94 protein-coding genes, 1 tRNA gene and 3 pseudogenes (2 of these 98 cut by a window edge) are annotated in these 115343 nt (G+C 71.1%); 44 read left to right on the top strand and 54 right to left on the bottom strand.

Annotated features, from left to right (window positions below; translation table 11 throughout):
- On the top strand, positions 1-862 hold the 3' portion of the coding sequence (locus tag H343_RS0100250) for a type II toxin-antitoxin system HipA family toxin (protein WP_051264413.1). Its footprint begins 428 nt before the window's first position; 862 of the gene's 1290 nt are visible here — the last part of the coding sequence; the start codon falls outside the window, past its left edge; it ends in the stop codon at positions 860-862.
- A gap of 87 nt (positions 863-949) precedes the next feature.
- Here H343_RS0100250 and hutI read toward each other — a convergent pair whose 3' ends face one another.
- The 4 genes from hutI to hutU all read right to left on the bottom strand — a co-directional run bounded on the left by hutI (position 950) and on the right by hutU (position 6707).
- Entirely contained in the window at positions 950-2167 is a 1218-nt protein-coding gene (hutI, locus tag H343_RS28050; protein WP_051264414.1) for an imidazolonepropionase, read from the bottom strand.
- Between the two features lie 111 nt (positions 2168-2278).
- Complete coding sequence (locus H343_RS0100260; protein ID WP_028429496.1) at positions 2279-3670, bottom strand: formimidoylglutamate deiminase; 1392 nt, start codon at positions 3668-3670, stop codon at positions 2279-2281.
- On the bottom strand, positions 3661-4872 hold the full coding sequence (locus H343_RS0100265; RefSeq protein ID WP_028429497.1) for an allantoate amidohydrolase: 1212 nt from the start codon (positions 4870-4872) through the stop codon (positions 3661-3663). The genes H343_RS0100260 and H343_RS0100265 overlap by 10 nt, the downstream gene beginning before the upstream one ends.
- A 155-nt stretch (positions 4873-5027) precedes the next feature.
- Positions 5028-6707: a urocanate hydratase gene (gene hutU, locus H343_RS0100270; RefSeq protein ID WP_028429498.1), complete on the bottom strand. Its 1680-nt coding sequence runs from the start codon at positions 6705-6707 to the stop codon at positions 5028-5030.
- Between the two features lie 140 nt (positions 6708-6847).
- Between hutU and H343_RS28055 the strand changes: the two genes are divergently transcribed.
- Entirely contained in the window at positions 6848-8257 is a 1410-nt protein-coding gene (locus tag H343_RS28055; RefSeq protein ID WP_078504888.1) for a diaminopimelate decarboxylase, read from the top strand.
- A gap of 18 nt (positions 8258-8275) precedes the next feature.
- Here H343_RS28055 and H343_RS0100280 read toward each other — a convergent pair whose 3' ends face one another.
- Positions 8276-9235 (bottom strand): LysR family transcriptional regulator, encoded by a 960-nt coding sequence (locus tag H343_RS0100280; RefSeq protein ID WP_028429499.1) that lies wholly within the window; start codon positions 9233-9235, stop codon positions 8276-8278.
- 131 nt (positions 9236-9366) lie between these two features.
- Here H343_RS0100280 and H343_RS33730 point away from each other — a divergent pair, with 131 nt between their 5' ends.
- Complete coding sequence (locus H343_RS33730) at positions 9367-9582, top strand: hypothetical protein (RefSeq protein ID WP_078504889.1); 216 nt, start codon at positions 9367-9369, stop codon at positions 9580-9582.
- 13 nt (positions 9583-9595) lie between these two features.
- Here H343_RS33730 and H343_RS0100285 read toward each other — a convergent pair whose 3' ends face one another.
- Complete coding sequence (locus tag H343_RS0100285; RefSeq protein WP_051264415.1) at positions 9596-10765, bottom strand: 5-methyltetrahydropteroyltriglutamate--homocysteine S-methyltransferase; 1170 nt, start codon at positions 10763-10765, stop codon at positions 9596-9598.
- 332 nt (positions 10766-11097) lie between these two features.
- Here H343_RS0100285 and H343_RS0100290 point away from each other — a divergent pair, with 332 nt between their 5' ends.
- From H343_RS0100290 to H343_RS28060, 3 genes are all read left to right on the top strand, one after another.
- Complete coding sequence (locus H343_RS0100290; protein WP_028429501.1) at positions 11098-12462, top strand: APC family permease; 1365 nt, start codon at positions 11098-11100, stop codon at positions 12460-12462.
- A 70-nt stretch (positions 12463-12532) separates the two neighbouring features.
- Positions 12533-12913 carry a VOC family protein gene (locus H343_RS0100295; protein ID WP_028429502.1) on the top strand — a complete coding sequence of 127 codons (381 nt, stop codon included), beginning with the start codon at positions 12533-12535 and terminating at the stop codon, positions 12911-12913.
- A 44-nt stretch (positions 12914-12957) separates the two neighbouring features.
- Complete coding sequence (locus tag H343_RS28060) at positions 12958-13692, top strand: TIGR03086 family metal-binding protein (RefSeq protein ID WP_106958746.1); 735 nt, start codon at positions 12958-12960, stop codon at positions 13690-13692.
- 56 nt (positions 13693-13748) lie between these two features.
- On the opposite strand, the gene H343_RS0100305 is transcribed toward H343_RS28060, so the two are convergent.
- A complete protein-coding gene (locus H343_RS0100305) occupies positions 13749-14603 on the bottom strand; it encodes a MurR/RpiR family transcriptional regulator (protein ID WP_028429503.1) in 855 nt (284 codons plus the stop codon).
- 213 nt (positions 14604-14816) lie between these two features.
- Between H343_RS0100305 and H343_RS0100310 the strand changes: the two genes are divergently transcribed.
- Complete coding sequence (locus tag H343_RS0100310) at positions 14817-15251, top strand: hypothetical protein (RefSeq protein ID WP_028429504.1); 435 nt, start codon at positions 14817-14819, stop codon at positions 15249-15251.
- 445 nt (positions 15252-15696) lie between these two features.
- On the opposite strand, the gene H343_RS0100315 is transcribed toward H343_RS0100310, so the two are convergent.
- A complete protein-coding gene (locus H343_RS0100315; protein ID WP_028429505.1) occupies positions 15697-17088 on the bottom strand; it encodes a cystathionine beta-synthase in 1392 nt (463 codons plus the stop codon).
- A gap of 385 nt (positions 17089-17473) precedes the next feature.
- On the opposite strand from H343_RS0100315, the gene H343_RS0100320 reads away from it, so the two are divergent.
- From H343_RS0100320 to H343_RS0100330, 3 genes are all read left to right on the top strand, one after another.
- Positions 17474-18502, top strand: a complete 1029-nt coding sequence (locus tag H343_RS0100320; protein WP_028429506.1) for an SGNH/GDSL hydrolase family protein — start codon at positions 17474-17476, stop codon at positions 18500-18502.
- Positions 18503-18818: 316 nt separating this feature from the next.
- Positions 18819-20042, top strand: a complete 1224-nt coding sequence (locus H343_RS0100325; RefSeq protein ID WP_028429507.1) for an acetyl-CoA C-acetyltransferase — start codon at positions 18819-18821, stop codon at positions 20040-20042.
- Between the two features lie 258 nt (positions 20043-20300).
- Positions 20301-21350, top strand: coding sequence for a hypothetical protein (locus tag H343_RS0100330; RefSeq protein ID WP_028429508.1), 1050 nt, complete (start codon positions 20301-20303; stop codon positions 21348-21350).
- A gap of 48 nt (positions 21351-21398) precedes the next feature.
- Here H343_RS0100330 and H343_RS0100335 read toward each other — a convergent pair whose 3' ends face one another.
- Positions 21399-21740 (bottom strand): hypothetical protein, encoded by a 342-nt coding sequence (locus H343_RS0100335; protein ID WP_028429509.1) that lies wholly within the window; start codon positions 21738-21740, stop codon positions 21399-21401.
- A gap of 98 nt (positions 21741-21838) precedes the next feature.
- Here H343_RS0100335 and H343_RS0100340 point away from each other — a divergent pair, with 98 nt between their 5' ends.
- Positions 21839-22066 carry a DUF4287 domain-containing protein gene (locus tag H343_RS0100340; protein ID WP_028429510.1) on the top strand — a complete coding sequence of 76 codons (228 nt, stop codon included), beginning with the start codon at positions 21839-21841 and terminating at the stop codon, positions 22064-22066.
- Positions 22067-22210: 144 nt separating this feature from the next.
- Here H343_RS0100340 and H343_RS0100345 read toward each other — a convergent pair whose 3' ends face one another.
- Entirely contained in the window at positions 22211-23068 is an 858-nt protein-coding gene (locus H343_RS0100345; RefSeq protein WP_028429511.1) for a Bax inhibitor-1/YccA family protein, read from the bottom strand.
- Between the two features lie 296 nt (positions 23069-23364).
- Here H343_RS0100345 and H343_RS28065 point away from each other — a divergent pair, with 296 nt between their 5' ends.
- Together H343_RS28065 and H343_RS0100355 are read left to right on the top strand one after the other, a co-directional pair.
- On the top strand, positions 23365-23829 hold the full coding sequence (locus tag H343_RS28065) for a DUF6153 family protein (protein ID WP_037901765.1): 465 nt from the start codon (positions 23365-23367) through the stop codon (positions 23827-23829).
- 84 nt (positions 23830-23913) lie between these two features.
- Positions 23914-24543: a DUF305 domain-containing protein gene (locus tag H343_RS0100355; protein ID WP_028429512.1), complete on the top strand. Its 630-nt coding sequence runs from the start codon at positions 23914-23916 to the stop codon at positions 24541-24543.
- An 80-nt stretch (positions 24544-24623) separates the two neighbouring features.
- On the opposite strand, the gene H343_RS0100360 is transcribed toward H343_RS0100355, so the two are convergent.
- Positions 24624-25421: an SAM-dependent methyltransferase gene (locus H343_RS0100360; RefSeq protein ID WP_028429513.1), complete on the bottom strand. Its 798-nt coding sequence runs from the start codon at positions 25419-25421 to the stop codon at positions 24624-24626.
- 290 nt (positions 25422-25711) lie between these two features.
- Here H343_RS0100360 and H343_RS0100365 point away from each other — a divergent pair, with 290 nt between their 5' ends.
- On the top strand, positions 25712-27190 hold the full coding sequence (locus H343_RS0100365) for an MFS transporter (protein WP_486586728.1): 1479 nt from the start codon (positions 25712-25714) through the stop codon (positions 27188-27190).
- Positions 27191-27224: 34 nt separating this feature from the next.
- Here the strand turns inward: H343_RS0100365 and H343_RS0100370 are convergent, their stop codons facing one another.
- Positions 27225-28139, bottom strand: a complete 915-nt coding sequence (locus H343_RS0100370; RefSeq protein ID WP_037901770.1) for a DMT family transporter — start codon at positions 28137-28139, stop codon at positions 27225-27227.
- A 374-nt stretch (positions 28140-28513) separates the two neighbouring features.
- Here H343_RS0100370 and H343_RS0100375 point away from each other — a divergent pair, with 374 nt between their 5' ends.
- The 4 genes and pseudogenes from H343_RS0100375 to H343_RS28070 form a co-directional block, all read left to right on the top strand.
- Entirely contained in the window at positions 28514-29404 is an 891-nt protein-coding gene (locus tag H343_RS0100375; RefSeq protein WP_028429516.1) for an alpha-lytic protease prodomain-containing protein, read from the top strand.
- Positions 29405-29631: 227 nt separating this feature from the next.
- Positions 29632-29958: a hypothetical protein gene (locus H343_RS0100380; protein ID WP_028429517.1), complete on the top strand. Its 327-nt coding sequence runs from the start codon at positions 29632-29634 to the stop codon at positions 29956-29958.
- Between the two features lie 283 nt (positions 29959-30241).
- The gene (locus H343_RS0100385) at positions 30242-32671 is read left to right on the top strand and encodes a SpoIIE family protein phosphatase (protein ID WP_028429518.1); all 2430 of its coding nucleotides are present in this window, start codon (positions 30242-30244) and stop codon (positions 32669-32671) included.
- A 1092-nt stretch (positions 32672-33763) separates the two neighbouring features.
- A pseudogene (locus tag H343_RS28070) lies at positions 33764-34042 on the top strand (SDR family oxidoreductase); the annotation flags it as partial.
- 362 nt (positions 34043-34404) lie between these two features.
- Here the strand turns inward: H343_RS28070 and H343_RS0100395 are convergent.
- A tRNA-Leu gene (locus H343_RS0100395) sits at positions 34405-34490 on the bottom strand.
- Between the two features lie 440 nt (positions 34491-34930).
- Between H343_RS0100395 and H343_RS0100400 the strand changes: the two genes are divergently transcribed.
- Both H343_RS0100400 and H343_RS0100405 read left to right on the top strand, forming a co-directional pair.
- The gene (locus H343_RS0100400) at positions 34931-35719 is read left to right on the top strand and encodes an ABC transporter ATP-binding protein (RefSeq protein ID WP_028429519.1); all 789 of its coding nucleotides are present in this window, start codon (positions 34931-34933) and stop codon (positions 35717-35719) included.
- Positions 35720-35904: 185 nt separating this feature from the next.
- Positions 35905-38451, top strand: coding sequence for an ABC transporter permease (locus H343_RS0100405; RefSeq protein ID WP_028429520.1), 2547 nt, complete (start codon positions 35905-35907; stop codon positions 38449-38451).
- Positions 38452-38645: 194 nt separating this feature from the next.
- Here H343_RS0100405 and H343_RS0100410 read toward each other — a convergent pair whose 3' ends face one another.
- The 4 genes from H343_RS0100410 to H343_RS0100425 are packed head-to-tail and all read right to left on the bottom strand — an operon-like array spanning position 38646 to position 43138.
- The gene (locus tag H343_RS0100410) at positions 38646-39842 is read right to left on the bottom strand and encodes a Gfo/Idh/MocA family protein (RefSeq protein ID WP_028429521.1); all 1197 of its coding nucleotides are present in this window, start codon (positions 39840-39842) and stop codon (positions 38646-38648) included.
- A 26-nt stretch (positions 39843-39868) separates the two neighbouring features.
- Complete coding sequence (locus tag H343_RS0100415; RefSeq protein ID WP_078504890.1) at positions 39869-41251, bottom strand: ABC transporter substrate-binding protein; 1383 nt, start codon at positions 41249-41251, stop codon at positions 39869-39871.
- Positions 41252-41262: 11 nt separating this feature from the next.
- Positions 41263-42216, bottom strand: a complete 954-nt coding sequence (locus H343_RS0100420) for an ABC transporter permease subunit (protein ID WP_028429523.1) — start codon at positions 42214-42216, stop codon at positions 41263-41265.
- Between the two features lie 16 nt (positions 42217-42232).
- On the bottom strand, positions 42233-43138 hold the full coding sequence (locus H343_RS0100425; RefSeq protein ID WP_028429524.1) for a carbohydrate ABC transporter permease: 906 nt from the start codon (positions 43136-43138) through the stop codon (positions 42233-42235).
- 225 nt (positions 43139-43363) lie between these two features.
- Between H343_RS0100425 and H343_RS0100430 the strand changes: the two genes are divergently transcribed.
- A complete protein-coding gene (locus tag H343_RS0100430) occupies positions 43364-44527 on the top strand; it encodes an ROK family transcriptional regulator (protein ID WP_028429525.1) in 1164 nt (387 codons plus the stop codon).
- 124 nt (positions 44528-44651) lie between these two features.
- On the opposite strand, the gene H343_RS0100435 is transcribed toward H343_RS0100430, so the two are convergent.
- The 12 genes and pseudogenes from H343_RS0100435 to H343_RS0100490 form a co-directional block, all read right to left on the bottom strand.
- Entirely contained in the window at positions 44652-45977 is a 1326-nt protein-coding gene (locus H343_RS0100435) for an SAM-dependent methyltransferase (protein WP_028429526.1), read from the bottom strand.
- A gap of 267 nt (positions 45978-46244) precedes the next feature.
- Positions 46245-47675 carry an NAD(P)/FAD-dependent oxidoreductase gene (locus H343_RS0100440; protein WP_028429527.1) on the bottom strand — a complete coding sequence of 477 codons (1431 nt, stop codon included), beginning with the start codon at positions 47673-47675 and terminating at the stop codon, positions 46245-46247.
- A 384-nt stretch (positions 47676-48059) separates the two neighbouring features.
- Positions 48060-48986, bottom strand: coding sequence for a Ppx/GppA phosphatase family protein (locus H343_RS0100445; RefSeq protein WP_028429528.1), 927 nt, complete (start codon positions 48984-48986; stop codon positions 48060-48062).
- Between the two features lie 181 nt (positions 48987-49167).
- A complete protein-coding gene (locus tag H343_RS0100450) occupies positions 49168-49734 on the bottom strand; it encodes a DUF501 domain-containing protein (protein WP_028429529.1) in 567 nt (188 codons plus the stop codon).
- 165 nt (positions 49735-49899) lie between these two features.
- A complete protein-coding gene (locus H343_RS0100455; RefSeq protein WP_028429530.1) occupies positions 49900-50394 on the bottom strand; it encodes a septum formation initiator family protein in 495 nt (164 codons plus the stop codon).
- A 135-nt stretch (positions 50395-50529) separates the two neighbouring features.
- On the bottom strand, positions 50530-51810 hold the full coding sequence (gene eno / locus H343_RS0100460; protein ID WP_028429531.1) for a phosphopyruvate hydratase: 1281 nt from the start codon (positions 51808-51810) through the stop codon (positions 50530-50532).
- A gap of 442 nt (positions 51811-52252) precedes the next feature.
- Positions 52253-53149, bottom strand: coding sequence for a transglycosylase family protein (locus H343_RS0100465; protein ID WP_486586729.1), 897 nt, complete (start codon positions 53147-53149; stop codon positions 52253-52255).
- 182 nt (positions 53150-53331) lie between these two features.
- Positions 53332-54594: a cytochrome P450 gene (locus tag H343_RS0100470; protein ID WP_078504891.1), complete on the bottom strand. Its 1263-nt coding sequence runs from the start codon at positions 54592-54594 to the stop codon at positions 53332-53334.
- 351 nt (positions 54595-54945) lie between these two features.
- Positions 54946-55323, bottom strand: a complete 378-nt coding sequence (locus H343_RS0100475) for a DUF6479 family protein (RefSeq protein ID WP_028429534.1) — start codon at positions 55321-55323, stop codon at positions 54946-54948.
- Between the two features lie 420 nt (positions 55324-55743).
- Positions 55744-56859 carry a nucleoside triphosphate pyrophosphohydrolase gene (locus H343_RS28075; RefSeq protein WP_078504892.1) on the bottom strand — a complete coding sequence of 372 codons (1116 nt, stop codon included), beginning with the start codon at positions 56857-56859 and terminating at the stop codon, positions 55744-55746.
- 210 nt (positions 56860-57069) lie between these two features.
- Complete coding sequence (locus H343_RS0100485; RefSeq protein ID WP_486586730.1) at positions 57070-57759, bottom strand: SurA N-terminal domain-containing protein; 690 nt, start codon at positions 57757-57759, stop codon at positions 57070-57072.
- A 249-nt stretch (positions 57760-58008) separates the two neighbouring features.
- Positions 58009-58431 (bottom strand): annotated as a pseudogene (locus H343_RS0100490) (HNH endonuclease family protein); the annotation flags it as partial.
- Positions 58432-58794: 363 nt separating this feature from the next.
- Here H343_RS0100490 and H343_RS0100505 point away from each other — a divergent pair.
- Positions 58795-60453 (top strand): IS1182 family transposase, encoded by a 1659-nt coding sequence (locus tag H343_RS0100505; protein WP_037901779.1) that lies wholly within the window; start codon positions 58795-58797, stop codon positions 60451-60453.
- 33 nt (positions 60454-60486) lie between these two features.
- On the opposite strand, the pseudogene H343_RS33740 reads toward H343_RS0100505, so the two are convergent.
- Together H343_RS33740 and H343_RS0100510 are read right to left on the bottom strand one after the other, a co-directional pair.
- Positions 60487-61266, bottom strand: a pseudogene (locus tag H343_RS33740) (IS3 family transposase); the annotation flags it as partial.
- A complete protein-coding gene (locus H343_RS0100510; RefSeq protein WP_037901945.1) occupies positions 61263-61571 on the bottom strand; it encodes a transposase in 309 nt (102 codons plus the stop codon). The pseudogene H343_RS33740 and the gene H343_RS0100510, both read right to left, overlap by 4 nt.
- An 81-nt stretch (positions 61572-61652) precedes the next feature.
- Here H343_RS0100510 and H343_RS0100515 point away from each other — a divergent pair, with 81 nt between their 5' ends.
- The 4 genes from H343_RS0100515 (at position 61653) to H343_RS0100530 (ending at position 66442) form a co-directional block, all read left to right on the top strand.
- Entirely contained in the window at positions 61653-62774 is a 1122-nt protein-coding gene (locus tag H343_RS0100515; RefSeq protein WP_028429539.1) for a tyrosine-type recombinase/integrase, read from the top strand.
- Positions 62771-64975: a site-specific integrase gene (locus tag H343_RS33405; RefSeq protein ID WP_051264417.1), complete on the top strand. Its 2205-nt coding sequence runs from the start codon at positions 62771-62773 to the stop codon at positions 64973-64975. Before H343_RS0100515 ends, H343_RS33405 begins: the two co-directional genes overlap by 4 nt.
- Positions 64972-65571, top strand: a complete 600-nt coding sequence (locus tag H343_RS35155) for a DUF6262 family protein (protein WP_158679490.1) — start codon at positions 64972-64974, stop codon at positions 65569-65571. The genes H343_RS33405 and H343_RS35155 overlap by 4 nt, the downstream gene beginning before the upstream one ends.
- A gap of 160 nt (positions 65572-65731) precedes the next feature.
- Positions 65732-66442 carry an N-acyl homoserine lactonase family protein gene (locus tag H343_RS0100530; protein ID WP_028429541.1) on the top strand — a complete coding sequence of 237 codons (711 nt, stop codon included), beginning with the start codon at positions 65732-65734 and terminating at the stop codon, positions 66440-66442.
- Between the two features lie 38 nt (positions 66443-66480).
- Here H343_RS0100530 and H343_RS0100535 read toward each other — a convergent pair whose 3' ends face one another.
- Together H343_RS0100535 and H343_RS35720 are read right to left on the bottom strand one after the other, a co-directional pair.
- The gene (locus H343_RS0100535) at positions 66481-67254 is read right to left on the bottom strand and encodes an HNH endonuclease family protein (protein ID WP_486586731.1); all 774 of its coding nucleotides are present in this window, start codon (positions 67252-67254) and stop codon (positions 66481-66483) included.
- Between the two features lie 7 nt (positions 67255-67261).
- Positions 67262-67726, bottom strand: coding sequence for a hypothetical protein (locus H343_RS35720; RefSeq protein WP_486586732.1), 465 nt, complete (start codon positions 67724-67726; stop codon positions 67262-67264).
- A gap of 226 nt (positions 67727-67952) precedes the next feature.
- Between H343_RS35720 and H343_RS0100545 the strand changes: the two genes are divergently transcribed.
- Positions 67953-69302 carry an alpha/beta hydrolase gene (locus H343_RS0100545; RefSeq protein WP_028429544.1) on the top strand — a complete coding sequence of 450 codons (1350 nt, stop codon included), beginning with the start codon at positions 67953-67955 and terminating at the stop codon, positions 69300-69302.
- Between the two features lie 199 nt (positions 69303-69501).
- Here the strand turns inward: H343_RS0100545 and mfd are convergent, their stop codons facing one another.
- The gene (gene mfd, locus H343_RS0100550) at positions 69502-73053 is read right to left on the bottom strand and encodes a transcription-repair coupling factor (protein ID WP_028429545.1); all 3552 of its coding nucleotides are present in this window, start codon (positions 73051-73053) and stop codon (positions 69502-69504) included.
- Between the two features lie 175 nt (positions 73054-73228).
- Here mfd and H343_RS0100555 point away from each other — a divergent pair, with 175 nt between their 5' ends.
- Together H343_RS0100555 and H343_RS0100560 are read left to right on the top strand one after the other, a co-directional pair.
- Positions 73229-73471, top strand: a complete 243-nt coding sequence (locus tag H343_RS0100555; RefSeq protein WP_028429546.1) for a type II toxin-antitoxin system prevent-host-death family antitoxin — start codon at positions 73229-73231, stop codon at positions 73469-73471.
- Entirely contained in the window at positions 73471-73845 is a 375-nt protein-coding gene (locus H343_RS0100560) for a type II toxin-antitoxin system VapC family toxin (protein ID WP_028429547.1), read from the top strand. Before H343_RS0100555 ends, H343_RS0100560 begins: the two co-directional genes overlap by 1 nt.
- Before the next feature lie 61 nt (positions 73846-73906).
- On the opposite strand, the gene H343_RS0100565 is transcribed toward H343_RS0100560, so the two are convergent.
- Both H343_RS0100565 and H343_RS28085 read right to left on the bottom strand, forming a co-directional pair.
- Positions 73907-76483, bottom strand: coding sequence for an FtsX-like permease family protein (locus H343_RS0100565; RefSeq protein ID WP_028429548.1), 2577 nt, complete (start codon positions 76481-76483; stop codon positions 73907-73909).
- Positions 76480-77349 (bottom strand): ABC transporter ATP-binding protein, encoded by an 870-nt coding sequence (locus H343_RS28085; RefSeq protein WP_078504893.1) that lies wholly within the window; start codon positions 77347-77349, stop codon positions 76480-76482. Before H343_RS28085 ends, H343_RS0100565 begins: the two co-directional genes overlap by 4 nt.
- Before the next feature lie 521 nt (positions 77350-77870).
- Between H343_RS28085 and H343_RS33410 the strand changes: the two genes are divergently transcribed.
- Both H343_RS33410 and H343_RS0100580 read left to right on the top strand, forming a co-directional pair.
- The gene (locus H343_RS33410) at positions 77871-78353 is read left to right on the top strand and encodes a DUF485 domain-containing protein (RefSeq protein ID WP_051264419.1); all 483 of its coding nucleotides are present in this window, start codon (positions 77871-77873) and stop codon (positions 78351-78353) included.
- Entirely contained in the window at positions 78350-79963 is a 1614-nt protein-coding gene (locus H343_RS0100580; protein ID WP_028429549.1) for a sodium/solute symporter, read from the top strand. The genes H343_RS33410 and H343_RS0100580 overlap by 4 nt, the downstream gene beginning before the upstream one ends.
- A 26-nt stretch (positions 79964-79989) precedes the next feature.
- On the opposite strand, the gene H343_RS35160 is transcribed toward H343_RS0100580, so the two are convergent.
- From H343_RS35160 to H343_RS0100595, 3 genes are all read right to left on the bottom strand, one after another.
- A complete protein-coding gene (locus H343_RS35160) occupies positions 79990-81096 on the bottom strand; it encodes a cellulose-binding protein (RefSeq protein ID WP_199778841.1) in 1107 nt (368 codons plus the stop codon).
- Between the two features lie 505 nt (positions 81097-81601).
- The gene (locus tag H343_RS0100590; RefSeq protein ID WP_028429550.1) at positions 81602-84064 is read right to left on the bottom strand and encodes an SUKH-4 family immunity protein; all 2463 of its coding nucleotides are present in this window, start codon (positions 84062-84064) and stop codon (positions 81602-81604) included.
- A 33-nt stretch (positions 84065-84097) separates the two neighbouring features.
- On the bottom strand, positions 84098-85096 hold the full coding sequence (locus H343_RS0100595) for an SMI1/KNR4 family protein (RefSeq protein ID WP_028429551.1): 999 nt from the start codon (positions 85094-85096) through the stop codon (positions 84098-84100).
- 518 nt (positions 85097-85614) lie between these two features.
- On the opposite strand from H343_RS0100595, the gene H343_RS0100600 reads away from it, so the two are divergent.
- Together H343_RS0100600 and H343_RS28100 are read left to right on the top strand one after the other, a co-directional pair.
- On the top strand, positions 85615-86163 hold the full coding sequence (locus tag H343_RS0100600; RefSeq protein WP_028429552.1) for a YwqJ-related putative deaminase: 549 nt from the start codon (positions 85615-85617) through the stop codon (positions 86161-86163).
- Positions 86160-86711 carry an SUKH-3 domain-containing protein gene (locus tag H343_RS28100; protein ID WP_037901782.1) on the top strand — a complete coding sequence of 184 codons (552 nt, stop codon included), beginning with the start codon at positions 86160-86162 and terminating at the stop codon, positions 86709-86711. The genes H343_RS0100600 and H343_RS28100 overlap by 4 nt, the downstream gene beginning before the upstream one ends.
- Here H343_RS28100 and H343_RS28105 read toward each other — a convergent pair.
- The gene (locus H343_RS28105) at positions 86647-88218 is read right to left on the bottom strand and encodes a sensor histidine kinase (RefSeq protein WP_037901785.1); all 1572 of its coding nucleotides are present in this window, start codon (positions 88216-88218) and stop codon (positions 86647-86649) included. The genes H343_RS28100 and H343_RS28105 overlap by 65 nt on opposite strands.
- Positions 88219-88419: 201 nt before the next feature.
- Here H343_RS28105 and H343_RS0100615 point away from each other — a divergent pair, with 201 nt between their 5' ends.
- The 6 genes from H343_RS0100615 to H343_RS0100645 all read left to right on the top strand — a co-directional run bounded on the left by H343_RS0100615 (position 88420) and on the right by H343_RS0100645 (position 94271).
- Positions 88420-89100, top strand: coding sequence for a hypothetical protein (locus tag H343_RS0100615; protein ID WP_028429553.1), 681 nt, complete (start codon positions 88420-88422; stop codon positions 89098-89100).
- Positions 89101-89326: 226 nt separating this feature from the next.
- Positions 89327-90808 (top strand): bifunctional UDP-N-acetylglucosamine diphosphorylase/glucosamine-1-phosphate N-acetyltransferase GlmU, encoded by a 1482-nt coding sequence (gene glmU, locus H343_RS0100625; protein ID WP_028429554.1) that lies wholly within the window; start codon positions 89327-89329, stop codon positions 90806-90808.
- Between the two features lie 96 nt (positions 90809-90904).
- A complete protein-coding gene (locus tag H343_RS0100630; RefSeq protein ID WP_028429555.1) occupies positions 90905-91882 on the top strand; it encodes a ribose-phosphate diphosphokinase in 978 nt (325 codons plus the stop codon).
- A gap of 279 nt (positions 91883-92161) precedes the next feature.
- Positions 92162-92770, top strand: a complete 609-nt coding sequence (locus H343_RS0100635) for a 50S ribosomal protein L25/general stress protein Ctc (protein ID WP_028429556.1) — start codon at positions 92162-92164, stop codon at positions 92768-92770.
- Positions 92771-92863: 93 nt separating this feature from the next.
- Positions 92864-93475, top strand: coding sequence for an aminoacyl-tRNA hydrolase (gene pth / locus H343_RS0100640; RefSeq protein ID WP_028429557.1), 612 nt, complete (start codon positions 92864-92866; stop codon positions 93473-93475).
- Positions 93476-93812: 337 nt separating this feature from the next.
- The gene (locus H343_RS0100645; RefSeq protein ID WP_051264420.1) at positions 93813-94271 is read left to right on the top strand and encodes a hypothetical protein; all 459 of its coding nucleotides are present in this window, start codon (positions 93813-93815) and stop codon (positions 94269-94271) included.
- A 213-nt stretch (positions 94272-94484) separates the two neighbouring features.
- On the opposite strand, the gene ppc is transcribed toward H343_RS0100645, so the two are convergent.
- Entirely contained in the window at positions 94485-97172 is a 2688-nt protein-coding gene (ppc, locus tag H343_RS0100650; protein WP_051264489.1) for a phosphoenolpyruvate carboxylase, read from the bottom strand.
- A gap of 434 nt (positions 97173-97606) precedes the next feature.
- Between ppc and H343_RS0100655 the strand changes: the two genes are divergently transcribed.
- Together H343_RS0100655 and H343_RS0100660 are read left to right on the top strand one after the other, a co-directional pair.
- Complete coding sequence (locus tag H343_RS0100655; protein WP_028429560.1) at positions 97607-98614, top strand: fatty acid desaturase; 1008 nt, start codon at positions 97607-97609, stop codon at positions 98612-98614.
- The gene (locus tag H343_RS0100660) at positions 98611-99297 is read left to right on the top strand and encodes a TetR/AcrR family transcriptional regulator (RefSeq protein WP_028429561.1); all 687 of its coding nucleotides are present in this window, start codon (positions 98611-98613) and stop codon (positions 99295-99297) included. The genes H343_RS0100655 and H343_RS0100660 overlap by 4 nt, the downstream gene beginning before the upstream one ends.
- Positions 99298-99375: 78 nt before the next feature.
- On the opposite strand, the gene H343_RS0100665 is transcribed toward H343_RS0100660, so the two are convergent.
- Positions 99376-99750 carry a glyoxalase gene (locus H343_RS0100665; RefSeq protein WP_028429562.1) on the bottom strand — a complete coding sequence of 125 codons (375 nt, stop codon included), beginning with the start codon at positions 99748-99750 and terminating at the stop codon, positions 99376-99378.
- The gene (locus H343_RS0100670; protein ID WP_037901788.1) at positions 99747-100610 is read right to left on the bottom strand and encodes a methyltransferase domain-containing protein; all 864 of its coding nucleotides are present in this window, start codon (positions 100608-100610) and stop codon (positions 99747-99749) included. The genes H343_RS0100665 and H343_RS0100670 overlap by 4 nt, the downstream gene beginning before the upstream one ends.
- Positions 100611-100682: 72 nt before the next feature.
- On the opposite strand from H343_RS0100670, the gene H343_RS0100675 reads away from it, so the two are divergent.
- The gene (locus H343_RS0100675) at positions 100683-101180 is read left to right on the top strand and encodes a MarR family transcriptional regulator (RefSeq protein ID WP_028429564.1); all 498 of its coding nucleotides are present in this window, start codon (positions 100683-100685) and stop codon (positions 101178-101180) included.
- Between the two features lie 127 nt (positions 101181-101307).
- The gene (locus tag H343_RS0100680; RefSeq protein ID WP_037901790.1) at positions 101308-102075 is read left to right on the top strand and encodes an SDR family oxidoreductase; all 768 of its coding nucleotides are present in this window, start codon (positions 101308-101310) and stop codon (positions 102073-102075) included.
- 3 nt (positions 102076-102078) lie between these two features.
- Here H343_RS0100680 and H343_RS0100685 read toward each other — a convergent pair whose 3' ends face one another.
- A complete protein-coding gene (locus H343_RS0100685) occupies positions 102079-103095 on the bottom strand; it encodes a response regulator transcription factor (RefSeq protein WP_028429566.1) in 1017 nt (338 codons plus the stop codon).
- 246 nt (positions 103096-103341) lie between these two features.
- Here H343_RS0100685 and H343_RS0100690 point away from each other — a divergent pair, with 246 nt between their 5' ends.
- A complete protein-coding gene (locus tag H343_RS0100690; protein ID WP_028429567.1) occupies positions 103342-103779 on the top strand; it encodes a GNAT family N-acetyltransferase in 438 nt (145 codons plus the stop codon).
- Here the strand turns inward: H343_RS0100690 and galK are convergent.
- The 10 genes from galK to H343_RS0100740 all read right to left on the bottom strand — a co-directional run.
- Positions 103766-104920: a galactokinase gene (galK, locus tag H343_RS0100695; protein WP_028429568.1), complete on the bottom strand. Its 1155-nt coding sequence runs from the start codon at positions 104918-104920 to the stop codon at positions 103766-103768. The genes H343_RS0100690 and galK overlap by 14 nt on opposite strands.
- A complete protein-coding gene (gene galE, locus H343_RS0100700) occupies positions 104917-105933 on the bottom strand; it encodes a UDP-glucose 4-epimerase GalE (RefSeq protein WP_028429569.1) in 1017 nt (338 codons plus the stop codon). The genes galK and galE overlap by 4 nt, the downstream gene beginning before the upstream one ends.
- On the bottom strand, positions 105899-107080 hold the full coding sequence (gene galT, locus H343_RS28110) for a galactose-1-phosphate uridylyltransferase (RefSeq protein WP_051264421.1): 1182 nt from the start codon (positions 107078-107080) through the stop codon (positions 105899-105901). Before galT ends, galE begins: the two co-directional genes overlap by 35 nt.
- Positions 107081-107364: 284 nt before the next feature.
- Positions 107365-108048, bottom strand: a complete 684-nt coding sequence (locus H343_RS0100710) for a LuxR C-terminal-related transcriptional regulator (RefSeq protein ID WP_028429570.1) — start codon at positions 108046-108048, stop codon at positions 107365-107367.
- Positions 108049-108304: 256 nt separating this feature from the next.
- Positions 108305-110089, bottom strand: a complete 1785-nt coding sequence (locus tag H343_RS0100715; RefSeq protein WP_028429571.1) for an outer membrane protein assembly factor BamB family protein — start codon at positions 110087-110089, stop codon at positions 108305-108307.
- Positions 110090-110329: 240 nt separating this feature from the next.
- Positions 110330-112243, bottom strand: a complete 1914-nt coding sequence (locus H343_RS0100720; RefSeq protein ID WP_028429572.1) for an ABC-F family ATP-binding cassette domain-containing protein — start codon at positions 112241-112243, stop codon at positions 110330-110332.
- Positions 112244-112405: 162 nt separating this feature from the next.
- Positions 112406-112981, bottom strand: coding sequence for a hypothetical protein (locus tag H343_RS0100725; protein ID WP_028429573.1), 576 nt, complete (start codon positions 112979-112981; stop codon positions 112406-112408).
- Positions 112978-114360: a hypothetical protein gene (locus H343_RS0100730; protein WP_028429574.1), complete on the bottom strand. Its 1383-nt coding sequence runs from the start codon at positions 114358-114360 to the stop codon at positions 112978-112980. The genes H343_RS0100725 and H343_RS0100730 overlap by 4 nt, the downstream gene beginning before the upstream one ends.
- Positions 114357-115169, bottom strand: coding sequence for an ABC transporter ATP-binding protein (locus tag H343_RS0100735; RefSeq protein ID WP_199778843.1), 813 nt, complete (start codon positions 115167-115169; stop codon positions 114357-114359). Before H343_RS0100735 ends, H343_RS0100730 begins: the two co-directional genes overlap by 4 nt.
- A 17-nt stretch (positions 115170-115186) precedes the next feature.
- Positions 115187-115343, bottom strand: the final stretch of a protein-coding gene (locus H343_RS0100740; RefSeq protein WP_028429576.1) for a zf-HC2 domain-containing protein. The gene runs 674 nt beyond the window's last position; the window shows 157 of its 831 coding nt (coding positions 675-831); its start codon lies beyond the right edge, outside the window; its stop codon occupies positions 115187-115189.

The raw sequence follows: 115343 nt of genomic DNA on the forward strand, positions 1-115343 counted from the left end.
GAACGAGTCTCCCTGGCGTTTCTCGCTGGCCGGTGTCGCACTGAAATTCTCCATGCTTCAGCAGGGCGACAGACTCACCGTTCCCGCTCATGGTGAGCGAGGGGACTGGCTGGTCAAATTCCCTGACCAGCGATTCGAGGACGTGCCCATGAACGAGCACGTCATGATGTCATTCGCTCGCGCAGTCGGAATCGACGTCCCCGAGGTGAAACTGCTGCACCGGGACGAACTGACCGGTGTCCCCGGACGAATGTGGCCGGGAAAAGAAGAATGGGCGTATGCGGTACGCAGGTTCGACAGGGGCCGTGATTCCCGGCGCACCCCTGTCCATATCGAGGACTTTGCGCAGGTCCGGGACAAGTATCCGCAGGACAAGTATGAGGGTTCTTTCGAGACCGTCGCTGCGCTCTCCTATCGCGGGCACGATGTCAGCGCCCTCCGCGAGATGGCCCGGCGTCTCGCCTTCTCCATTCTCATCGGAAACGGCGACGCGCATCTCAAGAACTGGTCGCTCATCTACCGGGACACCCGGGTCCCCACCCTCTCGCCCGTCTACGACCTCGTCTCCACCGTCTGCTATCGCGACCAGGAGGACGGCCCGGAGGACCTGGGCCTGAAGTTCGACGGCAGCAAACGGTTCGCCGCTGTACGTCTTTCGTCCTTCGCCCGGCTCGAAGCCCGCCTGGACCGGCGAATGGGACGCACGGACGCCATGCTCGTCGACGCTGTCTCAGACACCGTGCAGCGGACACGGGAGCTGTGGCCCCGGTACCGCGAAGAGCTCGCGAAGAACCACTTGCTCTCTCAGGGCATCACGGAGTGGCTCACGGCCCGGATCACCGCGCTCTCGGACAACCGGTGAGACCCGGGGCCACCGATGCGGGACGACATCCGTTCCGCGCAGTGCGTGGAGGCCGGAGCGGCAGGTCGTGAGCCCCGCTCGGCACCGTCAGCTCCCCGGTGCAGGTGCAGGTGCGGGTACCGGTGCCGGGGAGCCGAAGACCACTGCGCCGCGGTGCCAGACCCTGGTGACCAGGGGAACGCCCGGACGGTAGGCGAGGTGCACGTGCGAGGGGGCGTCCAGGACGGTGAGGTCGGCGCGGGCGCCCGGGCCGACGCGGCCGACGTCGGTGCGGCGCAGGGCGCTCGCGCCGCCCGCAGTGGCGGCCCGTACGGCCTCGTCGGGGGTCATCCCCATCTCGCGTACGGCGATCGCCACGCAGAAGGGCATGGACGAGGTGAAGGACGAGCCGGGGTTGCAGTCGGTGGACAGTGCGACCGTGGCACCGGCGTCGAGCAGGCGGCGGGCGTCCGGGTAGACGGCCCGCGTGGAGAACTCGCAGCCGGGCAGCAGCGTGGCGACGGTGTCGGCGCTCTGGCCGAGAGCGTCCACGTCCGCGTCGCTCAAATGTGTGCAGTGGTCCGCGGAGGCGGCGCCCAGTTCGACGGCGAGCTGCACGCCCGGTCCGAAGGAGAGCTGGTTGGCGTGTACGCGGGGGGTCAGCCCCCTGGCCTGTCCCGCGGTGAGGATCGCACGGGCCTGGTCGCCGTCGAAGGCGCCTTTCTCGCAGAAGACGTCGACCCAGCGGGCGTGCGGCGCGCAGGCGTCCAGCATGGGTCCGGTGACGAGGTCGACGTAGGCGGCGGGGTCGTCGGCGTACTCGGGGGCCACGATGTGGGCGCCCAGGTAGGTGACCTCGTCGGTCTGTGCGGCCGCGATCCGCAGGGCCCTCGCCTCCTGGCCGGGCGTGAGGCCGTAACCGGACTTGGTCTCCATCGTGGTGGTGCCCTGACGGCGTGCCTCGGCGAGATGGCGGGCCAGGTTGCGGCTCAGCTCCTCGTCGCTCGCCTCCCGGGTCGCGGCGACCGTCGTACGGATGCCTCCCGCGCTGTAGGGACGACCTGACATGCGGGCGTTGAACTCGGCCGTGCGGTCACCGCCGAAGAGCAGGTGCGAGTGGGAGTCGACGAAGCCGGGAAGGACGGCGCGGCCGTCCGCGTCGTAGAGCTCGTCGGCGGCGGGCGCGTCGGCCGCGCGGCCGGCCCAGGCGACGTGTTCGCCGTCGAGGACGACGGCGGCGTCCTCGATCAGGCCGAGCGGGCCGTCGCCGAGGGCGGGGTCGTTGGTCACCAGGGTGCGGATGTTGGTGACGAGGGTGCTGGTCATCTCTCGGGTCCTCGGTCGTGAGTCTGCCGTGTCACTGCCGTGTCGCTGCGGTGCTGTTCCGTTCCGCTGCCGATCTGCTGTGTCCTGCTGTGTCCTGACCGGCCGCCGTGCCTACCACAGCGCCCCGATCGCCTCGGCCAGCGCGCCGGGGACGTCCGGGACGCCGGCGTGCCGCCCGTCCCGTACGACGTGCCGCCCGCCGACGACCGTGTGCAGCACGTCCGCGGCGGTCGCCGCGAAGACCGCGGTCTCGGCGGACGTACCCGGCATCGCACCGGCCGTGCGCACCGACTCCGTCGAGACGGTGGTGAAGTCGGCCAGCATGCCCTCCTCCAGCCGTCCCGCCTCGGGCCAGCCCAGCGCGTCGTGCCCGTTCTCCGTTGCGGCGCGCAGCAGTTGGGCCGCGGTCCAGTGCCCACGGGTACGGCTGCGCAGGCGCTCGTTCAGCTCCATGGCCCGTGCCTCCTCCAGCAGGTCGACGACGGCGTGGCTGTCACTGCCCAGCGACAGCCGGCAGCCGGCGCGCTCCAGCAGGGGTGCCGGTCCGATGCCGTCGGCGAGGTCGCGTTCGGTGGTGGGGCACATGCACACGTTGGTGGAGGCACCGCCGAGGAGCCGGATGTCCCCGTCGGTCAGATGGGTGGCGTGCACGGCAGTCGTACGGGGTCCGAAGACCCCGTGGTCGGCGAGGAGCGCGGCGGGGGTGCGGCCGTGTGCCTCCAGGCAGGCGTCGTTCTCGACGGTCTGCTCGGACAGATGCACGTGCAGCGGTGCCGAGCGCTCCCGTGCCCACTGCACCACGGGGTCCAGCTCCCGCGCCGGAACGGCCCGTACGGAGTGGATCGCGGCGCCCGTACGTACGTGCGCGGCGTCGGCGCGCAGGGCGGAGGCGCGCTCCGCCCATGCTTCGGCCGTGCCGTCGCAGAAGCGCAGCTGCTGCGGTCCCGGCGGCTCGCCGCGGCCTCGGGGTCCGAAGCCGGAGGCGAGGTAGGCCGTGTCGAGCAGCGTGATGCGGATGCCTGCCTCGCCGGCTGCCGCGATCAGGGCGTGCCCCATGGCGTTGGGGTCGTCGTAGGGTTCGCCGCCGGGATTGTGGTGCAGGTAGTGGAACTCGCCGACACAGGTGATGCCCGCCAGGGCCATCTCGGCGTAGACGGCGCGTGCGAGGGCGTAGGCGGAGTCGGGGGTGAGCGCGGCCGCGACGCGGTACATCGTCTCGCGCCACGTCCAGAAGGTGCCGGACCCCACCTGCGCCGTGCCGCGCAGCGCGCGGTGGAAGGCGTGCGAATGCGTGTCGGCCAGGCCCGGCAGGGTGAGTCCGTGCAGCGGCTCGGCACCCTGCGGCGGTGCTGCGGTCTCTGTGCGCACAGCGGCGATACGGCCGTCCGCGCCGGTCTCGACGAGGACGCCCTGCTCGACGGTGCCGTTGATCCACGCCTGGGCGCACCAGTACCTCTTCACTCCGCCGGGACTCATCGCCGGCACGGCGGGCGTCATCGGCATGCCAGCCCTTCCAGCACCTCGGCGAGTGCCGCGACCCCGGCGGCGCAGTCGTCCTCCCGGGCGGACTCGGCGGGCGAGTGCGAGATCCCGGTCGGGTTGCGCACGTACAGCATCGCCGTGGGGACCGCCGCGGAGAGGATGCCCGCGTCGTGGCCCGCCCCGGTGGGCAGCAGCGGCACGCCGCCGAGTTGCCGCGCGAGCCGGTCGCGCAGGTCGTGCGCGAACTCGACGACGGGCGTGCGGGATTCGCGGGTGACGCTCACCCGTACGCCGTCGCTGCGGCCCCGTGCTCCGGCCGCCTCCTCGATCGCGGCGACGACGGCGGCGAGGGTGTCCTCGTCGGCGGCGCGCGAGTCGAGCCAGCCGCGTACGAGGGAGGGGATCGCGTTGACGCCGTTGGGTTCGACGGCGACCTTGCCGAAGGTGGCCAGCGCACCGGCGAGCCCGGCCTGTTCACGGGCCGCGAGCACAGTGGCGGCGTACGTCGGCATCGGGTCGCGGCGGTCTTCGAGGCGGGTGGTGCCCGCGTGGTTGGCCTCGCCGTGGAAGTCGAACCGCCAGCGCCCGTGGGGCCAGATCGCGGAGGCGACGCCGACGGGGTGGTCCTGTGCGCCGGGTGCGGCCAGGGCCCGTCCCTGCTCGATGTGGAGTTCGACGAAGGCGCCGATGCGGGCGAGGCGTTCGGGGTCGGGTCCGATGGCGTCCGGGTCGTGTCCGGAGCGTTCCATGGCCTGCGGGAGCGTGATCCCGTCGCCGTCGCGCAGGGCGTGTGCCTGCTTCTGGCTCAGGCCCCCGGTGCTCAGCCGGGAACCGGCGCAGGCGAGGCCGAACCGGGCCCCTTCCTCGTCGCTGAAGTTGACGATGCCCACGGGCACGGTGAAGTGCGCGCCGCCGGCGCGCAGTTGATCGAGCGCGGCGAAGGCGGAGACGACGCCGAGCGGCCCGTCGAAGGCGCCGCCGTCCGGGACGGAGTCGAGGTGCGAGCCGGTGACGACGGCGTTCCCCAGGGAGACCTCCTCCGCACCGGCCACACCGAGCCACGCCCACTGGTTGCCGTTGCGGTCCAGTTCGTAGGCGAGTCCCCGCGCCCGGGCCTGCGTGCGGAACCACGCACGGCAGTCGGCGTCCGCGTCGGTCCAGGCGTAGCGGCGGTAGCCGCCGCTGTCGCGGTGCCGCCCGAGCCGGGCGAGGTCGCGCCACATCTCGTGGAACGAGGGCGGGTGGGGGGAGGGGTCCGCCTTCTCCCCTCCCGGGTGCAGCAGTTCGCCCGGCACGCGCCTGCCCACGGGCGTGCCGCCCCCGCCTTCCCCTTCGCCGGGATCTTCGCCGGGTCCTTCGCCGGCACGCTCCGGTGTCCTCACGCGTCGCCGCCTTCCCGCATCGGCACGCGTACGCCCTTCTCGGCGGCGACCTCCTCCGCTCGTTCGTATCCGGCGTCCACGTGGCGTACGACGCCCATGCCGGGGTCGTTCGTCAGCACACGGCGCAGCTTCTGGCCGGCGAGCGCCGTGCCGTCGGCCACCGTGACCTGGCCGGCGTGCAGGGAGCGGCCCATGCCCACACCGCCGCCGTGGTGCACGGAGACCCAGGTCGCCCCGGAGGAGGCGTTGACCATGGCGTTGAGCAGCGGCCAGTCCGCGATGGCGTCGGAACCGTCGCGCATGGCCTCGGTCTCGCGGTACGGCGAGGCCACGGAGCCGCAGTCCAGGTGGTCGCGTCCCAGCACGACGGGAGCCGAGAGCTCCCCGCTCGCCACCATGTCGTTGAAGCGCTCCCCGGCACGGTCTCGTTCGCCGTAGCCGAGCCAGCAGATGCGGGCGGGCAGGCCCTGGTAGTGGACGCGCTCGCCGGCGAGCTTGAGCCAGCGCGCCAGCGACTCGTTCTCGGGGAAGAGTTCGAGCAGCGCGCGGTCCGTGGCCGCGATGTCGCGGGGGTCGCCGGACAGGGCCGCCCAGCGGAACGGGCCCCTGCCCTCGCAGAAGAGCGGCCGGATGTAGGCGGGTACGAAACCGGGGAAGTCGAACGCGCGCCCGTAGCCGTGCAGTCGGGCTTCCCCACGGATGGAGTTGCCGTAGTCGAAGACCTCGGCGCCCGCGTCCATGAAGCCGACCATCGCCTCGACGTGCCGTGCCATCGACTCCCGGGCGCGCTGGGTGAAGTCGGCGGGCTTCTCCGCCGCGTAGGTGGCCATCTCCTCGAAGGGGACGCCGACGGGCAGGTAGGAGAGCGGGTCGTGGGCGCTGGTCTGGTCGGTCACGATGTCGACGGGCGCGCCGCGCCGCAGCAGTTCGGGCACGATCTCTGCCGCGTTGCCCAGTACGCCGACCGACAGGGGCCGCCGCGCGTCGCGCGCCTGCGTGGCCATCTCCAGGGCGTGGTCGAGGGAGTGGGCCCGCACGTCCAGGTAGCCGTGGTCGATGCGCCGCTCGATGCGGGAGGGGTCGCATTCGACGCAGATCACGACGCCGCCGTTCATGGTCACGGCCAGCGGCTGCGCGCCGCCCATGCCGCCGAGTCCGGCCGTCAGCGTGATCGTCCCGGCCAGGGTCGCGTCGCGGCCGCCGCGGGAGGCGAGCTTCGCGGCGACGGCGGCGAACGTCTCGTAGGTGCCCTGAAGGATGCCCTGGGTGCCGATGTAGATCCACGAACCGGCCGTCATCTGCCCGTACATGGTCAGGCCGAGGGCGTCCAGCCGCCGGAACTCCTCCCAGTTCGCCCAGTCCCCCACCAGGTTGGAGTTGGCGAGCAGCACGCGCGGCGCCCATTCGTGGGTGCGCAGGACGCCGACGGGACGGCCGGACTGCACGAGCATCGTCTCGTCGTCCTCGAGGGTGCGCAGCGTGCGCACCATGGCGTCGAAGGAGGGCCAGTCGCGTGCGGCCTTGCCCGTACCGCCGTAGACCACGAGCTTGTCGGGGTGCTCGGCGACCTCGGGGTCGAGGTTGTTCTGCAGCATCCGCAGGGCGGCCTCCTGCTGCCACCCCCGTGCGCTCAGTTCACTGCCGCGCGGCGCCCGTACGGGTCGCGGTCCTGACATCTCCCGTGCCTCCCTGCTGCTGTGCGCTCTCCCGGCTCCCCGGCAGCTACTTATTCACACACTCTAGGGAGTGAATAGTCTTAGTCAACACCGCGAAGTGGTCCATACCCCTTCGGCCGCCGACGTGTTTGGCTTGTTCCATGCACCGCTCCAGCAGCACACCCGCCACAGCAGCGACACCCCCCTCCCCGGGCCCGGAAACCGGCAATGGGGACGCCACGGCCGTCCGCCGCGATCTGGCCGTACGGGCCGCCGTCGGGCAGGGCCTGGTCGACGGCGGCCGGCAGCCGCTCGCCGCGCTCCTCGACGTCCGCGCGATACGCGAGGCCGCCGCGGCACTGCACACCGCCTTCGCCGGGGTCGCGGCACCCGGCCAGGACGTCCGGCACACCTTCGCCGTCAAGGCCGCCTCCCTCGTGCCCGTGCTCCGGCTGCTGGCCGACGAGGGCATCGGCTGCGAGGTCGCCAGCCCCGGGGAGCTGGCCCTGGCCCGCGCCGCGGGAGTGCCGCCCGCCCAGACCGTGCTGGACTCCCCCGCCAAGACCGCCGGCGAACTGCGCGAGGCCCTCACTCTCGGCATCGCCCTGAACGCCGACAACCCGCAGGAGCTCTCCCGCCTCGACTCGCTGCTCACCCCGGGCGAGCCGGCACCCTCCCCCATCGGTCTGCGCGTCAATCCGCAGGTCGGCGAAGGCACGATCGGTGCCATGAGCACCGCGACGGCCACCTCGAAGTTCGGCGTCGCCCTCCTCGACCCCGGAGCGCGGGAGTGGGTCGTACGCGCCTACCGGGACCGGCCCTGGCTGACGCGGCTGCACTCGCACGTCGGCTCGCAGGGCATGCCGCTGGAGCTGATGACCGAGGGCGCCCGGGCCACGTACGAACTGGCCGAGGAGATCAACAGCGCGGTCGGACGGCAGCAGATCGACACCCTCGACCTGGGCGGGGGGCTTCCCGTCAACTTCGCCTCCGACGAGATCACGCCGACCTTCGCCGAGTACGCCGGGCTGCTCGCCCGCACCGTGCCCGGACTCTTCGACGGGCGGTACGGCATCGTCACCGAGTTCGGCCGCTCGCTGCTGGCCAAGGCCGGCACCGTCCTCGCCCGCGTGGAGTACGCCAAGTCCGCCGGGGGCCGCCCCATCGCCGTCACCCACGCGGGGGCACAGATCGCCGTACGCACCGTCTTCGCTCCCGACGCGTGGCCGCTGCGCGTCGCCCCCTACGACTCCGAGGGCCGGCCCCGGACGGGTGACGCCGTCGCCCAGGACATCGCGGGCCCCTGCTGCTTCGCCGGCGATCTGGTCGCCCGCGACCGACTGCTTCCCCGGCTGGAGGAGGGCGACTACGCGGCGCTCCTCGACACGGGCGCGTACTACTTCTCCAACCCCTTCGGCTACAACTCCCTGCCGCGGCCCGGTGTCCACGGCTTCACGGTCGCGGAGGGGACCGAGGAGGTCCGCTTCATGACCGTACGCGAGCCGCAGTCGCCGCAGGACGTCGTCGCCGAGTCGGGCGGCGGCCTGCGCGACGTGCTGCGGAAGGCGTAGCGCGCGTCACGCGGCGCGTCACGCGACCCCGGCCCATGTGTCCGGTGCGGGCGCGAGGGCGCCGGCGTGCTCAGCGGCCAGCTCGCCGAGCAGCGCGAGCGCGGCGGCCACGGCCGGATGGCTCTCGCTTCCGCGCCTCGTGACGCCCAGGAACCGTCTGGAGGGTGCGTGCCGCCCCGTCAGCGGCGTCCGCACCAGCTGCAGTTGCGGCGGGAGCTGCGCCAGGCGCGGCACGAGTGCGACACCGAGCCCGTGGGAGACGAGCGTGCCGACGACACTCCACTCGCGTGCCTCGTGGGCGACGGCGGGAGTGAACCCGGCGCTGTGGCATGCGGCCAGTACGAGCCGGCGTGCGGAGCAGCTTCCGCCGGGCATGCCGAGCACCCAGGACTCGGCGGCGAGGTCCTCGACCGTCAGCCCCGGACGTCCGGCCAGCGGGTGACCGGCGTCCGTGAGCAGCTCGAACGGGTCGTCCAGCAGCGGACGCTGGCCGAAGCGGGGGTCGTCCGAGGGGGGATTGCCGGGCGTGGCCTCGGCGACGGCCACATCGGTGTCGCCGGAGAAGAGCAGGTCGAAGCAGTCCTGCGGCTCGGCCTCCCGCACGTGGACCTTCAGCGCGGGCCAGGCACGCTGCAGCCGGACCGCCGTGGGGGCGAGCAGGATCGAGGCGGCGGTCGGAAAACCGGCCAGCCGCAGCACCCCGCCCGGCTCTCCGGCCGCGGTGGCGTGCAGGTCGGCCTCGGTGCGCTGCCACAGCTCCTCGATGGCGTCGGCGTGCTTCAGGAGCGTGCGGGCGGCTTCCGTCAGCCGTACGCGCCGTCCCTGCGGCTCCAGCAGGGTGACGCCCAGCTCCTTCGCGAGCTGCCGTACTTGCTGTGAGACGGCGGACGGGGTGAGATGCACCGCCCCCGCGGCGGCCGTGACGGTGCCGTACTGCGCGATGGCCCGGAGCACGGTGAGTCGGCGCAGATCAATCATGTAGCTGTTGTACACGTTCCGGTGCAGAGATTGAAGATGGACCTGCACGGTACGGCTGGGCAGGCTGGACGGTGAGGGGTCTCGGCCGCGCCCCTCAGCCCTGGAGCCCGACCCTCGGAGGAGGAGCCCGCATGTCCTGCTGCCCGTACTGCCGACGCCCCGACGACCAGCCCGTCCAGGATGTCTCCCAGCACCCCACGGGTGAGGGGGTCCTCTCCTGGACGCGCTGCCCCTGCGGTTCACTGCAGGCCCGTCGGCTGCGCTCAGGTGTCGTCGAGGTCGTCGCCCGCGGGAAGCCCGCCCCCGCACGGCCGGATGGCCGCAGCCGCAGCCGCGCGGAGTGCTGACCGCGCCCCGCGGTCAGGCGCCGCCCCAGACCTCCTCCGCCGTCTCCACGATGAGCCGGAGCTTGGCCATCTGGTCCTCGATGGTGAGGTTGTTGCCCTCCAGCGTCGAGGAGAAGCCGCACTGCGGCGACAGGCAGAGCTGGTCGCCGTCCACGTAGCGGGCCGCCTCGTCGATGCGGCGCTTGAGCGCGTCCTTGCTCTCCAGCTCCGGCCGCTTGCTGGTGACGAGCCCGAGCACGACCTGCTTGTCCTTCGGTACGAAACGCAGCGGCTCGAAGCCGCCCGAGCGTTCGTCGTCGTACTCCAGGAAGAAGCCGTCGACGTCCAGTCCGCCGAAGAGGGCCTCGGCGACGAAGTCGTACCCGCCCGAAGCCACCCACGACGAGGCGAAGTTGCCGCGGCACATGTGGGTGGTGACGCGCAGGTCGTCCGGACGGCCGGCGAGGGCCCGGTTGATGTTGGCGATGTAGGTCTCGTGCTGGTGCTCGGGGTCGCCGCCTATGCCGGCGACGTGGCGGCGCTGCTCCGGGTCGTTGAGGTAGGCGAGGCTGGTGTCGTCGAGTTGGAGGTAGCGGCAGCCCAGGTCGTACACGCCGCGCACCTGCGCCGCGTAGGCGTCGGTGAGGTCCGTCCAGAACTCGTCCAGAGAGGGGTAGACGGTCTCGTCGATGGAGGCGCGCCCGCCGCGGTAGTGGACCATGCTCGGCGAGGGAACGGTCAGCTTGGGGGTGACGTCCTCGGCGACGGTGTCCCGCAGGAAGGCGAAGGCGTCGGCGAAGATCGTCTCCTCCAGCCGGACGCGGGCGTCCACGTGGGCGGAGGGCGGGGCGAACTCCACGTCGCCGTCCGCGTTGTGGAACTGGATGCGCAGGTTCTCGTCCAGCACCTTGGTGATGCCGCCGAGGGAGTAGATGAAGTCCATGTGCCAGGACGCCCGGCGGAACTCGCCGTCCGTGGCGCCCCGCAGCCCGGCGTCCCGCTGCATCGCCACGACCGCGCGCACCGCTTCGTCCTCGGCGGCCCGCAGTTCGGCGGCGCCCATCCGTCCGGCGGCGTGCTCCTCGCGCGCCCGCTTCAGTCCGGGCGGGCGCAGCAGGCTGCCCACGTGGTCGGCACGGAAGGGCGGGAGCGTACGGGCGCCGGTCCCCCGTACGCCGCTGGGCGTCGTCGGCTCTGACGTCATGGGTGTGTCTTCCCTTCTCCTGGCTACGGGGACACACCCTGCTCCGGAATCGTCCATTCCTCAACCACTCGGCGGATATTGACCGCGCGGGGCCACCTGCGGCGAAGCCCCCGTGCACGCCGCGCCCCGCTCACACGTGTGCTGTGCGCTGTTGCCGTGTGCCGTGTGCCGTGTGCCGTGCGCGCGAGACGCCACCGCGACGGGAAGCCCTACGTCTCCGCGTAAGCGCCGCCCCTGTACGGGTCCGACCGCTTCTGCCCCGTATGGACCACGTGCCTGAACGGAACCCGCCGCGAGGGCTGAACGATCACCGCAGGGGTAAGCCGGACCGCATGCCGGACTCACACGCCACGCCACCCGCCCAGGACCCCGTCGACCACACACCCCTGCGCCGGGCCATCGGCCCCAAGCTGCTGATCCTCTTCATCGTCGGCGACATCCTCGGTACGGGCATCTACGCCACCACCGGCAGCGTCGCGGGCAAGATCGGCGGCGCGCTGTGGCTGCCGTTCGTCATCGGCTTCGCCGTGGCGCTGCTGACCGCCGCCTCGTACGCGGAACTCGTGGGCAAGTACCCGCGGGCCGCCGGTGCCGCGCTCTACACGCAGCGCGCCTTCCGGGTGCCCTTCCTCACCTTCATCGTCGCGTTCATGGTGATGTGCTCGGGGCTGTCCTCGGCGAGTGCGGCGGCGCGGGCCTTCGCCGGCGACTATCTGGCCGAACTCGTCGACGTGCCGCCGACTCTCGTCGCGATCCTCTTCGTGCTCGCCCTGGCCGCGCTCAACCTGCGCGGCGTCTCGGAGTCGGTGAAGACCAACGTGGTGCTGACGGTCGTCGAACTGACGGGCCTGCTCATCATCATCGGGATCGGCGTGTTCGCGGTCTTCGCGGGCGAGGGCGACCCGGGGCGGCTCGGTGAGATCCACTCGGCGGACGGCACCGGCTACGCCGTCCTGACGGGCGTACTGGGGGCCACGGCGCTGGGCTTCTTCGCCTTCGTCGGCTTCGAGGACTCCGTCAACATGGCCGAGGAGACCGTCGAACCCAGCCGCACCTTCCCCCGTGCGCTGTTCGTCGGCGTGTGCGTCACCGGCACGATCTACGTCCTGGTGGCGCTGGTCTCCTCGCTGCTGGTCGACTACCGGGTCCTGGAGGGCTCCAGCGGCCCCCTGCTGGAGGTCGTCAAGGCGGCCGACGTCAGCTTCCCGCCAGAACTCTTCGCCGTCATCGCCCTGTTCGCCGTCAGCAACTCCGCGCTGATCAACATCATGATGGCCTCGCGGCTGTGCTACGGCATGGCCAACGAGCGCATCCTCCCTGCGTTCATGGGCCGCGTACTGCCCTCGCGGCGCACGCCCGTCGTCGGCATCGTCTTCGTCTCGCTGCTCGCCGTCGCCCTCGTCTCGACCGGGGAGATCGAAGGACTGGGTGACACCACTTCCTTCCTGCTGCTGTGCGTCTTCGCCGTCGTCAACGTCGCGGTGCTGGTGCTGCGCAAGGACCGCGTCGGGCACGACCACTTCCGCACGCCAACCGCCCTGCCCGTCATCGGCGCTGTCGCCGCGGGCGTCCTGGCGAGCCCTCTCGCCGACCGCGCCACCGACGTCTACGTACGGGCCGGCGTGCTCCTCCTGCTCGGCATCGCGCTGTGGGCCCTGAACAAGATCGCGCTGGGAGCGGCCGCGCGGCGCCGATGAGTCCGCGCCGCGCGCCCGGTCAGTACCGGTGACAGCACAGACGTCGAGCGCGTCACCGAAGGAGCGCATCATGACAGCGCAGTCCGGCAATCTGATCACCAGCGGCGTGGTCCTCGGCAGCATCGACCCCGACAGGCTCATCGCCTGGTACCGGGCGGCGCTGGAGCCGCTGGGCGCCCGCTGGGCGGAGCACATGCTCCTCGTGGGGGACGGTATGTACATCGGCTTCGACCGGCGGGACGACGTGGCCGGGAAGTCCGCCGAACCCGGCCGCGTCCTCGTCAACTTCGGCGTGCGCGACATCCACGCGGCGCAGCGGCACCTCGACACGCTCGGAGTGCGATGGGTCAGGCCGGTCGAACTCACCGATTTCCAGGTGTGGTTCTCCACCGTCGAGGACCCGGACGGCAACTACCTCCAGTTCCTCCAGATGACAGACGGACAGGACTGAGCGCGCGGGGGCGAGGAGACATCGGGCAAGGGGCGGGGAGGGCGATGGACCACAGCACGCTCAAGACGGAGACCGCGTTGCTGGAGCGGGCACTGGGGTACGCGCTGTGCGCCGTACGGCTCGTCACCCCACCGGCTCTCACCCGGCCCACGCCGTGCCGCAGTTGGGACCTGCGGGCCCTGCTGTGGCACACCAACGACTCACTCGCCGCACTGCACGAGGGGATCGAGGACGGACACGTCGGCCTGGCCCCGGCACCGGAGCGGGAGCACGAGCCGGACCCGGCTGCGGCCTTCCGTACGAGGGCGTCACGCCTGCTGGGGGCGTGGGCCTCCGCACGCGGCCCGGCCGGCCGGATCGTCGCCGTCGCCGATCTGCCGCTGACGGCAGCGGCCGTCGCACGCACCGGCGCGCTGGAGATCGCCGTGCACGGATGGGACATCGCGCAGGCCACGGGCCTGCCGCGGCCTGTCCCGGCCGCTCTCGCGACCGAACTGATGCGTACGGCACGTCAGTTGGTACCCAGCCCGGCAGCCCGCCGTCCGCTGTTCGGGCCGCCGCTGACCGTCCCGGCCGAGGCCGATCCGAGCGACCGTCTCGTCGCCTTCCTCGGCCGCGACCCTTACGGGAGCAGCAGGAGCCCGTACGGGAGCACCGGTGGCCCGGCGGGCCGCACGGGCACGGACACGGGGATCACGGCTGACACCGGGGTCGCGGGCGACACGGCCGGCGGTGAGGACCACGGGAGGGACGGCCGGCACAGCGCCGCTCCCGGATAGCCGGCTCGGCCTCCGTCCGCACGTCTCCCGTGCACGTGCAGCGCGGGCCGGGGCCCTCACTCCAGGAACAGGCCCCGCTCGGCCGCCCGCGCGTCGAAGTCCTCCAGCCTGGACTGCGCCTCGGGCAGCCCGTCGCACATCGCCTCCAGCAGCACCCGTCCCAGCAGCATCGGCGCACACGCCGTGTCGAAGGCCAGCCCCGTTCCGACGGCTGCCGGCAGCAGCAGGTCGTCCGGGTGCGCGACGGGCGCGAAGGCGCTGTCGGCGACCGTGACGATCCGCAGGCCCGCGCCCCTCGCGTACGCGAGGGCCTCGGCGGCCTCCTTGGGATGGCGCGGCAGCGCGAAGCACAGCAGGACGTCGGCGCCCGCCCGTACGCAGCCGTCGAGGCGGTCGGCCAGCATGGACCCGCCCTCGTCCAGCAGCCGTACGTCCGGGTGCACCTTGGCGGCGAAGTAGGCGAACCCGCGGGCCTGGGCCGAGGCGGCACGCAGGCCGAGCACGGGCAGGGCGGGGCTCGCGGCGAGCAGGCGGCCGGCCCGTTCCACGGGTGCCGGGTCGGCGAGCAGCGCGGCGAGGTGCCGCAGGTTGTCGATCTCCTCCTGCACCGCCTGCTGGTAGGCGTTGTACGGGTGGGGCTCGGCGTCCCCGGCGGAGGGCTGCCCGCCCGCCGTCCCGGGTGCCGACTCCCGCAGGTGTCTGCGCAGCGCCGGATAGCCGTCGAAGCCCAGCGCGACCGCGAAGCGGGTGACGGAGGGCTGGCTCACTCCGGCCAGTTCGGCGAGTTCGACGCTGGAGAGGAACGGCGCGTCCCCCGCCTGCCGCACCATGCTCTGCGCGATGCGCCGCTGCGTCGGCGTGAGCCGGTGCCCCTCGAAGAGCTTGTGCAACCGAGCGCTGGCGCTGCTCATCCCGTCCTCCCGCTGTCCCGGCCGCCGGCCGGCCCGCCGCATCTCCCCCGGCCGGCTCCGGCCCGGCTATTCACACCCACCTGACTGTGCATGACCATATGCAGCCGAGCAAGCGGACCCCTCCCTCCGCCGGAGCGGCACGGCGATACCCCCAGGTCGATACGGGGGCTAGCACCACTGTGCGCGGGAGCACCCGGGCGTAGCGTTCCGCTCATGGACGCCCGCGACCCCGAGCTGACGCGAGAGCTCAACGCGACTCTTCAGACCCGCCGGGAACTCGGCCAGGAGTACGAGGAGGAACTGATCGCCTCCTTCCTGGACAAGATCGACCAACGTCTGGACAACGTCGTGGACAAACGGATGCGCCGCCAGATGGCCGAGCAGCAGATGGTCGTGGCCCGCGGCACCACACGTCCGCACACGGCCGGCTCGCCCTCCTACCCCGAGGGCATGGGCGCCCGCTTCCTGGCCGTTGCCTCGCTCGTGCTGGCCGTGCCGCTCTCGGCCATCGCCGCGGTCAACACCGGGCTGCCCGGACTGCTGGTGTGCTGGGGCGGCATCGTCGCGGTCAACGCGGTGCAGGCGAACCGGCCGTGGCTGGGTTTCGGACGGCCGAGGGAACGCGGGCAGGACAGCGACTGGGACTGACCCCGCCCGCTGCCCCCGCCCGCCGCGTCAGCGAGTCGCACACCGGGCCGGAAGCTGGACCACCCGGACCGCAGGGACCGCACCAGCACGCGCTCGGGACACGCACACGGGACACGCACGCGGGACACGCATACGGGGTCGCCCGCCTCGCGCCCCCTGCGGACAGGACGGTGCGGGAGGCTGCCGCACCCCGGCGCTGAGCGCCGGGGCGGGACGACGGCAGCCTCCCGCCGGGTGGCGCGCCGGGCGGACCGGTCGCGTCAGGGGCGTCCATGAGGTCCGGGAGCCGCTCCGGAGTTCCTCGACGCCGACACACACCACTCTGCGGGACCGGTGTTAAGCGCAGTTTTCACAGCCGTGACACTTGGCCACCACTTCCCGGACCGCACAACACTCCGCCCGGGACGTGACGTTGTGCGTCCCGCACCGCTCGCTCCGCCCACGTCTACTTCTTCGTGCCGCTGGCCAGGTACGCCAGCAGGTCCTGCCTGCTGAGCACCCCGACCGGCTTGCCCGCCTCCAACACCACCGCCGCGTCCGCACCTTCGAGGACCGGCATCAGGTCGCCGACCGACTCCCCGGACCCGACGTGCGGCAGCGGCGCGCTCATGTGCTTCTCCAGCCCGTCGCTCAGCGACGCCCGCTGCGTGAACAGGGCGTCCAGCAGCTCCCGTTCGACCACGGAGCCGACGACCTCGGCCGCCATCACGTCCGGGTGCCCTGCGCCCGGCTTGACCACGGGCATCTGGGAGACGCCGTACTCGCGCAGCACCTCGATCGCCTCACCGACCGTCTCCTCCGGGTGCATGTGCACGAGCGAGGGAATGGGGCCCTCCTTGTGGCGCAGGACGTCGCCGACGCGTACGTCCGTGGGCTCGCCCTCCTCCAGGAAGCCGTAGTCGTTCATCCACTCGTCGTTGAAGATCTTGCTGAGGTAGCCGCGTCCGCTGTCCGGCAGCAGTACGACGACCACGTCGTCCGGGCCGAGCCGGGAGGCGACCTCCAGCGCACCGACGACGGCCATCCCGCAGGAGCCGCCGACCAGCAGCCCCTCCTCCTTGGCAAGCCGCCGGGTCATCTGGAAGGAGTCCTTGTCGGAGACGGGGACGATCTCGTCCGCCACCGTGCGGTCGTAGGCGTCCGGCCAGAAGTCCTCACCGACACCCTCCACGAGGTACGGGCGTCCCGAGCCGCCGCTGTAGACGGAACCCTCCGGGTCGGCGCCGACGACGCGCACCCGGCCGTCGCTGGCCTCCTTGAGGTAGCGGCCCGTTCCGGAGATCGTTCCGCCCGTGCCGACGCCCGCCACGAAATGGGTGATGCGCCCCTGCGTCTGCTCCCACAGCTCGGGACCGGTCGTCTCGTAGTGCGAGCGGGGGTTGTTGGAGTTGCTGTACTGGTCGGGCTTCCATGCGTCCGGCGTCTCGCGCACCAGCCGGTCCGAGACGTTGTAGTAGGAATCGGGGTGCTGGGGATCGACCGCCGTCGGGCACACGACGACCTCGGCGCCGTACGCACGCAGCACGTTGATCTTGTCGGTGGAGACCTTGTCGGGGCAGACGAACAGGCAGCGGTAGCCCTTCTGCTGGGCCACTATGGCCAGGCCGACACCGGTGTTGCCCGACGTGGGCTCGACGATGGTGCCGCCCGGGCGGAGTTCGCCGGACGCCTCCGCCGCCTCGATCATCCTCAGCGCGATGCGGTCCTTCACCGATCCACCGGGGTTGAAGTACTCGACCTTCGCGAGAACAGTGGCCCGGATACCCTCCGTGACGCTGTTCAGCTTGATCAGCGGGGTGTTGCCGACAAGGTCGATCATGGACTCGTGATACTGCACCGTGGTCTCCGCGTGTCCGTGGGCAGCGTCGTTGCTTGCCCGTACCGTCACCATATTGCGCAACACGCGCACACCGGAGGCCCGTTGCGAAGGTTGCAGAGGGGGCCTCACGGGGCAACACAGTGTTAAGGACGCTCAGCCCGCACGTCACAGGACGCGCACTGGGCGCCCACACCGACTACCCATCCAGGGTGCCCCTTCATGCACCCGGGCACCATTCGCACCTGGATCCGTCGGCACGGGCACGACGCACGACGTATGCGCAGACATGGCGGATCGCCGAACACCGTTCACGCGCAACGGATCACGTACGACGCACGACGCACCACGGACCACGCACGACGCACCACTCACGGAACCACCAGCCGGGAGGCGGACGAGAAACATGCCGATGTCGAAGGCGGCGAGCGCAAGAGTGGCACGGCGGATCGCGACCGCGGCCGCGTACGGGGGCGGCGGACTGAGCCTGCTCGGCGGGGCGGCGGTCGGGCTGCTGTTCACCGAGGCACAACTCGCCAAACGCAGGATCGGTGGCTCGGACGACGAGCCACCGCCGGCCGACGGTCTCTACGGGGCAGCGTTCGCCGGACAGCATCACGGCCGTCCGGTGCGGCTCGGGTTCCTCGGGGACTCGACCGCCGCGGGCCAGGGCGTGCCGCTGCCGAGGCAGACCCCTGGCGCGCTGCTCGCCTCGGCGCTCGCCGCCGTCGCCGAACGCCCCGTGGAACTGCGCAACGTGGCGCTTCCGGGCGCACAGTCCGACGACCTGGAGCGTCAGGTCACGCTGCTGCTGAGCGAGCACGATCTCGACCTCGCCCCGGACGTCTGCGTCATCATGATCGGCGCGAACGACGTCACCCACCGGATGCCGCCCTCCCACGCCGTGCGGCTGCTCTCGGACGCGGTGGCGCGGCTGCGTACGGCCGGCTGCGAGGTGGTCGTCGGCACCTGCCCCGACCTCGGCTCGATCGAGCCCGTCGGCCAGCCGCTGCGCTGGGTCGCACGGCGGCTGAGCCGGCAGCTGGCCGCGGCGCAGACGATCGCGGTCGTCGAGGAGGGCGGCCGCACGGTCTCGCTGGGCGACCTGCTGGGCCCGGAGTTCGCGGCCAACCCCCGCGAACTCTTCGGGCCCGACAACTACCACCCCTCGGCCGAGGGTTACGCCACTGCCGCGATGGCGGTGCTGCCGACGCTGTGCGCCTCGCTGGGCCTGTGGCCCACGGAGGACGAGCGGCCCGACGCGGTCCGGCGCGAGAGCATCCTGCCGGTCGCCCGTGCCGCGGCCGAGGCCGTCACGGAGGGCGGCACCGAGGTGGCGGGCGTCCGCGGCCCGTGGGCGCTGCTCAAACACCGCCGCCGCCGTCGCCTCCCCCCTGCGGAGGACCTCTCCGCGCCGCACGAGGACGCGGTGTGACCTCCGGGCGGGGCGCTGGTACGCCGCTGAGCGGCTCCCGCGCAGGGCGCACCCGCACCCCGCCCGGCACGGTCCGCGCCGCGTCCTCGTGCGGCACCACGGCCCACGGCCCACGGCCCACGGCACCGGACGCGCCATACGCTGGAAGAGGGTCGCTGCCCCACCCACTCAGGGGCGGGATTCCGGGAAACAGTGGAAAGCAAGCGCTTAGAAAAGAGTCCCGCATCACACCCTGCGGCCCGTGACCCGGAGCTTACGGACAGGTAGCTTCCCGCTCACAGCCAACGTGCCGACGCAGACACCCTCTGGAGCCGTGATGCCCGAAGCAGTGATCGTCTCTGCCGCCCGCTCACCCATCGGACGCGCCTTCAAGGGGTCGCTCAAGGACGTACGCCCCGACGACCTGACCGCCCAGATCGTCAAGGCCGCTCTCGAGAAGGTCCCCGAGCTCGACCCGTCGCAGATCGACGACCTCATGCTGGGCTGCGGCCTGCCGGGCGGCGAACAGGGCCACAACCTCGGCCGCGTCGTCGCGGTGCAGCTGGGCATGGACCACCTGCCGGGCTGCACGGTCACCCGCTACTGCTCCTCCTCGCTGCAGACGACCCGGATGGCCATGCACGCCATCAAGGCGGGCGAGGGAGACGTGTTCGTCTCGGCGGGCGTCGAGGCGGTCTCCCGGTCCGTCAACGGCAGCTCCGACGGGATGCCCGGCACGCACAGCCCGCTCTTCGCCGACGCCGAGGCCCGTACTGCCGCCCGCGCCGAGAACGGGGGCGAGGGCTGGACGGACCCCCGCGAGACGGGCCAGGTGCCCGACGTCTACATGGCGATGGGCCAGACCGCCGAGAACCTGGCGCGGCTCAAGGGCGTCACCCGCCGGGACATGGACGAGTTCGGCGTGCGCTCCCAGAACCTCGCGGAGAAGGCCATCGCCGACGGATTCTGGGAGCGCGAGATCACCCCGGTGACCGTCCCCGGCGAGGACACCGTGGTCTCCAAGGACGACGGCCCCCGCGCGGGGGTGACACTCGAAGGCGTCGAGGGACTCAAGCCCGTCTTCCGTCCCGACGGCCTGGTCACCGCGGGAAACTGCTGCCCGCTCAACGACGGTGCCGCCGCCCTGGTGGTCATGTCCGACACCAAGGCACGCGAGCTCGGCCTGACCCCGCTCGCCCGCGTCGTGGCCACGGGCGTCTCCGGCCTCTCCCCGGAGATCATGGGGTACGGCCCCGTCGAAGCCAGCAAGCAGGCGCTGGCCCGCGCGGGCATGTCGGTCGGCGACATCGACCTGGTCGAGATCAACGAGGCGTTCGCCGCACAGGTCATCCCCTCGTACCGCGACCTGGGCATCGACCTGGACAAGCTCAACGTCAACGGCGGCGCCATCGCCGTGGGCCACCCCTTCGGCATGACGGGCGCCCGCATCACCACCACCCTGATCAACTCGCTGCAGTGGCACGACAAGCAGTTCGGCCTGGAGACGATGTGCGTCGGCGGCGGCCAGGGCATGGCCATGGTGCTCGAGCGCCTGAGCTGAGCGCACCACCGCCGGGGCGGACGGACGTACGCCCCGGCGCGGCGCCCTTCCCCTCCTCGTCACGGCCCATACGCCCCCGGGATGTGATTTATCCCCCGGGGGCGCTGCGTTTGTCCTGCTCACAACGGTCGGACCTGCCGTGGTGACAGTTCGCCACTGTCCTGTTCACGCCGTTTGGGTCTACGGTCGACACGCCTTCCCACTTCCGGGAAGCTGCACGGACATCTGGGGGAACGAACGAGACCGGGAGCCGAATCAGTGAGCGCCATACCTCTCCTCCTGCTCGCGACCGCGGTCACCGCCGCGGCCGCCGGAGGCGCCGCCCTGCTCGCGGCGCGCGGCCTGCGCCGCAGGCTGGACGGACTGGGCGCTCAGCTGGAGGCCGAGCGGACCGCACGGTCCCGGGACGCCGAGGGCGACTCCACCACCGTGCCGCGCGCACGTACCGCCGTCGCCGCCGAGGAGATCCGCGGGATCGTCGCCGAGGCGATCGCCGAGGAGCGCGAACGCGAACTCGCCGAGGCGCGCGCCTTCTGGGCCGCCCAGGAGCAGCGCGGGGACGCCACGGACGAGCGCACGATGCTCGCGGGCCACGGCACGGAGTACGAGATCGCTCCCGCCCCCGCGGGCATCGACGCGGCCCTCTTCGACGCCCTGCTCAAGGGCCGTGTCGATGACGACGTGCTGGAGTGCCTGCGCGAGCTGCGCGAGCGTGACGTGCCCGAGCCGGGAATCTTCGTACCCCGCCAGGCGGATCGCGACATCGAGCCGGCGCTGGACCTGTACGTCGAGCCCTCCCACGAGGACTCCGCGGCGGAGCACGCGGACGCTCCCGGCGCCGCCCCCGCGGCGACCGAGGAGCACGAGGAGCAGACGGAGGAGGGCGGCGCCGAGCCGCCCGGCGTGACCGCGGCCCGCCGCCGTCACCCCTCGCACCCCGACTACACGCTCAGCGGCGGGCCCGCCCCGCCCGGCCGCACTCCGCCGTCCCGTGCCCAGGCGGTCGCCGAGCACGAGCGGACCGTGGGGCGGCTGGCCGAGCTGGCGGACGCCCGTACTCCGCTGGCCGACGTACGGCAGGGTCCGCTGGGCACGCTGGACGTCTACCTCTTCGAGGACGGCACCACCGTGTGCCTCTCCCCCGGCCACCGGGAGACCGCCGGCGAACTGAGCGCCGCGCTGCGGGAGGGGGACGTGCCGGTGCTGATGGGCGGCTCCAGCGTCTCGGGCGCCTACGCCCTCACCTTCGCCTACGGGCAGGGACGAACCGTATATCTCCTGGCGGACCGCGTCATCGCCTCGCTCTGAGTGCTGTGGCCGGGACGGTTCACCGGCTCGCGGCAGACCTCCCGGACATCACCACTGCGGGGCGCCGGCGGCGGCAGCGATCCGGCAGGCGGCCTCTTCCACGAGTGCGACCGCCTCGGCCAGTTCGTCACGTGCGTCAACGTCCCGCACGATTTCCGCCAGATCGTGTGCGACCACCGCGAGCTGGTCCCCGACGGCGAAAACACCCGCGTCCGGCAGCTCCCGTGGCACCGCGCCCGGGAACTCCAGCACCTGCGCCCGGCGGGCCAACTCACAGGCCAGCGCGCGCCCTTCGGCTGCGGCTCCCCTGCGCAGGGCACTCTCGGGAAGCATCCGCAGCCGGTCGGCCGACCGGCGGGCCGCGATGGTCAGAGGGGCTGTGTCGAGCACGTCGCAAGCCTATGCGCCCGTGCCGGACTGTTGCCAACGCCCCCGCACTCAGGCACCTTGGCGGGAAGGACTCCAAAAGGCAGCATCCGGAGGCGCCGATGTCCCAGATCTTCTCCGAAGAGACCCATCGGAACATGCTCACCCGCATCCCTCAGTGCACCGGTCGTGAAGTGTCCGACTGGCTGCGCACCGTCGACGAAGGCCCCTCACTCTTCCGCTTCGAGGAGAAGGTGAGCTGGCTGCGCGGCGAGCACAATCTCGCCCATGGCCATGCCAAGGCCATCATCCACGAATACGATCTGCGGCGCGCCGCGCGCCACCGGTAGATCCCTGCCCTCCCTCCCCTCCCCACTGCTTCGCTCAAGGAACGCACGAAGGGCCCGTGAGGCGGTCGCCGCCCCACGGGCCCTTCGTCGCGCGAGTGCGCGGTCACGGGCTCACACGGTCCCGCGGGACCGTGCGGTCACCCGTCAGTCGCTCCCTTGCAGGATCGCGATCAGCCGCAGGAACTCCAGGTAGATCCACACCAGGGTGAGGGTCAGCCCGAAGGCGGCCAGCCAGGACTCCTCACGGGGCGCACCGTAGGAGATTCCGTCCTCGACCTGCTTGAAGTCGAGCGCCAGGAACATGGCACCGATCAGGATGCCGACGATCCCGAAGATGATGCCCATCGTGCCGCTGCGGAAGCCGAGACCGTCACCGCCGCCGATGACCGCGAACAGCAGGTTCACCATCATCAGCAGGACGAAGCCGACCGCGGCCGCCATCGCGAAGGCGTAGAAACGCCGGGTGACCCGGATGATCCGGGTCTTGTACATCACCAGCACCGCGGTGAAGACCGCCATCGTGCCGAGCACGGCCTGCATGGCCGCGCCCTCCGCGATTTCGCTGTCGACGAAGTTGCTGATCGCACCCAGGAAGAGGCCCTCCAGGGCGGCGTACGCCAGGATCAGCGCGGGCATCGCCTTCCGCTTGAAGGCCTGCACCAGCGCCAGCACCATCGCGACGAGGCCGGCGCCGATCGCGATCGGCAGGGCCAGGTCGGTGATCCAGGCCACAGCGGCCATGACGACGACGAGTCCGACCGTCATCCCGGTACGGGCGACGACATCGTCCATCGTCATCCGCCCGGCCCCGGGCGGAGCAGCGGGCGGCGCACCGAAGGGCTGCCCGGTGGTCTGCGTCTGCTGCTGGGCGTAGGGGTTGTTCACATCGGGGCTGTTCGCGTACGGGTTCCCGGCCTGCGGCTGCTGCCCGGCGTTGAAGCCGGCGTAGCCGTCCGAGCGACTGAACCCCCGACGCGAGAAGACCGGGTTGCTGCTCCTCATCTCACTCCTCCATGGCCGCACGGCACGACCTAGCCTTCAGAGTAATGCTTTAGCAAAACCAGCACGCTACTCCAGAGTCAAGAACGAAGGAAAGCAAGTCCTGGTTCCGTCTTGGTTCCGTTCTTGTACCGCCCCGGCCGGGGTCGTACACAACTCACCCCGGCGGACACCACCGTCCCGTCCGGCCACCGTAGCGGCCTCCCGCCCGGTGCGGGCCGGCGCCGGCCCGTACCCGGCCCGGTACCCCCGGCCGGGGAACTCTCCCCGCCGGCCGCACGCCACTTTAGGATGACGCTGTGATCAGCAGCCGGCCCGCGCACCGCCCCCTCCGGGGACGCACACGGCGACACCGCGCATGGGCGCCGGCCGCGCTGGTCACGGCCGTACTGGGCGGCCTGCTCGCCATGCACGGGCTCGGGCCCGCACCCCCGCCCCTTCCCGAGGCCCGTCACGCGAGCTCCGGCGCACACGCTGCCGGGCACGGGGCGAGCACGTACGCGAGCGCGCCCGGCGCCTCCGTCCCGGCACACCACGGCGGGGAGTGCGGCGGCGAGGCGGAGGACGGTTCGGGCGGCGGCGCCGTGCACGCCGACGCCACCTGCGCGGCAGGCGGAATCAGCGGCGCCCCCGCCATGGCAGAACCCTCCACGAGCACCCCGGCACCCGCACCGCCCCCGTCCCCGCACGCCGGGGGCACGTCCACAACAAGCGAGGACAGGGCCCCTCCCTCACTGCACCAGCTCCAACTCCTGCGCATATAGGGGCGCCCCACGGCGTGGGACACCGCACTCACGCCGTGTCCGGCAAATCCGAGATCCCCTGCCGAGCACAGGAGTCACACAACCATGACCACATACCCCTCCCCGCGCCGCGCCGTCTTCGCCGTCGTGTCCGTCCTCACCGCTGCCGCGCTCGTCACGGCCTGCGGTGGCGGCGGCCACGGAGAGGGCGAAGGGGACGACCACGGCGGCGGGAAGAGCGCGGACCGGAGCAAGGGCGGCAACTCCGCCGACGTCTCCTTCGCGCAGGGCATGATCCCGCATCACCGCCAGGCCCTCGAGATGGCCCGGCTCGCCCCGTCCCGCGCTTCCTCCGCCCGGGTGAAGTCGCTCGCCGAGGACGTCCGCGAGGCGCAGCAGCCGGAGATCACCGCGATGTCCGGATGGCTGAAGTCCTGGGGCGAGAAGGTTCCTCCGGGGTCCGGCGACGGCGGCTCGGGCCACAACGGGCACGCCGGCCACGGCATGCCCGGGATGATGGCGCCCGAGGACATGGCGCGGCTGAAGGATGCCTCCGGCGAGGAGTTCGACGAAGTGTTCCTGAAGATGATGATCGGTCATCACGAGGGTGCCGTGGAGATGGCCCGCACGGAGAAGTCCAAGGGCTCCTACAGGGCCGCCAAGGACATGGCCCGCGACATCGAGCGGTCGCAGACCGATGAGATCGAGCAGATGCGTGGCCTGCTGAAGGAGTGACGGGCGGTACGGCGGGACGGGCGCGGCCCGTCCCGCCGTACATCCGCACCCCGCGCCGGGAGGACCGCCGCGCTCCGGGGTCAGGGCTTGCGCGCCACGCCCACGAGGATCAGCGCCTTCTCGTCCGGGATCTCGGGGCCGTTGCCGTCGGGACGCCAGCGGGGCGCGGGCACCAGGCCGGGGTCGACGAGTTCGAGCCCGTCGAAGAACGCGAGGACACCGGCCCGTGAACGGGCCTGCCCGTCGGTGACGTTGGAGCGGTAGTAGTCCGCCGCCCGGTCGGCCGCCTCCTGTTCGGCCGTGTCCGGCGTGCCGTGGGAGAGCACGAGGTAACTGCCGGACGCCAGCGGTTCCATCAGCTGCCGCACGATGTCCAGTGCCGTCTCGTCGTCCCGGACGAAGTGCAGCAGCGCGACGAGCGAGAGCGCCACCGGCCGGTCCAGGTCGAGGGTGTCGCGCACCTCGGGGGAGGCGAGGATCGCGCCGGGGTCGGTGGCGTCGGCGTGCAGATAGGCGGTACGGCCCTCGGGCTCCGAGCGCAGCAGGGCCTGGGCGTACTGCAGCACGATGGGGTCGTTGTCGGCGTAGACGACCCGGGACTGCGGTGCGACGGACTGCGCGACCTGGTGCAGGTTGGGCTCGGTGGGGATGCCGGTGCCGATGTCGAGGAACTGCCGTACGCCCGCCTCCCCGGCGAGGTGACGGGTCGCCCGGTGCATGAAAGCCCGGTTTGCCGCGATGAGTTGCCGCACTCCCGGCCACATCTTCTCGAAACGCTCCGCGGCTTCGGCGTCCGCCTCGTAGTTGTTCTTGCCGCCGAGCCAGTAGTCGTAGACGCGCGCGGAGTGCGGTCTGCCGGTGTCGATCTCGGGATTCACGTCGGTCTCCTCGTGGCCCGCCCCGTCCTCGTACCGCGGAGTCTTCGCTCCGCGGCGGGGGCTTGGCCAGAGTTTATGCGGCCGGGAACCGTGATTGTCCGGCAATCGCCCCTGCCCGGCGGACCGGCAGGCACACAACCCGGTCTCGCGGGTACCCGTGCCGGCGATCCTGCGCGGGGTCCTGCGTACGCCCGTGCGCCCGGTACGCCCGTACGCAGGACCCCGCGCACGCAAGCGAGGCGTCTCCACGGGAGAGCGAGGACCGTCAGTGGCTGGAGCGAGGCCCCTTCGTGGCTGAGGAAGCGGACCCCCGTACCCGCTGGAAGGCGCTCGCCGTCTGTCTGGTGGCGGGTTTCATGGCGCTGCTGGACGTGTCCATCGTCAATGTGGCCCTGCCGTCCATCCGCGAGGGTCTCGGCACCACCGAGTCCGAGCTGCAGTGGGTGATCTCCGGCTACGCTCTCGCGTTCGGCCTCTTCCTGGTGCCGTCCGGCCGGCTGGGCGACGCGCGGGGCCGCCGCAGGTGCTTCATGGCCGGGCTGGCGCTGTTCACGGTCGCCTCCGCGGCGTGCGGGGCCGCGCAGACGAGTGCGTGGCTGGTGGCGGCCCGGCTGGTGCAGGGGCTGGGCGGCGGCCTGATCTCACCGCAGATCTCCGCGCTGATCCAGCAGATGTTCTCCGGACAGGAGCGCGGGCGGGCCTTCGGCATGTTCGGCACGGTCGTCGGCGTCTCCACGGCCGTCGGGCCGCTGCTGGGCGGGCTGCTGATCCAGGCGGCGGGTGCGGCGGAGGGCTGGCGGTGGGTCTTCTACGTCAACCTCCCGCTGGGCGGCGTCTGCCTCTTCCTCGCCGCACGGCTGCTGCCCGACACACCCTCCGCCCGTACGCGGCACAGGCAGAACCTCGATCCGGCCGGTGTCCTGCTGCTGGGCGCGGGGGTGGTGGCGGTGCTGCTGCCGTTCGTGCAGTCCCAGCAGTGGCGCGGCAGCGGCAAGTGGCTGCTGCTGATCGCCGCGGCGGTGCTGCTGGCGGCGTTCACCGCCTGGGAGGCGCGCTGCACCCGCCGGGGTACGGAGCCGCTGGTGGCGCTGTCACTGTTCCGTGTGCGCTCGTACTGGCTGGGCTGCCTGCTGATCCTCTTCCACTTCGCGGGCTTCACCTCGATCTTCTTCGTCACCACGCTCTATCTGCAGAGCGGGCTGGGCTACAGCGCGCTGCAGGCGGGGCTGACCATGACGCCGTTCGCGCTGGGCTCGGGGGTCACCGCGGGGCTGGGCGGGCGTCATGTGCACCGGTTCGGACGGTCGCTGGTGGCCTGGGGGCTGACGCTCACGGCCGTGGGGCTGGCGGGCACGGTCATCACGGCACACGAGGTGCCCGGCCGGCAGACGGGCTGGTTCCTGATGGCGCCGCTGCTGCTGGCCGGGCTGGGCAGTGGACTGGTCATCTCACCGAACCAGACGCTGACCCTCTCGCAGGTGCCGGTGGCACGCGGCGGGAGCGCCGGCGGTGTGCTGCAGACCGGGCAGCGCATCGGCGCCGCCGTCGGCATCGCGGGGGTGGGGGCGTTGTTCTTCACCCGGCTCAACTCGGGCGACGGCAGCCCCCGCGCCTGGTCCGAGGCGTATCAGCACGGCCTGGTCCTGTCGGTCGTCTTCGTGCTCGTCGCGCTCGCCGCCGCGGTGGCGGACGTGTGGACGACGCGCCGGAGGGCCGGTCGCAGTGAGGCGGAGGGGCACCTCGCCGTCTCCCCGCGCCGCCTGCCGTGAGGGCGTGTCCGGCACGTCGCCGGCGCTTCGCACGTCAGCGGGACTGCCGCCGGCCGCTTCCGTCCGCGGTCTCCGCTGCGGGGGAGGCTTCGGGGACGCCCGAGGGCATCGCCGGGTGCCGTCCGAGCAGGAACACGCCGCTGACGGCCGCGCAGAGCCCGATGACCTCCCCCGCCAGAGCCATCGGCGTCACCCGAACGGTGTCGCCGAGGAAGCCGATGCCGCACGCGATGCCGGACAGCGGCTCCGCCGCGGTCAGCGACGGCAGCGACTGCCGCAGCGGCCCGGCCTCGAAGGCGCTCTGCACGAGCACGAGCCCGACGACGGCCGCGCCGATGAGCACGTAGGGCTGCCAGGTCGTGACCAGGCCGAGCAGACCGGAGTCCTCCAGGACCTGGCTGGAGTCCCGGGTGAGGGCGTCCTGGATCCCGTAGAGGACGCCGGCCGCCCCGGCCAGCAGCGGCGGCTCCTCCGCGAGCCGCAGGTGCCGGGCGATCATCACCATGACCCCGGCCACCACGACCAGCGACCCCAGTACGAGCCCGCGCCTGAGCGCCCCGATCTGGGCGTCGGTGCCCTGGGGGGAACCCGCCGCCACGAACGCGGCCACACCGCCGCTGAGCAGCAGCACCCCGGCCCAGCCGGAGCGTCCCAGCCGCTGCCCGCTGATACGCCGGGCGAGCGCCATCGCGAACAGCAGATTGGTGGCCAGCAGCGGCGCGACCCGTGAGACGTCCCCCTGGGCGAGCGCGAGCGCGCTGAGGATCTGGCCGAGCACCATGAAGCCGATTCCGCACAGCCATCGCGGCACCTTCATCAGGTCCAGCAGCAGCCGGAACGAGAGGATGTCGGCGAGCGGGGCCCGCGCGGCGGCGTCCTGCTGGAGCACGAAACCGAGGCCGAGGAAGCATGCCCCGACCAGGCCGTACACATAGACCAGGATCGGCATGCCACTCCACGGCGCTCGGCCGGGCTCCGCCGGGAAGCCTCGGGAATTCTTCCGGTTTGCCCCAGCATCTCCCACCCGCGGCGCTCTCGCGGCCCCACCGGGCCGGGACACAGGTGATTGTCATACGTCCTACTTCGTCAGCTCATCAGGCAGTAGAGACTCCTTGTCGCAGAACTGCACTACAGATGCCGCGTGGACTGCCATAGGACGAATTCACCCCGACCGCACCCTTGCGGTTCCGGGCGAACGCACCGAATACTCCCTCTCAGCGCTTGTCAGGGGCACGACGGATTTTGGTTCCGCCGTGCCCTTCGGCTGCGCCTCACGGGCCCGCCGCGCAGGCGGACCCCCGATTCCCCTTATGGAGGAAGAACGTGAGGATCAGGCGCACCACCCCCACGCACGGCGCCCACAGACGCACACGGCTGATCGCCGTGGCATCCGGCCTCGTGGCCGCCGCGGCACTGACCACACCCGCAGTCGCCGCCGAACCCCCCACCGACACGTCCAGCGCCTCCCAGCTCGCCGCCGCCGGCGACGCCGTACTGCGTGCCGACGTCCCCGGCACCGCCTGGCACGCCGACACCGAGAGAGGCGAACTCGTCGTCACCGTGGACAGCACGGTCTCCGGCGCCGAGGTCGCGAAGATCAAGAAATCGGCGGGCACCGCCGTCGACATCCGGCGCACGCCGGGCAGGATCACCAAACTCGTCCAGGGCGGCGACGCGATCTACGCCAGCAGCTGGCGCTGCTCCGCCGGCTTCAACGTCCGCAGCGGCAGCACGTACTACCTCGTGACGGCCGGTCACTGCACCGACGGCGCGGGCACCTGGTACTCCAACTCAGGGCGCACCTCCGTGATCGGCCCGACCGTCGGCTCCAGCTTCCCCGTCAACGACTACGGACTCGTGCGCTACAGCTCCTCCGCCAGCCACCCCGGCACGGCGGGCGGTGCGGACATCACCAGTGCCGCCAACGCGACCCTCGGCATGTCCGTCACCCGGCACGGCAGCACCACGGGGACGCACAGCGGCTCCGTCACCGGCCTCAACGCCACCGTGAACTACGGCGGCGGTGACGTCGTCTACGGCATGATCCAGACGAACGTGTGCGCCGAGCCGGGCGACAGCGGAGGCTCCCTGCGCTCCGGCAGCCGGGCGATCGGCCTCACCTCCGGGGGCAGCGGCAACTGCACCACCGGTGGCACGACCTTCTTCCAGCCGGTCGTGGAGGCCCTGAACGCGTACGGCGTCAGCGTGTACTGACCCGAACGTGTACTGACCCGCCGGCCCGCCACGGCCGGCCCGTACGCTCCGTCTGCACCGTCCGTACCGTCCGCAGCAGCGGTCCCCGCCCGAGTCGACCGGGCGGGGGCCGCTGCTGCGCCGCCGGATCGGCGCCCCTGGCCGGAAAGGCATTCGTCCCGGCCCCTCCCCCGTGCCGCTTCTCCGAGCGGCACACCCCGGCGAACCGGGGTGCCTAGCGTGGGGACATGAGTCTGATGACCGAGGGGGAGGCACCGGGGCCCGTACGGCTCCATCTGGCCTGCGACGAGACGGGCTGCCCCGCACGCGCCGTGTTCGACCTCGTGATCGACGAGCCGCCCCCGCCGATCGAGGAGGACCTCTTCGGGCACATCCTGCACAGCGGCTCCCGCGCCGCCCCCTACCTGGAGGAACAGGGCTGGACCTTCACACAGGGGATCGGCTACTGGTGCCCGGGCTGCTCCGCACCCCGTTCGCAGCGGCCCTCTCCCGCCAGACCCGCCCGCCGGCCACAGTCGAGGAGACAGCGGCGGGACACCAGAGGGCCGCAGTAGCCCCGGCGGTCCCTGCGGACGGCGGCCCAGGGGCACCTGCTCTTGCGGGCACCCTCGCCGCCTCGCTCTCCGGAGCGCGGGGAGGTGCGCGTACACATCCGAACGCGCCCCGTGATTTCCGGCCCCGTTTCCGGCGGGCCCCCGCAGCCTCCTTCGCGCTCCTTCGCGCCCGAGCACACGGCTCCCGCCGCGCCGCCAACCCACCCGCCCGCGCCTGCTGCGGTTGTGTCCGCTCCCGTCCGGATCGACCCTGTAGGAAACGTATGCGGGCTGGATTGGTGCCATGAATGCGTGGAGCGAGGCCGAGACCGCCGACTTCCGTGGACCACTCGACGTCACGAGTGCCGCCACGGTGCTGCTCGACAGCGGGAACCTGGTCATCGGATGGAGCGAAGCAGCCGAGGAGCTCTTCGGCTACACACCGCGCGAAATCCTGGGACGGCCGCTCGAAACGCTGATGGTGGGCCGTTCGACCAGGGAGCACGCGCTGATCGAGCTGCTCGACCGGTCCGTCGGCCCGAGCTGCCGCAACGAGGCGAGCATCGCCCGCCACCGTGACGGCCACCCGCTGGAGGTGGCGACGACCATCTGCTCGCTGGTCGGCGACGACGGCGCCCCGCAGATCATGGTCGCGGCGGGCCTGGAACCGCTGCGCTCGTGGGAGGCGCACCAGGCCATGCTCCGCGGGCTTGCCACACAGTCCCCGATCGGCCTGGGGATCTACGACACCGAACTGCGCCTGACGTGGGCCAACGCCAAGTACCGCAGCGAGATCGACCGGAAGTTCAGCGAGTACGCCGGAAAGCAGGTCAACGAGCTCTACGAAGGGGGCGAGGTGCTCTCCGAGGGCTATCCCCGCGCCCTCGAGGACGTCATGCGCGGCGTGATCGACTCGGGAAGGCCGGTCTTCGGCCTGCTCTACCAGGCCCGGCCGCCCGTGGACCCCGAGCACGACCACGTCTGGTCCTGTGCGTACTACCAGCTCAAGGACGCCGACGGGCACGTGCTCGGCGTGTGCGAGGACGCCCTCGACATCACCGAGCGCTACCGCGCCCAGCAACGGCTCGCGCTGACCGTACGGGCGGGAGTGCGCATCGGCACGACGCTCGACATGGTCACCACGGCCAGGGAGATCGCGGAGGTCGTCATCCCCGCGTTCGCCGACGGCGTCACGGTGGACCTCGTCGAGGGCGTGCTGGAGGGCGAGGAACCGCGACCGCAGGGGGAGACGCCGTCCCTCGTACGGGTGGTGGAGCGCGTCGGCACGCCCTACGCGGGGGGTGCCGAGAGCGAGGACGCGCCCTCCCCGGGGCCGTTCCTCGTCGAGTACGAGCCCAGCTCTCCGCAGCTGGCCTCACTCGCCTCCCGCAAGGCGGTCATCGTCGACCGGCACGGGGAGGGCGGCCCCGCCGACGAGGAGGGAATCCACTCCACCCTGGCCGTCCCCCTCCGTGCGAGGGGCACGACCATGGGGCTGGTGACGTTCGTCCGCAGGGGCAGCTCGGCCCCCTTCGACCACGAGGAGCTGTCCCTGGCCAACGAACTGGCGACCCGCACCGCCCTGTCGATCGACAACGCCCGCCGCTACACACGCGAGCGGGCGTCCGCGCTCACACTGCAGCGAAACCTGCTGCCGCGCCGGCTGCCCGAGCAGTCCGCCGTCGAGGTGGCACACCGCTATCTGCCCGCCGACATCGGGCTGGGCGTGGGCGGCGACTGGTTCGACGTGATCGCCCTGTCCGGCACACGTGTGGGGCTGGTCGTGGGCGACGTGGTCGGTCACGGCGTGAACGCCGCCGCCACGATGGGGCGCCTGCGCACCACCGTCAGGGCCCTGGCCCGGCTGGACCTCTCACCCGACGAGCTGCTCTCACGTCTGGACGACCTCGTCCTCCAGGGCGCCGAGGAGCAGGAGTCCGGTGCCGGCCCGGGCGCCGACGAAGGACTCGGCGTCGCCTGCCTCTACGCCGTCTACGACCCGGTCTCGCGCATGTGCACCGCGGCAAGGGCGGGCCATCCCCCGGCTGCGGCCGTCGGCCCGGACGGCCGCTTCACGCTTCTCGACATCCCTCCGGGTCCGCCTCTGGGCGTGGGCGGACTGCCGTTCGAGTCGATGGAGATCTCCCTCGACGAAGGCAGTCTTCTCGCACTCTTCACGGGAGGGCTTGTCCAGGACCGCGACCGCGACATCGACACCGGTATGGCGAAGCTGAGCGGCGTACTGACCGACCCGGAAGGCTCCCTGGAGGAGCTGTGCGACCGGGCGCTCAGTGAACTGCAGCCCGACGGGCCCGCGACCGACGACGCGGCGCTGCTGCTGGTGCGTACCCACGAACTCGGGGCGGACCAGGTCACCGGCTGGGAGCTGGCCGCCGAACCCAGCGCGGTCTCCCGCGCACGCAACCTGGCCATGGACCAGCTCGCCGAATGGGGTCTGGACGAGATGGCGTTCACCACCGAGCTGGTCGTCAGCGAGCTGGTCACCAACGCCATCCGGCACGCGTCGGGTCCGGTGTACCTGCGGCTCATCCGGGACCGCAGCCTGCACTGCGAGGTCTCCGACATGGGGCACACCTCGCCCAACCTCCGGCACAGCGCCACCGACGACGAGGGCGGGCGCGGCCTGTTCATCGTCGCCCAGATGGTGCAGCGCTGGGGCACGCGCTACACGGCCTCGGGCAAGACGATCTGGACGGAACAGGCGCTGCCCTGAGCCGGTGACGTACCCGGGCCCCTGGTGCGCTGCCGGTCCCCGTGCCGAGGTCCGCTCTCTGCTGAGGGGACCGACGCCCGCGGCGTGCTGCCCCGTCCCGCACCGCACCGTCCCGTAGGGGACGGCGGACGCCCCTGATACCGGACGGGGAAAAACCGGCCGGCCGGAACTCTGAAGAATCCCCAACAGCCTTTTGCTGCGGCATCATTGGTCCGACCCCTGGAGAAGGGAATGGGCGCGGACAGAACATCCGCATTCCCTTGAGTGCCCTGCCGCAAAAGCGAGTTCGCATTGCCACGGTCCCCGGTACGTCACGGGGGCGTTGTGCACTCCTGCATCTGCCGGTCGAAGAATCCCGCCACCGACTTGCCCGGCTTCACCAACGGCGTGGCGGGCGACTTCACCGGCGGGACCTGCCGGAAGCTCGCCGCACCGGCGCGGCGTTCCGCGAGGGGCTATCGCAGAAGGCGCCTCCCGGACTCCGCGACTGCTTGCGCGAGTTCCCCCGGCCGTCGGCACCCGAAGGCACATGAGGGGCTTCAGCCGCTCCGCGAGGGCGCGTCCGCCAACGGGACCGTCGCCCCTGCGACAGGCGGGCCAGTGGGCGCTCGTGGCCGTTGAGCGCGCCCCCGTGCCGTGTCGCTGCCGCACGGTCGGGGAATCCCCCGCTCCCGCGCGCTTCCACGGCCACGCCCGTACGTCCGCATGCCGTGACGCTCGCACCGTGACCGCTCGCACCGTGACCGCACCGCCGCGGGCACCGGCAGCCTCCCGGCAGCGGGCGCCCGCCCCTCCTCGCCCGGTGCCGCCCCGGGCGCTGCGCTCACCCCCGGGGCGGTTCTCGGGCGCCGCGAGGTAGCGGGAGCGCATGGCGTCGCTCGCGGCAGGACCCGCGGTGAAGACACAGGCGCTGCTGTCGTCGAGGCGTTGACCGGACTCTGCGGCGACGACGACGGGTTCGACCTCGTCACCCGTCTTCGCGTCGACCAGGATCATGCTGCGCTCCTCGGGGGCGAGGCGCGAGTTGCCCCATGCCGCCAGGGCGAGGATGACCGCTTGGTCGGCGTCGTCATCCTCGTCAACACCCTCGGCGAGGTCGCTCCGTACGGGGTGCGCGTCAACACCGTCTCACCGGGCTTCGTACGGACCAGCGCCGCCGACGCCCTCGTCGACCGGATCGCACAGGGCGAGGGCATCACGAACGAAGCGGCACTCCAGAAGCTGATGGACTCCCTCGGCGGAATCCCGCTCGGCCGCCCCGGCGAACCGCGGGAAGTGGCCGAACTCGTCGCCTTCCTTGTCCCCGACCGCGCCTCGGCCGTCGTCGGCGCCGAGCACGTCATCGACGGCGGCACCATCCCCACCGTCTGAATCCGCACCGCCGGAAGAAGGAACACCGAAATGAGCGAGAACGACTCCCGCGCCCCCGGCCACGGCGGGGCACCGGCCGATGCACCGGTCCGATGCGCCGTCCGCACGGCAGCCGGACGGCAGCCGGACGTCCGCGTTCGCCGAAGTGCTCCGGTGTGGGGATGTCGCGGGTCGCCGGCGGGGGAAAGGCACACGGTTCCGGCTCGCTCGTGGACGGGCCGGGCCACCGCCGCTCGCGGCAGTACACCGATTTCCGCGGGTAGCCGGGTCATTCCCGCAACGAGAGCCTCGTGTGCCCGCCGTCCGACCGCGGTGCTTCGCAGAGCGCGGCCTTCCGCTGTTTCCCTTTTCTGCACCGCGGATGGTGCCCGGAGCCGGACTTGAACCGGCACGGCCCTCAGGGCCAACGAGGTTTAAGCTCGTCGTGTCTACATTCCACCATCCGGGCACCGGCTCCAAGCCCCAGCAGTTCGCTACTGAGCGCGCTGCGGCCCTACCCCAGGGTGCAGGCAGAGCCTATCCAGCGTCACGCCCCCAACTTCGGGGCGTGACACCGATGTTGTCTTATTTTATGGGCAACTGACGAGCCGTCAGTACCGCGTCCCCCACTTCGGAGGCCCACCCTGATGGCCTCTCCAGGCACGGGAAATGACGGAAAGTCGCCGTCCGGACACTGGAATTCCCCTTCCGGCACAGGGGGTACGCACCAAGCCCATCCACCCCCGGTCTCAGGGAAACCGTCATACCCAAGGAGGACGGCGAACAGCGCCACTACCTCGCAGGGCGGGCCCGGAAACGGGCACGGGGACTGATCCGGGGAGCCGCGAGGGACGGAAGGATGGTGCACGTCCCGATGTTGCGTACACCGTCCGACAGGAGCACCACCCCGTGACCACCACCTACACCAGCGCACAGGAAGCCGCACCTGCGCCCGCAGGCGTCGCCGCAGCACGCGCCACGGATCTCTCCAAGGTCTACGGCCAGGGCGAGACGAAGGTGGTCGCCCTGGACCAGGTCTCGGTCGAGTTCCGGCGGGCCGAATACACCGCCATCATGGGGCCGTCCGGCTCCGGCAAGTCCACGCTCATGCACTGCATGGCGGGACTGGACTCCGTCAGCGGGGGCAGCGCCCGGATCGGTGACACCGAACTGACGACGCTGAAGGACAAGAAGCTGACGCAGTTGCGCCGCGACCGGATCGGCTTCATCTTCCAGGCGTACAACCTGCTGCCCACGCTCAACGGCTTGGAGAACATCACTCTTCCGTTGGACATCGCGGGCCGTAAGCCCGACCAGGGCTGGCTCGACCGCGTCATCGAGACCGTCGGACTCTCGGGACGGCTCAAGCACCGCCCCAGCGAACTCTCCGGCGGTCAGCAGCAGCGCGTCGCCGTCGCCCGCGCCCTCGCCAGCAAGCCCGAGATCATCTTCGGTGACGAGCCGACAGGGAACCTCGACTCGCGCGCCGGCGCGGAGGTGCTGGGCTTCCTGCGCAACTCCGTACGGGAGTTGGGCCAGACCATCGTCATGGTCACCCACGACCCGGTGGCCGCCTCCTACGCGGACCGGGTCATCTTCCTCGCCGACGGCCGGATCGTCGACGACATGTTCGGGCCGACGGCCGAGAAGGTGCTCGAGCAGATGAAGAACCTCGACGCCCGGGTCCGTACGAGCTGAGCGTGAACGGCCGCCGGGGGCGGCCCCGTACGGGCTCCCGCACGCACACCTCCGCACGGACCCCGCCAGGCACCCGGCACGGGCCCCCGCACGGCCCGTCTCCGCACCAGCAAGCCGACCGACGCCCCGCCCGCGGCCACACCCGGCCGCAGGACGCCGGGCGACCTCTCACCCAGGACTCACCGATGCTCCGTACCGCCTTGCGCAACGTCTTCGCGCACAAGGCCCGGCTGCTGATGACTGTGCTCGCCGTGCTGCTCGGCGTGGCCTTCGTCTCCGGCACCCTGGTCTTCACCTCGACCATCTCCGCCGCTTACCAGAAGAGTTCGGAGAAGGGATACAGCGATGTCGACCTCGCCGTCCGCCCGTCCTCCGGCAAAACCTCCCAGGACGCTCCGGGCCGTACGCCCCGGCTGACCCAGGCCACCGTCGACAGGTTGCAGGAGCTGCCCGGAGCCGGGAGCGTGACGGGCTCGGTGACGGGCTTCACCGCGCTGGCCGACAAGAAGGGCGAACTCGTCGGCGAGGGCTGGCAGTCCAGCGGCGCCAACTACGACGCGGGCCGAAACGGCAAGGGCGAGGACGCCCGTTACCCGATGAGCCGGGGCCGGGCGCCGCAGCGCGGCGGCGAGATCGCCCTCGACTCGAAGACCGCCGAGCGCACCGGCTACAAGGTGGGCGACACCGCCCGCATGTCGATCGACGGTCCCGTGCGTGAGGAGCGCGTCGTCGGCATCTTCACCACCGACGACGGCAACGTCGCCGCCGGAGGCACCCTCGTCCTCTTCGACACCGCGACCGCCCAGAAGCTCTTCCTGCAGCCCGGACAGTACGACCAGGTCACCATGAAGGCCGCCGCGGGCACCACGCAGGGGGAGCTGAAGTCCCAGGCGAAGGCGGTCCTCCCGGAGCGGACCGAGGCGGTCACCGGCAAGAAGCTCGCCGCCGACCAGTCGGAGACGATCGAGCAGAGCATGAGCGGGATGCAGACCGCGCTGCTCGTCTTCGCCGGTATCTCCCTCTTCGTCGGCATCTTCATCATCGCCAACACCTTCACCATGCTCGTCGCGCAGCGCACCAAGGAACTGGCGCTCCTGCGCGCCGTCGGTGCCAGCCGCCGTCAGGTGACACGTTCGGTGCTCATCGAGGCGCTGGTGGTGGGTACGGTCGCCGGAGTCGCCGGCCTGGGGGCGGGCGTCGGCATCGGCGCGGGGCTGCGCTCCCTCATGGGCACCTTCGGGGCGACCGTTCCGGACGGACCGCTGGTCGTGACCGGCGCCGCCGTGACGGCCTCCCTGGTGACCGGCGTCGTCGTGACGGTGCTGGCGGCGTGGCTGCCCGCCCGCAGGGCAGCGAAGATCCCGCCGGTGGCGGCCATGAGCAGCGTGCACGCGACGGCGACGACACGTTCGCTGGTCGTCCGCAACACCATCGGTGCGCTTCTCGCGGGCTCGGGTGCGGCCCTTGTGCTGTTCGCGGCCGGCATGGACGACCGCGACGCGGCCAAGGTACCGATGGGGGTGGGGGCCGGCGTCCTGCTGATCGGCGTCTTCGTCCTCACGCCGCTGCTGTCGCGGCCGTTGATCGCCGCCGCCTCACCCTTCATGCGGATCTTCGGCGTCTCGGGGAAGCTCGCTCGTCAGAACTCCGTGCGCAACCCGCGCCGTACGGCCGCCACCGCGTCCGCGCTGATGATCGGCCTGACCCTCGTCACCGGTATGACGGTCATCGCCGGGAGCGTGCAGCAGGCCATCGACAAGATGGCCACCGACGCCATCAAGGCGGACTACACCGTCAGCATGGCCAACCAGACGCCTCTGTCCCCGAAGGTGGAGGAGCAGCTCGCACGCAACGACCGCGTCGAGTCCTTCAGCCCCCTGCGCAATTCCGCAGCGCGCGTGGACGGCGACACGGAGTCCCTGACCGGCGTCAAGGGTGAGGCCATCGGTGACGTCACCGATCTGCCCTTCACATCCGGCAGCTTCGCCGGACTCTCCGGCGACAACGCCGTCGTGGACAAGGACACCGCCGAGAAGAAGGGCTGGAAGGTCGGCTCGACCGTCCCGGTGACCTATGAGGACGGTGAGAAGAGCCGGCTGACCGTCTCGGGTGTCTACGAGGGCAACGAGATGATCAAGGGCATCATGCTGGACACCGCCACCCTCGACCCGCACCTGGAACGGGTCTCGAACATGCAGGTGATGGTGAAGACGAAGGGCGGCGCCGGCGAGGCGGCCAAGTCCTCGCTGGAGAAGACCCTCGGCAACAACCCCGCGGTCCTCGTCCAGGACAAGAAGGACCTCTCGGAGTCCATCGCCCAGATCTTCACCCTCATGCTCAACATGCTCTACGGGCTGCTGGCGATGGCGGTGATCGTGGCGGTGCTGGGTGTGGTGAACACCCTCGCCATGTCGGTCTTCGAACGCTCGCAGGAGATCGGCATGCTGCGGGCCGTCGGTCTCGACCGGCGGGGCATCAAGAGGATGGTGCGGCTGGAGTCGCTGGTCATCTCGCTCTTCGGCGGTGTGCTGGGCATCGGGCTGGGTGTCTTCTTCGGCTGGGCCGCGGGCAGGGTGATCGCTCAGTCGCTCTCGACGTACTCGCTCGTGCTGCCGTGGGACCGGATGGCGCTCTTCCTTGCGCTGGCCGCCGTCGTGGGCATGCTGGCGGCGCTCTGGCCGGCGCGGCGGGCGGCCAGGCTGAACATGCTCGCGGCGATCAAGACCGAGTAGCGCCGGAGCGGGCCGCGTCCCGCACGTACGCGCCGTTGCCCGGCCCGGGAGGTGCTCCCCGGGCCGGGCAGCGGCGCTTCCGTCTGCCGTCGCACGTCGTCCGTCGCCCGTCGCCCGTCGTCCTCGTCCGTCGCCGGGTGCCCGTCGCCCGTCGCCGGGTGCGGCGCCCGTGGCACCCACCCGCGCCCTGCCTCTCAGTCCGGCGCGTCACCGAAGTCGGGGACGGGGAGGCGCTCGCCGTCACGCCGCGCCGAGTCGTGGGCGACGATGCCGGGCAGGGTGTAGCGGGCGGCGGCCCAGGCGTTCACGGACGGCAGGGCGCCGTCGTTGACGGCGGTGACGAAGTCGTCGACGAGGAAGTGGTGGCTGCCCTCGTGCCCGTTGGGGGCGTGGGCGAACTCGCGCGGCAGCCGCGAGCGGTCGTGGACGGGGGCCGTACCGGAGATGAAGGCGTCCCGCAGCGCGGGCGCGACGCCCGAAAGGGACGGGTCGTCGGCGGAGAGCGTGGGCACGGCCTGAAGGTGCTCCGAGACGTCCCGCACCCCCGTCTTGTCCTGCCAGAGACTGACGGTCGCCAACTGCTCGAAGCTGCCCTCCGTGCCGAAGAAGCGGAAGCGGGACTCGCGGATGTGCGAGGGGTAGCCGACGCGGCGGAACTCGTTCGTACGGAACGATCCGCCGCCCGCCACCTCGAAGAGCGCTGTCGCGTTGGAGAAGTCGTTGCCGAACTGGCTGACCTCCCGGTCGAAGACGCCGTCCCCGCGGTCGTCGGTGACGCCCACGGCGCTGACGCTCGTCGCGTACGTCCGCCAGGCACCGAGTACGCCGCCGATGGAATGGGTGGGGTAGAGCAGCGGCGGATAGCTCGCGGTCTCCTTCCACCTCTCGCCGCCGCTGTAGCGGTACGCGTCGTAGAAGCCGAGGTCCATGTCGTGCACGTAGTCGCCCTCGGCGTAGAAGAGGCGCCCGAAGCCGCCCTCGGCGACCTTCTCCCGGGCGTAGACGGTGGCCGGGTTGTACTGGCTCGTCTCCCCCATCATGTATGTCAGGCCGGTCTCCTTCACGGCCTCGATGACGGCGGCCGTCTCCTCCTCCGAGACGGCCATGGGGACCGCGGAGTAGACGTGTTTGCCTGCGCGCAGGGCCTGCACCGCAAGCGGGCCGTGCGTCCAGCGCTGGGTGAAGAGGGCCACGGCGTCGACGTCGGTGGCGAGCAGGGCCTCGAAGGAGGGCACGGTGCCTGCCAGCCCCTGTGCCGCCACGAGTTGCTCGGCGCGTTCCGGAAGCAGATCCGTGGCGTAGATGTCACCGACTCCGGGATGCAGTCGGAAGAGCTTGGCGAACTGGCCGGCGAACTGGCCGGCGCCGACGATTCCTAGGGAGAAGGGCACGAGCGAAGCCTTTCCTGTGCGTGCCGTCAGTTGTCCTGCTGGAAGAGGAAGTTGATCTGCCTGTTGGTCTCGGTCAGCGAGGAGGCGGGGGCGTCCCCCGCGTATATCTCCTGCATGGCGGGGACCATGATCGCGTTGATGTCGGCGGGGTAGTCGGTCACGGGGAAGGAGAAGGCGGTCCTCTCCTCGATGTGCCGGGTGAAGGGCGAGACGTCCAGGCCGTTCTTGCGGTGGGTGGCGATGGCCCTCTCCGTGCCCTCCCGGGTGGCGGGGAAGACCGTGGCCTTGTCGCCCACCAGGTTCTGGCACTCGTCCGAGGCGAGGAAGGCGACCCACTTCGCGGCGCCCGCCTTGTTCCGGGCGCCCTTGGTCACCGAGTCGGCCAGGCCGCCCAGCATCGAAGCCCGCTTCCCGGTCGGCCCCTTCGGGGTCGGGGCGATTCCCAGCTCGACGCCCTCCAGGCCGTCGAACGTGCTCAGCATCCAGGAGCCGTGCACAGCGACGGCCGCCTTGCCCGAATCGAGCTGCGTCTCGGGGTGGTTGGTGTCCGAGTAGTCCTCCAGCGGCGCCATGTAGCCCTTCTCGGCGAGACCGAAGTACCAGTCGAGGGTCCTCTGGAAACTCTTGTGATCGTAGTTGTAGCGCTCTCCCCATGGGTTCTTGTCCGTGTACTTCCAGCCCGTGGAGCCGGTGAACGGACTCCACTGCGCCTGGCCGTGGTTGTCCCCGCCGGCGTCGTTGGTGGCCAGGCCGTACCGCTCCACGTTGTCCTTGTCGAAGCCCGGCTCGTCACCCCTTCTTCCGTTCTCGTCGACGGTCAGCCGGGCGAGGGTCTTCTCGAAGCTGCCGCCGTCGCGCGGGTTCCAGGACAGGGAGTCCAGTTCGTCGTCGCTGATGCCGGCCGCCTTCGTCAGCTTCTTGTCGTAGAAGAGGGCGACGGTGTCCCAGTCCTTCGGTGCGCCGTAGCGGTGACCGTCCTGTCCGGTCCAGGGCCGGGCCAGTCCGGGCTGGAAGTCGGACGCCTCGATGTGGCGGGTGGCTTTCAGCTCGTCGAGAGGGCTGAGTACGCCGAGCCCGGCGTACTGCGGGTACTTGGTGACGTGGTTGGTGAAGACGTCCGGCTGCGTCCCGGCGATGAAGCTCGCCGTGAGCTTCGTCCAGTAGGAGTCCCAGCCGATCTGGGTGATGTCCACCCGCAGGCCGGGGTTCTTCCTGTGGAAGGCCGCGGCACACGCCTCGTAGGAGGGCAGCTGGTTGGTGTCCCACATCCAGTAGGTGACCGTGCGCTTCTCCGCCCCGGACGATGTCTGCGGAGCGCATCCCGCGACGGGCAGCGCCAGCGTGAGGAGGGAGGTCGCGCACGCCGTCGTGAGCAGGCCGCGGCGGGAATTCTTCGCCTTCGCTCTCATCGCACTCTCCTTCACTTGATGCCGCTGAACCCGATGGAGTTGACGATGCGCTTCGCCAGCAGGGCGAAGAGCACGATCATCGGCAGGGCCGCGACGACGGTGGCCGCCATCAGCCCGGCCCAGTCGGTGCCGGTCTGGGGAGTCTGCGCGCGGAAGACGCTCAGCGCGACGGTGAGCACCCGCGAGCTGCCGCTGTAGGAGACCATCAACGGCCAGAAGTAGTCGTTCCAGGCGGTGATGTAGGTGAGGATGCTCAGCGTCGCGACGGGTGCCGCGGACATCGGCAGCATCAGCTGGAAGAACACCCTCACCCGCCCCGCTCCGTCGATGAGCGCCGCCTCCTCGACCTCGTGGGAGACGTTGAGGAAGAACTGGCGCAGGAAGAACACGGCGAAGGGCGTCATGAACATCGTCGGCAGCGCGATGCCGAACAGGCTGTCCACCAGCCCGGTTTCCTCGATCAGTACGAAGTTCGGCAGGAGTGTGAAGACGGTGGGCACCATCAGCCCGCCCAGCACGAAGCCGAAGACGGCGTCCCGGCCCCGCCAGCGCAGCCGCGCGAAGGCGTAGGCGGCCATCGCGGAGAAGAGCACCTGGCAGAACGTGATCAGAGTGGAGACCAGCACCGAGTTGGCCAGGTAGCGCCAGAAGTCGAGCGATCCGCCGGCACCTCCCTCGGCGAGCGCGTCCTCGGTGCTCTGCAGCCCGAAGACCCGCAGGAACCCGCCGAAGCTGAAGTCCGCGGGTAGCAGCGAGGCAGGGCTCTGGGCGAGAGCGGTGTTGGTGGAGAAGGCCGTTCGCAGCATCCAGTAGAACGGGAGCAGCGTGATCAGGGTGATCACGATCATGGCCGTCCAGGCGAGCACCCGCCCGGGCGAGGGCCGCTTCCGCACCCTGGGGGACGGCGGACCGGCCGGGGCACCGGCCCCGCTCCCGGTGCCGGCGTACGTCGTCGTTGCGGTCACGGCAGACCTTCCCTTCTCAGCCGAGGTCCGACTGGCCGGCGCGGGTGAGCCGGTACTGCACGACCGTGATGACCGTCAGTACGAGCATCAGCGCGACCGAGATGGTCGAGGCGTATCCGAACTGGAGGCGCCCGAACGCGAGGTCGTAGATGTAGAGCTGGAGAACGTTGGTCGCGTTGGCCGGCTTGCCGTCGGTGGTGACGGAGACGGTGTCGAAGACCTGGAACGAGCCGATGACGGTGATGATCAGGACCAGTGACAGGACGGGCCGCAGCAGCGGCATCGTGATGGACCAGAACATGCGCCCCTCACCGGCCCCGTCCACACGCCCCGCCTCGTAGACCGAGGACGGTATGGCCTGCAGGCCCGCGAAGATCAGCAGCGCCGTGTAGCCCACGTGCCGCCAGACGTTGATCAGGGCGATGGTCGGTATCGCCCACGTGGCGTCGCCGAAGAAGGCGATCCGCTCGAAGCCGAACCACTCGACGATCTCGTTGCCCACGCCGAGCTGCGTATCGAGTATCCACAGCCACACGATCCCGGCGACGACGTTGGAGACCAGATACGGCGCGAGGACGACCCCCCTCAGCACGGTGGATCGCGTGAGCCGGTGCATCAGCACGGCTATCAGCAGCGCGACGACCGTCTGGACGCCGATGTTGATCGCCACATAGTGCAGGGTCACGCCAAGCGAGTCCCAGAAGACCGGGTCGTTGACCATCCGGCGGTAGTTGTCGAGACCGGCCCACTCCGCCGGGGTCAGCAGATCGAATCTGGTGAAGCTCAGCTGGACGCCGCGCAGCGTCGGCCACACGAGGAAGACGAGGTAGCCCAGCATCGCCGGGGCGATGAAGGCGAGGGCTGTCCAGAGGTCACCGGACCCGCGGCGTGACGCCGCGCTCGCTGACTTGATGACGGCCATGTGCAGACCCCCTCGTCCGCGTCGGCTCCGGGGCGGTTCTCCCCGGGCGGATTTACTTCTACGCGGAAGCCATCGGGGTGTCAAGGCATCGCACAGCCGACGCAATCATGCGACTCCCCCGTGAAGCCGCCCCGGGTATAGTTCCGGATGAAACTTACGATCCGTCGCCTAAGCTGGCGGCGTCCGTTGCCGGCCCTCTCCCGATCACCGCTCCGGAGGCCCTGGTTGAGCAGTTCAGCCCCCAGCTGGAGACCGCTGACGCCCGCGGAGCGGGCCGTGGCGATCGAGGTGCTCAAGAACGGCCCGAGCTCCCGCAGTGAGATCGCGCGCCGCCTCGGCATGTCCGGCGGCAGCCTCACCCGGCTCGCGAAGCCGCTGATCGACTCGGGGCTGCTGCTGGAGGAGGTCGCGCCCGTCCGGCCGGCCGCCGCGGTGGGCCAGGGGCGGCCCAAACGCCCGCTGGACATCGTCACCGCGCCCTGGCACTTCGTCGGTCTGAAGATCACCGGCGACACCGCCTACGGGGTGGTGACCACGCTCAAGAGCACGGTCGTAAGGCGCGAGGAGAGGCCGCTGGAGTCCTGGGAGCCCGAAGCCGTCGCCGATGTGGCTCACTCGATCGTGCGGTCCTTCGCCGAGGACTTCCCGCAGCTCGCCGGAATCGGCGTCGGTGTCGGAGGCCATGTGCGGGACCGCTCCGTGGCCGCCGACGCCCCGTTCCTGAGCTGGCAGGAGGCGCCCTTCGCGGAGCTGCTGGAGCGGCGCACCGGCCTCCCGGTGGTGCTGGAGAACGACGTCGCGGCCCTGGTCGAGTCGGAGACGTGGTTCGGGGCGGGGCGGGGCCTGGAGAGGTTCGCGGTCCTCACCATCGGGGCCGGTGTCGGATACGGGCTGGTCATCGGCGGCGAGGCGGTTCACTCCCCCGAGGACAGGCGCAACATGGGAGAGCACTGGATCCTCGACCCGAACGGCCCGCTGACTCCGCACGGGCAGCGCGGCAGCGCCACCTCCCTGCTGAGCATCCCGAGCATCGAGTACCAGATGCGGGCCGCGACGGGCACGCCCGTCGGCTACGAGGAGATCCTCGGACTCGCACGACGGGACGAGCCCGCCGCGGCCCGCCTCGTCGGTGAGGCGGCTCGCGCACTGGGCGTCCTCATCGCCCAGATCGCCAACTTCGTCCTCCCGGAGAAGATCCTCCTCGTCGGGGAGGGCGTGGGACTGATGGACGTGGCGGGCCGCACCGTGCACGAAACCGTCGCCGCCCACAGACACCCGCTCGCGCAGCCGGTGAATCTGGAGACGAAGGTCTCCGACTTCCACGACTGGGCGCGCGGAGCAGCCGTCCTGGCGATTCAGGTCCTCGTCCTCGGCGACACGGACGAGTGACGGCAGCACCTCACCGCCGGGGCCGGCCCACGAGTCACCCGCCCCGCGCCCCTCCGGTGCACCGCCCCTCGGTGAACCGCCACTCGGCACACCGCCCTCGGTGCGCCGTCCCGTCGCGGTCTCGTCACTCCGGACGCCACTCGCGCGTACGCAGCGGCATTCCGGAATCCCCGGTGCCGGGAGTGCGCACCGCGAGGACCTGGTTGACGCCGATGCGGTTGTGCTCGAAGGAGAGCGCCGACGCCGCCATGTAGAGCCTCCACACCCGTGCGCGTCCCGGCGAGGTAAGACCCGCGGCCTCCCGGAACCCGGACTCCAGGTTGGCGACCCAGGCGCGCAGCGTCAGGGCGTAGTGCTCCCGCAGCGACTCCACGTCCCGCACCTCGAAGCCTGCCTCCTCCAGCACGCCCACCGTCTGCGCCAGGGGCGCCAGTTCACCGTCCGGGAAGACGTACGCGTCGATGAAACCGTCGACCTCGTAGGCCGACTCGTCCTGCCAGGGGCGGCGCGCGATCTGGTGGTTGAGCAGCCGCCCGCCGGGGCTGAGCAGCGCGTACAGGCCGTCGGCGTACTGACGGTAGCGGTCCTTGCCGACGTGCTCGGCCATGCCGATGGAGGCGACGGCCTCGTACGGACCGTCGGTCACCTCCCGGTAGTCCTGCACCCGGATCTCCACCCGGTCGGTGAGCCCCTCCTCGGCCACGCGCTTGCGCGCGAAGGTGGCCTGCTCCTGGGAGAGCGTGATGCCGACGGCGTGCACGCCGTACTCGCGCGCCGCGTGCAGCACCAGCGAGCCCCATCCGCATCCCACGTCCAGCAGCCGCTGCCCGGGACGCAGCGCCAGCTTGCGGCAGACAAGGTCGAGCTTGGCCTGCTGGGCGTCCTCCAGGGTCGCCCTCCTGCCGCGGCCCGGGGGCCGGTGCTCCCAGTAGGCGCAGGAGTAGACCATGCTCGGGCCGAGGACCAAGGCGTAGAAGTCGTTGCCCACGTCGTAGTGGTGGCTGATCGCCTCGCGGTCCCGGCCGCGGGTGTGCCGGAGGCCCCGGCGGCGCCGGGTCTCCTCGCGGGGCGGCGGCGGTGGCGGCAACGGGCCGCCGAGAGCGAGCAGTTCACGGGCGGCGGCCCGCACGTCCGGGTCGCGGGCGAGCGCCAGGATGCCGCGGGAGGGCGGCTCCGCCGCGTCCTTCTCCCACAGCAGTCCGGCCAGCCGGTCCAGCAGTTCGTACAACTCGCCGTCGGTGTCGAGTTCCCCGGCCACCCAGGCACGGGCGAGGCCGAGTTCACCGGGCCGCCACAGAACCCGTCGCAGCGCACGGCGGTGGCGTACGCGAAGGACGGGAGCGCCGGGAGGGCCGGCCTCGCTGCCGTCCCACGCACGGAGCCGGATGGGAAGCGGAACGCCAAGCGCCCTCTCGGCAAGAAGGGCGAGCCGTGGCGCGACATCGGTCATTGCACACACCTCCGTGAAGGAAGGGGTGGAACCCCGTACATGCAACACGATTGTTGTGCAAACTATGCCGTGTCACCCCCGTCCAGCGCGCGGTCTTCGAAGAGCCCGCGGGAACAGCCGAGGCATGACGAAGGGGGCGCCCGCCCCACGGATGGCGGACGCCCCCTTCGGGGAGCTTTTCGGTGACCTCACCAGCCCACGGCCGTACTGACCGCGCGTCAGCGCGGATGCCGTACAGCGCGTCAGGTCACCCGGTCACACGCCGGGTCAGGAAGCGTTGGCCTCCTGGCGGTGCTCCTCGTGCTGTGCGCGGCTCTCCTTCACCCGGGTCTTGCGCTCCGCCGCGGCCTCTTCCGCCGCCGCGGCGGTCACCGGGGAGGCAGCCTCGTAGAACTCCTCGCGCGGGTGCTCCATCGCGCCGAGCGAGACGACCTCCCGCTTGAGGAACATGCCCAGCGTCCAGTCCGCGAAGACGCGGATCTTACGGTTCCAGGTGGGCACCGCAAGACCGTGGTAGCCGCGGTGCATGTACCAGGCGAGGCGGCCCCTGAGCCGGATCCTCGCCCCGCCGAGGACGATCATCGCGACGCCCTTGTGCAGGCCGAGGCCGGCCACCGCGCCCTTGTTCGCGTGCTTGTAGTCGCCCTGCGGGAAGCCGCGGAGGCCGGAGATGACGTTGTCGCCGAGCGCCCTGGCCTGGCGCAGCGCGTGCTGCGCGTTGGGCGGGCAGAAGGACGCCCCGTCCTTGTCCGCCGCGAGGTCCGGGACCTGCGCGTTGTCGCCGGCGGCCCAGACGTTGTCCGTGCCGCGGACCTGCATGGCGGCGTCGACGTCCACGTGGCCCTTGGGGCCCAGCGGCAGGCCGAAGCGCGCGAGCGCCGGATTGGGCTTGACGCCGGCGGTCCACACGATCGTGCTGGAGTCGACCTCGAGGCCGTTGCCGAGCACGACGTGGCCACCTACGCAGGAGTCCATCGAGGTGCTGAGGTAGACCTCGACGCCGCGGCTGCGCAGGTGCTCCAGGCCCCACTCGCCCAGCTTCGGGCCGACCTCGGGCAGGATGCCGGGAGCGGCGTCCACGAGGATGAAGCGCATGTCCTCACGCTTGACGCTCGGGTAGTACTTGGCTGCGTCGCGGGCCATGTCCTCGACCTCGCCGATGGTCTCGGCGCCGGCGAAGCCGCCGCCGACGAAGACGAAGGTCAGCGCCCGGCGCCGGACGTCCTCGTCGACGGTGGAGTCGGCCTTGTCCAGCTGCTCCAGCACGTGGTTGCGCAGGCCGATGGCCTCCTCGACGCCCTTCATGCCGATGCCGTTCTCGGCCAGGCCGGGGATGGGGAAGGTGCGGGAGACGGCGCCCATGGCGATGACGAGGTAGTCGAAGGGCAGGTCGTAGGCCTCGCCGACCAGCGGCGCGACGGTGGCGACCCTGCGGTCCTGGTCGACGGTGGTGACGCGGCCGGTGAGGACCTCGGCCCTGGGCAGCACGCGCCTCAGCGGGACCACGACGTGCCGGGGAGAGATGCTTCCGGCGGCGGCTTCGGGCAGGAAGGGCTGGTACGTCATGTACGAGCGGGGGTCGACGACGGTGACCGTCGCCTCGCCGTAGCGCAGCTTCTTCAGGATGCGGCGCGCCGCGTACAAGCCGACGTACCCGCCGCCCACTACGAGGATTCGGGGACGCTCCGTGGTGCTCATGCCATCGAGTATCCACCTCCAGCGGGGGGTGACCTCGTGAGGGGCTTCACAAGCATGGGTGCGCTCCCTGCTACACTGCGCGGCCACGCATCGGAGGCGACCGGACCCCCACAGGACCGATGAGCCCCACAGTGCCCCCGCCCACACCGTGAGCTGCGCTTATCGCCTCCGCCACGAGAAGCTTCTCCGAGTGGCGACACCGCCGTAACGCGGCTGAAATTCGCCGTTCTCCCGGCGCCCCCTGCTCGCGGACTTCACATCACCCCCGAACGGGTGTGATCTGCGTCCGACGAGGGACTTTTCCAAGTGAATTATTTCACGAGACTCTTCGGGGAGAGTGTCCCGCAGCCGCCCGGAACCCCCTTCAACAGAGACAGCGCCCGCTCAAGTGAGGCTCCACGCAATGCCGTCGAGGATGTCGTGCTCACTGACGACGACCTCCCCCGCCCCCGTACGCTCCATGATCGCCAGCAGTATGAGCGCCCCCGCACCGATCACGTCCACCCGGCCGGGGTGCATGACCGGAATCGCCGCCCGTTCCCCGTGACTGGCGAAAAGCAGCCGCTCCGCGATCCCGGCGACCTGCTCGGCGGAGACCCGGGCGTGATGGATGGCGGACGGGTCGTAGGCGTCCAGGCCGAGCGCGATACCGCCGACCGTGGTGACCGTGCCCGCGAGCCCGACGAGAGTACGGGCACCGGCCAGCGGAACCGTCTGCTCCGCCAGATCGAGCGCTGAGGCGATGTCCTCCCGCATCGCCCGGACCTCCCCCGGCGTGACCGGGTCGGAGAGCTGATGGCGCTCCGTGAGCCGCACACAGCCGATGTCCACGGAACGGGCCGCTTCCACCCGGTCCGCGCCGACGACGAACTCGGTGGAGCCGCCGCCGATGTCCACGACGAGATACGGCTGCTCCAGATCGGGCCTGCCCGCCAGCTCCCGGGTGGCGCCGGTGAAGGAGAACTCCGCCTCCTGGCCGCCGGTGACGACCTCCGGCTCGACACCGAGGATGTCCACCACGCCCGAGACGAACTCGTCCCGGTTGTCCGCGTCCCGCGAGGCGGAGGTGGCGACGAAGCGCAGGCGCTCCGCGCCGTGCTCCTCGACCGCGCGTGCGTACTCCCTGCACGCGGTGAACGTACGCTGCAGCGCCTCGGGCGCGAGGCGGCCCGTACGGTCCACGCCCTGACCGAGACGGACGATCTCCATCCGCCGCACCAGCGACTTCAGCTCACCGGTGAGAGGGTCTGCGTCGGCCACCAGCAGCCGGATCGAGTTGGTACCGCAGTCCACGGCGGCGACGCGGGTCATGGCTCTCCTCACGACGGTTCGGGCTCCCAGCGTATGCGCGCGCCGGTGCGCCACGTCCCGCCTCCACCGCCTACACCGCCTCCGCCGCCTCCTGCGGTGCTGAGGAGCGGGTGGAGTACGTGTCCGAGGGTGCCCCGCCGGGTGCGCCCGGGGCGCCCGGGGCACCCGGGAGAGCCCGGGGTCAGTCCCCGGCGGGAGCTGCCCCGGCCGCACCCCCGGCGCCGCCGGTCGCCACGGGCGGCGGCACGCAGGGCCCCTTGGCCCACCACTCCGGCAGCATCGCCAGCGCCTCGTCACCGAGCGGGTTGACGCCCGGGCCGGCGACCAGCGAGTGCGCGACGAGCACGTGCAGACACTTCACGCGGTCCGGCATGCCGCCCGCACTGGGGAAGCCGGACAGCACCTCGATGGCGTCGCGCCGGGCGAGGTAGTCCTCGTGCGCGGCACGGTAGGCCGCGGCCAGATCCTCGTCCCGGGCCAGCCGCTCCGTCATCTCGCGCATCACCCCGTTCGCCTCCAGCGTGCCGATCGCGGACGAGGCGCGGGGGCAGGTCAGGTAGTACGTGGTGGGGAACGGCGTGCCGTCCTCCAGCCGGGGCGCCGTCTCCACGACGTCCGGCAGACCGCACGGGCAGCGGTGCGCGATGGCACGCAGACCACGGGGCGGCCGTCCCAACTGCTCCTGGAACGCGGCCACATCCGCTTCCGTGGGGGAGGTGGGCTCGGTCTGCGGCGGAGGCGTGTCCATCGGTGTCGGGGCTCTTTCCGGAAGGCGGGGCGGTGTCGCGGACAGGATCGTACGCGGGGTGCGGATGAGGGACGTTCGTGCCGGTGGCGCGTACGGCCGGCGCAGCGGGCGCCGGGGGGCGGCGGGGCCGGGCCGGGCGGGCCGACCGGGCTGGCGGGCGGGACGTCAGCGGTCCTCGCCGGAACCGCCCGGCTCCCCGGCTCCGTCGGCCTCGTCCACACCGTCCCAGAGGTTCTGGTACCAGGGGCGGTCGGGGCTCCGGTCCGCCGGGCGCCGCGCACCGCCCGTACCGTCGCGCACCGTGTAGCCGGTCTCCCCGGGACGCACGAAGTGCAGGTGCTCACGGGCGCGTTGCTCGACGAACGCCGGGTCCTGCCACCGTGCCCGCAACTCGCGCAGCCGCTTGACCTCTTTCCGTGCGTGCTCCGCCTGACGCTGCTGCTCGGCGATCTCCGAACGCTGCGAGACGTACTGGCGCATCGGGTAGGCCAGTACGACGACGAGGGAGCAGACGACCAGCGCCAGCAGCGCGGCACGTCCGGTCAGACGGCTGCGGCGCGGCTTCCGCACGGTGCGGCCCCGGGCGCGGTAGACCCGCTCGGCGGCCTGCGCGCCGAGCGCTCTGAGCCTGGTCGCGGTGGAGAACCGATCCGCGGGCACGTTCCTCCCCTGTCTCCCCTGTCAGCGGTCCCTGAGCCGAGGGCCGAAGCCCCCGCCACCGTACGGGAACGGCGGCGGGGACGGGCGCAGCGACGGCCTGTCCGCGCGAAGCGGCACGACAGCCCGGTGTGTTGCTCAGCCCTTGTAGCGGGGGAAGGCGCTGCGGCCGGCGTAGACGGCGGCGTCGTCGAGGATCTCCTCGATGCGCAGCAGCTGGTTGTACTTCGCGACGCGCTCGGAACGGGCCGGGGCACCGGTCTTGATCTGGCCGCAGTTGGTGGCGACGGCGAGGTCGGCGATGGTGACGTCCTCGGTCTCGCCGGAGCGGTGCGACATCATGCACTTGAAGCCGCTGCGCTGGGCCAGCTCCACGGCATCCAGCGTCTCGGTGAGGGAACCGATCTGGTTCACCTTGACCAGCAGGGCGTTGGCGGCGCCGTCCTCGATGCCGCGGGAGAGCCGCTCGGGGTTGGTGACGAAGAGGTCGTCGCCCACGAGCTGGACCTTGCCGCCGAGCTTCTCCGTGATGGTCTGCCAGCCGGCCCAGTCGTCCTCGTACAGCGGGTCCTCGATGGACACCAGCGGGTAGGCGTCGACGAGTTCACCGTAGTAGTCCGTCATGTCCGCGGCGGTGCGGTCCTTGCCCTCGAAGGAGTAGACACCGTCCTTGTAGAACTCGGACGCGGCGACGTCCAGCGCGAGGGCGATGTCCTGGCCGACGTTGTAGCCGGCCTTCTGGATGGCCTCGACGATCAGGTCCAGCGCCTCGCGGTTGGAGCCGAGGTTCGGCGCGAAACCGCCCTCGTCGCCCAGACCGGTGGCCAGGCCGCGCTCCTTCAGTACGCCCTTGAGCGCGTGGTAGGTCTCAGTGCCCCAGCGCAGCGCCTCGGAGAAGGACTCGGCGCCGACCGGCGCGATCATGAACTCCTGGATGTCCACGTTGGAGTCCGCGTGGGAGCCGCCGTTGAGGATGTTCATCATCGGGACCGGCAGCAGGTGCGCGTTGGGACCGCCGAGGTAGCGGAACAGCGGCAGGTCGGAGGCCTCGGAAGCGGCGTGCGCGACGGCCAGCGAGACACCGAGGATGGCGTTGGCGCCGAGCGAGGACTTGTCGGCCGTGGCGTCCAGGTCGAACATCGCCTGGTCGATGAGGCGCTGCTCGGTGGCGTCGTAGCCCACCAGCTCCGGGCCGATCTGCTCGATGACGGCGAGCACGGCCTTCTCGACGCCCTTGCCGCCGTAGCGGCCCGTGTCACCGTCGCGGAGTTCGAGTGCCTCGAAAGCTCCGGTCGAGGCGCCCGACGGGACGGCGGCACGTCCGGTGCTGCCGTCGTCGAGGCCGACCTCGACCTCGACCGTGGGATTGCCTCGCGAGTCGAGAATCTCGCGGGCTACGACGACGTCGATGGACGGCACGAGGGTCTCCTTCGTGAAGTGGCTGGCTTACTGCACCAGAGCCTAACGGGCGCGGGGACATGCCCCGGTCGGCCCGTCGTGTCGGGCTCGGGAACAGCAGGCGAAGCCGCAGCTCAGGGAGGACCGGTGGGGGCGAATATTTTGTTCAGGAGCGGAAGAAAAGAGGGTCGCCGCCGGGGCTCGCCGCGCCCCGGCGCCGCCTGCGTCGCACCGGGGGCGCGGGGTGGGTCCTTTGCGTCCCTTGCTCCGGGGGACTGGGTGTGCGGGGTGCGCGGGGTGCTCCAGGGACGCGGGGTGCGTCCAGTTCTCGGCGGGAGTCGGCTCGGGACCCGGTGACACGCACCGAATGCCCCGCGCTCGAACGCCGGACTCCGGACTCCACGGGGGCGAGTGGCCCCGCGGCGCCGCCCGCGGACCGGGACCCGCCGTCAGGGCGCCCCGGTCACAGGCGCAGCTCCTGGCCGGGCAGAATCAGGTCGGGGTCGGAGCCGACGACCTCACGGTTGCGCTCGTACAGTTCGCTCCAGCCGCCGCGCACGTCGTACTCGTCCGCGATCTCGTAGAGGGACTCGCCCGACGAGACCCGGTGGCCTTCGCCGTCCGGACCCGCCTCGCCGCGGTCCGCGCCCTCCCGGGAGGCATGCCCGTCCGACTCTCCCCGGTCACCGCCGACCTCCCCGCCGGCGCCGTCGCCGGAGCCGCTGCCGTCGGCCCGGTCCGAGGGCTCGGACAGGCGGTCCCCGGACTCGCTCCCCTCCGGACCGGGGTTCCGGTCGTAGGAGTCCCCGGAGTCCGACGGTGAGCCGGAGTCCGACGGGTCGGGGGACTGCGAGGGATCCGCCGAACCCCCGGACCCGTCCGACCCGTCCGAGCCTGAGGACCCGTCCGAGCCGCCCGAGCCGCCGTCCTCGTCCTCGGGCACCGTCTCCGGCGAGGTGGGGTAGGGACGTTCGGGAACGGCCACGTCCGATTCCGCGTCGGTGCCGTCCGTGCCCGTGTCCGGCGTCTCGGTCGCGTCCTGGGAGAGTCCCGCGTCCTCCGCGCAGTCCGACCATGTGCCGGTCCCCTCGGCACGCAGAATCCTCTCCGCCACGTCGATCTGCTGGCCCCGGCTGGCGAGATCGGGGCGCTCGGCGTACTCCGTGCCGCCGTACTCCTCCCAGATCTCCTGGTCGAGCTGGAGTCCGCCGTAGAAGCCGTTGTTCTCCTCGGCGCTCCACAGGCCGCCGCTCTCGCACTCGGCCACCCGGTCCCAGGTGTCCGTGTCTGCCGCGCTCGCCGCGCCCGCGCCGAGCAGCGGGATCGCCAGCCCCGCACCGGCCGCGCCTGCGGTGACCACGAACGAGGGGGCCTGACGAGGGCGTCGGTGGCGCCCGTTCCCGGAAAACAAGGGCGGCATGGGTGACCTCTCGTGGGGGCGCGGAAGTTTGCGGCCCGAACGTATCCGCCAACTTCCATCATCACAAGGCAGTGTCACAAGGATCACGTCGCGATCACACCGGTGATACCCCGTCACATCCGTCACACGGCGTCGTGCCGGTTCGGGGTCTGTGCGGTGAACTCCACGGGCAGCGTGCGCAGTCCGCGCATGATGAGCCCCCCGCGCCACCTCAGTTCGGACTCCGGTGCCGCCAGCCTCACATCCGGCAGCCGGGCGAGGAGCGCACCGATGGCGATCCGGCCCTCCAGCCGTGCGAGCGGCGCACCCAGGCAGTAGTGGATGCCGTGGCCGTAGCCCAAGTGCTGGTTGTCTTCCCGCCGGAGGTCCAGTACGTCCGGCCGGTCGAACTTGGCGGGATCACGGTCGGCCGAAGCCAGCACGACCAACACCGGTTCGCCCTCGGCGATGTGCGCTCCCCCGATACGCAGCGACTCGGTCGCGAAGCGCCAGGTCGCCAGCTCAACCGGGCCGTCGTAGCGGAGCAGTTCCTCCACGGCCGTGGCCAGCGACGCCTCGTCCCCCTCCCGTACCGCCCTGAGCAACGCACCTCGCTGCTCAGGGTGGTTGAGCAGCGCGTACGTGCCGTTGCCGATCAGGTTGACGGTGGTCTCGAAGCCGGCGAAGAGGAGGATGAAGGCCATCGCGGCGGCCTCGTTCTCGGAGAGCTGCTCTCCGTGGTCGCTGGCGCGGATCAGCCCGGAGATCAGGTCCTCACCCGGATTCTCCCGTTTGCGGTGGATGAGTTCGGCGAGATAGTTGCGCATCTTCTTCACCGCGCGGCCGACACCTCCGCGCGGCGGACCGGACTGTCCCGGTTTGTGATGACGCAGCATCATGCCCGCCCACTCGCGGAAGTCGTCCTGGTCCTCCGCGGGAACGCCGAGCATGTCGCAGATCGCGTAGATGGGGAGGGGAAAGGCGAATTCATGAATGAGGTCCGCCTCGCCCCGTTCCGCGAATCCGTCGATGAGCCGGTCCGTCAACTCCCGTACACGCGGCTCGAACTCCGCGACGCGCGCGGGCGTGAACGCCTTCGAGACCAGGCGCCGCAGCCGGGTGTGATCCGGCGGGTCGATGTTGAGCAGGTGCGTCATCAGATTCGCGCTGCGCTCACCCGGGATGCCCACCTTGCCCTTGCCGTGCGCGGTGCGCTCACGGTGGTGCCCGGGGTTCTTGCTCAACCGCTGGTCGGCGAGCGCCTGACGGGCGTCCGCGTAGCGCGTGACCAGCCACGCCTCGACACCGCTGGGCAGTTCGGTCTTGCGTACGGGCGCGTGCTCCCGCAGCCAGGCGTACGCGGGATAGGGGTCGGCCGCGAAGTCCCAGTCGAAGAGCGGGGGCATGGGCGGAGGGGACGGGTCGGCCGTGCCGGGTGTCTCATGCTGCACGCCTCGACGCTAACGGGTGGCCCGCGGGGGAGCGGGGCGGGGCGACCGGCGGGGAGAGGCCGGGCGAGGGCGTGGCGGGGGCGTGGAGAGGCCGGAGAGGCCGTGGCGGGACGACCGGCAGGGCGAGGCCGTGGCGGGGGCATGGGAGGCCGGGCGGGGCGTTCGAGGCCGGGAGCCCTCACGCCGACGGATGGCGCGGGGAGGGAAACGGCCACTGCACCGATGAGCACCGGTGCCCTCCTCCCCCGCTGAGTGGTGGTGCGGGGGAGGGAGGGAAGCACCCGCCGGGGTCAGTGGTGGCCGGAGTCAGTGGTGGCCGGGGCCCCCGCTGCCGAAGGAGCCGCTGCCGCCCTCGTCCCACTTGGGCTGTGGCCGTTCGTGCTCGCCGGGGTGGCTGTCGGAGTCGTAGTCCTTGAACTCGTACGGCATCCGACGGCGCCCGTCGTGCGGCACCTCGTCCGGGACGCGGTGGGTCGTCTCGTACTCCTGTGGTTCGTCCGGACCCGGCTCACCGGGGCTGGAGGGGCGCTGGTCGCCGGTCCTACGGATACGGATGCCGTAGGTGACGGCCAGGATCAGGCCGGCGACGATGAGCAGCCCCACGACGAGGGGGCCGATGCCGACAAGGAGGTCCCGGTTGGCCAGGGTCTCGAGCGGTGGGAGTTCGGGGTGCTCTGCGTACATGGAGCCCGAGTACCCGGGCTGATGCGGGTATGCGGGGATCTTCCCGCCCTCCCCGTGCGGGCACCGGCCCTGCGGGACCGGCACTGCGGAGCCGGGCCCGTGGCCGGGACTGCGGGGCCGGGCCTGGTGGAGGCTCTCCGATGTGCTCGGTCGGAGCCCTTCGCGGGGTGTTCCGCTTCGCGAACAGCGCACTCCGCGATGAGCAGCGATCTATGACGTGAGCACTGCTCTCGCGCCGGAACTCCTGACACGGTCAACGATCACTCTCCGGAGCACTGCTCCCCCAGGGGAGCAACACCCCCGTCACGGATCACCGATCACCTTCCGGAGCACCGCTCCCCCAGCGGACCAGCACCTCCGTCACCGGCCCACCGACCACATTCCGGAGCACCGCTCTCATTCCGCTCCGGGCACGTCCGCCTACCGGAGCCCGGCATCTTCAGCACCCCCGGCGCCCCCGGCCTCTTCGGCGTCCCCCACGTCCCCCACGTCCCCGGCAGGGCCGAGGCCCTCCGCGGCACGGATCGCGTCGCGGTACGTACGAGCGGCGGCCCGCAGCGCCGTCTCGGGATCGGTGCCCTCCGCCTCCGCCCGTACAGCCAGCGCCAGCAGTTCATAGCCCACCTCCGCGACGCCGCCGCCGACGTGCCCCTCACCGGCCCCGTCGCCCTTGGAGCCTTCCGGGCTTTCCGCGCCCCTGGGCAGACCCCCCGGCACCTCCAGCCCGGCCAGCCTCACCCGCCCCGCCAGCTTGGCCGCGAGTGCCAGCGCGGGCTGCCCCAGCGGAATCCCCTCCGTCACCGAATCCCGCCGCTTCTCCGCGGCCTTCGTGCGTAGCCAGTGCTCCCGCACGTCCTCGGCCGTCGCCGCCTGCTCCTCCCCGAAGACGTGCGGGTGCCGGTGGATCAGCTTCTCCACGATCCCGCCCGCCACGTCGTCGATGGAGAAGGGCTCGTCCGGGTCCTCCTGGGCGATCCGCGCGTGGAAGATCACCTGGAGCAGTACGTCGCCGAGTTCCTCGCACAGGGCGCCACGGTCGCCTTCCTCGATGGCTTCGACGAGTTCGTACATCTCCTCGATGCCGTACTTGACCAGTCCCCCGTGCGTCCTGGCCCCGCTCCACGGGCAGTCGCGGCGGATACTGTCCATGACCTCCACGAGGTCGAGCAGCCGGGCGCCGGGCAGGTCGTACGAGCCGGGCAGCAGTTCCAGTTCCGGCATCGCCGTGTTTCCGGAGCCGGCGAGCGCGGCGAGCGAGCCGGTCAGCCGGGGCTCGCCCTCCGGGGAGGCGATGACGACGGTGGTACGGCCTCCGGCGCACTCGTCGAGGAGTTCACGGGCATCCGGCTCCCTGCCGGCGTCCACCCGGACACCGGCCTCCCGGACGTACGGAAGCTGCGGGTGTCCCGCGTCGGCGCACACGACGCGGCCGGCGGTGCGCAGCGCCTCCCAGGCGGGCCAGGACAGCAGCCCGGGGGCGACACGGTGACTGGTGGTGAGGAGGACTATGCGGCCGGTACGGGCAGATGCGTTCACGCCACGAAAGTAACGCAGCGGCTCCCGTTCCCTGCCCCGCGGCCCCACTGCCGGTCACCGGGCACGGGCCACGGGTCACAGGCACAGGTCGGCTCGCAGGTCACAGGGCGCGGAAGTACCGGCGGTCGAGCCGAAACCGGTGAGGTCCGGCCGTCCATACCGGACCGGGTCGCCGGACCGCGTCGACGGCCGCGTTGCCGTTCCGCGCCGTCAGAGCCCCGGCTGCGGCTGCTGCTGTTGCTGGTCCGCCCTCCGGCCGGAGAGGTCGCGCAGCCACGCCTCCTCGGCGTTGCCGAGGGTGGCCTTCTTCGTGTCCCACTTCCCGTAGCGCGGGTTGACGTTGATCTTCATCGCCTCGGAGGTCTCGGCGAACTTCGCGTTCAGCTCGGTGGGGCCCTGCGGGGAACGCGGGTCGATGTTCTCCGCCTCGGCGATCTTCTCCACCAACAGCTGCATGCGCAGCCTGTTGTCGATCTCGCCGGGAGCGATGGCCTGCTGCTGGAGCAGCGCTTCACGCAGCTTGGCCTCGCCGCCCGCCTGGCGCCGCAAGTCGGTGCGGGCCTGGCCCACTTCGGCGCGGGTCACGGAGACTCCGGACTTCTCGGCGGTCCGCTTGACGATGCGGTCGCGGATCAGCCCGTCGAGTGTGGCGCGAGTGAGCTGACCGCTGCCCTTGATCATCTGGTCGCCCCGCGGTGCGGTCCGCTGGGCGTCCCGTACGGCGTTCACCTTGCCCTGCAGCTCGCCCATGGTGATCCGCCCGCCGCCGAGAACCGCGGCCGCGCCTGGGTGCGCTTCGTTGCCGCACGCGGTGAGCAGCGGCGCCGCGACGAGCAGCGCGGCCGCACCGGAGACGGTGAGCGCGAACCTGCGGTGACGGCTTGGCATGGTGCTGTGCATGGAATCTCCCGGACGGCGGCGAGGGTCTGCGACAGTGCATGACCTGGCGGTGATCGATGTTAGGGAGTCGTAGTGGTGGAGACCACCGCTTCAGCTCTCTTCCCGACAACGATTCGGCCGAGGCGGAACACTGAGGTTCGGCCGCGGCCGAACCTCCGCCACCCCGTGCGAGGCTCTCACGACGTCCCGCACGGCTCGGTCGCCGCCCTGCCCGTCCTGCCCGCCCTGCGCGGCCTTCCCGTTCCGGCCTCACACGCCGCACTGCTTCAGCATCGCGCTCTTGTCGGGCGCCGTCACCGGCAGCCCGTACTCGAGTGCGACCTGCGCGAACCGTACCGCGTACGCGCACCGGACGGGTTTGTGCGGCGGCAGCCAGGAGGCCGGGCCGGAATCACCCTTGGCGCTGTTGGCCGGCCCGTCCACGGAGAGGAGATTGAGCGGGTCGTTGGCCATCCGCTCGCGTTTGCTCTCCGGCCAGCGAGAGGCGCCCATCTGCCAGTTGTAGGACAGCGGCACGACGTGGTCGATCTGCACGTCCGTCGCGTTCTGCTTGCGCCACTGAAGCGTGTCACCCGTGTAGGGGTCGTGCAGGGCCATGGAAGTGACGACGCAGGAGGAACCGGACTCCCGCTCCAGGTTCTTCCCGTCCCTGGCAAGGATGTCGTTCCTGGTTATCTGCAGCTCCGTCCTCGCCTCGATTCACGTGAGGGACAGGCGTAACTCCTACCTGTGACTCGCCGTTATCAGGCAGACCATGAGGCACATGGGCGACGTCAAACAGACTGGGGTTGATCCGCTTTGACGGACACCGTTGGTGTGGTGGTCAGGCTGCGAGGGCGGTTTCGTAGTCGGCGGGGCTGCGGTAGCCGAGGCTGCTGTGCAGACGGTGCAGGTTGTACCAGCTCTCGATGACCCTGTTGCCCAATTCGGGTGATAGTGCCGTGTTCGCTGGGCAAGGGCACCGTCTCGTCGTCGAACCTGCTGGTCAGGGGCGTGTGAGGAGAGTCGTCCCGGGGTGGGGTGATGGCTGTGTCGATGGGTTCGGCTTCTGGTGGCGGTGTTCCGGCTGGGACGTGTGAGGTCGCTCGTGCTGCTTTCCCGAAGGGATGCCTCGCGATGCGGATCCGCGATCATCTCGGGTCCGTGTTCACCGACGAAGAGTTCCGCGAAGCCTTCAGGGCCCGCGGCCGTCCGGGCGTCTCACCCGGCCGACTCGCCTTGGTGAGTGTGCTGCAGTACGCCGAGAACCTGACGGATCGACAGGCCGCACATGCGGTGCGGTCCAGGATCGACGTGAAGTACTTGCTGGGCATGGAGCTGACCGATCCCGGTTTCGACTTCACCGTGCTGACCGGCTTCCGGCAGCGGCTGTTGGACCACGGTCTGGAGGAACGGGTGCTGGATTTACTCCTGGAACGCCTTGCCGACCAGGGACTGGTCAGTGCAGGAGGGCGGCAGCGCACCGACTCCACGCACGTTCTGGCAGCCGTTCGACGTCTGAACCGGCTGGAGTTCATCGGGGAGACGCTTCGGGCGTGCCTGGAGGCCCTGGCCACGGCGAGTCCGCAGTGGCTGGCGGACTGGATCGCACCGGCGTGGCAGGAGCGATACGGCGCACGGACCGACGCCTATCGGCTCCCCTCCGACCGGTCCGAACGTGACCGGCTGGCTCAGCAGATCGCGGGCGACGGCTATCGCCTCCTCGAAGCCGTGCACGCCGGCAGCGCGCCCACCTGGCTGCGCGAGATCCCGGCGGTGAGCGTGCTGCGGACGGTCTGGGTCCAGCAGTTCACCCGTACCGTCGCTGACGGAGTCCAGACGGTGTGCTGGCGCGGCAAGGAGGACCTTCCCGCAGGAAGAGCACTGATCGCTTCCCCGTACGACCCCGAAGCGCGGTATTCACAAAAGCGTGGTTCGCCCTGGACCGGCTACAAGGTGCATCTGAGCGAGGGCTGCGGCGACCCTCGTCGACCGCATCTGATCACTCACGTGGTGACCACCGACGCCACCGCGAACGACGCCACCGTCGTCGACGCGGTGCACGACTCGCTCACGGCCAAAGAGCTCAAACCCGCCGAACACCTCCTGGACTCGGGATACTCCTCCGCCGAACTCCTGCTGACAGCGCGTGCCAACCGCGGAATCTCCGTGGTTGCACCGGTCCGGCCGAACAGCACCCCACAACAGGTCCGGTCCGCCGGGTTCGGCAAGTCCGCCTTCGCCATCGACTGGCAGCACAAGAAGGCCACCTGCCCGTCCGGCCAGACCAGTCGCTACTGGACTGCTGGCCTCGACAACAACGGACGCGATGCGGTGAGGATCCGCTTCGCGACCACGACCTGCGCTCCGTGCCCCGTCCGTGATCAGTGCACCCGCTCCACCCAATACGGCCGTCAGCTCACCGTCCGGCCCCAGGAACAAGACGCCCTGCTCGAACGTGTTCGCGCCGAGCAGACCACCGATGAGTGGAAAGACCGCTACGCGACCAGGGCCGGAATCGAGGGAACCATTCACCAAGCCGTCGCCGTCAGCGGCATGCGCCGCACCCGCTACCGCGGTCTCGCCAAGACGCACCTGGGCCACGTCCTGACGGCCACTGCCGTCAACCTCATCCGCCTCGACGCCTGGTGGGCCGACACACCCCTCGCCCAGACCAGAACATCCCGGCTCGCGGCAATCGAACTCGCAGCCTGAACGCATTGGGCAACAGGGTCTCTCGATCCATTCGAAGATCGCGGTGTGGGCGGCGGCCCGGCTGGGCCAGGGCCGGTTGCCGATCAGTTCGTTCTTCAGGGTGGCGAAGAAGGACTCTGCCAGCGCGTTGTCCCAGCACTGCCCGGTGCGTCCGACGGACAGCCGGACCTTCAACCCGGCTGCCAGAGCGGCGAGTTCGCCGCTGGTGTACTGGCAGCCGCGATCGGAGTGAAAGATGACGGGCCCGGTTGGTCGGCGCTGGCGACAGGCCGCTTTTAGCGCGTCGGCGACCAGTTCGGTGCGCAGATGGTCAGCTGTTGCCCAGCCGACGACCCGGCGGGAGGCGATGTCGATGACGGTGGCCAGGTAGAGCCAGCCTTCCTCGGTGGGGATGTAGGTGATGTCGCCGCACCAACGGGCGTCAAGGGCCCCGGGGTCGGGTTGGAAGTTGCGAAGTACCAGGTCGGGGCGGCCATCTGCCTGCGGATCGGGGATCGTGGTGCGGTGTCTGCGCCTGCGGTGCCTGCCGGCGAGTCCCATCTGCCGCATCAGCCGGGCGATGCGGCGGCGTCCGCACCGGGTGCCCTGGTTGTTCAGGACGGCGTGGACGCGCGGAGCTCCGTAGGTGCCGCGGGAACGGGCGTGGACGGCGGTGATCTGCTCGGTCAGTTCGGCGTCCCGGGCCGCGCGGGGTCCGGGGGTGGCGGTGCGGCGGGCGTAGAAGGCGGCTCGGGAGACCTTCAGCAGCTCACACGCCCGCTTGACGCTGTGGCCTGCCTGCTTCTCCGCCTCGATGAACGGGTGCACCGTCACCGGGTCTCCTTCGCGAAGAAAGCTGTGGCCCGCTTGAGGACCTCCACATCCTCCCGCAACCGGCGGTTCTCCCGCCGCAGCGCAGCCAACTCCTCACGCTCGCTGCTGGTCACACCCTCCCGTTCACCGGCGTCGACCTCGGCCTGCCGCAGCCACAGCCGCACCGCGGTCTCGGTGAGATCGAAGTCCTTGGCGATCTGACCGATCGAGCGGTCACCGCGCCGGCACAGCTCGACGATCTCGGCCTTGAACTCCGGCGTGAACGAACGGCGAGGGCGTGGCTTCTTCTTCCCCATGCTCTCCATGATGGACATCCTTCCGGGGACGAACCCCTGATCTCAGATGTCCGCCGAACCGGATCAAGCCCAGACGGAGAGAACGACACCATGACGTTACGGGCGGAGAAGGCCATCTCTCCTACCAGCGGAGAGGCCACCTGGCTCTTGGTGGACGAGGAGACGTACCGCCCGCATCCCGAGGCGCGCGAGTTCGCGCTGTACTTGCGCGGGGCCGGTCGCTCACCCCACACACAGCGTGTGTACATCCCCAGGATCGGGCGATTTCTCACATGGTGCGCAGAGCGGGGCATCGATTGGAAGACCGCCGGACTCGGGGACATGACCCGGTTCAAGTTCCATGTCGAGCAAACGCCTACCCGACGCGGGGCCCTCCCGTCCGGCAAGACGGTCAACGCCGCGCTCACCGCAGTCTGCGAATTCCTGCGGTTCTGCGCTGTGCAGGGACTCGTCGACCACGAGGTCGCCGCCCGGTTCAGCGAACCACGCTTCCTCACCCACGCCCCGGCCGGCTTCAATCCCGGTGAAGGCGGCCAGCATCTGATGGTCAAGGCCCGCGTTCTGAAAGCATCCGAGATCGAACTGGCTCCTGCGACGCTTACCGAGTCCCAGGTGGGAGAAGTTCTCAATGCCGCACGCACTGCCCGCGACCGGCTGCTGCTCACCGTTCTTGTCGCAGGCGGCCTCCGCATTGGCGAAGCTCTGGGGCTGCGGCGCGAGGACATGCATCTTCTGCCGGACTCCACGCACCTCAGGTGCCGGACCCGTGGGGCCCACCTGCACATCCGTCCTCGTCAGGGCAACGAGAACGGTGCCCGCGCGAAAGCCGGCCGCGACAGGATGGTGCCGCTGACGCAGGAGGCAGTCCATCGGTACCGCGAGCACCTCGCCGAGCGGGAGCACGTGACCGAAGCCACCCACTGCGACTACGTGTTCGTCAACCTGACCGGCAGCCACACGGGCCGCCCCATGTCCTACTCGAACGCCAAGCAAGTCATCGAACGGACCGGGAAGCGCTGCGGCTTCCGCGCCCGCCCGCACATGATGCGCCACACTGCCGCAACCCAATGGGTCCGCAGTGGTATCGCCCCGGACGTCGTTCAGACCTTGCTGGGCCACACGTCGTCGGCGAGCACCGCCGTCTATTTGCACGCCCGGGACGAGGATCTGCGGGCGGCTGTCGACAGTCTTTCCCCGGATGACGCCCGATGACGCCCGCCACCGCGCTCGCCCTCGTCGCACAGCGCGACCACAGCGGCCCCGAATGGTCGAACTGGCTCTCCGAACGTCTCGCGGCGGGTTGGCGTACGAGCGAGTGGGACCACGTGCAGGCCCTGTTCACGGCGGATCCCGGCAACCCGTCGACCAGTGTGTCCGTTTGCCTCGTGGAAACGTGTCGCACTCACGTGGCGAGCAGTGGAGCCCGCTGCGACACGTGCCGCAAGGCCCGCCATCTCCAGGGCAACCCGGCCGACTTCGACGCGACACATGCTCCCCAGCCGTCCCTCCGTGGACCCAACCCCTCGGTCGACGGAGCGCTCCCCCGGGTGTCCCAGTTCTCACTGTCCGAGCTTGCCCCCGCCGTGCGCCACGAAATTCTGTACGGGCTGCAGCAGCGTGACGCCGCCGGAATCAGCCTGTCCCCCCAGCGTGTCCGCCGGATCGTGGCCGGCCTCCCAGCGGGCCTCGGCTCGCTCCTCGCCCTGGACGACTCCTTCGTCTGCGGCCTCCCAGCCGCTGCCGCAGGCGTCCTGAACGGTGTGATGCTTCATGTCCGCCGCGCTCGCGTTGAGTTCGAGGGCACCGACCCCACCGCTGATGACGTGTGGGAATGCGCCCTGGTCGGACTGTCCGCCGGGCGCGGCAGAAAGTACGTCGCCGTCCACGGCGAAATCGACTTCCGGCCGGTACGACAGCGCTGGCTGCGCGAGCTCATCAAGGAGTACGGCCGCACAGCTCGCCCAAACGTCCAGGATCTGCGACAGACCGTGCTCGTGGCGACGATCGCATCCAACGCCTTGGCAAGCCGCCCCCACGGAAACGAACCGGAACGACTGGCGATGGCCGACATGAACGCAGTCGTGGACCTGCTCCGGATCACGAAGCGCCCCGAGGACGGTCACGACTACTCCACCGGCCACCGTCGGGCGCTGCTCCGCCACTGGCGCACGTTCCTGGAGTACGCCCGACAGGCGGGGACGATGGATCACGTGCCCGGTGGCTTTGCGCTCAATCCCCGCTTTCACAGCATCGCCCCCGTGGAGGTGTCCGAGGACGACATCGGACGGGCTGTCCCCGAACACATCATCGCCCAACTGGATGCGCAGATCAGCCTGCTGGGCACCTCGACGGCCTACGAGAGCGGTGGCTGGACAGCCGCCGATTTCGCGCGGATGTACCAGGTGGTCTACTCGGTTCTCCGGGATACCGGCCGTCGCCCGGGCGAGGTCACGAGCCTGCGCCGCAACTGCCTGGAATGGGTCGACGGCAAACCGACGCTGATTTACGACAACCACAAGAGGCGACGTCATGGCCGTCGGCTGCCCATCTCGGCGAGTACCGCGCAGGCAGTCGAGGAATGGCAGAAGGAACTCGACCGGCTGCCCGCTGTACCGGCCTGCGCGCAGTGGCTGTTTCCCTCTCCCGGTCAGCGCAATCGCCCTCGCCGCGGCCATCTGACGTCCTCACAGTTCTGCAGCAGGATCTTCCGCGACTGGGTGGACGAGCTCATTCCGGACCTCGTGGACGAGCGTCTGGGCGACCATGGCGCGCCTCTCGCGTACGACCGCACCCTGGTCGTCCCCTACGGCTTCCGCCATGCGTATGCCCAGCGTCATGCGGACGCCGGGACCCGCCCGGACGTCCTGCGCGAACTCATGGACCACCGTTCTCTCGACGTCACCATGGGGTACTACAAGGTCTCGATCAGCCGGAAGCAGGAGGCGGTCAGGACCGTCGCAGCACTCGCCGTCGACCGGCACGGCGACTCACGCGCCTTCGGTGATCCCCTGGCCTACGAGGTGGAGAGCGTCGGGGTTCCGTACGGCGGCTGTACCGAGCCGAGCAACGTCAAGGCCGGTGGCGGACACTGCCGCATCCGATTCCAGTGCGCCGGCTGCGACTTCTACCGGCCGGACCCGTCCTACCTCCTCGCTTTGGAGCAACAGATCGCGGATCTGCGGGCCGACAAGGAGGCCGCCCTGGCCATGGATGCCGCCGAGTGGGTCGTGCGCAACCTCGATGACCAGATTCACGCCTACTCGAATTCGGCCGTGGAGATGCGACGCAAGCTCAATGCCATGCCCGCCGGGGAACGGGACGCCGTCGAGTCAGCCTCCCGTGAACTGCGCAAGGCCCGCTCGGCCGCGGCCTTCTTCCCCGTCCAGGCCCTGACCACACGGAGCTCTGAATGAAGAGATCGCCCGAAGCCGAAAGGCGCAGCCGGGACGCCCGGGTTGCGAGGCTGCGCGCCAGCCGGGCACAGGACAGCGAGGTCAAGACCGCGCGGACACTCGCCGTCGTAGGTGACCTGCTCAGCGCAGGCCGACGTATCACCATCGCTCAAGTAGCGCGAGACGCATCGGTGTCCACTTGGTTCATCTACAACCAGCCCCGGGTACGGGACGTGGTTCAGGCAGCCATGACCACCCAACGCGAGCAGGGTCTCTCCTGCCCCGCCCCACGTGGTGTGCAGAAGCTGTCGCCTGCCGGACTGCAGACTGAACTTGCCCTGGCACGGGACGAGATCAAGGACCTCAAGAAGGAGCGGAACCAGCTCCGCGAACGCGTACGGCTCTCGCTGGGGGCGGAGTTGGAGGAAACGGACCGCACCCATCTGATGGACAGAGTTCAGGAGCTGGAACGACAGAATGCTGCGCTCAGCCGCGAGCTGGGAGAGGCCCGAGATCGCCAATCCGTGCTGGAGCAACGCCTGCACACATCGGAGGACGAACTCGCCGCTGCCCGCACAGGTCTTCGCAGGGCGATGCGGGCAGTTCCGAACAGCTGAGGCAGTTGGTTGTCGCAGTCCGGACTCCGACAACCACTAAGCACGTCCAGGGGCGCCGATGACGGGCCCGCGGCCCACCCCGAAGGTCCGCGGGCCGACCCGCGTTTGCTGTCGGCAGAAAGCCCCGACAAGGGACGAGTCCGCCTGCCAGCATGACCCGATGAGCAAGCAGGCGGCTTTGCGCCGACTCAACCTGGGCCACCTCGTCCGGCCGGCATCGGAAACCGGTGGCTCGCAGCCACGAGTCGAACCCGTCCTGGCCTATCTCGCGCGGTGTGACGAGAAACTGCTCCTCTTCGATACCGGCATCGGCGCTGCCGACCCGGAAACCGAGGCCCACTACCGCCCCCACCGCAAACCGCTGGAGGCAGCTCTCGCGGCCGCAGGCGTCACCCTCACGGACATCTCCTTGGTGGTGAACTGCCATCTCCATTTCGACCACTGCGGCGGCAACCCTTTGCTGGGCGGCAGGCCCGTCCTCGTGCAGTCCGTAGAGCTGGCCACGGCCCGCCGAGGCGGCTACACCATCGACGAACTCGTCGACTTCCCCGGTGCCAACTACGAGGAAATCACCGGAGAAGCCGAGGTCTGGCCCGGATTCTGGATCATCCCCACCCCCGGGCATACCTCCGGGCACCAGTCACTCGTGATCCGCCAGAACGACGGCACCGTGGTCCTCGCCGGCCAGGCCCACGACTTCGCCTCCCACTTCGCCTCGGACCACCTGGCCCGGCAAGCCGCCCTCCAAGGCGTCGAACCGCCGCTTCCCACCTATCAACCATGGCTGGGGCGGCTCACTGAATTCGACCCACGCCGCGTGCTCTTCGCACACGACTGCTCCGTCTGGGAACCGTCCGAGCACAGCGATTGATATGCCCCAAGATCACCTGCCCGACGAGCTCAACGACATCAGCCACCACACTGGTTGAGCATCATCGACTTGTCCGGGGCCGTCACCGGCATCTCGTACTTGATGGCGACCTGCGCGAAACGCACCGCGTACCCACAGCGGATGCGCTTGTTCGGCGGGAGCCAGGAGGCCGGGCCGGAATCGCCCTTGGCCGAGTTGGCGCGCCCTTCGACGGGAAGCAGGTTGAGCACGTCGTTGGCGAGCCGCTCGCGTTTGCTCTCCGGCCAGCGCGAGGCGCCCATCTGCCAGCTGTAGGACAGCGGCACCAAATGGTCGATCTGGACCTCCACGGCGTCCTGCTTGCTCCACTCGATGGTCCGTCCGGTGTAGGGGTCGTGAAGCGTCATCGACATGACCACGCAGTCGGAACCGTCGCGGAGGCGCTGTCCCCCACCATCGCGATTCATAAGATCATTTCGAGTGTCACAGCCGTTCCTCGCCAACGGCACCCCGTCCGCCGTGTCCATCCACGCGTAACCGAATTCGTCTCTGGCATAGCCCGTCTTCGGGCCTCGGCCCTTCGTAGCCAGTTCCTCGATCAGCTTGCGGGCCTTCGACTTGTCCTCCGCCGACGCAACAGGGGCGAGCCCCGGTTTCGTCCCATCGGGATTCTCCAGCGGACTCACCGCCTGACTGTCGTCGGCGGTGGATCCAGAATCCGGGGAGGCATCGCCCACCTCAAACCCCCCACATCCTGCGAGGAGCACCCCGGCAACGACCACCCCGAGCACCGACCTCATCCAGCGCGCACCCACTGCTGACCTGTAGCCCATGTGCCTCTCAGTACCCAAGGCAGGCCACCCCCTGCATACGCTGCGAGAACGCCTCACACAGGGTTCGAAGCATAGAGATAATCCTGGTGTCACAGCCGTTGCGTGCCATGGGTATGCCGTCGGTCGTGTCCTTCCAGGCGTAGCCGAACTCGTCGCGGTCGAAACCGGTCTTGGGGCCGCGGCCCTGGGTGTGGAGCGTGGTGATGAGCTTGCGGGCCCGTTCCCGCTCGTCCGGCGAAGTGAGCGGTGCCAGGCCGGGTTCGGTTCCCTCGGGGTTGTCGAGCGGGCTGGTGCCGGACTTCTCCCGCCCGGGGGACGGCGAGCCGTGAGCCGGAGGGGACGCGGAGGCGGAGGGGGTTTCCTCCGCTTCGCCGCCGCTGACACCCGCCCCCTGGCATCCGGCGCTGAGCAGGCACACGCCGAGGGCGAGTCCCGCGGCGGCAACGGTGGGGGCCGGTGGGCGACTTGGCACGGCGGTGTTCCCGTCGGTCGGCGGCTGGCGGCGTCCGGGGAGCCGGCCGGCCGCCCCGTTCGAGCTTACGTTCCCCCGCATGTGCGCATCCTCCCCCGCGCATCGCCCGGGTGGTTCAGGCACCGGCGCCCGGCGAATTCGCACCGTACGAACTACGGCCTGCCCCACCCCTGTTGCGGGGCCTGCCGGATGGTGGGCGCGCACCCTGCTCCGTAGCGTCCCTCCCATGTCCCTGCCGAAGTCCGCGAACCCCGCCCGCCGTGCGGCCGTCCTGGCCACGGCGGTCGCCGCCCTCGTGCTGCCGCCGCCGGCCGCCGCCACGTCCGAGGCCTCCGCCGCCGCGTCCGAGGCGCCCGTCGCCGCGTCGCAAGGCTCCGCCCCTGGCTCCGCCGGCACCTTCGTCCGCGCCCCCGGCCCTCCGGACCGTGCCTTCGCCGCCGTACGTGCCGCCACGGCCGCGGACTCCCCGGCCCCGGCGGAGCCCGCAGCCCCCACGAAGCCCCGCTTGACGCTTCCGCGCCCCAGCGGTCCGTACGCCACCGGCCGCGACACCCTCCACCTCGTGGACAGTTCACGCGCCGACCCATGGGTGCCGCGGTCGGGCGCACGGGAGTTGATGGTGTCGGTGTACTACCCGGCGCGCCACGGCACCGGTTCGGGCACCGTCCCGTACATGACCACTCCCGAGGCGGAGGCACTGCTGGAAGGACAGCGGCTGGAGGGAAGGGTGCCGGTCGAGGCGGTGACGTCCGTGCGTACGAACTCCCGTGCGGACGCGCGTCCCGCACACGGCAGACATCCGCTCGTCGTCCTCTCCCCCGGCTTCACCCTTCAGCGGGGGACGCTGAGCGTTCTCGCCGAGGAGCTGGCGGGCCGCGGCTTCGTCGTCGCCGTGGTCGACCACGCATACGAGTCCTACGGCACGTCCTTCCCCGGCGGCCGCGTCACCGGGTGCGCCGCCTGCCGGGAGGTGGAGGACGCCCCCGAGGGTGAGGAGTCCAGGGCGGTGTTCGCAAAGGTCGCCTCGGGCCGCTCCGCGGACATCTCCTTCGTGCTCGACCGGCTGACGGGCCACCGTCCGGCGTGGCGGCACTCCCGCATGATCGACGCGGACCGGACGGGCGCGGCAGGGCACTCCATCGGCGGCAACGCAGCCGCCCGCGCCATGGCCGACGATCCGCGCGTGCGCGCCGGGGTCGACATGGACGGCACCTTCTTCGCGCCCGTGCCGCGAAACGGGCTGGACGGCAGGCCGTTCCTGCTGCTCGGCACGGCCGCGGGCCACACTCCCGGCGGTCAGGACGCCAGCTGGGACCGTGACTGGGCACGTCTCGACGGCTGGAAGCGCTGGCTGACGGTCACCGGCGCCGGGCATCTCACGTTCATCGATCTGCCCGTGCTGGGTGCCCAGTTGGGCATGACCGACCCTGAAGCGCCGCTGCCGGGCGACCGTTCCGGTGAGATCACGCGCGACTACGTGTCCGCCTTCTTCGAACAGCATCTGCGCGGCGTACCGCGACCGCTGCTGGACGGTCCCTCACCTGCGAACCCGGAGGTCGGCTTCGAGCAGCCGTGAGCCCGGGCGGGCCGCCGGACGGCCCGGGGGCCGTCCTGGAGCGGCCGGCCCCACAGTCTGCCTCCACGGTCCGCTTCACCGGCCCGCTTCACCGGCGTCACGGTCACGGCAGCCGCCGCGCCCGACCCGCCCCGGCATCCCCGGCCCGGCTCCCCGCCCTTCACGGCGTGACCGCGTCACGGACGTCCTGACCCCCGCGTCACGACCCGGGCACCGCCGTCAGGAACTCCCCCACCCACGCCAGCAGTTCGCGGCCCACCACCGGCTTGCCGCCGATGCCGCCCGCCTTCGGCCGGGGCACCAGCACCTGCCGCGTGGCCTGTTTGATCACCGAGTGCGGGTAGACCCTCTTCAGCCGCAGTTCCTGCGACTCACGCAACTCCACCGGCCCGAAGCGGACGTTGGCACCCTGCAGGGTGATGTCCGTGACACCGCACGAACGGGCGAGCATGCGCAGGCCCGCGACCAGCAGCAGGTTCTCCACCGGTTCGGGCAACGGGCCGTAGCGGTCGGCCAGTTCCTCGCGTACGGCGGCGATGTCCTCCTCGGAGTTGGCCGAGGCGATGGCCCGGTACGCCTGCAGACGCAGCCGCTCGCCCGGCGCGTAGTCGTGCGGCACGTGGGCGTCGACGGGCAGCTCGATCTTGACTTCGAGGGGTGCCTCCTCCGGTTCGCCGCCCTGTTCCAGCGCGTTGCGGTAGTCGGCGACGGCCTCGCCCACCATGCGCACGTACAGGTCGAAGCCGACGCCCGCGATATGGCCGGACTGTTCGCCCCCGAGCAGGTTGCCCGCGCCCCGGATCTCCAGGTCCTTCATCGCCACGTACATGCCCGCGCCCATCTCGGTGTGCTGGGCGATCGTGGCGAGCCGCTCGTGCGCCGTCTCGGTCAGCGGCTTCTCCGGCGGGTAGAGGAAGTAGGCGTAGCCGCGCTCGCGGCCGCGGCCGACCCGTCCGCGGAGCTGATGGAGCTGGGAGAGCCCGAAGTTGTCGCCGCGCTCGACGATGAGGGTGTTGGCGTTGGAGATGTCGATGCCGTTCTCGACGATGGTGGTGGCGACCAGCACGTCGGACTTCTTCTCCCAGAAGTCGACGACGACCTGCTCCAGCGCCTGCTCCGACATCTGGCCGTGCGCCGTCGTGACGCGTGCCTCCGGCACGAGCTGCCGCAGCCGCGCCGCGGCCCGCTCGATGGACTCCACCCGGTTGTGGATGTAGAAGACCTGCCCCTCGCGCAGCAGTTCACGCCGGACGGCGGCGCCGATCTGCTTCTCCTCGTACGGGCCGACGAACGTCAGCACCGGATGCCGCTCCTCCGGCGGCGTGGTGATCGTCGACATCTCGCGGATGCCGGTGACGGCCATCTCCAGGGTGCGCGGGATGGGGGTCGCGGACATGCTCAGCACGTCCACGTTCGCCCGGAGCTTCTTCAGCTGCTCCTTGTGCTCGACGCCGAAACGCTGCTCCTCGTCGACGATGAGGAGGCCGAGTTCCTTGAACCGGGTGTCGGAGGAGAAGAGGCGGTGCGTGCCGATGACGACGTCGACGCTGCCTTCGCGCAGCCCGTCGACGACCGCCCGCGCCTCGCTCTCCGTCTGGAACCGCGACAGCGCCCGTACGTTCACGGGGAACTGGCCGTAGCGCTCGGTGAAGGTGGAGAAGTGCTGCTGCACCAGCAGTGTCGTGGGCACCAGGACGGCGACCTGCTTGCCGTCCTGCACGGCCTTGAAGGCGGCGCGCACGGCGATCTCCGTCTTGCCGTAGCCGACGTCGCCGCAGATGAGCCGGTCCATCGGGACGGACTTCTCCATGTCGCCCTTGACCTCGCCGATGGTGGTGAGCTGGTCGGGGGTCTCGGCGTAGGGGAAGGCGTCCTCCAGCTCCCGCTGCCAGGGCGAGTCCTGGCCGAAGGCGTACCCGGGTGCGGCCATGCGCGCCGAGTAGAGCTTGATCAGGTCGGCGGCGATCTCCTTGACCGCCTTCTTCGCGCGCGCCTTGGTCTTGTTCCAGTCGGCGCCGCCCAGCCGGTGCAGTGAGGGCTGCTCACCGCCCACGTACTTGGTGACCTGCTCCAGCTGGTCCGTGGGCACGAAGAGCCGGTCGCCGGGCTGGCCGCGCTTGGCCGGGGCGTACTCCACCAGCAGGTACTCGCGGGTCGCGCCCTGCACGGTGCGCTGGACCATCTCGACGTAGCGGCCCACGCCGTGCTGCTCGTGCACGATGTAGTCGCCCGGCACCAGCGACAGCGGATCGATCTGCTTGCGGCGCCGCACCGGCATACGGGCGGCTTCCCGGCCCGCCGCCTTCTGCCCGGACAGGTCGGTCTCGGTGAGCACTGCCAGCTTCAGTACGGGGTCGACGAAACCGTTGTCGAGGCACCCGCGGGCGACGTGCACCACCGACGGGGCGATCTCGCCCACGTCGGGTTCCTGCCGCGCTGCGATCCCCTCGCCGCTGAGCACCTCGACGGTACGGACGGCCGGGCCGTGCGCCTCGGTGACGTACACGCACCGCCAGCCCGCCGACAGCCAGCCCTTGGTGTCGGCAAGGGCTCGGGCGGTGTCGCCGCGGTAGGACTCGGGGGCGCGCATGCCCAGCCGGAGGGCGTCCTCGCCGGAGTCCTCGTCCAGGCCGGTGTCGGTGCTGAACGGGCTGACGGACCACCACAGCATGCCCAGTTCCCGGGCGCGTTCCCGTACGTCCGCGATGCCCCACAGCGACGCGGCGTCCAGGTCGACCGGTGCCTGGCCGGTCTCGGACATCGCCGTCGCGCTCCAGGACGCCTGCAGGAACTCCTGCGAGGTCGCCACGAGGTCGGCCGCCCTCGTACGCACCCGCTCCGGGTCGCACACCAGGGCCATCGTGCCCTGCGGCACGACGTCCAGGAGCAGCTCCATGTCCTCCACGAGGACGGGCGCGAGGGACTCCATTCCCTCGACGGCGATGCCCTCCGCGATCTTGCCGAGCAGGTCGCCCAGCTCCGGGTGGTCCTCGGCCAGGGCGGCGGCCCGCTGCCGCACCTCGTCGGTCAGCAGCAGCTCCCGGCACGGCGGCGCCCACAGCCCGTGTTCGGCGGCCTCCAGCGACCGCTGGTCGGCGACGCGGAAGTAGCGCACCTCCTCGATCTCGTCGCCCCAGAACTCCACCCGCAGGGGGTGCTCCTCGGTGGGCGGGAAGACATCGAGGATGCCGCCGCGTACGGCGAACTCGCCGCGCTTCTCGACCAGTTCGACGCGCGAGTAGGCGGCCGCCGCCAGCGCGTCGACGACCCCGTCCAGGTCCACGCTCTGCCCCTGCCGCAGCGCGACCGGCTCCAGCTCGCCCAGTCCCTTGACCTGCGGCTGGAGCACGGACCGTACGGGCGCGACGACCACGCTGACCGGGCCGGCGCCGGGGTCGCCGGCGTCGGGGTGCGTCAGGCGGCGCAGCACGGCCAGACGGCGGCCGACGGTGTCGGAGCGGGGCGAGAGCCGCTCGTGCGGCAGCGTCTCCCAGGAGGGGTACTCCACGACGCCCTCGGGCGGGAGCAGCGACCGCAGCGACTCGGTCAGGTCCTCCGCCTCACGGCCCGTGGCGGTCACGGCGAGCACCGGACGTCCGGAGGAGCGGGCGAGAGCGGCGACGGCGAAGGGCCGGGCCGCGGCCGGGCCCACCAGGTCGAGATGGTGCCGGTTTCCGTCGGCGGCGGCCTTGACGGCCTCCTCGAGCGCGGAGTCACGGGCGACGGCGTCGAGCAGTCCGGTGAGACTCATGTGGGGGCTTCCCGTCCGGGGGTGGGCAACGCGAACGCCCCGCAACGACGTGACGCGGACGTTCCGGGGTTGTCCAGGGTACGGCGGCCAGGTTGTGGACGATGCCGCGAGCCGGTCGGCTGCTAGACTTAGTCCAGTGCTTAGTCTGGCGGGGTTTCCGGGGAGGAGGCCGACGATGGAAGCAGCGAAACCGTACAACGTGCACGAGGCGAAGACCCATTTCTCGCGCATTCTGGAACAGGTCGCGACGGGCGAGGAAGTCGTGATCAGCAAGGCGGGCGAGCCCGTCGCAAAAGTGGTCCCCCTGCGGCCCAAGGTGCAGCGGACGGACCTGGGCTCTCTCCGGGGACAGATCCACATCGCCGACGATTTCGACGAACTGCCCGACGAGATCGCCGACGCGTTCGGGATGCGCTGATGCGGCTTCTGCTCGACACCCACGTTCTTCTGTGGTGGCTGGATGACTCCCCGGAACTGTCCGACGAGATCAAAGAAGTGCTGCGCACGGAACCGGCGGTTCACGTCAGCGCAGTTTCACCCTGGGAGATCGCGATCAAACAGTCCCTGGGGAAGATCACAGGGCCGGAGGATCTGGCAGAGCGGGCACGGGACACCCAGTTCTCGGCGCTGCCCGTCGGGGCGGGCCATGGTGTGCGCGCGGGCAGACTGCCACAGCACCACCGCGATCCCTTCGACAGGCTTCTCATCGCCCAGGCACAGATCGAGGGCATGACTCTCGCGACCCGTGACAAGTGGATGCAGCAGTACGACGTGCAGATCCTGCCTACCTGACTCGGCGGACCGGACCCGGCGGCTCTGCCCACCGGGCCCGCCGGGCCCGCCCGGCCCCTCGTCACTCCGTCGCGATGGCGTTCAGCACGTTCATCCGCCCCGCGCGGAACGCCGGGACCAGCGCCGCCACCAGGCCGACCAGCGCGGACCCGGCGAAGACCGCCCCGATCGTCGGCCACGGGATCTCCAGGACGCCCAGCCCCTCCAGCGCCAGCAGCTTCTGGGCCGCCGCCCCCCAGCACATTCCCAGGCCGAGGCCGAGCAGCGCGCCGAAGAGCGCGATGACCACGGACTCCAGGCGGATCATGCGGCGCAGCTGCCTACGGGAGAGGCCGATGGCCCTGAGCAGCCCGATCTCCCGGGTCCGTTCGACGACGGAGAGGGCCAGGGTGTTCACCACTCCCAGGACGGCGACGATGATGGCCAGCGCCAGCAGGCCGTAGACCATGTTGAGCATCTGCCCGACCTGGTCCTGGAGGGTCTGCTTGTAGTCCGCCTGGTCCTTGACCTGATACTGCGGGTAGGGCTTCATCTCCTTCTTCAGCGCCGCGTAGGCGGCGTCCTCCTGGCCTTCCTTCGCCGTCCCGAACATGAGCATGTTGGGCGGGACCTGGTCCGCCGGGAGGTGGCGGCGGGCGGTGGCGATGTCGGTGTACATCGCACCCCTGTCGACGCTGGTGTCGTCGGAGGTGACCGCGGCGACGGTCAGCTTCGCCGTACGGCCGCCGGCGAACGCCACCTCGAGGGTGTCCCCGGTCCCGACGCCGAGCTTCTCCGCCTCTGCCTCGCCGACCGACATGGCGTCCCGGCCGTAGGCCGCGGCCAGGTCCCCGGAGACCGTCTCGCGCCGCAGGTCCCGCATGTAGGAGGGGTCGGTGGCGGCGAGCTGGGCGCGGGAACTGGTGCCGTCCGGTGCGGTGACGCGCGCGCTGACGGCCTTGTACGAGGTGACGGTCTCCAGCTTCCCGGACGCCTTGACCTTCTTCTCCACGGCGGGAGTGATCGTCTGGCCCGTGCCGGACTGGATGATGAAGTCGGCGCCCACCGAGCGGTCCAGCTCCTTTGTCGCCGAGGCGACCATGGAGGAGCCGACGACCGACAGCGAGGCGACGAGCGCGAGTCCGATCATCAGCGCGGCGGCGGTGGCGCCCGTACGGCGCGGGTTGCGCAGCGCGTTCCGTTCGGCGAGGCGGCCCACCCGCCCGAAGGGGCGCAGCGTGACCACCGACAGCACCCGCACCAGCCCGCCCGCCAGCAGCGGTCCGACGACGATGAAGCCGATCAGCGTGAGGACGACCCCGGCCCCCAGGTACAGCGACCCGCGGGCGGCCTCGTCGGCCCGCGTGGCGGCCCAGAGTCCGGCGGCGCCGCCGCCCGTGAGGAGGACGCCGAGCACCGCGCGGAGCGTACCGGCCCTGCCGTCGGCGGGGGTTCCGGCGTCCCGCAGCGCGGCCATCGGGGAGACCCGCCCGGCGCGGCGGGCCGGGAGGTGGGCCGCGAGCAGGGTCACCAGGACGCCCAGGACGAGGCCGACGACGGGCGTCGTCCACGCCACCGTCAGCTCCGAGGTGCTGAGGTTCATGCCCAGGGTGCCCATCAGCTCCATCAGCCCGACGGCCAGACCGACCCCGGCGCCGACGCCCAGCACGGACCCGACGACGCCCAGCAGCAGCGCCTCGATCAGCACGGACCTGTTGACCTGTCTGCGGCTCGCGCCGATCGCCCGCATCAGGCCGATCTCACGGGTGCGCTGTGCGACCAGCATGGAGAAGGTGTTGACGATGAGGAAGATCCCCACCAGAAGGGCGATGCCCGCGAAGCCGAGCAGGGCGTACTTCATGACGTCGAGGAAGGACCCGATCTGCTCACGGCCGGAGTCGGCGGCCTCCTTCTGCGTCTGGTACGTGTAGCTGCCCGCGCCCAGCGTCTCCGCCACGTTCTTCTTCAGCTCGCTGTGCGTGACGCCGGAGCCGGCGGTGACCGCGATGCCCGTGTAGGCGTCCGTGTCTCCGAGCAGTTCGCGCTGTGCGGTGCGGGTGTCGAAGTGGACGACGGCGGCACCGGGGTTGGTGACCCGGAAGGCGGCGATGCCGGAGATCTTCGCGGTGAAGTCGCCGGTGGCCGTGACGGTGCGCAGCTCGTCGCCCGGCTTGAGGCCGCGCTTCTCGGCCGTGTCGGCGTCGACCATGACGTCGCCGGGGCCGCGGGGCGCCCGCCCGGAGGTGACCTCCATCGTTCTGCGGTCGGCGGCCGTCCAGTTGCCGGCGATGGTGGGCGCTCCGGTGGTGGAGCCGATGGTCCTGTCGTCGCTGTCGACGACGGTGATCCGCTCACTGCTGACCACGCCCTCAGCCCGCTTCGCGCCCTCGGCGGTACGCGCCGCGGCCACGGCGGACGCGGGGAGCGTGTCGGGCTTCCCCGTCTGCTGGCGGGAGCCGGGGTCCTTCGGCTTCTTCGGGCTGACGGTGACGTCGGCGGACGTCGCCGCGAAGAGCTTGTCGAAGGTGGTGTTCATCGTGTCGGTGAAGACGAGGGTCCCGCAGACGAACGCCACGGAGAGGAGGACCGCGATGGCGCTGAGCGCCATTCTTCCCTTGTGCGCGAGGAAGTTGCGCAGCGATGCCTTCAGAACGCTCACGGCCGGCCTCCCCCGGTGCGCCGGTCCGGGGTGCGCCCGTCCGGGGTGTACTCGTCCCCGGCGGAGTGCGGGTCCCCGGCGGAGTGCGGGTCGCCGGCAGCCAGGCCCAGCATCTTCTCGAGCACGGCCTCGGCCGTGGGCCCGTACATCTCGTCGACGATGCGTCCGTCCGCGAGGTAGAGCACGCGGTCGGCGTAGGCGGCGGCCACCGGGTCGTGGGTGACCATGACGACGGTCTGGCCCAGCTCGTCCACCGAGCGGCGCAGGAAGCCCAGCATCTCGGCGCCGGCACGGGAGTCGAGGTTGCCGGTCGGCTCGTCGCCGAAGATGATCTCCGGCCGGGAGGCCAGCGCACGGGCGACCGCCACGCGCTGCTGCTGGCCGCCGGAGAGCTGACTGGGACGGTGCTTGAGACGTCCGTCCAGGCCGACGGTCGCGACGACCTGCTCCAGCCACTCCCTGTCGGGCCTGCGCCCGGCGATGTCCATGGGAAGGGTGATGTTCTCCAGCGCGTCGAGCGTGGGCAGCAGGTTGTACGCCTGGAAGACGAAGCCGATGCGGTCGCGCCGCAGCCGCGTGAGCTTCTTGTCCTTCAGTCCGGTGATCTCCTGCTCGCCGATGTGGACGCTGCCCCCGGTCACCGAGTCCAGCCCGGCCAGGCAGTGCATCAGCGTGGACTTGCCGGAGCCCGAGGGCCCCATGATCGCGGTGAAGGCGCCACGGGCGATCTCCACGTCGACGTGGTCGAGCGCCACGACACGGGTCTCGCCCGATCCGTAGGACTTCACCAGTTGCCGGGCGGAGGCGGCGACGGCTGAACGCGCCCCGCTGCCCCCGCTCCTGGGGTTCGCCTCAACCGTCGTCACGGTCTCTCTCCTCGTTCGGTGTCCACTGCCGCTCCGCTCCCCACCGCTGTCCACTGCTCTCCACCGCTCCCCACCACCGGTCGCCGCCGGTCGCCGCCGCGCGTGTGCCGCGCCACGGCGCGCGGTACCGGCGGCGGGACGGGGCCCCTGTGCCCCGCCGTCCGCACGGCCGAGCCTGGCGGAACGGCGGCGCACACACGATGGTGCTCGTACGTCTCCCCGGGCGGGGGTTTCCCCCACCCCCGGGCGGCCCGGAACTGCCTGCCTGTGAGCCTAGGCAGGCGCGTCTGACCACTCCTCCTGCCATGGGACGAAATAAGGGACGCGGTCTGGGAAGGAGGCGACGGGGCTCCCCCTTAGGGGAAGTGCGCGGCAGGCGGAAGCACGCGAACCTGGCATTACCGTTAGTAACGATGTGGGGATTGTGACAGGTTTCCTCGCAGCTCTTCCCCGTTATGAAACTCGCAAGTAACGTGCGGTCTGCCTCGGGCAATTCGGCTCCGCGCAAGGGGGAAGAGCCTTTGTCGTTCCACACCCGTGATCAGTACGAGCCGCCCGACGGCTACGGTGCGTATCCGCCGCACCTCTCCCGGAGGCAGCCCACCCCGCCCCGCCCCTGGCATCCACCGCGCCCCTCGCACCGCCCGCCGCCCACCCGTCCCCCCGCCGTCCCCGCACGCGAGGACAGGGACCTCGGCCGGCTGCGCACCGCCTACCGCTGGCTGCGGCGCAGCATGACGCTGATCGTGCTCGCCTACTTCACCGTCTATCTGTGCATGGCCGCCTACCTGCCGGACGTGCTGGGCACCGCCGTCTTCGGAACCCTCAACCTCGGGGTCTTCCTCGGGCTGCTGCTCGTCCCCCTGACGATGCTGGTGGTGGTCGGCTACGAGCTCGTCGCCCGCTCCACCGTCGACCCCGCCGCCCACCGCGTACGCATCGCCGACGCCGAACAGCGCGAACGCGACGAACGCGTACGCGAAGAGCGCGAGGAACGCCGTTGAACCCCGACGCCGTCGACGCCACCTCCCAGTCCCTCTCCTTCGCCATCTTCGCCGCCCTGGTCAGCCTCACCATGCTGCTGTGCATCATGACCAGCGCCGAACGCGACGACCTGGACGAGTTCTACACCGGCTTCCGCACCCTGGCCCCGCTGCGCAACGGCCTCGCCATCGCCGGCGACTACATCTCCGCGGCCACCGTCCTCTCCACCATCGGCATCATCGCCCTCACCGGCTTCGACGGCCTCATCCTCGCGCTGAGCACGGCACTGTCGCTGCTGCTGCTGATGGTGCTGCTGGCCGAACCGCTGCGCAACGCGGGCCGGTTCACCATGGGCGACGCCCTCACCCACGTCGCCGCCAGCCGCAGCGTGCGCGTCGCCGCGACGGCCGTCACCCTGACCGCGCTGCTGCCCCTGATGGTCTTCCAGCTCTCCGGCGCAGGGCACCTCGTGACGCTGGTGCTCGGGTTCGAGGGCTCCTCCGTACGTACGGCCACCATCGTCGCCCTCGGCGCACTGATGATCGGCTACGCGGCCATCGGCGGGATGAAGGGCACGGCGCTCATCCACATCATCAAGCTCGTGGTGCTCTTCGGCGCCTCGCTGATGCTCGCCCTGCTCGTCATGGACAAGGTCGGCTGGGACGTCTCCCGGCTGCTGACACTCGCCGACATCGGCAGCGGCGCAGGACCCGCCTACTCACGTTCCGGCCTGCTGATCGAGGCCACCGCCATCGGCAGGATCGACCTTGTCTTCAGTTCGCTCACGGTCGTCTTCGGCGCGGCCTGTCTGCCGCACGTCACGATGCGCATGTACACCGCGAAGGACGCACCCGCCATCCGCCGCGCCATGTCCTACGCGGTCACCGTCATGGGCGTCTTCGTCGTCCTCATCGCCGTCATCGGCGCCGGAGCCACCGCCCTTCTGGGACGGGAGGTCATCGAGGCGGGCGGCCCCGAGGGCAGCACCGCCATCCTCCAGCTCGGCCAGACGATCGTCGCGGACTCGGCCGGACTGTCCACCCTCGTCTTCACCACGGTCGCCACCGCGGTCTTCCTGACGCTGCTCTCCTCGGTCGCCGGCATGATCCTCGCCTGCGGCAACTCCCTCGCACACGACCTGTACAAGCACTCCCGCAAGCGGGCCTCACCCACACCGCGGCGTGAACTCCTCGTCGCCAGGCTCTCCGCCTTCGCCGTCGGAGTGCCCGCCATCGCCCTGGCCGTACTGGTCCAGGACCGGGGGCTGCGGGCACTGATCATCCTGTCCTTCTGCATCAGCGCCTCCGCCATCGCCCCGGCTCTCGTCCTCAGCCTCTTCTGGCGCCGCTGCACCCGCACCGGCCTGCTGGGCTCCCTCGTCGGCGGAACCGTCTCCGCCGTGCTGGTCATGCTCTTCTCCACGACCGTCTCCGGTACGCCCCAGTCGCTCTTCCCCGACCGGGACTTCGACCTCTTCCCGCTCACCACGAGCGGCCTGGTCAGCATGCCGCTCGGATTCCTGCTCGGCTGGGCCGGCACCCTCCTCAGCACCCGGGGCACCCAGGAACGCCGGCTCCGCGACTACCGGACGGCCGAACCCCGCCTCCTCGCGGGCACGGAGCGCCGCTGAGGCCGGCCCCGGCCAGTACGCCCCGCTCAGCGCCCCCGCCCGGCGGCCCCGCCGGAGAGACCGACGACCGGGGCGGCCCCTTCGAGGGCTCCCTGCCCGCCGGCGGTGCCCGCCGTCCCGGCTGCACCCGACGTACCCGCCGTACCTACCGCTGCTTCAGCCTCCGGCCCCGGGCAGAGCGTGTCGCCCCCGACTCCCTGCTCCCGGCCCTGCTCCTGCTCCCGCTCGGGGGCCTGGCCCTGCTCCTGACCCTGCTCCTGCTCCGGTACCCGTCCCGTCAGCGACGCCAGGGTGCAGCGCACCCGTGTCATGTGCCGCCTCATCTGCTCCGCGCACTCGGCGTGCTCCTTCAGCACCAGCTCCGTCTCCCTCTCGACCTCCGCCTCCCTCTCCCGCGCGGCGGCCAGCAGCTCTGCCGCACGCTCCGCGGCCTTCTCCTGCCACCGCCGGTCGCACTTCTCCGCCTCCGCCCGCTCCCGCTCCGCGTCCGTCAGCATCCGCTCGCCGCGTTCGTCCACCTCACCGGCCCAGTCCGCGAAAGCCCGCTCCCGCTCGGCCAGTTCACGTTCGGCGTCCTCCAGCGCCGCGGCCTGTGCCCTCTCCTGGGCGGCAAGAGTCTCCTCGCAGTGCTTCGTGGTCTCCAGCAGCCCCAGCTCCGCCGTACGCGCCGTCTCCTCCGCCGCCTCGCGCGCCGCGTGGCGCAGCTCCTCGGCCTCGCTCCGCGCGGCCTCGACGTGACGGACGGCCGCGGCGGACGCCTCCTTGCGTACCCGCTCGGCTTCGCGCCGGGCCGACTCACGCAGGGCGTCGCCGGCCGCGGAACACTCCTCCACGGTCCGGCGGGCCTCGGCCTCGCTCGCCGCCCGCAGGTCCACGCCCTCCGCCTCGGCGATCTCCAGCAGCTTCCGTGCCCGCTCGCCCAGCGTCTCGAAGGTCTGCGGCGGCCGTGCGTCGGCCGCCTCGCGCAGCCGCTCCGCCGCCTCGGCCATCTCCTGGGCGAGCGCGGAGAGTTCCTCGACCCGCTCCCAGTCGCGCTCGGACTGCCCGATCAGGCGGGACATCTCCCGGTCTACCTGCTCGGGCCGGTAACCACGGCCCCGTACCACGGCGAAACCATGCGGTGACGCACTCATATCGGCCCCTTACCTCTGCGGCACACTCGTCGGCGGACGCACATCTTTCTCGATCCGAGCGAAGCAGCCATACCGCGACACTCCATATGAGCGCACCACGAAAGGGGCACGACGTCACGCGTGCGGATAAGAATCGCCGCCCCGCCGGGCCCGGGAGCAGGCCGGGAATCCGGGCACAGGGGGCCTGAACTGGGGCTCGGCCGCACCGGAGGCCGTACGGCACCGCACCGGCGCGCGGGCGGACCGGCACCGGGGACCGGGACGGAAAATCCCGCCACCCGTCAGCCCGGGAAGGTCCTCGGCCATCCCTGCGGGTGACGGGCGGCGGGAGAAAAACCACCGCGAAGAGTGAACAGGCCCCGCAGTGCCGGAAGCGACAGCACGGGGCCGGGAACGAACGCGAGAAACCACAACCGGCAGCGGAGAACGGCCCGCTCCCGGCGCCCGCCACGGCGGGCCCCTCCGCCGAACCCCCGGCCCGGCAGGACGGAACCCTGGACGGCCCCTAGAAGAGGCCGTCCCACATCTGCTCCAGCAGCACCGCCCACCAGTTCTCCGGCGAGGCCAGCGCCGCGGGGTCGAGCGCGGCCAGCTGGTTCTGGAAGTCGACGGTCCAGCGTCCCGCCTGCTCCTGAGTGAGCCCGAACCGCAGCGGCCACATCCGGCCCAGCGCAGCCAGACACCGCGCGAACTCCGGAAGCCCCGTGCTGACGAACTGCGGCTGCGCGGGCTGCCCACCAGGCGCGCCCTCCAGCGGTACGGCCACGATGTGCGCCGTCCCGTACTGCACGCACAGCTGACGGCCGAAGTCGTTGCCCATGACCAGATACGAACCCGCGTCGGAGCCGGGCTGAACGCCCCGCTCCTGGGCCAGTTCGGCCAGTGTCGGCACCGGACGGCCCGGCTGTGCCTGCCCCCAGAAGAAGGGGCTGACGTCCATCGGCAGACCCGCCCACACCAGCGTCTGCGCGACGACGTCCGGCACGCCCTGCCGCGAGACGGCGTGCTGGTCGAAGCGGAAGACGCCCTGCGGGCCGAAGGCCTGCATCAGTTCGTGCCCTATCGCGTCCGGCGGGACGGGCGGCACGGGCGGGATCTGGTGCTGCGGCGGCAGCGGCACACGGTGCGGCGCCGGACGCGCCGGGCCGTCGGCGACCTGGTGCAGCTCCCCCTGGTGCTCGATGAGATGGCGCATGCCCTGCTGCCGGGACGCGTGATCACGTCCGTAGGGCGCGGTGTGCGTGACACGCACCTGCGGCCAGGTCTCACGGACCATACGGGCGCAGTAGCCGCCCGGCAGCTCACAGGACTCCAGCTCGGTGTGCAGTTCGACGACCTGGTTCGGCGGCACGTTCATGTTGCGCAGCTCGTGCAGGATCTGCCACTCCGGGTGCGGGACACCGGGCGCGGAGCGCCGGATGAGCTGCTGCTCGGAGCCGTCCGGTGCCCGGTAGCTGAGCACCGCCATGTAGCCGGGGCCGACCGTGGGCTGTCCGGTGGGCTGCTGCTGCGGATAGCCGTACGCGGGGCCGGCGCCGGGCACGCCGGGCGGCGGGCCCTGCGGGAAGCCGTACGCCTGCGGCGGCGCACCGGGCGCGGCCGGAGGCGGACCGGGAGGTGCGGGAGCACCGGGCGCGGCCGGTGGAGGGCCGGGAGGCGCGGGAGCACCGGGCGCGGCCGGAGGCGGACCAGGAGGTGCAGGGGCTCCGGTGCCGCCGCCCTGTGACGGTCCCGCCAGCATCGTCGCCGCTTGGTGGACGTCACCGCCGCCCGTACCGCCGCCCGTACCGCCCGGTGCCCCGGGCGCGGCCGGAGGCGGCGGCGGAGTGCCCGCACCGCCGGAACCGCCCTGCGAGGGATCGGACAGCACCGTCGCGGCATGATGCACACCGCCGGAGCCGCCGCCCGTGCCCTGCGGCCCTCCGGGCTCACCTTCGCCGCCCTCGGAACCGGCGGCCGGGTAGTGGCCGCTCTCCCGCAGCTGCGCCTCCAGTTCGCCGGAGGAGACCATCTGTGTCGGTACGTACCCCGCTCCCGGCCCACCGGGCGCACCGGGACCGGCGGCGGCACCCGGCCTCGCACCCGGCGTACCGGGAGCACCGGGCGGCGGCGGCACGGACGGTCCGCCTCCCCGGGAGGGACGGGAGGCCCCACCGCGCGGGGCTCGGCTCGTGTCGGCGTCCGCGATGTCGCCCGCGCCCGGCCTCGCCGCACCTGGCGGAGCGGGCGGGGGCGGCGTCGAACCGGCGTTCCGCTCAGGGTCCTCGACAGAGGGAGAGACCGCCGTGGACGGCAGCGAACGGCCGGCCTCCGGCATCAGCTCCGTCCTGGCATCCGTCCGCGCCCTGTCCCCGTCCTCGTCGCTGCCGGACAGCGGCGGCGCGAAAACCGTCGCGGGCGGCAACTGCGCCTCCCCGCCGCCCGAACTGCTCGTGTCCGCCGCGTCCCACGGACTCGCGGCGCCGGACGACGGCGGCCCGCCCGCGCCGGACCGGGCCGAGGCAGCGCCCGCGCCCGTACCGCGCCGGTCCGGGATGCCCATCTGGTCGGCCGCCTGCTGAAGCCACTCCGGAGGCGTCAGCAGGAACGACGTCGCCTCCAGGTCCAGCCGCTGCGGCGCGGACGCCCCGCCCGCAGGTACGGGCGCGCCCGTACCGCCGTACTCCTCCTCGTAGCGGCGGATGACCTCACCCACCGGAAGCCCCGGCCACAGCGTCGTGTCACCGCTGTCCCGCGCGATCACCAGCCGCGAACGGCCGCCCCCGCCCGCCCCGGAAGCACCCGGAAGAGCGGCAGAACCCGAAGAGCCCCCGGAGCCCGCACCGCCCGGCCCGGCTGCCGGGTCCTCCGCCCAGGCCACGAAACCCAGGTCGAACTCCCGCACCCGCACCTCACGCTGCAGATGCTCCGGCACATCGCCGTTGACCCAGCGCTCCGCACGCTCCTGAGCCTGCGCGAAGGTCACCATCGCGGCCTCAACCCCTTACCCCTCACGTCACCCTCAAGCCCCGACGGCACGCGCGAAACCGCCGTCCACCATCAGGTTCGCCACGGTCTCCAGCTCGGGCGGACTGCCCGCGAGCCGCAGCAGGAACTCGTCGAAGTCGGCGCCGCACGGCCGCAGCAGCATCTCCACCCGCTCCTGCACACCGAGCCCGTCCCGGTCCCCCGCGTCGTCGAACGCGCAGAACCACACCGAGCCGACGCCCTCACCCTTCACCTTCACCGCGATCAGCCCGCCCTGCACGAAACCGACCCCCAGGAAGTCCTTGGTGAAGTGATCACGCAGACACTTGTTGACGTAGACCAGATCGTTGACCGCCGCGTCCTCACGCACCGTGAAGAAAGGCTGGTCCACGAGCAGCCCCAACTCCGCGTCCAGAGCCACCCCCTCCGGCGCACAGCCGCCCGCAGCCTTCAGGAACGCCCGGTACGCGCCCGGCAGCCGGTACCCCAGCCGCTCCTCCACCTCCAGCACCTGCGGCTCACCGACCGCGACACCGTGCGGCACCGCGAAATGCGCGGGACGGGTGTCCTGCAGCGGCCTCGTACCCCTCTTGGCATGATCGACGGCAGCCGTCGACAGCCCGCCGTGGTGCCGCAGCAGGGCCTTGACCTCGACCGGCACCAGCTCCATACGGCGGCTGTGCGCCACGTGGTGCCACGTCCAGCCGTGCGGAGTGGCCACCGGCGGCAGATCCGCCCACAGCTCGTGGCCCGCGGCGTGCAGCGCGGCGTTCGCCGACACGTAGTCCGTCAGCCGCAGTTCGTCACCGCCGAAGCCCTCCGGCGGTTCGGCGATCTCCGCCACGGCACGCGCGTACGCCGAGAAGTCCGGAAGACCGCCCTCGTCGACGCGCACCCCACCGGGATACCGGGCGGCACGCACCGGATCGGGGAAGTTCACGACCTGGCCGGCGTAGGCCCGGTTCGGCGGCGCGACGTTCCCCCGGTCCTGGGAGCCGGGAAGTGCCCCCAACCCGAGCCGACCTGTCGTCATGGCGGTAGCCCCCTGCTGCACATCTGGCTGACACGGACAGCCTATGCGGTACGGCAACACCCCGGCACAGCCCCCGTGAGCGCGGACGACCGCCCGCCACCGGCCCGCCCTTCCGGCCCGCCCGGCAACTCCGCCGTCCGGCCACCCGGTTCGCCCCCCACCCCGGCCCGCGACCTCCACCCACCAGCACACGCCGCACACACGGGGCAAGCCGGTTACCCCTGCGACCACACGTACGAACCCCGTGCCGCGACGGCCGGCGGAAGACGGAAGCCGGAATCCGGAAAGAAGCACCGCGCAGCACCGCACTCCCGCCCCGGAAGAAGGACGCACGATCGCACACGGCCCCTCCGCCCCGCCCCGGCCCCTTCGTTCCACACCGCTTCAAGAACCATCACACCCCCGTGACATGCCCGGCGGCATGATCGCTCATCCCGCACACGGCATACTTGGCGCGACACACAGGCGACACACAAGGCACATACGGCGGAAGGGGCCGTACGGGGAGGAATCACCGCATGAACACAGCACCAGCGCAGTCCGCACCCCCCAACACCGCCGACCCCCGCGTCGGCTGGCACAACGCCACCCACGACAGCGCACCCCCGCTCCACCACCGCCGTGACGGCATCCTCCCCGCCGTGGCCGCCGCCCTGTCCGTACGAGGCACCACCCTCACCTCCACCGGCAACAAGGGCGACCAGCCACCCGCACCCCACCCCCTCGTACAGGACTTCCTCGACACCCTCACCACCGACCGCCGCGCACGCCACACCGGCCGCTGCTCCGAAACCGTCCTGCTCTCCCGCTACCTCACCACCGCCGAAACCGAGCGCACGGCCAAACGCGCCAGCCGCAAACCGCACGCCAAACACCGCCCCCTCACCCACAGCGAAGCCCGCCGCGCACTCAAAGGCGCCAAGATCACCGCCCGCCACATCCGCGAGGACGGCGACCCCCTGCACGGCCGCTACGCACCCCCCTGCACCTCCTGCACCGCACTCCTCACCCACTTCGGCGTGCGCCCCGTCGACCCCTCACCCGCCGCCGGAGAGGCCCCCCGGTGAGCACACCCCACCAGCGCACCTCCACCACCCGCTTCCCCGTCGCCGTCGACGACGCGCTGCGCGCCGCAGGCTGGCAACCCGGCCGCTGGGACATGCGCCAGGCCGAGGAATGGGCCGACACCCTCAGAGGCCACACCACACCCGGCGGCCACCAGCACAACGTCCTGCCCGAAGCCGTCGAGGTCTGGGCCGAATTCGGCAACCTGCCCATCGACCCCACAGGACCGGGCCGCCACATCGCACCCAGCAGCCTGCGCATCGACCCCCTGCACGCGCTGCACGCCCCCCGGACCCTCGCCGACCTCGGAGGCGCACTCGGCACCCGCGTCTGCCCACTCGGCACCGACGGGCCCGACGCCGCGCTCCTCGCCATCGACACCGAACGGCGCGTCTACAGCCTCGACCACACCGGCGACTGGTACCTCGGCAGCGACTTCGACGCCGCCCTGGCCGCCCTGCTCACCGGCGCCCGCCCCGAAAGACTCACCCGGCCCGGCCAGGCGCCCCTCCCCCACCAGACCGGCCCGCAGACCGGCCCGCCGGAATGACCGCCGACACCCGGAAACCCCCCGCCTCCGTCGGCCCGGAGACGAAACCACCACCGAGCGCCGCCACACGCTCCTTCATCCCCACCAGACCGTTACCGCCGCTCGGCAGACCCGCGTCGGCCCCACCGTCACCGTCCACCGGACGCTCGTTCTCCACCTGCACCGCGACCTCCCCCTCACGATGCGCCAGCCGCACCCTCGTACGAGCACCCGGCGCATGCTTGTGGATGTTCGTCAACGCCTCCTGCACCACCCGGAACGCCGTCTGCTCGACGCCGGCGCCATAGCCGCCGGGCGAACCGTCCACCGAGAACTCGACGGCCATCCCCGCCTCCCGCGACTGCCCCACCAGCGCCTCCAGCTCCGCCAGCGACGGACCCTCCACAGCACACGGCTCCTCCACCACGCCGTTCACCGCACCCGGAGCCGCAGCGCCCCGCCGCCTCGAAAGCCCGCCCCCGGCCCGGCCCGGCACCCGCTCCCCCGCCGTGCCGCGCTCCCGAACCGAACCCGACCCGGCGCCGGACGGAGACCCGGACGAGGAAGACAACGGGGACGGGGACGACGAGGTCTCGGACGAGGCAGACTCAGACGACGCGGACGACGCGGACGGAGAGGCCGGCCCCGTGGCCGCCACCGCGAACTCGGCCAGCCTCACCGACACACCGCCCGGCCCGGCCTCCGCCCCGCCCTCCGGCGAACGCAGCACCCCCAGCATCGTCCGCAGCTCCGTCAGCGCCTGCCGCCCCATGTCACCCACCAGCGCCGCGTTCTTCGACGCCTTCTCCGGGTCCTTCAGAGCCACCGCCTGCAACGCCGCCGAATGCACCACCATCAGACTCACCCGGTGCGCCACCACGTCGTGCATCTCCCGGGCGATCCGGGTGCGCTCCTCGTTGCGCGCCCACTCCGCACGCTCCTCCGCACGGTCCGCCAGCAGCGCCAGCTCCCGCTCCAGACCGTCGGCGCGCTCCCGCAGCGACTCCACCAGCCGCCGCCTCGCCGCCACATAGAGCCCCGCCAGCACTGGCGGTGCCGTCACCCCCAGCGCCAGCACGACGGACATCAGAGGAATGAACCACGTCGGCGGATTGAAGCCCGGATCCTGCCCGATGCTCTGATGCATGCGTATCAGCATCACGATCAGGACCGCCGCCGCCTGCATGCCCGTGAGCAGCACAAGAATCCGGCGCGGCACGTCCCCGATCGCCAGGCTGTAGAGCCCGACGACGCCCAGCAGCATCCCCATCTCGGCAGGAGTCAGCGCGATGGCCACCAGCACGACAGCGATGGGCCACCGCCGCCGCAGCACCAGCGTCGCCCCCGCCACGACCCCCAGCCCCACCCCGGCCGCCACCGGAACCCCGGCCTCACCCGCGAAAGCCACACCCTGGAAGCCGCACTCCGCCGAGGACAGCACCCCCAGGGTGATGTCCAGCGCGGCACTCCGGCGACGCCTCCACCACCACAGTCCGCCGACGGCACGGCGCTCCCCCGTCTCGGTCATGGAGCCCAGCGTACGACCGGCGGCCAACCCGTTTTCCGCCCCGAACCGAGGAACTGACGATTCCGCCACAGGACCCGACCATTCCGTGCGACAGCAAGAACCAACTGGTTTCCGCAGGAGAAACGTACTTTCCCCGCCCGAACTGGTGAATACGTCATGATTGCACCGCCCCGCCCCCCGCGTACGGGCGAAGCTGCGTCCATGGTGCGAGCGAAACCCGAACTGAAGGCCCGCGCACGGCAGATGCGGCGGGAAGGAAAGACGTACGACGAGATCGCCGGCCTGCTGGGCGTGGCGAAGAGTTCGGTGTCGCTGTGGGTGCGGGACCTGCCGGCGCCCAGGCGTTCCGCGGAGCACGCACGGAGGATGGCCGAGGCGAGATGGGCACCGTTCAGGAGGGCACGGGACCTCGCCAGGAAGCAGACGATCGACGAGGCAGCACGAGAGCTCGGGGGTCTCACCGAACGCGATCTGTTCGTACTGGGCGTCGCCCTGTACTGGGCCGAAGGCCCGAAGAGCAAGCCCTACCGGCTCAGCGAAGCGGTCACCTTCGTCAACAGCGACCCGGGCATGATCAGGGTTTATCTGTCCTGGCTGAACCTGCTCGGAGTCTCTCCCGACCGGCTGCGCTTCTCCGTGATGATCCACGAGTCCGCAGACGTGGAATCGGCGGAGCGCTACTGGTCGGACCTCGTGCGGGCGGGGTCCGAGTTCTTCGGCAAGACCACCCTGAAGAAGCACAATCCCCGCACGGCACGCAAGAACGTCGGCCCCGACTACCGCGGCTGCCTCGTCATCAGAGTTCTCCAGGGCGCCGACCTGTACCGTCGCATCGAAGGCTGGTGGTCAGGCATAGTAGGGGGCGCCGAAAAGCTGGGCTGACAGAATGACCGTTTTGCCTGCTTTGCCATCCCCTGTGGTGTAATTGGCAACACTGGCGGTTTTGGTCCGCCCATTCAAGGTTCGAGTCCTTGCAGGGGAGCACCTTCGAGTCAGGTCGAAGAAGCCCCCCGACCGGGCCCGCTCACGTGTCCGCGAAGCGAGCCCCCCGTAACCCACCGGTATCCTGCGGGTGTTCCCCCTGACCCCGTAGCCGAAGGGCACACCCGTGAGCGCCAACCGCCCGGCAGCCGTCGTCGTACTCGCAGCGGGTGAGGGCACCCGTATGAAGTCGGCGACGCCCAAGGTTCTGCACGACATCTGCGGCCGTTCCCTTCTCGGACATGTCGTCGCCGCCTCCCGCAGCCTCGCCCCCGAGCACCTCGTCGTGGTGGTCGGGCACGCGAGGGAGCAGGTGAGGGCTCACCTCGCCGAGGTGGACGCGGACGTGCGCACGGCGGTGCAGCACGAGCAGAACGGCACGGGTCACGCCGTCCGCACGGGCCTGGAGGAGCTGACCGACGGCGGCGTCGCCCTGGACGGCACGGTGGTAGTCACCTGCGGGGACACGCCCCTGCTCACCGGCGGCACTCTTCAGGCGCTGGCCGACGCCCACGCCGCCGACGGCAATGCCGTCACGGTGCTCACCGCCGATGTGCCGGACTCCTCGGGTTACGGCCGCATCGTGCGCGATCCCGCAAGCGGCGCGGTGACCGCGATCGTCGAGCACAAGGACGCGACGGCCGGGCAGCTGGCCATCTCCGAGATCAATTCGGGTGTGTTCGCGTTCGACGCCCAGCTGCTGATCGACGCGCTGGGCAAGCTGCGTACGGACAACAGCCAGGGCGAGGAGTATCTGACGGATGTTCTCGGCATCCTGCGCAGCGCCGGGCACCGGGTGGGTGCGTCGATGGCAGCCGATCACCGGGAGATCCTGGGGATCAACAACCGGGTGCAGCTCGCCGAGGCGCGCCGTCTGCTGAACGGGCGTCTGCTGGAGGACGCGATGCTGGCGGGTGTGACGGTCGTCGATCCGGCGTCGACGTGGGTGGATGTGACGGTCTCGTTCGAGCCGGACGCGACGGTTCTGCCGGGTACGCAGTTGGCGGGTTCGACGCATCTGGGCGCCGGCTGCCGGGTGGGCCCGAACTCGCAGTTGGCGGACACGTTCGTCGGTGAGGGTGCGACGGTGAGCAATTCGGTGGCGTCGGGTGCCCGGGTGGGGGCCGGGGCGAGTGTCGGTCCGTTCACGTATCTGCGGCCGGGTACGGATCTGGGTGTGAAGTCGAAGGCGGGCGGTTTCGTCGAGATCAAGAACGCCGAGATCGGTGAGGGTACGAAGGTGCCCCATCTTTCCTATGTGGGGGACGCGTCGATCGGTGAGCACAGCAACATCGGCGCGGCGTCGGTGTTCGTGAATTACGACGGCGTGAACAAGCACCGTACGTCGATCGGTTCGCACTGCCGCACGGGCGCGGACAACATGTTTGTGGCGCCTGTCACTGTCGGGGACGGTGCTTATACGGCGGCGGGTTCGGTGATCACGAAGGATGTGCCGCCCGGTTCGCTCGCGGTGGCGCGGGGGCAACAGCGCAATATCGCCGGGTGGGTGGCGCGAAAGCGCCCCGGGAGCGCGGCGGCGCAGGCGGCCCGGAGCGCGGAGGAGCCGGCTGCGGAGGGGCAGCCTGCGGTGGACGGAGAGGGTGGCTGACGAGCGGGGACGTCTCCTGCCGGGTACGCGTCGCTGCTGTGCGGGGCGTACGGTTAGCAGGCACGCACGGCCCGCGGAACGCAAGGAGACAGTGCAGTGACCGGGATCAAGACGACCGGCGAGAAGAAGTTGATGCTCTTCTCCGGCCGCGCCCACCCCGAGCTGGCGGAGGAGGTCGCGGAGCAGCTGGGTATCACTGTGGTCCCGACCAAGACGTTCGACTTCGCCAACGGTGAGATCTACGTTCGCTTTCAGGAGTCGGCGCGTGGCGCGGACTGTTTCCTGATGCAGAGTCATACGGCTCCGATCAACAAATCGATCATGGAGCAGCTGATCATGATCGATGCTTTGAAGCGTGCTTCCGCCCGGAGCGTCACCGTGATCGTTCCGTTCTACGGTTATGCGCGTCAGGACAAGAAGCACCGTGGGCGGGAGCCCATTTCGGCGCGTTTGATGGCGGATCTGCTGCAGACCGCGGGGGCGGACCGGATTCTCACGGTGGATCTGCACACGGATCAGATTCAGGGCTTCTTCGACGGTCCGGTGGATCATCTTTTCGCGTTGCCGGTGCTGGCGGATTATGTGGGCGCGAAGGTGGACCGGGACAAGCTGACCGTGGTCTCGCCGGACGCGGGGCGTGTGCGGGTGGCGGACCGCTGGGCGGACCGGCTGGGGGCTCCGCTGGCGATCGTGCACAAGCGCCGTGATCCGGAGGTCGCGAATCAGGTGACGGTGCACGAGGTGGTGGGTGATGTCGAGGGCCGGGTGTGTGTCCTGGTGGACGACATGATCGACACGGGTGGCACGATCTGCGCGGCGGCGGAGGCGCTGTTCGCGAACGGCGCGGAGGACGTCATCGTCACGGCGACGCACGGTGTGCTGTCGGGTCCGGCGGCGGACCGGCTGAAGAATTCGAAGGTGAGCGAGTTCGTGTTCATGGACACGTTGCCGACGCCTTCGGAGATCGACCTGGACAAGATCACGGTGCTGTCGATGGCCCCGACGATCGCGCGTGCGGTGCGTGAGGTCTTCGAGGACGGCTCGGTGACCAGCCTCTTCGACGAGCAGGCGTAGTTCGCGGGTGGCGGGGCGTCCCTCGGTGGCGGCCCCGCTGATCGATTTCCGCATGGCCTCCCCCGGCGCGTAGACTCCTGGAGTCGCTCGGCGAGGGAGGCCGTTCCTGTACGTGGTCGTACGGGCCCGGCTCATCCGTTATCGACGCGCGCTCTTCGTCAGGGTCTCCATGGACGTTCCGGTTCGTGGCCGGCTCTGCGGCGTAGCCGGTCTGTCGTGGACGGACCGAGTGACACCACAGATTCGGGATTTTCGTTTTCGACCCACGAGGAGCGCAGCATGGCTGACGTGAAGCTTTCCGCCAATGTCCGCAACGAGTTCGGCAAGGGCGCCGCGCGTCGTCTGCGCCGCGAGGAGCGGATTCCCGCGGTGATCTACGGTCACGGTGAGGACCCGGTCCACGTGACGCTGCCGAGCTACGACATGATGATGGCGCTGAAGACCCCGAACGTTCTGATCGAGCTGAACGTCGAGGGCAAGAAGCAGCTGGTCATTCCGAAGGCTGTGCAGCGTGAGGCCATCCGCGGCTTCCTGATCCACGCGGACCTGCTGATCGTCCGTAAGGGCGAGAAGGTCAGTGTGGACATTCCGATCCACGTCGAGGGTGAGCTGGCTCCTGGGCAGAACCTGCTGGAGCACGTGCTGATGGCGCTGCCGGTCGAGGCGGAGGCCACGCACATTCCGGAGTCGGTGACGCTCTCGGTGGAGGGTCTGGACGCGGGTGACTCGGTGACCGCCGGTCAGATCAAGCTGCCGAAGGGCACGTCGCTGACCGTCGAGGAGGACGAGGTCGTCATTCAGGTGCTCGCGGCGCAGGCGGAGGAGCCGGCGGAGGACGAGGAGACCGTGGGCACGGAGGAGGCTCCGAGCGAGGTCGCGCCTGGGTGATCCGCCGTTTCCAGGACCGCTGTCGCGTTCTCTCCGGCTCGGCCGGGGGGAGCGCGGCGGTGGTTGTTCCTCTCTCGCTGAAGGACCGCACAGATGACGACCGATGCCAGCAGTTCGGGTGAGCTGTCGGGGCCGTGGCTGATCGTGGGGCTGGGCAATCCCGGGCCGGGTTATGCGGGCCACCGCCACAATGTGGGGTTTCTGGTGGCGGAGCTGCTCGCTTCGCGGGCCGGGGGGAAGCTGAAGTCGCACAAGTCGCGTGCGCGGGTGGTGGAGGGCCGCATCGGTATGCCGGGGCCTGCGGGGCGCCGGGTGGTCGTGGCGCAGCCGATGTCGTACATGAATCTTTCGGGTGGTCCTGTCACGGCGCTGCGGGACTTCTACAAGGTGCCGGTGTCGCGGATCGTGGTGGTCCATGACGAATTGGACATCGACTTCGGGGTGCTGCGGCTGAAGAAGGGCGGCGGTGACAACGGCCACAACGGGCTGAGGTCGCTGACGAAGTCGCTGGGTCCGGACTACTTCCGGGTGCGGTTCGGGGTGGGCCGGCCTCCTGGCCGTATGCCGGTGGCGGATTACGTGCTGCGGGATTTCTCGGGCGCGGAGCGCAAGGATCTGGACTATTTCGTGGACCGTGCCTCGGATGCGGTGGAGTCGCTGATCCTGGACGGTCTGGAGCGGGCGCAGAGCACGTACAACTCCTGAGGCGGCGCGGAGTGCGCCGCGCGGAGTGCGCCGCGCGGAGTGCGCCGCGCGGAGTGCGCGGCGTGGAGTGCGCCGCGCGGAGTGCGCGGCGGCGTCCCGTGCGGGTGCGGAGGTTGACCGCCCGGACGCTTTGGCCAAAGATCCCGGCATGCCTTTCTCGACGCCTTCGGCCTCCTCTTCCTCGAAGGCCCCCGAGGCCCCCGGGGCTCCCCCGGCTTCTTCGGCTTCGCCGGCTCCTTCGCTCTCCTCCGGCGTGCCGGGCTCCCCGGAAGCGGACTCCCCTTCCCGCGCTGCCGGATCCGGCAGACGCAGCCGGGCCCGCAGGGCCGGGGAGAGCATGTTCGGGATGCTGCTCCTGGTGCGGAACGTGCTGCTGGGGCTGGTCTCGCTGCTGCTGCTGGCGGCCGGCGGCTGGACGTCCTGGGACATGGCGGGTCCGGCGCTGACCGGTGACAGGCGCGGCACGGTGGAGGTCTCGGAGTGCAGCAAGGACGAGTGCTCGGGGACGTTCTCCCCTGCGCGGGGCGGTGGTTCGCCGGTTGAGGGGGTGACGCTGGCGGAGTCCGCCTCGGGTGAGGTCGGTGAGCGGCTTCAGGTGGCGTTGCGGCCGGGCACGAAGGAGGCGGTGCTCACGGGGCCCTCGGGTGCGCTCTACGGGGCGGTGCCGTTCGGGGGGTCGCTGGTGCTGGCGTCGCTGATTGTCGCGGGCGGGCTGCGGTGGCGGCGTACGGCGACGGTTCTGGGGCTGCTGGGCGCGGGGTTGATGGGTGCTTCCTGGGCGCTGCTGGCGTTCTGACGGCCGCACACCGGTGACGGGCGGCGGGGGGGCCGTCGGGGGGCCGTCCCTGAGCGGCGAGGGGCGAAGGCGGGAACGGGAACGCGGCGGCGCCGCCGCGGCGGGGGTGGTGTTGCGCCCGCCGCGGCAGCGCCGCTGCTTCCAGCCCGTTCTTGTGCCTGTCCGGCGTGCCGTCTGCGGCGTGTGCCTCAGGGAGGTTCGGCCGGGCGGTCGTCAGCCGGTGTTGCGCAGTCCGGCGGCGACGCCGTTGACGGTCAGCAGGAGTGCGCGGGCGAGCATCTCGTCGGGTTCCTCGTCGCGTGCGGCCGCTTCGCGCTGCCGGTGCAGCAGTGTCACCTGAAGGTAGGAGATCGGGTCGAGGTAGGCGTCGCGGATGGTGAACGTCTGCTTCAGCACGGGGCTGGCGTCGAGCAGTTCCCGTTCGCCGGTGATGCGCAGCACTTCCCGTACGGTCAGTTCGTGTTCGGCTCGGATGGTGCCGAAGACGTGCTTGAGCTCGTCGGGTACGAGGGTGTCGACGTAGTGCTGCGCGATGCGCAGGTCGGTCTTGGCGAGGGTCATCTCGACGTTGGCGAGGAAGTTGCGGAAGAAGTGCCAGTGCTCGTGGGCCTCTTCGAGCACGCTGCCGAGACCGGCCTCGCGGGCCGCCTTGAGCCCGGTGCCCACTCCGTACCAGCCGGGGACGATCTGCCGTGACTGGGTCCAGCCGAAGACCCACGGGATGGCGCGCAGCCCGTCGAGCCCGGCGCCGCTGTCGGGACGCCGGGAGGGGCGGGAGCCGAGGTGGAGTTCGGCGAGCTGGTCGACGGGGGTGGAGGCGAAGAAGTACGCGGGCAGGTCGGGGTCCTCGACGAGCTGCCGGTAGGCGCCGTGCGCCGCGTCGGAGACGGTGTCCATGGCGGCGTCCCAGCGGGCCAGCGCCTCGTCGGACTGGCGGGGCGCGGTGTGCAGGGCGGACGCCTGGAGGGTGGCTGCCACCGTCAGCTCCAGGTTCTCCCTCGCCAGGGACGGCACCAGGTACTTGTCGGAGATGACCTCGCCCTGTTCGGTGACTTTGATCTCGCCTTCGAGGGTGCCCCACGGCTGGGCGAGGATCGCGTCGTGGGTGGGGCCGCCGCCGCGGCCGACGGTGCCGCCGCGGCCGTGGAAGAGCCGCAGCCTCACGCCGTGCCGGTGTGCGACGTCGCGCAGCCGCCGCTGTGCGCGGTGGATCTCCCACTGGGAGGTGGTGATGCCGCCGAACTTGGAGGAGTCGGAGTAGCCGAGCATGACCTCCTGCAGGTCGCCACGGAGCGAGACGAGCTTGCGGTAGGAGGGGTCGGAGAGCATCGCGTCGAGGAGGTCGTCGGCGATCCTCAGCTCGTCGGTGGTCTCCAGCAGGGGGACGATGCCGGTCTTCGCCCAGCCGGCGTGCAGGTCGATCAGTCCGGCCTCGCGGGCGAGTACGGCCGCGGCGAAGACGTCGTCGGCTCCCTGGCACATGGAGATGATGTAGGACTCGATGACTTCCGGGCCGAAGGTCTCCAGGGCCTGCCGGACGGTGGTGAAGACGCCGAGCGTCTTGGCGCCGGCCTCGTCCAGGGGCGCGGGTGCGGGGGACAGCGGGCGGCGGGAGCGCAGTTCCTTGGCGAGGAGGCGCTGCCGGTAGTCGCGGGGCATGTCGGCGTAGCGCCAGGATTCCTCGCCGAGCCGGTCGAAGAGCTGGCCGAGGGCGTGGTGGTGGGCGTCGGCGTGCTCGCGTACGTCCATGGTGGCGAGCTGGAGGCCGAAGGCGGCGAGTGTGCGCAGGACGCGCTCCAGGCGGCCGTCGGCGACGAGTTCGCCGCGGTGTGCGCGCAGTGAGGTCTGCAGGAGGGTGAGGTCCTCGACGAGTTCCGCGGTGCCGAGGTAGTCGCGTCCGGCGGCGTGGGGGGCGCCGGAGGCGAGCCTGTCGCGGGTGTTGAGGAGTTTCTGCCGGATGCAGGTGGCCTTGAGCCGGTAGGGCTCCTCGGCGTTGAGCCGCTTGTAGCGGGGGCTGATCTCGGGCAGCCGGTCCAGGTCGCTGCTGAGGGAGTCGAGGAGTTCGGTGGTGGCGCCGCCGTTGCGGATGGAGGTGGAGAGGGCGCCGCGCAGTTCGTCGATGTGCTCGAGCGCGTCGGTGATGCCGTGTTCGTGCTGGAGGAGGAGCACCTCCCAGGTCACGGCGGGGGTGACGTTGGGGTTGCCGTCGCGGTCGCCGCCGATCCAGGTGCCGAAGGTGAGGGGACGGGTTCCGGGGGGCAGTGGTGCGCCGGCCCGGTCCAGTTCGGCGGCGAGGTCCTCGAGGACGTCGCCGACGGCGCCGCTGTGCAGTTCGTCCAGGTAGTAGACGGCGTTGCGGGCCTCGTCGGCGGGTTCGGGGCGTGCGACGCGCAGTTCGTCGGTCTGCCAGACGAGGTCGACGTTCTCGGCGAGGCGCAGGTCGGTGCGGCGCCGGTCGGTCGGGTCGGTGTGGTCCAGCAGTTCGGCGATCTTGCGGAGTTTGGTGAGGACGGAGCGGCGTGCGGCTTCCGTGGGGTGCGCGGTGAAGACGGGGCGCACGCCGAGGTTCCGTACGGTCGCGGCGAGGTGGGCGGGGTCGGCGTCCTTGAGCATGTCGGCGGTGCGGGAGAGGTTGCTTCCCTCGGCCGCGCGGCGGGCGCGCAGTTCGCGGCCGCGGTGGACCTGTTCGGTGACGTTCGCGAGGTGGAAGTACGTGGAGAAGGCCCGGACCAGCTTGGTGGCCGTCTCCAGGTCGGTCCTGCCGAGCAGGGCGGCGGCGGCCTCGCCGTCGCTGCGTGTCAGGGCCCGCACGCGTTCGACGAGGTCGAGGAGGTCGGCGCCTTCCTGCCGTACGAGCGTCTCGCCGAGCAGGTCGCCGAGGCGGCGGATGTCGGCGCGCAGCGCGGTCGTGGACGCGCTCTCGGCGGCTTCCGCGGTCCCGGCGGCTTCCGCGGTCCCGGCTGTCTGTGCGGCGCCGGTCCCGGCGTGGGGTGCGGTTTCGGTCCCGTCGGGATGCCGGCGGTCGTCGTCGGCACGGCTCACATCGGCACTGCTCACAGGTGCGGCTCCTTGCAGCGTTCGCTTCGGGCAGGTCACGGACCGCGCTGTCCGACGGGACCAGGATAGGCGGGGCGCCGCCGGGCCAGGGGTGCCGTCCGATGGGTGAGCATGGGATTCCTCTCCCCCGGGCCCCCCTTGATACGCCGGTGAGGGCTGCCATACTTACGATGCCGTAGGTTACGGTTCCGTAGGACTTGAGCGGGTACCCGACCCGAATCGCTGTCCGGGATCTCTACGGCAGCCTCCGACCCTTACCGCTCCGACAAGGGACATCTATGACAAGCAGCCCCCCCGACGTACTCGACAGCCCACAGGGCGCCGAGGCGGCCGCGTCCTCCGGCCCCGCCGCCACTGCCACCGCCCCCGCGACGCTGGGCGCGGAGAAGCGCCGCTCGTCCGAGCAGGTCGCCCTGCTGCTCTTCATCGTCGTCCCCTTCCTCGCGCTCGCGGCGGCCGTGCCGCTGATGTGGGGCTGGGGGGTGAGCTGGCTGGATCTGGGTCTGCTCACGGCGATGTACTTCATCGGCTGCCACGGCATCACGATCGGCTTCCACCGCTACTTCACACACGGCTCGTTCAAGGCGAAGAGGCCGCTGCGCATCGCGCTCGCGATCCTCGGTTCGCTGGCCGTCGAGGGTCCGGTCGTGCGCTGGGTCGCCGACCACCGCAAGCACCACAAGTTCTCCGACGCCGAGGGCGACCCGCATTCACCGTGGCGCTTCGGCGAGACCGTCCCCGCCCTGATGAAGGGCCTGTGGTGGGCGCACATCGCCTGGATGTTCGACGAGGAGCAGACACCGCAGAACAAGTACGCGCCCGACCTGATCAAGGACCCGGCGATCCGCAGGATCTCCCGGCAGTTCGTCATGTGGACCAGCGTCTCCCTGCTGCTCCCCCCCGCGATCGGCGGTCTGGTGACGATGTCCTGGCAGGGTGCGCTGACGGCGTTCTTCTGGGGCTCGCTGGTACGTGTGGCGCTGCTGCACCACGTCACCTGGTCCATCAACTCCATCTGTCACGCGGTGGGCAAGCGCCCCTTCAAGTCCCGCGACAAGTCCGGCAACGTGTGGTGGCTGGCGATCCTCTCCTGCGGAGAGTCGTGGCACAACCTGCACCACGCCGACCCGACGAGCGCCCGCCACGGCGTGGAGCGCGGCCAGCTGGACTCCAGCGCCCGCATCATCCGCTGGCTGGAGAAGGCAGGCTGGGCGTACGACGTGCGCTGGCCGGGCCGCGACCGTATCGACTCCCGCCGCAAGGAGACCTCCCGTCAAGCGGCATGATGGAGACCGTGCCGACCGATGACAGCACCGCGAAGGCCGCCAAGGCCCCCAAGAAGGAGAAACGCGCCGCAAGGCGCCGCATGACCGGCAAGGAGCGCCGCGAGCAGCTCCTCGACATCGGACGTGCTCTCTTCGCCGAACGCGGCTTCGAGGGCACGTCCGTCGAGGAGATCGCCCTGAAGGCCGGCGTCTCCAAACCGGTGGTCTACGAGCATTTCGGCGGCAAGGAAGGTCTCTACGCGGTCGTCATCGACCGCGAGATGCGACAGCTGCTGGACATGGTGACGAGCGCCCTGACGGGCGGCCACCCCCGTGAGCTGCTCGAACAGGCCGCCTTCGCGCTGCTCGACTACATCGATCTCTACACCGACGGTTTCCGCATCCTGGTCCGTGACTCGCCCGTCGCGCAGTCGACGGGCAACTTCGCGTCGCTGATCAGCGACATCGCCACCCAGGTCGAGGACATCCTCGGCCGTGAGTTCAAGTCACGCGGCTTCGACCCGAAGCTCTCGCCGCTGTACGCGCAGGCGCTGGTCGGCATGGTCGCGCTGACGGGCCAGTGGTGGCTGAACGTCCGCAAACCGAAGAAGGCCGAAGTGGCCGCGCATCTGGTCAACCTGGCCTGGCACGGCCTGGACGGCATGGAGGCCAAGCCGCGTCTGATCGGGCACCGGCGGAACTGAGGGGGCCGGCGCGGCGTCTTCGGCGCGGCGACGGTCACCGCCCGGCGAAGTCGTCGAGCGCGCGGCGGATCACCCCGCTCAGGTGACGGGCCCTCCGACCGGTTCCAGGAACTCCAGGCGGTTGCCCACCGGGTCCTGCGAGTAGAAGCGGCGATGGCCGGGCAGGTCGTCGTCCCAGGTCACGGGCGTACCGGCGGCGGTGAGGCGGGCGGCGAAGGCGGTGATGCCCCGTACGCGGATGCCGGGGTGGGCCTTCCTGGCCGGGCGGAAGTCCTCCTCGATGCCCAGGTGGAGGACGACGGAGCCCGCCGTGAACCAGCAGCCGCCGCGTGCGGCGAGCACCGCCGGTTTGGGGATCTCCGTCATGCCGAGCGTGCCCGCGTAGTACGCGCGCAGGGCCTCCTCGGAGCCGGGCGGGGCGGCGAGCTGGACGTGGTCCAGGGAGTCGATCACGGCGTTTGCCTCCGTTTCACGGCGACGGCGAAGACGCGGCGGAAGGGGAGGACCGTTCCGCGTGAGGTGTCGCCGCCCAGCGGCGGATACGCCTGCCGCAGCTTCTCACCGTACTCGGCGAGGAAGTCCTCCCGGGCCGCCCGGTCGTCGGCGAGGATCGTGAGCACGGGACGCAGGGCGGTGCCCTTGACCCAGTCGAGCACCGGGTCCTGGCCGTGCAGCAGGTGCGCGTAGGTGGTCTCCCACGCGTCGACGTCGCACCCGAGGGCGGTGAGCGCGTCGAGGTAGCCGGCCGGGTCGAGGACGGTGCCGCCGCGGGAGTCCGTGCCGAGGCGGTCGCGCCAGTGCGGGGCGTTGCGAGTCTGCAGCAGGAGGGTGTGGCTGGGTGCGTCGAAGTTCCCGGGGACCTGGAGGGCGAGGACGCCGCCGGGCGGCAGGGCGTCCGTCCAGGGCGCCAGGAGGTCCCGGTACCGGCGGACACCGTCCCCGTCGCCGGCGGGGACGACCCAGTGCAGGGCGGCGTTGGAGAAGAGCAGGTCGAATGTCTCTCCGTCCGCGGGCCGCCAGTTGGCCAGGTCGCTGTGGGTGAAGTCGAGGGTGCCGCCGGCCGAGGTGCGTCCGGCGTACGCGCGGGCCTCGTCGAGCATGGCCGGTGAGTTGTCGTACCCGGTGATGCGGGCGCGGGGCCAGCGGGCGGCGAGGGGCATGGAGGGGGCGCCGGGGCCGCAGCCGAGGTCGGCGACGCGGGGAGTGTCCTCGTCGGGCAGGCGGGGGACGCGGGCGAGCAGGTCGTGGACGGGGCGTGCCCGGTGCCCGGAGTGGCGCCGGTACTGGTGCGGGTCCCAGACGGGTGACGTCATGGTGGGAGCCTCCGCCGAAATTATCTCGATGTCAAGAGACTTCACGTCGACACAACTACTACACTGATCACCATGGAGGACGAGGTCGACCGACTGGTGGCAGCCTGGCGACGCGAGCGCCCGGACCTCGACGTGGAGCCGTTGGAGGTGCTGAGCCGCGTCGGCCGGCTCGCGCGCCATCTCGACCGTGCCCGCAGGCTCGCCTTCTCCGAACACGGCCTGGAACCCTGGGAGTTCGACGTGCTCACCGCGCTGCGCCGCGCGGGTACGCCCTATCAGCTCTCACCGGGCGCACTGCTGACCCAGACGCTCGTCACCTCCGGCACCATGACGAACCGCATCGACAGACTGGCCAAGAGAGGGCTCGTCGAGCGGCTCCCCGACCCCAGCGACCGGCGCGGGGTGCTGGTGCGCCTCACCGCCGAGGGCCGGGACCGCGCCGACAGCGCGCTGGCCGGGCTGCTCGCGCAGGAACGCGCCATCCTCGCCGAGCTCTCCTCCGCACAACGGGCCGAACTGGGCTCACTGCTGAGGCACTTGACCGCACCCTTCGACAACCTCCCGGGCTGACCCGGCCGTTCTCCCGCGTCCGGCTCAGCGACCGGGCAGAGCACGGCCGGTGCGGCGCGGCCGGCCACGCCGCACCGGCGGAGCGCCCCGGTGCGCGGCGGGCGGCGCAGCCCGTAGCATCCGTTGCATGGGCGGACGTCATTCAGATCGCTTCGCGGGACGCACCGTCCTCGTCACCGGCGGTGGCTCGGGGATCGGCGCCGCCACCGCGCACAGGCTGGCCGATGAGGGTGCCGCCGTCGTCATCCTCGACAACGAGGAGGAGAGCGGCCACCGTACGGCCCGCCAGATCACCGCCTCCGGCGCCCGCGCCGCCTTCGTACTCGGCGACGTCACCGACGAGCCCGCCTGGAGAAGGGCGTTACGCACCGCCCACGACGGATTCGGTCCTCTCGACGGCCTGGTCAGCAACGCCGGGCTGATGCGGCCCGGCAGGGCCGACGCGCTCTCGCTCTCCGACTGGGAGGGGCAGTTGGGGGTGAACCTGACGGGCGCCTTCCTCGGCGTACGGGCCTGCCTGGAGGATCTGCGCGCACGGCGCGGCGCCATCGTGCTCACCTCGTCGGTGCAGGCGCTCGCGGGCCTGCCCGCCCGTCCCGCCTATGCGGCGGCCACGGCCGGGCTGACCGGTCTCGGCCGTCAACTCGCCGTCGACTACGGGCCGATGGTGCGCGTCAACAGTGTGCTGCCCGGCCCCGTCCTCACCCGTTCCCGGGAGGAGACCGACGAGGAGGAACTGCGGCGCACGGCCGCGCAGACCGTCGCGGGCCGCCACGGGCACCCGGACGAGGTGGCCGCCGTCATCGCCTTCCTGCTCTCCTGCGACGCCTCGTACGTCACGGGCGCGAGCCTCGTCGTCGACGGCGGCTGGAGCATCCGCGGGACCTCGGCCTGAGCCTCAGCGCGAGGAGCCGGCCTGGAGGTCGACTGGCCCCACCCCGGCCCGGCGGGCGAGGGCGACGGCGGCCAGCGTGGAGTGCACGCCGAGTTTGCCCAGCACGTTCTGCATGTGCGTACGCACGGTGTGCGGGGAGAGGTACAGCCGCTCGGCCACCGCCTTGCGTCCCAGCCCGGCGACCATGCAGCGCAGCACCTCACGCTCGCGCGGCGTCAGCGACGCCACCAGCTGCTCGCTCTCGGTACGGTGCTTGCGCGAGGCCGTCAGCTCCTTGAGCACACCGGTCAGCAGGGCGGGCGAGAGGTGCGTCTCGTCCTTGAGGACGCCACGGATGACCTGCAGCAGCCGGGAGAGCGAGCAGTCCTTGGCGATCCAGCCGCCCGCCCCCGCCTGGAGGGCCGCGGCCGCGTGCCGGGGGTCGTCTCGCTCGGCGAGCACCACCGTACGTACGGAGGGGTGTTCGCCACGCACACGGGCGACCAGCGGAAGGCCGCCCGGTCTCGCGGCGCCCGTACCCGCGGTACCCCCACCCGCGGCGCCCGTACCCGCGGTACCCGTACCCGCGGCGCCCCGGCCGCCTTCGGGCGCGGCCTCCCGCTCGACGACCGAGGTGAGTTGGCCGTTGCCGCCGTTGATTGCCGCCGCTGCCGCGGACCCGCGCGCGCCGTGGCTGCCGGGGCCCGACGGGCCGCCACCCGAAGAGTTCACACGGGACGGACCCGCGCTCGGAAGACCGGCGCCCGGAAGACCCGCCCCCGGCAGGCCGGCGCCCGAAGAACCCGCGCCCGCCGCCCCGTCGGCACCGGGAGAGGCCGCGACGGGCGCCGCGAGATCGGCGTCGACCAGGATGACGTCGAAGCGCCGGCCGTCCGCCGCCGCACGCTCCAGGCAGCGCAGCGCCGCGGGGGCGCTGCCCGCCGCGGTGACCTCGACGTCCTGCTCGGCCGCCAGCGCTGCGGCCAGGGACTCGGCGAAGATGCGGTGGTCGTCGACCACCAGCACCCGGATACGTTGCATGGCACCCCCTGGCAGTGCGGGTACGTCACCCGGTGCGGAGGAAGAGATGCGTGCGCCGCTCGGACACCGCCGCGCCTCTGCTGACCACCCGGCATCACTGCCCTGCGTGGCTTCCCGGCTGTCTCGACCCCCTGAACAGACACCGGCCCCCACCGGTGCGATACATACGACTCAGGGTAAGCCCGAGGTGTGGCGACGGAAACCGATTGGCCAAACTGCTTGCCGTGACGACCTGAAGTGAGGGGCATGTACCGGATCACGACAGAACCTGACCAGCGTCGGCGCGACACGGTCCACGAGCGGCTGCGGACCACCAACTCCCGCCGCTCGCCGGTGATGCGGGCGCTGCGCGGAAGCGCTGCGGATTCCGAAGTGCCCGTGCACGTCTACGCGCTGGAGGGGGAGGCTCTGCTCGGCGGCCTCGTCGGCCACGCGTGGGCGCACTGGCTGCACATCGATCTGCTGTGGGTCGAGGAGTCCCTGCGCGGGGGCGGCATCGGCTCCCGGCTGATGGCCGAGGCCGAGCGCCGGGCACGTGAGGTGCACGGCTGCCACGGCGTCCGTGTGGAGACCTTCGACTTCCAGGCCCCGGACTTCTACCGGAAGGCCGGCTACACCCTCGTCGGCACGGTCGAGGACTACCCTCCCGGCTGCACCGACCACCTGCTCGTCAAGCGGCTGTGACCTGCCGCGCGCCCTCACCGGGCACGGCCTCGAAGACGCGCGGAGCGCGGTGGCCGGCCACCGCGAAGACGTGCTCGACGGCCTTGCGGACGGCGTCGGCGGCCTCCGCCTCCACCAGCACGATCGCCGAGCCGCCGAATCCGCCGCCCGTCATCCGGGCCCCCAGGGCGCCCGCCTCGCAGGCAGCCTCGACGACGAGGTCGAGCTCGGCGCAGGAGACGGCGAAGTCGTCGCGCAACGAGGCGTGCCCCGCGGTCAGTACGGGACCGATGGCCTCCGTCCTGCCCGCGTCCAGCAACGCGATGGTCCGGGCGACCCGCTCGTTCTCGGTGACGACGTGCCGCACCAGCGGCCTCAGCCGCTCGTCCCCGATGCGCGCGAGGGCCGCGGGCAACTCCTCGTGGGCGACCTCGCGCAGCGTCCCCACACCCAGCGCCGCCGCACCCGCCTCGCAGCCCGCGCGGCGTTCGGCGTACGCGCCGTCGCCGAGAGCGTGCTTGACGCGGGTGTCGACGACCAGGAGCCGCAGCCCGCACGCCTCCAGGTCGAGGGGTACCTGCCGCTGGGTGAGGTCGCGGGTGTCGAGGTGGAGCGCGTGCCCGGCCGTGCAGCAGGCGGCGGCCATCTGGTCCATGATGCCGCAGGGCACACCGGCGAACTCGTTCTCCGCGCGCCGGCACAGCCGGGCCACCCGGGGCCCGGACAGGCCCAGTCCGTACAGGCCGCTCAGCGCGACCGCCGTGGCGACCTCCAGCGCGGCGGAGGAGGAGAGCCCCGCGCCGGTGGGCACGTCGGAGTCGAAGTGCAGATCCGCACCGCCCACCTGGAGCCCCGCCTCACGCAGCGCCCACGCCACGCCCGCCGGGTATGCGGCCCACCCGCCGCGGTCACCGGTCGCTCCCTGCGGTGTGAGCCCGTCGAGCCGCACCTCGGTGACGCCGCCCGGCGCCGCCGTCGAATGCAGCCGCAGCACGCCGTCCTCGCGTCGGGCGGCCTCCACCCGGCAGGTGTGGGGCAGGGCGAGGGGCAGGACGAAGCCGTCGTTGTAGTCGGTGTGTTCACCGATGAGGTTGACCCGGCCCGGCGCGGCCCACATCCCCTCGGGCTCACGCCCGTGGACCGCGCGGAATCCTTCGGTCATGCCGTGCCCGCCCGTTCGGCGTGCGCCTGCGTGAACTCCCATGCGTCCTGCACGATTTCGGCCAGGTCGGTACGGGTGGGGCGCCAGCCCAGCTCCTCCCGTGCGCGTGCCGCCGAGGCGACCAGTTCGGCCGGGTCGCCGTCGCGGCGGGGGGCGGCCACCTCGGGCACGGGGTGGCCCGTCACCTTCCGCACGGTCTCGATGACTTCGCGGACGGAGAAGCCGTTGCCGTTGCCCAGGTTGCAGATCATGTGCCCGTCGCCGGCGACCCTGCCCTCCCACATCGCGTCCATCGCGAGCAGGTGGGCCTCGGCGAGGTCGCTGACGTGGATGTAGTCGCGCACGCAGGTGCCGTCGGGCGTCGGGTAGTCCTCACCGTAGACGGAGATCGCCTCCCGGCGGCCCTGCGCGACCTGGAGGACGAGCGGGATGAGGTGCGACTCGGGGTCGTGCCGCTCGCCGTAGGGGCCCTGTGCGCCCGCGACGTTGAAGTAGCGCAGCGAGACGGCCCGCAGTCCGTGTGCACGGCACTCACCGCTGATCATGTGGTCGACGGCGAGTTTGGTGGCGCCGTAGGGATTGGTCGGCGCCTCGAGCGCCTCCTCCGGGATGGGCACGAGCCGGGGCTCGCCGTAGGTGGCCGCCGTCGAGGAGAAGACCAGCTTGCGTACGCCCGCCTCGCGCATCGCGGCGAGGAGTTCGATGCTTCCGCCGACGTTGTTGCGCCAGTACTTGCCGGGGTCGGCCACCGACTCGCCGACCTGCGAGGAGGCGGCGAAGTGCAGTACGCCGTCGTAGGTGCCGTCCAGCCGGCGGGCGGCGTCCTGGACGCGGCCCTCGATGAAGTCCGCGCCCTCGGGTACCGCGTCGCGGAAGCCGGTGCTCAGGTCGTCGAGCACCGTGACCGTGTGCCCCGACTCGAGCAGGCGGGCGGCGACCACACTGCCGACGTAACCCGCCCCGCCCGTCACCAGATACTTACGCGGGGGGACGGGGCCCGCCCCCGGGGAGATCGCTGTCACTGGCTACCTCTCGCAGTCGCTCGGCCGCGCTCTCGGGCGGCACATCGTTGATGAACACATTCATCCCTGACTCGGAACCCGCGAGGAACTTCAGTTTGCCGGAAGTCCGGCGGATGGTGAAAAGCTCGAGGTGCAGCGCGAAGTCCTCACGGGTGACGCCGGCCGCCGCGCCCGTCCCGCCGTCCCGGTCCCGCCCACGGCCGGCGGTGAACGGCGCCTGGTGCCAGGCCGATATGTAGGGCGTCGGCGGCTCGTCAGGGCCGAAGAGACGGTCGAAGCGGCGCAGCACCTCCAGATGGACGGCCGGGAACTCGGCACGCGCCTCCTCGCCAAGCGCGAGCAGGTCCGGCACCCGCTGCTTGGGGTAGAGGTGCACCTCGTACGGCCAGCGGGCGGCGTGCGGTACGAAGGCGACCCAGTGACCGGTCTCGCACACCACGCGGCGTGCGTCGGCGAGCTCGGCGGCGACGACGTCGTCGAAGAGGTTGCGTCCGCCGGTGCGCGCGGCGTGACCGGCGAGGGAGTCCAGCATGCGCGCGGTACGGGGGGTGGTGAAGGGATAGGCGTAGATCTGGCCGTGCGGGTGCTGGAGGGTGACGCCGATCTCCTCACCGCGGTTCTCGAAGCAGAAGACCTGCTCGACGCCGGGCAGTTGGGACAGTTCGGCGGTGCGGTCCGTCCATGCGTCGAGTACGAGCCGGGCCTGGTCCCGCGTGAGGGAGGCGAAGGAGGCGTGGTGGTCGGGGGTGAAGCAGACGACTTCGCAGCGTCCGGCGCCGGGCCGGTGCGTGAAGAGGCCGTGCCGGCCGTCGGCCGCTTCGGGACCGGGACCGCCGGTGAAGGAGGGGAAGCGGTTCTCGAAGACGACGACGTCGTAGTCCTCTTCGGGGATCTCGCTGAGGCGTCCGTCCCGGCTCGGGCAGAGCGGGCACGCGTCGGCCGGCGGATGGTAGGTGCGGCCCTGCCGGTGCGCGGTGACCGCCGTCCACTCCGACAGCAGCGGGTCGTAGCGGATCTGGGAGGCGCTCGCCGTCTGCGCGGACGGACGCTCGTCGGCCGCGGCGCGCACGGCGTCGTCACGCGAGTCGTAGTAGATGATCTCGCGGCCGTCGGCGAGCCGGTTCGAGGTCTTCTTCAACGGTGTTCCTTCCCAGCTTTCAGACCTCAACATAATCGCACACAAGGCACCACGGCCCAACAGGCGTTCCCACTCCCAGCTGTTGACCGGGCCACAGGCTACACAGGTAAATAACCGAACTAAGAGAACAAATCAGACCTTGACAGCAGAGACAGCCGCCGTGGGGAAGCGACGCGGGGAGAAACCGCACACCGAAGGCGGGAGCGGAGCAGGAACCGGAGCGTGAGCCGGAACGTGAGACACCGCCCGGACCGCAGCCGGTCACCGGAACCGTGGAGGGAGCGTCACTCCCGGGCGGCACCGGGCCGGGGCGCCCTCTCCAGCAGCCCCGTGCGGGCCGCCAGGGCGGCGGCCTCCAGCCGGGAACCGACGCCCAGCTTCATCAGCACCCGCTGCACATGCGTACGGGCGGTGCTCGGCGCTATGCGCATCCCCGCCGCGATCAGCCGCGTGTCCTCACCCTCCGCGACACGCATCAGCACCTCCACCTCGCGGGGCGTGAGCAGTTGGAGCAACCGTGCGCCCTCGTCGTCGGGTTCGGCCACGGGGTTGAGCAGTTCGGCGAAGGAGTCCCGAAGGAGCTGCGGCGCCACGGCCACGTCCCCCGCCCGCGCCTTCATCATGGCGCGCTCGACGCCCTCGATCCGCTCGTCGTGCCGTACGTAGCCGGACGCGCCGGCGGCGAACGCGGCGGCGATGCCGCGGGGACTGGGCACGGGCCCCAGCACGACGACCGCTATCTGCGGCTTCTCCCGCTTGATCCGCAGGACCGGGTCGAAGACGCCCTCCTCGGCGGGAGAGGCCGTTCCCAGCAGACACACCTCGGGCGCCCGGCTCAGCACCAGATCCGCCGCCCCCGCGCTGGGAGCGGCCGCGGCGAGCACCCGGTGACCGCGAAGCTTCAACGCCGAGGCAAGAGCCTCGGCGAGCAGCCGGTGTTCGTCCACGACCATGAGCCGGACGCTCATGCGCAACAACCCCCCACGCCGCCGTGGGAGCCCCGCCCTCCCCCGCTCGGGCCCCGGGTGGCCGCGGGGAACCCCGAACCGGGCACAGCCCCTCCTCCTGTGCTCCCGGAAAGCTACACGCTCCTCCGCCGTTCCGCGCCACTTCGGTGAGAGAAGCGCGCAGGAACGGCGGAGGAGACGTGATCGGGCCGGACCCGGCCGGTCTCAGGAACCGTCCGCTTCCGCCCTCGTGCGGTCGGGCGTCACCGGCGTACGGTCACTGGGCTCCGAAGCCGATGCCGATGTACTTGCCGTAGCTGTCGGCGCTGTCCTTCGAGACCAGCGAACGCTGCAGGAACAGCCGCCCGTTGACGTACAGGGGCGTCTCGCGCAGCGAGATGCTGGCGAAGTTGTTCTCCACCCGTGCGCTGTCGTCCGGGTTGCGCAGGTAGACCTCCTGCTTGCCCTTCGCCGCCGGGTCGACGGCGACGACCTGGCCGCCCGCGGCGTAGGTCGGCTTCTTGTAGGCGATGAGCTTCGCGCCGTCCATCCGGAGGGGGATGATGTTGCGGCCCTCGCCGGCGTCCGACTTCCACTTGGCCTTGCCGGTGTTGATGTCGAAGGCCATGATCTCGTTCGTGGACGTGGTCTGGCCCTGGTGCGTCCCGGAGGGCATGTAGACGTACTTCTTGTCGGCGACCGCGGTGGCGCAGGAGTCGACCTCGGTGCTGCACCCGGGCTGGTACTTGTGGTCGCCCAGGGAGATCTTGGCCTTGAGCTCGCCGTCCTCCCCGACCGTCATCACGTCGGTGGCGACGCTGGTGCCGGCTCCGACCGCCAGGACGACGGGATCGGAGGAGATCACCTTGGCGCTCTCCACGCCGCTGGGCGCCTCGAACTCCCACTTGGACTTGCCCGTCTCGGGGTCGATCTTCTGGACCTTCACGGTCGGGTCGCTGTAGCTGCCGCACTTGACGACCGCCATCAGGTCCTTGCCTCCCGCGAATCCCTCGTCACGGCAGTCGCCGTTGGACTGGGACTTCCACAGCGGGGAGCCGCCGGACATCTTGTACGCGACCGAGCCGCCGATCCACTTGGCCGCCACGACCTCCTGGCTGATGGTCATGTTGATGCCGAGAGTCGATGCCCGCTCGCTGTTGGGCATCTTCTCCTGCCAGTCCTTCTTGCCGGACTTCAGGTCGATGACCGCCATCTGGTTGCAGGCCGCCCCCGAGGACTTGGTCTCGGCCGTGATCACCGCCGTCTTGCCGGACTCGGTGGATTCCTTGGAGGCGGCGCAGATCTCGCCGTCGAGCTTGAGCCGCCACTCCTCCTCGCCGCTGGCCGCGTTCATGGCGACTATCTCGTCGATCGCGCCCTTGGCGAAGATCTCGTCGGTGGCCCAGGCACCCGCGGCGCTCTTGGAGCGCTCGCCGGTGATCTTCGGAGACTCGATCTTGAAAAGTTCCTTGGCGTCGGCGCTGGCCGGCTTGTCACCGCCGCCGCCGTTCTGCGAGGACTTCTTGTCGCGCTTCGCGACGTTCCCGCCGTCGTCGTCATTGATCAGGAAGAAGCCGACGGTCCCGATGACCAGCACCACGGCGACCGCCGCGGCGATGATGGCGATCACCTTGCCGTTGCCGTTGCCGTTGCCGCCGCCCGGAGTGCCCGGACCTCCGGGGCCCCAGCCGCCGGGGGCCGTGGGGTACATGCCCGGTCCCTGGCCGTAGGGCTGCTGGCCCGGCTGCTGCGGATAGCCGTACGCGCCGGGCGGAGGCTGCTGCGGATAGCCGTAGCCGCCCTGCGGCGCACCGGGCGGAGGCTGCTGCGGGAATCCGTAACCACCCTGCGGGGGCTGCTGCGGGTAGCCGTAGCCGCCCTGCGGCGGCTGCGGCGGCTGACCGGGCGGCACAGGCGCCTGCTCGCCGGAGGAGTCCTTCTTCAGGCTGGGCGAGTCCTGCGACCCCGGTGCCGGGGATTCGCCGGCGTCTTCCGGCTGTCTGCCCGGGGAGTCCCCGCTGGGCGGCTGGTTGGGCGGTTCTGGCGGAGGCGGCTGCGACATGTCGGTTCCCTCGTTATGATCAGACCGGACGTCCGCCCCTCAAACCCCCGCAGGGCGGAGCGAATCGGACATCAGGCCCGCCTTCGGCTGGCTGGTACGCGGAAGTTCAGTTCTTTCTATCACCGGACACCACGAACCGCCGGTCCGGTTCCCTGCCGGAAAATCGGACGAGACGGGCTCGAGACGGAGCCGTTGCCACGCCGTTGCCCGGGGCAGTGGCGCCGCCGCGCGCCCGTGCCGTCACTGCCCCTCGGCCAGCTCCAGCCACCGCGACTCCAACCCCTCGCGCTGCGAGGCGAGTTCACGCAGTTCGGTGTCGAGGTCCGCCACGCGGGCGAAGTCCGTGGCGTGCTCGGCCATCGCGGAGTGCAGGGCGGACTGCTTCTCCTCGATGCGGTCGAGTTGGCGCTCGATGCGCTGCATCTCCTTCTGCTCGGTCCGCGCCTGCGCGGCGGACTTCGCGGGAGCGGACGCCGCGGAGGACGTACCGGAGGAGGAGGCGGGCGGCGCGGAGGAGGCCGGCGAAGCAGAGGAAGCGGACGGCGAGGCGGCGGAGGAGGCGCGTCCGGAGGGCGTGCCGTTCGTACCCGGCGCCGACTCGCGCTGCCGCGCGCGCCGCTCCAGGTACTCGTCGATGCCGCGCGGCAGCATCCGCAGGGTGCCGTCGCCGAGCAGCGCGAACACCCGGTCCGTGGTGCGCTCGACGAAGAAGCGGTCGTGGGAGATGACGACGAGCGAGCCCGGCCACCCGTCCAGCAGGTCCTCCAACTGTGTGAGCGTCTCGATGTCGAGGTCGTTGGTCGGTTCGTCCAGGAAGAGCACGTTCGGCTCGTCCATCAGCAGACGCAGGATCTGCAGACGCCGCCGCTCGCCCCCGGAGAGGTCGCCGACGGGCGTCCACTGCTTCTCCTTCACGAAGCCGAAGCGCTCGCACAGTTGCGAGGCGGTCATCTCCCTGCCCTTGCCGAGGTCCACCCGGCCGCGCACGCGCTCCACGGCTTCCAGCACCCGCAGGCCCGGGTCCAACTCGGCGACCTCCTGCGAGAGATACGCCAGCTTCACCGTCCGGCCCGTCTTGACACGGCCGGCCGTCACCAGCTCCGACTGCCCCTCGTCGCCCTCGCGGGCAGCCCGGGCGGCGACCTCCATGGCCCGCAGCAGCGACGTCTTGCCCGCACCGTTCACACCGACGAGAGCGACCCGCTCACCCGGGCCGAGCTGCCAGGTCAGATGCTTCAGCAGCACCTTGTGCCCGGCCTGCAGCGAGACGTCCTCCAGGTCGAAGACGGTCTTGCCCAGACGTGAGTTGGCGAAGCGCATCAGCTCCGCGCTGTCGCGGGGCGGCGGTTCGCCGGCGATGAGGGCGTTGGCCGCCTCGATACGGAAACGCGGCTTGCTGGTGCGGGCGGGGGCGCCGCGGCGCAGCCAGGCCAGCTCCTTGCGCATCAGGTTCTGCCGCTTGCTCTCCTCCTGTGCGGCGATGCGCTCGCGCTCCGCGCGCGCGAAGACGTAGTCGGAGTAGCCGCCTTCGTACTCGTGCACGGCGCCGCGCTGCACGTCCCACATGCGTGTGCACACCTGGTCGAGGAACCAGCGGTCGTGCGTCACGCAGACGAGCGAGGAACGCCGCGCGCGAAGGTGCTGGGCGAGCCAGGCGATGCCCTCGACGTCGAGGTGGTTGGTGGGCTCGTCGAGGACGATCAGGTCCTGCTCGGCGATGAGGAGCTGTGCCAGAGCGATCCGGCGCCGCTCGCCGCCGGAGAGCGGGCCGATGACGGTGTCGAGGCCGTGCGCGAAGCCGGGCAGGTCCAGGCCGCCGAACAGGCCGGTCAGCACGTCGCGGACCCCGGCGTCCCCCGCCCACTCGTGGTCGGCCATGTCACCGACCACCTCGTGCCGTACGGTCGCGGCCGGGTCGAGCGAGTCGTGCTGGGTGAGCACGCCGAGCCGCAGGCCGCCGGAGTGCGTGACACGGCCCGAGTCGGCGGGCTCCAGCTTGGACAGCATGCGGATCAGGGTCGTCTTGCCGTCCCCGTTGCGCCCGACGACGCCGATGCGGTCGCCCTCGCTCACGCCGAGCGAAACGCCGTCCAGCAGCGCCCGGGTGCCGTAGACCTTGCCCACGGCTTCCAGATTCACGAGGTTGACAGCCATCTCTCTCCTGTTTGCGCACACGCCGAGCGGGTCAGCCCTCCAGGGTACTGACGTGCTTCCGGCGCAGAAGTCCCGCCTTCGGGTGGAGGGCGAAAGCGGGGTGCGCCCTGGCCACACGTGAGCGCCGGAGCGGCCGCCCGGCGCTCACGGTCCGTCAGGCGGCTACCTCCTCGGGCCCGCGAAGGCGTAGACCGCCGTGCCGCCGACCGCCAGCACCAGCGCGGTCCAGGTCCCGGCGGCGGTGCCGGGCGGCAGCAGCATCCAGGTCGCGACCTGCATGTGCAGGTCCTCGGACAGCGGTGTGAACAAGGTGAACGCCAGCCACGCGAGCGGCAGGGTCCACGCGTTCTGCGCCCCGAACACCACCGCCCCGAGCGCGACGAGTCCCATCAGCCCCGCGGTGTCCCGCAGGACGAACCCGGTGGTGGCCAGCTCCTCGCCCACGGTCTGGACCGCCAGCAGCGCCCCGCCCGCTGCCGCCCCGATGAGCAGGACGTGCAGCGCCCTGCGCGGCACCCAGCGGATCGCGGCCGTACGGTCCAGCGCGAGGTCCTGCCCGGCGAGGCCGATCGAGCCCGCGGTCGTACCCGCGGCGAGGACCAGCGCCGTCAGCCGCGGATCCGCGGGCCCCTCCTTGCCGTCCTGGCAGAACGCCCACACCGCGAAGGTGCTGATCAGCACCGCGGCGAGCGAGGCGGGCACCTGCCGTGAGCGGGCGTAGAGGCTCGTCCATCTCACTTGGTTCCACCGCCGGTCAGCGCTGCGAGGGGGTCGTTGTCGCAGGCGAGCGAGGAGGCGCGCATCGCGTCGATGCGGGAGCGCTGTTCGGCCTGCGGCAGCGCCTTGAGCTTCTTCCACGCGGGACGGGCGTCCTTCATCGGGTCCTCAACGGCCCACGTCGTCTCGATCGGCCTGAGGTCTCCGAGGACCCAGCCCGCGGCGACGGTCTGCGCAGCGAGCTCCGTCGAGGTGTTGCCCTCGGCCCAGCTGCGGGCGTAGCAGTTCGGGGCCGCGCCCATGCCCACCAGCACCCGGGTCAGCTCCTCATCGCCCTTCGCCTCGATGAGCACCTGGTCGTCGAAGTCGACCGTCACGTGCTTGCGGGACCGCTCCATGTGGTCCATGGGTGAGCGCAGAGCGGTGGTCTCACGGACCGCGGTCGGCGCATCGGCGCCCATGGCCCTGTGCAGCATCCGCAGGGCCTTCTTCCCCGGGCCCGCGAGACGGGGGAGTTCTCCCTGGTGTGCCTTGGCCACGCACACCGGGCCGTCGCACACTTTCGCCGCGGCGTCCTCGGCCACGACGTACGTCTGCTTCGGGGAGGAGGGGAGTATGAGCAGCGCGACGACCGCGCCCGACAGCAGGGGCGTCACGGCGAGCGCCTTGGCCCGCCGGGTTCCGGCGACCAGCAGCGCGAAGCCGGTCGCGGCCATGCCGAGCAGCCACACCGTCTGGCCGATGTGCACGGAGGCCGACAGCGTGAGCAGCACCTCGGTCACCTCCTCCACCGCCGGCGAGAGCAGCACGAGCGGAGTGGCCATCGAGGGGGACGAGGGCACGCCGCCGTCCAGCGTCATCCGCAGGAGCGTCGTGACGAAGAGGGCCGCGACGGCCAGCACGGGCGGGGTGAGCGCGGACGGCAGGGCACGCCCTACGCCCATGCCCAGCACGGCGCCCGCGACGAGGGCCAGCGCCGCGACCAGCGAGATCGGCAGCCAGCCGAGGTGCGTGTACTCGGCGTTGCCCAGCACCTGGACCGCGCCCACGAGCACGAAGAGCCAGAAGCCCGTGCCCAGCGTGAGCGCGGTGGTGCCCGACAGCATGGCGGCACGGTGCCAGGCGGGCCGAGGCGTGCTCGTCAGCAGCTCGGGCACCTTGGAGCGGTGGTCACGCAGCCCTTGCAGCGCGCCCAGCCCCACGGCGACCGGCCACAGGAAGACCAGCAGGCCCCGGGTCCACAACGCCAGGGAGGTCCACTGGACCGTCCACTGCGAGGTGCCCTTCCACCAGGGGCCGTCCAGCGCGTAGAAGAACCCCACCCCGGCCAGCAGGATCACGGCTCCGGCCCAGGGGGCGACAGACCGCTTCAACTCGGTACGCAGAACTCGGGTGTTCACCAGGTCCCCTTTCCCTGCCCGGGGTCGAGCAGCAGCGCCGAGTAGCCGCGCTCCAGCGGACTGTCGCCCACGTGCTCGGGGCCGCCGGCCGCGGCCAGGTCGTCCGGGGTGCCCTGGAAACGCAGGCGTCCCTCGGCGAAGAGCACGACATCGGTGCAGGCGGCGGCGACGTCCTCGACCAGGTGCGTCGAGACGATGACGCAGGTGTCCTTGCCCAGTTCCTGGATCAGTTCGCGGAAGCGGAGCCGCTGCGCCGGGTCCAGTCCGACGGTCGGCTCGTCCAGCAGCAGGATCGCCGGGTCGTTGACGATGGCCTGGGCGATGCCGACGCGCCGCACCATGCCGCCCGAGAGGGTCTTCATGCGGGAGTCGGCACGGTCGGCCAGGCCCACGCGTTCCACGGCACGCTGGACCGCCGCGGGGATGGACTGGTTCGGCACCTCCTTCAGCCACGCCATGTACTCGACGAACTCACGAACCGTGAAGCGTTTGTAGTAGCCGAACTCCTGCGGCAGGTAGCCGATGCGGCGCCGCAGCGCACGGTGCTGTTCGCCCATGCCGCCCGCGGGCTCCCCCAGCAGCCGCAGGGTGCCCTCCGTCGGGCGCACCACCGTGGCCAGGGCCCGTATGAGAGTCGTCTTGCCTGCACCGTTGGGGCCGAGCAGGCCGTGTACTCCGGTGCCGAGCGACAGGTCGAGCCCGTCGACGGCCGTTCGATTCGCGCCGGCCCTGACCTTCAGCCCCGTCGCCTGCACCTCCCAGGCGTAGGTCTTCGGTGCGATGTCGGCCGCGCTCACCGCGCGCATCATGGGTGTCCTCTCGTGTGTCAGTTTTCGGTTTCAAGCACGGAGTAGGCGCCCCTGCGTACGACCACTACGGCGACGCCGAGCGCGAAGATCACCCCCCAGACGGGCAGGCCCTCGGGTTGAAGGGCGAAAGCGGTCTCGCCCTGGGCGAAGGTCAGGGCCGGTGCCACGACCACC

It is taken from the genome of Streptomyces sp. TAA204, assembly GCF_000424965.1.

Bases quoted from the DNA above. Each gene is read 5' to 3' on its own strand.
- H343_RS0100590 (WP_028429550.1), bottom strand. From the start codon at position 84,064: ATGGTGACCTTCGCGCAGGCTCAGGAGCGTGCGGAGCGCTGGGTCAAC.
- H343_RS0100290 (WP_028429501.1), top strand. From the start codon at position 11,098: ATGCCGGACTCACACGCCACGCCACCCGCCCAGGACCCCGTCGACCAC.
- H343_RS0100280 (WP_028429499.1), bottom strand. From the start codon at position 9,235: ATGATTGATCTGCGCCGACTCACCGTGCTCCGGGCCATCGCGCAGTAC.
- H343_RS0100260 (WP_028429496.1), bottom strand. From the start codon at position 3,670: ATGCCGATGACGCCCGCCGTGCCGGCGATGAGTCCCGGCGGAGTGAAG.
- H343_RS0100310 (WP_028429504.1), top strand. From the start codon at position 14,817: ATGGACGCCCGCGACCCCGAGCTGACGCGAGAGCTCAACGCGACTCTT.
- H343_RS0100595 (WP_028429551.1), bottom strand. From the start codon at position 85,096: ATGACGACAGGTCGGCTCGGGTTGGGGGCACTTCCCGGCTCCCAGGAC.
- H343_RS0100355 (WP_028429512.1), top strand. From the start codon at position 23,914: ATGACCACATACCCCTCCCCGCGCCGCGCCGTCTTCGCCGTCGTGTCC.
- galK (WP_028429568.1), bottom strand. From the start codon at position 104,920: ATGACCGAAGGATTCCGCGCGGTCCACGGGCGTGAGCCCGAGGGGATG.
- H343_RS0100675 (WP_028429564.1), top strand. From the start codon at position 100,683: ATGGAGGACGAGGTCGACCGACTGGTGGCAGCCTGGCGACGCGAGCGC.
- H343_RS0100475 (WP_028429534.1), bottom strand. From the start codon at position 55,323: ATGTACGCAGAGCACCCCGAACTCCCACCGCTCGAGACCCTGGCCAAC.
- H343_RS0100510 (WP_037901945.1), bottom strand. From the start codon at position 61,571: ATGGAGAGCATGGGGAAGAAGAAGCCACGCCCTCGCCGTTCGTTCACG.
- hutI (WP_051264414.1), bottom strand. From the start codon at position 2,167: ATGACCAGCACCCTCGTCACCAACATCCGCACCCTGGTGACCAACGAC.
- H343_RS33405 (WP_051264417.1), top strand. From the start codon at position 62,771: ATGACGCCCGCCACCGCGCTCGCCCTCGTCGCACAGCGCGACCACAGC.
- H343_RS0100305 (WP_028429503.1), bottom strand. From the start codon at position 14,603: ATGAGCAGCGCCAGCGCTCGGTTGCACAAGCTCTTCGAGGGGCACCGG.
- H343_RS0100535 (WP_486586731.1), bottom strand. From the start codon at position 67,254: ATGGGCTACAGGTCAGCAGTGGGTGCGCGCTGGATGAGGTCGGTGCTC.
- H343_RS0100320 (WP_028429506.1), top strand. From the start codon at position 17,474: ATGCCGATGTCGAAGGCGGCGAGCGCAAGAGTGGCACGGCGGATCGCG.
- H343_RS0100690 (WP_028429567.1), top strand. From the start codon at position 103,342: ATGTACCGGATCACGACAGAACCTGACCAGCGTCGGCGCGACACGGTC.
- H343_RS0100370 (WP_037901770.1), bottom strand. From the start codon at position 28,139: ATGCCGATCCTGGTCTATGTGTACGGCCTGGTCGGGGCATGCTTCCTC.
- H343_RS0100670 (WP_037901788.1), bottom strand. From the start codon at position 100,610: ATGACGTCACCCGTCTGGGACCCGCACCAGTACCGGCGCCACTCCGGG.
- H343_RS0100685 (WP_028429566.1), bottom strand. From the start codon at position 103,095: ATGCAACGTATCCGGGTGCTGGTGGTCGACGACCACCGCATCTTCGCC.
- H343_RS0100530 (WP_028429541.1), top strand. From the start codon at position 65,732: ATGAGCAAGCAGGCGGCTTTGCGCCGACTCAACCTGGGCCACCTCGTC.
- H343_RS0100325 (WP_028429507.1), top strand. From the start codon at position 18,819: ATGCCCGAAGCAGTGATCGTCTCTGCCGCCCGCTCACCCATCGGACGC.
- pth (WP_028429557.1), top strand. From the start codon at position 92,864: ATGACGACCGATGCCAGCAGTTCGGGTGAGCTGTCGGGGCCGTGGCTG.
- H343_RS0100425 (WP_028429524.1), bottom strand. From the start codon at position 43,138: ATGGCCGTCATCAAGTCAGCGAGCGCGGCGTCACGCCGCGGGTCCGGT.
- H343_RS0100710 (WP_028429570.1), bottom strand. From the start codon at position 108,048: ATGAGCGTCCGGCTCATGGTCGTGGACGAACACCGGCTGCTCGCCGAG.
- H343_RS0100285 (WP_051264415.1), bottom strand. From the start codon at position 10,765: ATGACGTCAGAGCCGACGACGCCCAGCGGCGTACGGGGGACCGGCGCC.
- H343_RS0100265 (WP_028429497.1), bottom strand. From the start codon at position 4,872: ATGTGGCGCGACCTCGCCCGGCTCGGGCGGCACCGCGACAGCGGCGGC.
- H343_RS0100415 (WP_078504890.1), bottom strand. From the start codon at position 41,251: ATGAGAGCGAAGGCGAAGAATTCCCGCCGCGGCCTGCTCACGACGGCG.
- H343_RS0100645 (WP_051264420.1), top strand. From the start codon at position 93,813: ATGTTCGGGATGCTGCTCCTGGTGCGGAACGTGCTGCTGGGGCTGGTC.
- H343_RS0100515 (WP_028429539.1), top strand. From the start codon at position 61,653: ATGACGTTACGGGCGGAGAAGGCCATCTCTCCTACCAGCGGAGAGGCC.
- mfd (WP_028429545.1), bottom strand. From the start codon at position 73,053: ATGAGTCTCACCGGACTGCTCGACGCCGTCGCCCGTGACTCCGCGCTC.
- H343_RS0100385 (WP_028429518.1), top strand. From the start codon at position 30,242: ATGAATGCGTGGAGCGAGGCCGAGACCGCCGACTTCCGTGGACCACTC.
- H343_RS0100470 (WP_078504891.1), bottom strand. From the start codon at position 54,594: ATGCCCCCGCTCTTCGACTGGGACTTCGCGGCCGACCCCTATCCCGCG.
- H343_RS35160 (WP_199778841.1), bottom strand. From the start codon at position 81,096: ATGAGTGCGTCACCGCATGGTTTCGCCGTGGTACGGGGCCGTGGTTAC.
- H343_RS0100655 (WP_028429560.1), top strand. From the start codon at position 97,607: ATGACAAGCAGCCCCCCCGACGTACTCGACAGCCCACAGGGCGCCGAG.
- H343_RS0100680 (WP_037901790.1), top strand. From the start codon at position 101,308: ATGGGCGGACGTCATTCAGATCGCTTCGCGGGACGCACCGTCCTCGTC.
- H343_RS0100380 (WP_028429517.1), top strand. From the start codon at position 29,632: ATGAGTCTGATGACCGAGGGGGAGGCACCGGGGCCCGTACGGCTCCAT.
- H343_RS0100720 (WP_028429572.1), bottom strand. From the start codon at position 112,243: ATGGCTGTCAACCTCGTGAATCTGGAAGCCGTGGGCAAGGTCTACGGC.
- H343_RS0100555 (WP_028429546.1), top strand. From the start codon at position 73,229: ATGGAAGCAGCGAAACCGTACAACGTGCACGAGGCGAAGACCCATTTC.
- H343_RS28060 (WP_106958746.1), top strand. From the start codon at position 12,958: ATGGACCACAGCACGCTCAAGACGGAGACCGCGTTGCTGGAGCGGGCA.
- H343_RS0100345 (WP_028429511.1), bottom strand. From the start codon at position 23,068: ATGAGGAGCAGCAACCCGGTCTTCTCGCGTCGGGGGTTCAGTCGCTCG.
- H343_RS0100405 (WP_028429520.1), top strand. From the start codon at position 35,905: ATGCTCCGTACCGCCTTGCGCAACGTCTTCGCGCACAAGGCCCGGCTG.
- H343_RS0100445 (WP_028429528.1), bottom strand. From the start codon at position 48,986: ATGACCCGCGTCGCCGCCGTGGACTGCGGTACCAACTCGATCCGGCTG.
- H343_RS0100340 (WP_028429510.1), top strand. From the start codon at position 21,839: ATGTCCCAGATCTTCTCCGAAGAGACCCATCGGAACATGCTCACCCGC.
- H343_RS0100715 (WP_028429571.1), bottom strand. From the start codon at position 110,089: ATGTCGCAGCCGCCTCCGCCAGAACCGCCCAACCAGCCGCCCAGCGGG.
- H343_RS28105 (WP_037901785.1), bottom strand. From the start codon at position 88,218: ATGACCGAGACGGGGGAGCGCCGTGCCGTCGGCGGACTGTGGTGGTGG.
- H343_RS0100440 (WP_028429527.1), bottom strand. From the start codon at position 47,675: ATGAGCACCACGGAGCGTCCCCGAATCCTCGTAGTGGGCGGCGGGTAC.
- H343_RS0100615 (WP_028429553.1), top strand. From the start codon at position 88,420: ATGGTGCGAGCGAAACCCGAACTGAAGGCCCGCGCACGGCAGATGCGG.
- H343_RS0100295 (WP_028429502.1), top strand. From the start codon at position 12,533: ATGACAGCGCAGTCCGGCAATCTGATCACCAGCGGCGTGGTCCTCGGC.
- H343_RS0100485 (WP_486586730.1), bottom strand. From the start codon at position 57,759: ATGCACAGCACCATGCCAAGCCGTCACCGCAGGTTCGCGCTCACCGTC.
- hutU (WP_028429498.1), bottom strand. From the start codon at position 6,707: ATGTCAGGACCGCGACCCGTACGGGCGCCGCGCGGCAGTGAACTGAGC.
- H343_RS0100545 (WP_028429544.1), top strand. From the start codon at position 67,953: ATGTCCCTGCCGAAGTCCGCGAACCCCGCCCGCCGTGCGGCCGTCCTG.
- H343_RS0100505 (WP_037901779.1), top strand. From the start codon at position 58,795: ATGGGTTCGGCTTCTGGTGGCGGTGTTCCGGCTGGGACGTGTGAGGTC.
- H343_RS28055 (WP_078504888.1), top strand. From the start codon at position 6,848: ATGCACCGCTCCAGCAGCACACCCGCCACAGCAGCGACACCCCCCTCC.
- H343_RS0100450 (WP_028429529.1), bottom strand. From the start codon at position 49,734: ATGGACACGCCTCCGCCGCAGACCGAGCCCACCTCCCCCACGGAAGCG.
- H343_RS33730 (WP_078504889.1), top strand. From the start codon at position 9,367: ATGTCCTGCTGCCCGTACTGCCGACGCCCCGACGACCAGCCCGTCCAG.
- H343_RS35155 (WP_158679490.1), top strand. From the start codon at position 64,972: ATGAAGAGATCGCCCGAAGCCGAAAGGCGCAGCCGGGACGCCCGGGTT.
- H343_RS0100735 (WP_199778843.1), bottom strand. From the start codon at position 115,169: ATGATGCGCGCGGTGAGCGCGGCCGACATCGCACCGAAGACCTACGCC.
- H343_RS0100435 (WP_028429526.1), bottom strand. From the start codon at position 45,977: ATGACCGATGTCGCGCCACGGCTCGCCCTTCTTGCCGAGAGGGCGCTT.
- H343_RS0100600 (WP_028429552.1), top strand. From the start codon at position 85,615: ATGAACACAGCACCAGCGCAGTCCGCACCCCCCAACACCGCCGACCCC.
- H343_RS0100560 (WP_028429547.1), top strand. From the start codon at position 73,471: ATGCGGCTTCTGCTCGACACCCACGTTCTTCTGTGGTGGCTGGATGAC.
- H343_RS0100660 (WP_028429561.1), top strand. From the start codon at position 98,611: ATGATGGAGACCGTGCCGACCGATGACAGCACCGCGAAGGCCGCCAAG.
- H343_RS0100635 (WP_028429556.1), top strand. From the start codon at position 92,162: ATGGCTGACGTGAAGCTTTCCGCCAATGTCCGCAACGAGTTCGGCAAG.